We start from the raw sequence: 90,740 nt of genomic DNA on the forward strand, positions 1-90,740 counted from the left end.
CTTCCATGCCGTCGCAATCGGATGGACCCTCAGAAATGTGTGCATGCCCTAGTGCCTTCGCAGGGACGACATTACTGGCTCCCCTTGATCGCCCAGGACACGAGCACCGTCACCGAGAGCGTCTCCTCGCCTTGCGCCACCGGTGCGGCGGCGGCCATCGGGGCTGCCATCTTGCCGCGGAAGAGCGGCGTGGGTGCGCCTTCCTCGGTGATGCTGATGGGTTCTCCGAGCGTCACGCCGGCGGTCTTGGCGTAAATCTCGGCCTTGCGGCGGGCGTCCGCGACCGCCTTCTCGCGGGCCTCGTCGAGATATTTGGATGCCTGCGTCACGCTGAAGTGGATGCCGCCGATGTCATTGGCGCCGGCGGCGACCAGTACGTCGATCACGTTCGCAACTTTGGTCACGTCGCGGATCTTGACCGTAACGCGGTTGCTGGCCCGATAGCCGACGATGGGCGAGGGGCCGGCGCGATTTGGCGCAGATTGCGGCTGCAGCGACAGCCGCGAGGTCTGGTAGTCCTTCTCTTCGATGCCGGCGCCCTTCAGCGCCAGTAGCACCTTGCCCATCGCAGCGTTGTTGGCGTCCGACGCCTCGCGCGCGGTCTTGGCTTCCGACGTCACGCCGCCGTCGATCTGGGCCTGGTCGGGCGCCACCGATACGTTCGCCTCGCCGGTCACGGAGATCGCGGGCGGCGGCACCGTCTGCGCCAATGCCGGCGCGGCGAGCCACGTAGCGGCAACGACGGCAAGTGCAAGCGGGTGCTTCATCCCGATCACCTCAGCGGCACATAGACGTTGATCACCAGCTTGTCCTCCGCCGTCTTCAGGGGATCGGTGATGTATTCCTCGATGAAGGTGTCTTTGGCTTCCAGCTTCTTGTCGTCCAGGTGGTTGGTGATCGCCTCATAGGTGTTGTCCATGTTGTCATAGGAGCCGCGATGGACGAACTTCAGCGCCTTGCCCTCGGGCGACTTGCCCATGCTGATGTCCTTGGTCAGGTTCTTGACGTCCTGGTCGACCGGAATCTGTGCCAGATACGTAAAACCGGTATCGTCGGTCGAAGTGTAGACGATCATCGAATTGCCCGTGGCCTTGATGCCCTGCTTGTCGAGCAGCGCGGTCAGCGCCTTGAACGAATCGATCAGGGTGTCGAACGCCGCATCCCAGTTGGCGGTGCCCTTCATCACCAAGACTTTCTTGGGCTCCAGCATGAACTCCTCGCCGAAGGGGTCGGCGTTCTGGACGCTTGCGGGCGGCGGGGGCACGGGCGTCGGGGCTTTCTCCGCGGTCGGGACATCCGCCGGGGACTTGGTTTCTGCTGGCGGCGGGACCGGCACCGCCGATGGTGCCGGGCTGGGCGTCGCCGCCGGGCTAGTGGCCGGAGGGGCTGAGGGCGCCGGCGATTGCGCCAGTGCGGCCCCGCCAAGCGCAACCATGGCGAGCGCGGCGACGGCCGCACGGAAAGTGCTGATACGGTTCATTTCAGGTATTCTCCATCCACCCCCACCTGGCGGCGGCATGTCCGGGCCCGCGCCCGCCAGTATGGGCGCTATTCCTAACACGCAAGGGCCGTTTTCGTCCCATGACAGATGCGTCATAGGTCCTTGCACTGGTCAACGCGCCATCATTCGCCATATAAGGCAGGCATAAGTTGGGAAATTCCATGAGCGCGCTGGCCAACCACGCATTTGCCAAAATGAACGGCATCGGCAACGAAATCGTCGTGGTCGACCTGCGTGACTCCAACGCTGGTTCGAAAGCCGCCGTGACGCCGGAGGACGCCCGCGCCGTGGCCTCGCCCGCGGGCGTGCCCTATGACCAGTTGATGGTATTGCACCCGCCGCGGCTCGCGGGCACCGAGGCCTTCATCCGCATCTACAACAATGACGGCTCGGAAGCCGGCGCCTGCGGCAATGGCATGCGTTGCGTGGTGCGCCGCCTGTTCGAGAAGACCGGCCAAACCGCCGTGACGTTCGAGACCCGCGCCGGGCTGTTGAATTGCTGGCAGGGACCGGCGCCCGATCTCTACACCGTCGACATGGGGGCGCCGAAGTTCGGCTGGCAGGATATTCCGCTGGCCGAGGAATTTCGCGACACCCGCTACATCGAACTGCAGGTCGGGCCGATCGATGCGCCGGTGCTGCATTCGCCGTCGGTCGTCTCGATGGGCAATCCGCATGCGATCTTCTGGGTCGACGATGTGAATGCGCATGACCTTGAGCGCTTCGGGCCGCTATTGGAGAACCACCCGATCTTTCCGGAGCGCGCCAACATCACGCTCGCCCATATCGTCGATCGCGATCACATCACGATCCGCACCTGGGAGCGTGGCGTCGGCTTGACCAAGGCCTGCGGCTCGGCCGCCTGCGCGACCGCGGTCGCCGCCGCCCGGCTGAAGCGCGCCAATCGCTCGGTCGAGATCACGCTGCCCGGCGGCAAGCTTGCGATCGAATGGCGCGAGCGCGACGACCACGTGCTGATGACGGGGACGGCCGATTTCGAGTATGAAGGCCGCTTCGATCCCGCGCTGTTCGCCAACGTCGCCTGAGCGCCATGAGCGTCGACGTCCTCACGTTCGGCTGCCGCCTCAACGCCTTCGAATCCGAGGTGATCGCCCGCGAGGCGGAACGCGCCGGGCTTTCCGATACCGTCGTCATCAATAGCTGCGCGGTCACCAATGAGGCCGTGGCGCAGGCGCGGCAATCGATCCGCCGGCTGAAGCGCGAACGGCCGGATGTGCGCATCGTCGTCACCGGCTGCGCGGCGCAGACGCAAGCAGAAATGTTTGCCGAAATGGCCGAGGTCGATCGCGTCGTCGGCAATGACGACAAGATGCGGGGCGAAGCCTGGCGCGATGCGCGCGCGGCGTTCGACTTGGGCGTTGGCGTCGGGACAAGCGAAAAGATCGCGGTCGCCGACATCATGGCGGTCAAGGAGATGGCGCCGCATCTGCTTGACGGATTCAAGGCCGGCTTGCCGCGCGTGTTCGTGCAGGTGCAGAACGGTTGCGACCATCGCTGTACCTTCTGCATCATCCCCTACGGCCGCGGCAATTCGCGCTCAGTGCCGATGGGGGCGGTGGTGGATCAGGTGCAGGCGCTCGCCGAGCGCGGCCATGCCGAGATCGTGCTGACCGGTGTCGATCTGACGAGCTACGGCGCCGATCTGCCGGGGGCGCCGAAGCTCGGGCAACTGACAAAACAGATTTTGCGCCACGTGCCGGAGTTGAAGCGCCTGCGGATTTCGTCGATCGACTCCATCGAGGCCGACCGCGATCTGCTCGACGTCATTGCCGAGGATGAGCGGCTGATGCCGCATCTGCACCTGTCGCTGCAATCCGGCGATGATCTCATTTTGAAGCGGATGAAGCGGCGGCATTCGCGCCATGATGCGATCGAATTCTGCGCGCAGGTGCGGCGATTGCGCCAGGACATTACGCTCGGTGCCGATATCATCGCGGGCTTTCCGACCGAGACGGAAGAAATGTTCGCGCGCTCGCAGGACCTGGTGGAGGAGTGCGACCTCACCTTCCTGCACGTGTTTCCTTACTCCAAGCGCCCGGGTACGCCGGCCGCACGGATGCCGCAGGTGGCGGGTGAGGTGATCAAGGCGCGGGCGAAGCGGTTGCGCGCGGTGGGCGAGGCCGCATTGCAGCGGCGGCTGTCGGCAGAGGTCGGCGCGACGCGTCAGGTTCTGATCGAGAGCGACAAACAGGGTCGCACCGAGCATTTTCTGCCGGTGGCGATATCAGGCGAAAAGCCGGGTGCCGTGATGCCGCTCGTGATCAAGGGCCACGATGGTGCGCGGCTATCGGTGTGAGCCGCCAATTCTGCTGTCATCGCCCGGCTTGACCGGGCGTTCCATCATCCGCTTTCGCGGATGATGACAGCGGTAGTTGGGGCGCGTGGTCGGCTACGAACGACTACTCACCGTTCCACCCACACTTTCGCAACCGCTCGCGCATATGCTCCGGCGTCGGCGCTACCACGCGCACATGCTCCTTGTTCTTCGAAATCGGAACCACGATCTCGCGGGAATGCAGATGCAGGATCGGCTCGCCGAACCTTGGGCCGTTGCCGTAAATGTTGTCGCCGACAATCGGCCAGCCCATCGCTGAGGTGTGCACCCGCAATTGATGGGTGCGGCCAGTCACCGGTTCCAGCGCCAGCCAGGCGAGGCCGTCGCCGCGGCCGAGCACTTTCCAGGTGGTGATGGCTTTCTGGCCCTCCGGGTCCGGCTTCTGCCACCAGCCGCGCTCGGCATTCAGGCGTCCGAGCGGCATGTCGATGGTGCCTTCATCTTCGGCAGGTCCGCCTTCGACCACGGCCCAATAGGTCTTTTCGACCTTGCCGTGCTTGAACAAGAGGCCGAGCGAGGCGGTGGCCTTTCGGTGGCGCCCCAACACGAGACAGCCTGAGGTGTCCTTGTCGAGCCGGTGGGCCAGCACCGGCGGGCGCGGCAGGCCGAACCGCAAGGCGTCGAACGACGCCTCCAGATTGGCGCCGCCCTTGGGGCCGCGATGCACCGGCAGGCCGGCCGGCTTGTCGATGACCAGCATCAGCCCGTCGCGATGGAGCACGCGGGCCAGGATTTCGTCTGCCGTCAATCCCTGGACGTCAATTGATGCCCTGGGAACATCAAAAGATGTCCCGGGAACAGCAAAGGATTTGTTGTGACTTCCGCTCATGGCGCGAAACCGCTAACACGTCCCCGACATGAGCGATACCACTCCTGGAACCCCCAAACTGAGCTGGTGGCGGCGGCTTTCGAGCGGCCTGAAGCGGACGTCGAGTTCGCTCGGTACGGCCGTCGCCGACCTCGTCACCAAGCGCAAGCTCGACCGCGCCATGCTCGACGATATCGAGGATGTGCTGCTGCGCGCCGATCTCGGCACCGCGGTCGCGGTGCGGATCGCGGATGCGGTCGGCGCCGGCCGCTATGACAAGGCGATTTCCGCCGACGAAGTGAAGACGGTCGTCGCGACCGAGGTCGAGAAGGTGTTAGCGCCGGTGGCGAAGCCGCTGGAGATCGACACGGCGCAAAAGCCGTTTGTCATCCTCGTGGTCGGCGTCAACGGCTCCGGCAAGACCACGACCATCGGCAAGCTTGCCGCGAAACTGAGCGCCGAGGGACGCAAGGTGATGCTGGCGGCGGGCGATACGTTTCGTGCCGCCGCGATCGAACAGCTCAAGGTGTGGGGCGAGCGCACCAAATCGCCGGTCGTTGCCGGCGCGCAAGGTTCGGATTCGGCGAGCCTCGCCTTCAACGCGCTGAGCGCGGCGAAGGAACAAAAGCTCGATGTGCTGCTGGTTGATACGGCGGGACGGCTGCAGAACAAGGCCGAACTGATGAACGAACTGGAAAAGGTCGTTCGCGTCATCAAGAAGGTCGACGCGTCGGCGCCGCATGCGGTGCTGCTCGTGCTCGATGCGACGGTGGGACAAAATGCGCTGTCGCAGGTCGAAGCGTTTCATCGTACCGCTGGCGTCACCGGGCTTGTGATGACGAAGCTCGACGGCACTGCGCGCGGCGGCATTCTGGTGGCGCTGGCGGAGAAATTCAAATTGCCGGTGCATTTCATCGGCGTCGGCGAAGGCATCGACGATCTCGCGCCTTTCACCGCCCGCGACTTTGCGAACGCGATTGCAGGAATCGAGTAATGGACAAGAAAGTACCGCATCCGCTGTTCAAGCTTGCGACCGAACTCGGTCCCTTGCTCATCTTTTTCGTCGCCAATGCCAAGTCCAACCTGTTCGTCGCCACGGGCGTATTCATGGTGGCGGTGGTGGCTGCGATGGTCGCGTCTTACATGGTGACACGGCATGTGCCCATGATGGCGATCGTCACTGCGGTCGTCGTCGTCGTGTTCGGTGCGCTGACGCTGATCCTGCATGACGAGACCTTCATCAAGATGAAGCCGACGATCGTCTACACGCTGTTCGCCGCCATTCTCGGTGGCGGCTTGCTGTTCGGCCGCTCCTTCATCGCCATCATGTTCGATCAGATGTTCAATCTCACCCCGCACGGCTGGCGCATCCTGACCGCGCGCTGGGCGTTATGGTTCTTCGCGATGGCGGTGCTGAACGAGATCATCTGGCGCACGCAAAGCACCGACTTCTGGGTTACCTTCAAGGTCTTCGGCATGGTGCCGCTGACGATGCTGTTTGCCGTAACACAGATGCCGCTGATCAAGCGCTATCATCTGGAACCGGCTTCGCTGGAGGTCAGCGAGGCCGAGGCGGGTGACGTGAGCAAGGGATAATTGGGCCGCTTGTGCGGCTCTACTCCCTCGCCCCGCTCTTTGCGGGGAGAGGGTCGGGACGAGGGGCCTCTCGTCGTAAGCACCATCGGTTGTGGCGAGCGCCTTCTCGGCCCCTCACCCGAAATTCCCGCTTCGCGCGAATTTTAACCTCTCCCCGTAAAGAACGGGGAGAGGTTAAGCAAACGGCCTCAGCCCTTGTGCTTGGCGATGATCTTGTCCTTGATCTTGTCGTACGTCGCCTGCGGGACGATGCTCTTCTGCACCAGCTCGTCCTTGCCCTTGTACGGGCGGCCCTTGATGATCTTCTCCGAATAGGCCTTCCCGACGCCCGGCAGCGCATCGAGCTGTTCGGCGGTCGCGGAATTGATGTCCAGCAGCTCGGCCTTCGGCGCCGGCGCCATCTTCGACTCCGAGGCCTTTGGCGCGGGAGCCATCTTGCTGTCGGACTTGGCCGGAGGCTGCGCGGTTTGGGCCATCGACGGCGTTGCCGACATCATGCCGAGCGTGAGCGCGGTGGCGAGAAGAGAAGCGAGCGTGAGATGACGCATATGGGTGTCCCTCCCAAGGACGGTTCAGGTAACGCACCAAAGCTAGCTGTGAATTCATGGCGGCGCCATGGCCGCGAAATGAACGATAGATAAAAGCGGAAGAATATTTGGATTCAATTTTCGCAGCGTCATTCCGGAGCGATGCGCAGCATCGAATCCGGATTCTCGAGATTCCCCGATGCGCAATTGTGCATCTGAGGTCTGGTCCTTCGGACCATCCCGGAATGACTACTACGTCGTCACTTCAACGCCTTCTCGATTTCGACTTTCAGCACGCTATCGAGATTGGCCGGCGTCACCGGCCCGACCAGCTTGTAGCGGATGGTGCCGTCGCGGCCGACCACGAAGGTTTCGGGCACGCCATAAACGCCCCATTCGATCGAGCCGCGGCCGTTGCCGTCGACGCCGACGACGGTGAACGGATTGCCGTAGCGGCCGAGGAAGCGGCGGGCGTTATCGGGAGAATCCTTGTAGTTGATGCCGACGATCTGCAGCCGTGTGTCGCTGGCCAGCGCGGTCAACAGCGGCGCCTCATCGTGGCATGGCACGCACCAGGACGCCCAGACGTTGACGACGGAAACCTTGCCCTTGAACACGGCCGGGTCGAGGCCGGGCACGGGCGTCCCGTTATGGACGAGGCCCTCCAGCGCCGGCAGCGCGGTTTGCGGCGCCGGCCGGCCGATCAGGGCGGAAGGGATTTTTGAGGGATCACCGCCGTAAAGCCGCAACAGAAACAGTCCGGCGACCGCCAGAAAGCCGATCAGCGGCAGCACCACCAACCAGCGTCGGCTGTGCGGTCGATCCGATGTTGCGGGCGCGCTCATCAAATCTCCGTCGCCTGGCGGCCGGAGCGCCGGGTCACGCCAGAGGCCTCGAGTTCGCGCAGGCGCTCCTTCTGATGTCGATAGTCGAGCGCGATCCAGCCGATCAGGATCAGCACGGTCGCCGCGACCAGCGCGTAGGAGGTCACGATAAACGAGGCATAGGGTCCGAGCGAGGTCACGTCATGCCGCCTGCTGGCTGGCTTGCATCATCTGCAAGCTGCGCACGCGGCGGCGCAGGATCTCGTTGCGCATCGCCGCCAGGTGCAGCGTCATGAACAGCAGCGAGAAACCGACCGCCATCACGAGCAATGGAATCAGGAACGCCTTGTCGAGCGAAGGTCCGCCCATCCGCAGTACTGATGACGGTTGATGCAGCGTGTTCCACCAGTCGACCGAGAACTTGATGATCGGCAGGTTGATCGCGCCAACCAGCGTCAGCACGGCGGCGGCCCGTGCTGCCCGCGAAGGGTCCTCCACCGCACGCCATAGCGCCATCAGGCCGAGATACATCAGGAACAGGATTAGCACCGATGTGAGTCGCGCGTCCCATTCCCAATAGGTGCCCCACATCGGCCGCCCCCACAGTGAACCCGTGACCAGCGCCAGAAACGTGAACGCCGCTCCGATCGGCGCGGCGGCCTTGGCCGCGACATCGGCGAGCGGATGCCGCCATACCAGCGTGCCCAGCGCGGCAACGCTCATGACGCCCCAGACGAACATCGAAAGCCACGCGTTCGGCACGTGAATGAACATGATCTTCACGGTGGCGCCCTGCTGGTAATCGTCGGGGGCCATCACCGCCTGATAGCAACCGACCAGCAAAAGGATCGCGGTCGCGCCCGCAAGCCACGGCAGCGCGCGCGCCGTCAGCGCGAGAAATTTCGAGGGATTGGCGAGGTCGATCAGCGTCATGGCATCCTGATAGTCGTCAGCGGCGGAGCAGGCAATGCGGCATGGTTTGTTTCACATCCCCTCCGCCAGAGTTGATCGGCATATCAGTCCAGACCGTGCCGCAGGCTGGCCGCAGCGGCAAACGGTCCGACCACGAAACTAACCAGCGAGAGCGCGCAAAGGATCGAAAACGGAGTTCCAAACGATAGCGGGCCGGCAATGGCCGCCTGCGAGGCTGCAACGCCGAAGATCAGCACCGGGATCGATAGCGGAAGCACCAGCACCGCGAGCAGAAGGCCCCCGCGGTGCAATGTCACAGCGAGCGCCGCGCCGATCATGCCCGTGAACGTCAGCGCTGGCGTCCCCACCAGCAGGGTCAGCGCCACCGCCGAGGTCGCCGCGGCGTCGAGGTTGAGCAACAGCCCGAGCACGGGCGTCGCCGCGATCAGCGGCACGCCGGCTGCGAGCCAATGCGCCAGCGCTTTCGCGGCACATGCGAGTTCCAACGGTGTCCGCCCCATCACGATCAGGTCAAGCGAGCCGTCCTCATGATCGGCCGTGAACAGCCGATCGAGCGTGAGCAGGCTGGCCAACAGCGCGCCGAGCCAGAGTATGGCGGGGCCGAGCCGGGCCAACAGTGGTAGATCGGGCCCGATGGCAAACGGCATCAGCACTGTGACGGTGAGGAAGAACAGCACGCCGATCAGCGCCCCGCCGCCGACGCGGAGTGCGATTTTGATGTCCCGGCGAATCAGTGCGGCGAGGGGGGTCACTTCCCGCCCCCCATCCGCAGTTCGCTCGCTTCGATCCCGAGCGGTGTGTGGGTAGCCGCAACAATGATCCCGCCGCTGGCCAGATGCTCGCGCATCACGCCCACGAATAGTCCCTGTCCGGCGGTATCGAGCGCTGATGTCGGCTCGTCCAATAGCCAGACCGGCCGCCGTACCACCAGCAGCCGCGCGATCGACAGCCGGCGCCGCTGGCCGGCCGAGAGGAATGCCGCCGGCAGATAAGTGGCGTGGCCGAGCCCCACAGCGGTGAGGCACTCTTTGACGTCGCCGGTCGCCCCACCGAGAAAATCCCGCCAGAACGACAGGTTTTCCGCAACGCTCAGCGCAGGCTTCAATGCATCGCGGTGGCCCAGATAGTGGGATTGCTCCGGCAAGGTCAGCTCGGCCTCGCCACCTTCCAGGCCGATCGATCCGCCACCCGGCACCAGGAGACCCGCGATGAGGCGCAACAGCGAGGTCTTGCCCGAGCCGTTCGGGCCGACCACGGCCAGCACTTCGCCGGAAGCGGCCGCGAAATCGAGGCCCGAGAACACCTCTCGGCCGCCTCTGACACAACTGATTTGGCGCCCCGAGAGCCGCATTTTGCTTCGTCACAGCCCTCTGAAATTGATGGGTAGCGCGTCAGAATTTGTGGGTACCGCATTGCTGCAGCACGTTTGTCGCTGTGGCGGCGCTTCTAGAAAGATTCTATAAGCCCGGAACTTGATGCAGCACACAATCGGCGGCTGCAAGCCAAGAAGCCAGCCTTCCGCTGACGGTGTTAAAATACCCTTGCCGGGTATAACTAGAATTTGGGATTTCCTGACATGACCTCGCTCGACAGCTTCAAATGCCGCAAGACCCTCAAGGTCGGCAGCAAAACCTATGTTTATTACAGCCTGCCCGCCGCCGAGAAGAACGGTCTGAAGGGGATTTCCAAGCTGCCTTATTCGATGAAGGTGCTACTCGAAAATCTGCTGCGCAACGAGGACGACCGCACGGTCAAGAAGGCTGACATCGTCGCGGTTTCGAAATGGCTCCGGAAGCGCAAGCTCGAGCACGAGGTCGCGTTCCGCCCGGCGCGCGTGTTGATGCAGGATTTCACCGGCGTGCCGGCGGTGGTCGATCTCGCCGCGATGCGTAACGCGATGCAGGCGCTCGGCGGCGATGCCGAGAAGATCAACCCGCTGGTGCCGGTCGATCTCGTCATCGACCACTCCGTCATCGTCAACTTCTTCGGTGACAACAAGGCGTTCGGCAAGAACGTCGTCGAGGAATACAAGCAGAACCAGGAACGCTACGAATTCCTGAAATGGGGCCAGAAGGCGTTCTCGAATTTCTCCGTCGTGCCGCCCGGCACCGGCATCTGCCACCAGGTCAATCTCGAATATCTCGCGCAGACGGTGTGGACCAAGAAGGAGAAAATGACGGTCGGCAAAAAGACCGGCACCTTCGAGGTCGCCTACCCCGATTCGCTTGTTGGTACCGATTCACACACGACCATGGTCAACGGCCTTGCCGTGCTCGGCTGGGGCGTCGGCGGCATCGAGGCGGAAGCCTGCATGCTCGGCCAGCCGCTGTCGATGCTGCTGCCGGAAGTCGTCGGCTTCAAGCTGAAGGGCCAGCTCAAGGAAGGCGTCACCGCGACCGACCTCGTGCTGACGGTGACGCAGATGCTGCGCAAGCAGGGCGTGGTCGGCAAATTCGTCGAGTTCTTCGGCCCCGGCCTCGACTATCTCTCCGTGGCGGACAAGGCGACGATCGGCAATATGGCGCCGGAATACGGCGCCACCTGCGGCTTCTTCCCGGTCGATGCCGCGACCATCGATTATCTCAAGACCTCGGGCCGCAAGGCCGACCGCGTCGCGCTGGTGGCGGCCTACGCCAAGGCGCAGGGCCTGTTCCGCACAGCGAAATCCGCCGACCCGGTGTTCACGGAAACCCTGACGCTCGACCTCAAGGACGTCGTGCCGTCGATGGCGGGCCCGAAACGTCCCGAAGGCCGTGTTGCGCTGCCGGCGGTTTCCACTGGCTTCGCGACCGCGCTCACCAGCGAGTACAAGAAGCCCGACTCGGCTGCGAGCCGCTATCCGGTCGAGGGCCGGGATTTCGATCTCGGCCATGGCGACGTGGTGATCGCCGCGATCACTTCCTGCACCAACACCTCCAACCCGAGCGTGCTGATCGGCGCGGGCCTGCTGGCGCGCAATGCCGCCGCCAAGGGGCTGACGGCGAAGCCGTGGGTGAAGACCTCGCTCGCTCCGGGCAGCCAGGTGGTTGCGGAATATCTGGCCAATTCCGGCCTGCAGAAGGATCTCGACAAGGTCGGCTTCAACCTGGTCGGCTTCGGCTGCACCACCTGCATCGGCAATTCGGGACCGCTGCCGGAGGACATTTCGAAGTCGATCAACGACAACGGCATCGTTGCCGCGGCCGTGCTGTCCGGCAACCGCAATTTTGAGGGCCGCGTCAGCCCGGACGTGCAGGCAAACTATCTGGCGTCGCCGCCGCTGGTCGTCGCCTATGCGCTGGCGGGCACGGTGACCAAGGACCTTGCGGTCGAGCCGATCGGCACCGGCAAGGACGGCAAGCCGGTGTATCTGAAGGACATCTGGCCGACCACCAAGGAGATCAATGCTTTCATGAAGAAGTTCGTGACAGCCACGATCTTCAAGAAGCGCTACGCCGACGTGTTCAAGGGCGACACCAACTGGCGCAAGATCAAGACGGTCGAGAGCGAAACCTATCGCTGGAACATGAGCTCGACCTATGTGCAGAACCCGCCCTATTTCGAAGGCATGAAGAAGCAGCCCGATCCGATTTCGGACGTGGTCGACGCGCGGATCCTGGCGATGTTCGGCGACAAGATCACCACCGACCACATCTCGCCGGCCGGCTCGATCAAACTGACTTCGCCGGCTGGAAAATTCCTCAGCGAGCACCAGGTGCGCCCCGCCGACTTCAACCAGTACGGCACGCGGCGCGGCAATCACGAGATCATGATGCGCGGCACCTTCGCCAACATCCGCATCAAGAATTTCATGCTGAAGGGCGCTGACGGCAATATTCCGGAGGGCGGACTAACCAAGCACTGGCCCGACGGCGAGCAGATGTCGATCTACGACGCGGCGATGAAGTATCAGCAGGAAAGCGTGCCGCTGGTGGTGTTCGCGGGCGCCGAATACGGCAACGGCTCCTCGCGCGACTGGGCGGCGAAGGGCACCCGTCTGCTCGGCGTCCGCGCCGTGATCTGCCAGAGCTTCGAGCGCATCCATCGCTCCAACCTGGTCGGCATGGGCGTATTGCCGCTGACCTTCGAGGACGGCACGTCGTGGACATCGCTCGGCCTCAAGGGCGACGAGACGGTGACGATTCGCGGGCTCCAGGGTGATTTGAAGCCGCGCCAGACCCTGACGGCCGAGATCGTGTCCGGCGACGGTTCGCTGCAGCGCGTGCCGCTGCTCTGCCGCATCGATACCCTTGATGAGCTCGAGTACTACCGAAACGGCGGCATTCTGCATTACGTGCTGCGCAAACTCGCGGCTTGACGCGGATTTGTGATCGGTGCCTCACTTCGAAGTGAGTAGCGAGCAAGGAGAAGGCGGCCTATGACAGGGCCGCTTTCGTGCGTCTGGGGCACACCTTTGGGATATCAAATCATGCCCCGTACAAATACGGATGGAAAACGCTACGCCTGGTTCGCACGATGACAGCGATGATGGCCTACAACTGCATATCGCGATGGTCCGGCGCGCTCGGCGTCTGCGCGATCATCGCCATCATCCGCCCGGCTCATGCCGATCCGCGCACCGTGGTCGAATTGTTCACCTCGCAAGGCTGTTCGTCGTGCCCGCCGGCCGACCAGATCGTCGGCGAGCTCGCCAAGGATCCGTCCATCATCGCGCTGAGCATGCCGATCGACTACTGGGACTATCTTGGCTGGAAGGACACGCTGGCGGACTCGCGTTTCAGCGCGCGTCAGAAGGCCTATTCGCATGTGCGTGGCGATCGTAACCTCTACACGCCGCAGATGATCGTCAACGGCTCGGCGCAGGTGATCGGCAGCGATCGCGCCGCCATCGAAAGCGCCATCAAGAATACCAGCAAGACTGAAGGCGTGATGTCGGTGCCGGTTAAGATGACGTTGTCCGGCAAGCTGCTCAGTATCTCGGTAGAGGCGAGCAAGGTGCCGACGGCGGGCCGGGGCGAAGTCTGGATCTGCTCGGTCTCGAAGGCGGTGCCGATCTCGATCGGGCGCGGCGAGAATCGCGGCCAGCAACTCACCTACTACAACGTGGTACGCAACCTCGTGAAGGTCGGCGACTGGGACGGCGGTTCGGGAAGCTGGACCATTCCGCTTGAAAATATTTCACGCGACGGCGTGGACGCCGCGGTCGTCTACGTCCAGGACGGCAGTCGCGACAAGCCGGGCGCGATGCTCGGCGCCGCCATGACTGCGCTGCGCTAGTTGGCTCCGGGCTACGGGGCCTAGCTTTTCTCTGAATTAGCGTCGCACAATCGGCGAAGTCAGAGCCGCGCGTGACATCCGCGAGAACAGTCCCCCAAACGAAAAAGGACCAACTTTCGTTGGCCCAGTATCGGGATTAACTCCCTCCTGCGAACAGGCCCGATCCCGACGGCCCCGGGGGGCTGGGGGCTGAGGAATCCGGAACCGAAAGGACCGGGCCAACGCAGGATTTTCTTTTCGCAATCTAGCGGGGCGGACGGTTGGCGGAAGTAGGGCAGCAATAAGATTCCGCTAACGATCCCGTGAATCGATATTTCCAGCGATATCGAGCCATCCGCCGCAGTTTCCTTCGTATTTACACCCCCTTGCGGCGTCCTGCGGTTAGCGCGATCATGTAAATTGGATGACAGGAGGCGCTCCATGACCCTGATATCGGAGGACATCGATCCGAGCGATAGCCGCGCAGTGGCGCGCGTCGCCACTGCGAGCACGCCGCCGAATCGCATCACGTTCAATCGTCTCGAACTCAACCGTATCCTCAATCTGTATGGGCGCATGGTCGCCGACGGAGAGTGGCGCGACTATGCCATCGACTTTCTGAAAGACCGCGCGGTGTTCTCCGTATTCCGCCGCGCTTCCGAAGTTCCGATCTACCGCATCGAGAAAGATCCGCGGCTCGCGCGCAAGCAGGGCATGTACAGCGTGATCTCGGCGACCGGACTGATCCTGCGTCGCGGCCACGAGCTCGAACGCGTGCTGCTGGTAATCGACCGCAAGCTGGCGGTGGTGTAGGCGGGCCGCTGTAGGGTGGGCAAAGGCGCACTTGCGCCGTGCCCACCATCTCTCCCTGGACTGCTACCCTGCGAGCCGGGGCCCATTCTACTTTGCATGGGGTTGTTTTCGCGATTTTGAGTCTGGGCCCTGCCGGTGTACCGCGAAAGAGGCGCCACGCGTTATCCAGTCTACGAAGCGGGGACCGTCGTGCTGCCTTCGCCCAGCGCGCGCTGCATCATGACCGTGTCCAGCCAGCGGCCGAACTTGAGGCCGACGCTGGGATGCGTCCCGATCATCTGGAAGCCGCATTTGGTGTGAACGCCGATCGAGCCGGCATTGGCGGAGTCGCCGATGACCGCGATCATCTGCCGGTAGCCGCGCGCCTCGCATTCGGCGATCAGCCGCTGCATCAGTTGCAGGCCGATGCCGCGCCGGTGCGTGGCCGGCTTCAAATAGACCGAATTCTCCACCGTGAAGCGGTAGGCCGGCCGTGGCCGGTAGGGGCCGGCATAGGCGTATCCGATCACCTGGCCTTCGACGACGGCGACCAAATAGGGAAAGCCGCCATCCGACAGCGTCCTGAACCGCCGGGTCATTTCGGCGAGGTCGGGCGGGACGAGTTCGAACGTAGCGGTGCCGTAGCGCACAGCGTGCTCGTAGATCTCGGTGATGGCGGGGAGGTCGGCCTCGGTGGCAGGCCGGATTTCATGCGTGGACATGCCGGCAGGATATTTTTGCTGCGCGCAAAAGAAAAGCCCCGGCCGCAAGGCCGGGGCTTCAACTCATACCTGGTCGGTAGCGCTTATTCGCGCTGGCCGAGTAGCTGCAACAGCAGCGTGAACAGGTTGATGAAGTTCAGGTAGAGGGACAGCGCACCGGTAATCGCCGCTTTCTCAGCAATCTCGCCGCCCTCCGAGGCGTAGCCGTAGATGTACTCGTTCTTCAGCCGCTGGGTATCCCAGGCGGTGAGGCCCGCGAACACCAGCACGCCGACCACCGAGACGATGAACTGCAGCATCGAGCTTGCCAGGAACAGGTTGACCAGGCTCGCGATGATGACACCGATCAGGCCCATGAACAGGAACGACCCCATGCCGCTCATGTCACGCTTGGTGGTGTAGCCGTAGAGGCTCAGTGCGCCGAAGGTCGCCGCGGTGATGAAGAACACCCGGACGATCGAGGTGTGCGTATACACCAGGAAGATCGACGACAGCGAAATGCCCATCAGCGCCGAGAAGGCCCAGAACAGCAATTGTGCTGTCGCAGGCCGCAGCCGGTTGATGCCGAACGAGATCGCGAACACCATCGCCAGCGGCGCGAGGATGAACAGCCACTTCAGCGGGCTGACATACATCGCGTAGCCGAACTGCGTCAGGTAGGCGTTGCCGAATCTGGCAGCGGCCCCGGCCTGGTCGGTCGTCACCGCGGCCATGTAGACGCCGAGCGCCGCGAGGCCGGTGATCGCCAGGCCGATGCTCATGTAGTTGTAGATGCGCAGCATGTAGGCGCGCAGACCGGCATCGACGGCCGCGGCGTCAACGCGTCCGGCAGCCCGGCCGAAAGGAGATACGTAGTTACGGTCTAGGTCCGACATGGTCGAATTCCCGTTGGTTGCCCGGCGGAGCGCAAGGGGTTTGCGGCGCCGGTTGGATTTCTATCTCAGATGTCCCGATCTGCCGACGTTAATACTACGAATATTACGTCATCAACCCGGTCAACTGATCTTGGCTGGTATGTGGGAAACTAGCACATTCGATGCAAGCTTCCACGCGCGGCTGAATGTCGCTTCTCGCGGCGATTTCCGGGTAAAGGCAGTATTAACCCCGGCCTTTCGCCGCTACAAATTGTCACAAATTCCGTAACACGCTGGCCGGCTTTTGGTTCAGGGCCAACAACGTTCCGGCGAGCCCCAGCCCCACCGTGACGATCAGGGCGGCTGCGACCACCCCGGCCGCGCTGCCGGCCTGCCAGATGAAGCCGAGCGTCATCAGCCTGGTCACGATCAGCCACGCCGCGATCGAGCCCGCGATCACGCCGAATATGGCCGTCGCGAGGCCGATCATGAGGTACTCGAGCGCATAGGCCCCGAGCAGACGCACCCGGGTTGCGCCGAGCGTCTTCAGGATGACCGCATCATAGACCCGGTGGCGATGGCCGGCGGCGAGCGCGCCGCCGAGCACCAGGATCGCCGAGATCAGGGTCACCGCGCTGGCGCCGCGGATGGCGAGCACGAGGTTGGTGACGACGGTGCCGACGGTCTCGAGCGCTTCGCGGACCCGAACGCTGGTCACCATCGGAAAGGCGTCCGCCACCTGCTTGATGATTCGGGCGTCGCCTGCCGGGTCGGGGTGGACCTCGGATAGGGTCGCGACATGGCTGTGCGGCGCGCCCTTGAAGGCGTTGGGCGAGAACACCAGCACGAAATTGATGCCGAGCCCCTGCCAGTCGACGTTGCGCAGATTGCCGATTTTGGCCGGGATGTCGCGGCCGAGCACGTTGACGACGATCTCGTCGCCGATCTTGAGCTTCAGCCCGTCGGCGATCTTCTTCTCCAGCGAGACCAGCGGCGGCCCCTTATAGTCCGCGCTCCACCATTCGCCTTCGACCACCTTCGAGCCTTTTGGAACTTCGCTGGTATAGGTCAGGCCGCGGTCACTCTGCAGCACCCATTCGGTATCCTGCGAGGGCTTGAGTTCGTCCGCCTTGACGCCGCGGGCGGCAACGATGCGCCCGCGCAGCATGGGCACGTCGTCGACGGTGGATTGCGGCGCGATCTGCTTGAGGAAGGCGCCGAAGCGGTCGGCGTCGGCGGTCGGAATGTCGATGAAGTAGAACGAGGGCGCGCGCTCCGGCAGTGCGGCCAGGAACTGCCGGCGCAGATTGCCGTCGATCTGGGTGATGGTGACGAGGACCGCGAGCCCAAGCCCGAGCGACATCACAACCGACGGCGTCAGCGCCCCGGGCCGGTAGATATTGGCGATCGCCAGCCGCAGCATGGTGATGCTGGACCGCGGCAGGCGCCGCGCCAGCGCCATCAGGCCGGCGGCGACGCCGCGCAACAGCGCAAACACCGCAACCGAAGCAACGACGAACACGGCGGCGACCCGCTTGTCATAGGCCAGCCCGATCGCGACCGCGACCAGGAGCACGATCACCACGGCCATCAGCGCGAGATAGCTCCAGCGCGGGCGGTGCCATTCGCGGGCGACCTCTTCGCGGAACAATGCCGCGACCGGGACATCATGGACCCGGCCGAGCGGCCACAGCCCGAAAGCGAGCGCGGTGAGCAGGCCGTAGAGGAACGAAAGCGCCAGCTCGTCGGCGTGCAGGGCAGGGATCACCGGTAGCGGCAGCAGCTTGCCGAACAGGCCGACGATGACAAACGGCAAGGCCGCGCCGGCGGCAAGCCCGATCATCGAGCCGATCCCGGCGAGCACGATCACCTGCGTCAGGTAGATGGTGAAGACGTCGCGCCCGGTGGCGCCCAGCGCCTTGAACGAGGCGATGACGTCGCGGCGGCGATCGATATGGCTCTTGACGGCGTTGGCGACGCCGACGCCGCCGACCAGAAGGGCCGCGAGGCCAACCAGCGTCAGGAATTGCGTGAAGCGGTTGATGGTGCGTTCGAGCTGCGGCGAGGCATTGTCGCGGCTGCGGATCCACCAGCCGGCTTCCGGCAAGGCACTCCGGGCGCTGTTAACCAACTGGGCGGCGGCGCGTTCGTCGGCCGCATTGTCCGGCAATTTTACCCGGTACATCCAGCGCACCAGGCTGCCTGGCTGCAGCAATCCGCTGGCGCGCAGGCTCTGCTCGCTGACCAATACGCGTGGCCCCAGGCCGACATTGCCGGCGAGCTTGTCCGGCTCGGCGCCAACCACGCTGCGAATCTGGACCGTGGCATTGCCGATGCCGATGCGGTCGCCGAGCTTGAGATCGAGCCGCGCCAGCAGGGTGGAATCGACCGCAGCGCCGAACGCGCCGTCGCGTTCAGCGAGCAGATCCGACATCGGCATCTGGGGATCAAGCGTCAACTGTCCGAGCATCGGATAGTTGCCGTCGACCGCCTTGAGTTCGACCAGCGCCAGCTTGCCGTCGCTGGCGCGGGCCATCACCCGCAGCGCGGCCGCAACCGACACTTGGCCCCGCGCGCGCAGGAAGGCGAGTTCCTCCGGCTTGGCTTCGCGCTGGATCAGCGAGAATGCGACGTCGCCGCCGAGCAATGTGCGGCCCTCGCGGGTCAGACCCTCGCTCAGGCTTGCCGCCACCGAGCCGACGCCGGCGATTGCCATGACGCCGAGCGCGATGCAGGCGATGAAGACGTAAAAGCCACGCAGGCCGCCGCGCAATTCGCGAAGCGCGTAACGCAGCGCCAGCGAGGATGCGCGACTCTTGCAGACCGGCTCGGAAATCGCCGTCATGAGTGCCCGTCGATCCGGCCGGAGCGCAGACGCACCACCCGGTCGCAGCGCTGCGCCAGCGAGCTGTCGTGCGTCACCAGCACCAGCGTCATGCCGCGCTCGGCATGTTTGGTGAAGAGCATATCGACGATCTGCTTGCCGGTGGTTTCATCGAGATTGCCGGTCGGCTCGTCCGCGACCAGAATGGCGGGATCGGGTGCCAGGGCGCGAGCCAGCGCCACGCGCTGCTGTTCGCCACCGGACAATTGGGTCGGGTAATGATGCAGGCGCTCGCCGAGGCCGACCGACGCCAGTTCCTTCGCCGCGCGCTCCGCCGCGTCGGGACTACCGGCAAGCTCCAGCGGCACGGCCACGTTTTCCAGCGCCGTCATGGTCGGGATCAGGTGAAACGACTGGAACACGATGCCGACCTGGCGGCCGCGGAAGCGGGCGAGGGCGTCCTCGTCGAGGGCATTGAACGGCGTGCCGTTGACTACCACCTCTCCGCTGTCAGGACGTTCCAACCCCGCCATCACCATCAGCAAGGTCGATTTGCCCGAACCTGACGGCCCGATCAGGCCGATCGCCTCGCCGGATGCCACACGAAGGCTGATATCTTTCAGGATATGAACGCGGGCGGCGCCTGTGCCGAGCGAGAGGTTGACGTTGGAGATGGAAATGGTGTCCGGCCCGATGCCGGTCAGTGAAGAGGGTTCGATGAGACTGTCCATGGCTCGGTCATATGGCACTTCCACCGCTCGGGTCGAGGGCTTGAAACGGATGTTTGCGCACATACGCGTGTTGATTGTGGCTTTGATGACGGCCGGGCCGGTTTTGGCCCAGACTCAAGCTCCGGCCACTGCACCCGATAAAACTGCACCCGATAAACCGGTCAAAATGGTCGTCCTCGGTGATTCCTTGAGCGCTGGCCTTGGCCTATCTGCGCCGGCGGCGTTCCCCGCCCGCCTGCAAAAAGCGTTAAGCGAAAAGGGGATAAAGGTCGACATGATCAACGCCGGGGTATCCGGCGATACCACGTCCGGCGGTCGCGACCGGCTGGACTGGTCGGTCCCGGAGGGAACCGAGGCGGTGATTCTCGAGCTCGGCGCCAACGATGCGCTACGCGGGATCGACCCCGCCGTCACCCGCGCGGCGCTGAGCGATATCCTGACACGGCTGAAGGCGCGCAAGATCGCGGTTCTCTTGTGCGGGATGCTGGCGCCGCCCAATTACGGCAGCGAATATGCGGCGCGCTTCAACGCCATCTATCCGGAGCTGTCCAAATCGTTCGGCGTGCCGCTCTACCCATTTTTCCTGGAGGGGGTTGCCAGTGAAGCCAAGCTCAACCAGGCCGACGGAATTCATCCGACCGCCGAGGGTGTCGATATCATCGTGAAGAATATTCTGCCCATGGTGGAGGCATTTATCGGCACGATCTCCGGGCAGCGGAGTTGAAAAAGCAGCAACGAATGAGGTTACCCAAAGGTTTTCCCGTAGCATTGCGGAGTGCTCGCCCCTCGTGCTTCGCAGAGTCACATAAGTCGGATAGAAAATAACTATCGGTGATTCGTCACCGGGCGCTGTTACAGGACATGGGCCTTTTCAAGGTCATGCCCAAGCATCGGGAGTCATGCGATGCCGCGTTTGTTTGCTGGACTGGAAATTCCGGCCGAGATCGGCCAGAGCCTTTCCAATTTGCGTGGCGGCCTTCCCGGCGCACGCTGGATCGATCCCGAAAATTATCACGTCACCTTGCGCTTCATCGGCGATATCGACGGCATGTCGGCGAATGAAATCGCCTCGATGCTGTTTCGGGTCAACCGCAAGCCGTTCGAGGTCAAGGTGCAGGGCCTGCAGAGCTTTGGCGGCAAGAAACCGCGCGCCGTGGTCGCTTCCGTCGAGCCGAGCCGGCCGCTGATCGAGCTGCAGGCCGAACTCGAACGGCTGATGCAGCGGCTCGGGCTCGATCCCGAAGGGCGCAAATTCATTCCCCATGTGACGCTGGCGCGGCTGTATGACGCCTCGAGCCAGGACGTTGCCGATTATCTCTCGGTGCGCGGCTATTTCCCGAGCCGCACGTTCTGGGCTTCGCGCTTCGTGTTGTTCTCGTCCCGCGCGTCCACCGGCGGCGGGCCCTATGTGGTCGAGGATTCCTATGCGCTGAGCGCGTGAGGGCAGGCGGTCGCCGCATTCTCCTGCTGTCATCATCCGCGAAAGCGGATGATCCAGTATACCAGAGGCGCCCGATATAGATCCGAGAGGCCGCGGCATACTGGATCCCCCGCATGCGCGGGGGATGACGATCCGGGAATGGCTTCATCTGCATACCCCCAGCACCAATTCACGGCTTGCAATTTCCGTTCGCTTGAGGCCGAAAGGGGCCATGCTGTCGACTGACCCCACCTCGTTCCGCGCACACTATCAGGCTCTGGTTTCCTCCGGCGCGATCGAGGCCGATCCCGCGCAGGCGGAAGCTGCCGAGGCGTTTGCCGCGCTTGAAGAGCGGCTGTCGAGCTACAAGCCGGCGCGCAAGTTGAGCCTGCTCGGCCGATTGTTCGGCGACAAAAGCGAGCCGCCGCCGCGCGGGCTCTACATTCACGGCGAGGTCGGCCGCGGCAAGACCATGCTGATGGACCTGTTCTTTCAGCAGTGCCCGGTCCAGCGCAAGCGCCGCGCCCATTTCCACGAATTCATGGCCGAGGCGCATGAGAAGATCTACGCCTATCGCCAGAACATCGCGCGCGGCGAAATCGCAGATAGCGACGTGATCGAGCTGACGGCCAACGCGATCTTCGACGAGGCGTGGCTGCTGTGCTTCGACGAATTCCACGTCACCGACATCGCCGATGCCATGATCCTGGGCCGGCTTTTCTCAAAACTGTTCGAACTCGGCACCGTCGTGGTCGCGACTTCGAACGTCGCCCCCGAAGACCTCTACAAGGGTGGGCTCAACCGCGCGCTTTTCCTGCCGTTCATCTCGCAGATCGAAGACCGCATGGATGTGCTGCGGCTCGATGCCCGCACCGATTTCCGGCTGGAAAAACTGGCCGGCGTGAAGATGTGGCTGGTGCCGCCGGATGACGAAGCCGGCGCCGCGCTCGACCGCGCCTGGCGCAAGATGACCGGCAACGCGCCGTGCAAGCCGCGCGACATTGCGATCAAGGGCCGCGTTCTGCGGGTGCCCTGTTCGGCGCACGGCGTGGCGCGATTTTCCTTTGCCGATATCTGCGAAAGGCCGCTGGCCGCGTCGGACTATTTGCGGCTGGCGCACGACTATCACACCATCCTGATCGATCGCATTCCAGTGATGGATTACGCCGAGCGCAACGCCGCCAAGCGCTTTATCTCGCTGATCGACACGCTCTACGACAATGCCGTGAAGCTGATGGCCTCGGCCGAGGCCGATCCGGTGTCGCTGTATGTCGCTGCCGAGGGCGTTGAAGCCAACGAGTTCAAGCGGACCGCGTCGCGTCTGATCGAAATGAGCTCTGAGTCCTACCTGGCGCTGCCGCACGGACGGAAAGATTCCGCAGCCAGCGGCTCGAGCACCGGGTTGGTGGAGACTTGATCCGTCATTCCGGGGCGCGCGAAGCGCGAACTATGGGGCGCCCTTGCGCCCCTAAGAATCTCGAGCCACAACTTCTGGATTCCGCTGTCGCGCGCCCCGGAATGACAGTGCGCGTTGGCATACCTGACCGAATTCCAGGCGCGGCCTTAGAATCGGGCATGCCCCGGCTTGAACCGGCCATTCGAAAGGGATAACCAGCCATCCGACTGATTATCCACCCCTCACTCTTCGTCTCAGAAGGACAAATTTCCCATGGCGCGCGACAAGATTGCTTTGATTGGCTCCGGTCAGATCGGCGGAACGCTGGCTCACCTCGTCGGCCTGAAAGAGCTCGGCGACGTCGTGATGTTCGACATCGCCGAGGGCGTCCCGCAGGGCAAAGCGCTCGACATCGCGCAATCTTCTCCCGTCGACGGTTTCGACGCTCATCTCACTGGGGCCAATTCCTATGAGGCGCTCGATGGCGCCAAGGTCTGCATCGTCACCGCCGGTGTGCCGCGCAAGCCCGGCATGAGCCGCGACGATCTCTTGAGCATCAACCTCAAAGTCATGGAGCAGGTCGGCGCCGGTATTAAGAAGTATGCGCCCGATGCGTTCGTCATCTGCATCACCAACCCGCTGGATGCGATGGTGTGGGCGCTGCAGAAGGCTTCCGGTCTGCCGCACAAGAAAGTGGTTGGCATGGCTGGCGTGCTCGACTCCGCGCGGTTCCGCTATTTCCTGGCCGACGAATTTCACGTCTCGGTCGAGGACGTCACCGCTTTCGTGCTCGGCGGCCATGGCGACACCATGGTGCCGCTGACGCGCTACTCCACGGTCGCCGGCATTCCGCTGCCCGACCTCGTCAAGATGGGCTGGACCTCGCAGGCGCGCATCGACGAGATCGTCGACCGCACCCGCAACGGCGGCGCCGAGATCGTCAATCTCCTGAAGACCGGTTCGGCGTTCTACGCGCCGGCCGCTTCGGCGATCGCGATGGCCGAGAGCTATCTGAAGGACAAGAAGCGCGTGTTGCCTTGCGCCGCCTATCTCAATGGCGAGTACAGCGTAAAGGACATGTATGTCGGCGTTCCCGTCGTGATCGGCTCGAAGGGTGTCGAGCGCATCGTCGAGATCGAGCTGGCCGGCAAGGATCGTGAAGCCTTCGACAAGTCGGTCGGCGCGGTTCAGGGTCTGGTCGACGCCTGCAAGAAGATCGCGCCCGACCTGCTCGGTCGCTGACTTTACTCAGCTTTCGCCCCTTGCTGGGGCGAAAGCGGTTTCAGGGTTGCAGTTATCTTGGTATATGGTATGCCAACTGCCAATGCCGGTGAACTGTAGAACTCGCCGCTAAGGGTTTTGGGGAGCGTCCAAATGAATATCCACGAATACCAGGCCAAGGCTCTGCTGCATGAATTCGGCGTGCCGATTTCGCGTGGCGTGCCTGTCTTGAAGGCCTCGGATTCGGAGGCCGCCGCCAAACAGCTTCCCGGCCCGATCTGGGTGGTGAAGAGCCAGATCCATGCCGGCGGCCGCGGCAAGGGCAAATTCAAGGAAGCTTCCGCCGGCGACAAGGGCGGCGTCCGCATCGCGAAATCAGTCGCCGAGGTCAACGAATTCGCCAAGCAGATGCTGGGGGCGACGCTGGTCACGGTGCAGACCGGCCCGCAGGGCAAGCAGGTCAATCGCCTCTACATCGAGGAAGGCTCCGACATCGACAAGGAGTTCTATCTCTCAATCCTGGTCGATCGTGAAACTTCTGAAGTCGCGTTCGTGGTCTCGACCGAAGGCGGCGTCAACATCGAGGACGTCGCCCACAACACGCCTGAGAAAATCGTGACCTTCTCCGTCGATCCGGCAACCGGCATCATGGCTCATCACGGCCGCACGGTCGTGAAAGCCCTGAGGCTCACCGGCGATCTCGCCAAGCAGGCGGAGAAGCTGGTGACGCAGCTCTACACGGCCTTCGTTGCCAAGGACATGGCGATGCTGGAGATCAATCCGCTCGTCGTCACCAAGCAGGGCGAACTGCGCGTGCTCGATGCCAAGGTGTCGTTCGATGACAACGCGCTGTTCCGCCATCCCGAAGTGGCGGTGGCGTTGCGGGATTTGACCGAGGAAGATGCCAAGGAAGTCGAGGCGTCGAAGTACGATCTCAACTACGTCACGCTCGACGGCACCATCGGCTGCATGGTCAACGGCGCCGGCCTTGCGATGGCGACCATGGACATCATCAAGCTCTACGGCATGGAGCCCGCCAACTTCCTCGACGTCGGCGGCGGCGCCAGCAAGGAGAAGGTGGCGGCGGCGTTCAAGATCATCACTGCCGACCCGAACGTGAAGGGCATTTTGGTCAACATCTTCGGCGGCATCATGAAGTGCGACATCATCGCCGAAGGCGTGGTCGCCGCGGTGAAGGAAGTCGGCCTGAAAGTGCCGCTGGTGGTGCGGCTCGAAGGCACCAATGTCGACGCCGGCAAGCAGATTATCCGCGAATCCGGCCTCAACGTGGTACCGGCCGACAATCTCGACGATGCCGCACAGAAAATCGTGAAAGCCGTCAAGGGAGGCTAGCGATGGCTGACCGTCTCGCCGCTCCGACACCGCTGGAAGAACACCGCAGGCTCGCGGTTTTTGCGGGCGAGTGGGCGGGCGAGGAAATGGTCTATCCGTCGCGCTGGACCGCGGGCGGTCCGGCGACCTCGCATGTGGTCGCACGGATGGATCTCAACGGGTTCTACCTGATTCAGGATTCCCGTCAGATGCGCGACGGCAAGGAGACTTTCGCCACCCACGGCGTGTTCACCTATGACCGTGACGACCGGACCTACAAGTTATTCTGGCACGATTCGCTCGGCTACTATTCGCCGGCACCTGCCTCCGGCGCCTGGGTCGGCAACAAGCTGACCCTGGTGCGCGGCTCGTTGCGCGGCAATGCGCGCCACCTCTACGAAGTCGTCGACGACAACAACTACACCATGAAGATCCAGTTCTCGCCTGATGCCGAAGGATGGGCCGACGTGCTCACCGGCACGTACCGCCGCATTCATTAACCCCCTCGTTCACGGTCACCGAAGAAAGCGTTCGCAATCATGTCCGTTCTGATCGACAGCAACACCAAAGTCATCTGTCAGGGTTTCACTGGCAAGAACGGCACGTTCCATTCGGAAGCCGCGATCGCGTACGGCACCAAGATGGTCGGTGGCACCTCGCCGGGCAAAGGCGGCTCGACCCATCTCGGCTTGCCCGTCTTCGACACCGTTCGCGAGGCGCGCGAGAAGACCGGCGCTGACGCCAGCGTGATCTATGTCCCGCCGCCAGGTGCGGCAGACGCGATCTGCGAAGCGATCGATGCGGAGATTCCGCTGATCGTCTGCATCACCGAGGGCATTCCGGTGCTCGACATGGTGCGCGTGAAGCGTTCATTGTCGGGATCGAAATCGCGCCTGATCGGGCCGAACTGCCCGGGCGTGATGACGGCGGGCGAGTGCAAGATCGGCATCATGCCGGCCAATATCTTTAAGCCGGGCAGCGTCGGGATCGTTTCCCGTTCGGGCACGTTGACGTATGAGGCCGTGTTCCAGACCACCCAGGAGGGCCTCGGTCAGACCACGGCGGTCGGCATCGGCGGCGACCCGGTCAAGGGCACCGAATTCATCGACGTGCTGGAGATGTTCCTCAAGGACGAGAAGACCACCTCGATCATCATGATCGGTGAAATCGGCGGCTCGGCCGAGGAAGACGCCGCCCAGTTCATCAAGGATGAGGCCAAGCGCGGACGGAAAAAGCCGATGGTTGGCTTCATCGCTGGCGTCACCGCCCCTCCTGGCCGCCGTATGGGCCATGCCGGCGCGATCATTTCCGGCGGCAAGGGCGACGCCGGATCCAAGACCGCGGCCATGGAAGCGGCCGGAATTACGGTGTCTCCGTCACCGGCACGGCTCGGGCATACTCTTGCCGAAAAATTGAAATCTTAATTCAGTTCTTGGTCCTTTTAGGCGGGAATATCCGCCTTAAATAGGGTAAAGCTTCTTACCGAGCTGGTTCGGGCCGCCCGGACCGGCTAAAGCGCCGTTTTCCACGCGCAAAGCGGAACTCACCAGGACGCCATCATGTCTCGCCAGGACGCGAACGCAGCATTTGCCCTTTCCTCATTTTTGCAAGGCACCAACGCCACCTATATCGACGAGCTCTACGCCCGCTACGAGCAGGACCCCCGCTCGGTCGACAGCGACTGGCAGGAATTCTTCAAGAGCCTGAAAGACACCTCGGCCGATGTCCAGAAGAACGCCGAGGGCCCGTCCTGGGGCCGCGACAACTGGCCGATCACGCCGCAGGACGAACTGACCTCGGCGCTGGACGGCAACTGGGTCACCGTCGAAAAGGCCGTCGGCGCCAAGCTGGCCGCCAAGGCGCAGGCCAAGGGCGCCGAACTATCCCCTGCCGACGTCAACCAGGCGACGCGAGATTCGGTCCGCGCCCTGATGCTGATCCGCGCCTACCGCATGCGCGGTCATTTCCACGCCAAGCTGGATCCGCTCGGCATCGAAGCGCCGCGCGATCGCGAGGAGCTTGATCCACGCACCTACGGCTTCACCGAGGCCGATTTCGACCGCAAGATCTTCCTCGATCATGTGCTCGGCCTCGAATATGGCACGCTGCGCGAGATCGTCGCGATCTGCGAACGCACCTATTGCCAGACGCTCGGCGTCGAGTTCATGCACATCAGCAACGCGGCGCAGAAGGCCTGGATCCAGGAGCGCATCGAGGGGCCGGACAAGGAAATCAGTTTTACGCCGGAAGGACGCCGCGCCATCCTCAACAAGCTGATCGAAGCCGAAGGTTTCGAAAAATTCTGCGATCTCAAATTCACCGGCACCAAGCGTTTCGGTCTCGACGGCGCTGAATCGCTGATCCCGGCGCTCGAGCAGATCATCAAGCGCGGCGGCAATCTCGGCGTAAAGGAAATCGTGCTCGGCATGCCGCACCGCGGCCGCCTCAACGTGCTGACCCAGGTGATGGGCAAATCGCACCGCGCGCTGTTCCACGAATTCAAGGGCGGCTCCGCCAATCCCGAGGACGTCGAAGGCTCCGGCGACGTGAAGTACCATCTCGGCGCATCAAGCGACCGCGAGTTCGACGGCAACAAGATCCATCTGTCGCTGACCGCCAACCCGTCGCATCTGGAAATCGTCGATCCGGTCGTGCTCGGCAAGGTGCGCGCCAAGCAGGACCAGCACGGCGATCCGCCCGACATGCGCATCTCGGTGCTGCCCCTGCTGCTGCACGGCGACGCCGCGTTCGCCGGCCAGGGCGTGGTGGCGGAATGCTTCAGCCTCTCCGACCTGAAGGGCTACCGCACCGGCGGCTCGTTGCATTTCATCGTCAACAACCAGATCGGCTTCACCACCTATCCGCGCTATTCGCGCTCCTCGCCATATCCGTCCGACGTGGCGAAGATGATCGACGCGCCGATCTTCCACGTGAACGGCGACGATCCGGAAGCGGTGGTGTTCGCGGCGAAGGTCGCGATCGAGTTCCGGCAGAAATTCCACAAGCCGGTCGTGATCGACATGTTCTGCTATCGCAGGCACGGCCATAACGAGGGCGATGAGCCGGCGTTTACCCAGCCGGTGATGTACAAGCACATCGCCTCGCATCCGTCGACGCTCGAACTCTACGCCAAGCGCCTGGTCGCCGACGGCGTGCTGACCGAAGGCGAGGTCGGGAAGGCCAAGGCCGACTGGCGCGCGCGGCTCGATGCCGAGCTCGAGGCAGGCTCCGGCTACAAGCCCAACAAGGCCGACTGGCTCGACGGCAAGTGGGCCGGCTTCAAATCCGCCGACCAGGAAGAAGACGCCCGCCGCGGCGTCACCGGCGTCGATATCGGTATCCTCAAGGATATTGGCCGCAAGATCACCAAGGTGCCGGACGGTTTCCGGGTTCACCGCACGATCCAGCGTTTCCTGGAAAACCGCGCCAAGGCCATCGACAACGGTGTCGGAATCGACTGGGCGACCGGCGAAGCGCTGGCGTTCTGCACGCTGATGCAGGAAGGCCATCACGTCCGGCTTTCGGGACAGGACAGCGAGCGCGGCACGTTCTCGCAGCGCCATTCGGTGCTGATCGACCAGGAAGACGAGAGCCGCTACACGCCGTTCAACCACCTTGGCCACGATCAGGGCCACTACGAGGTCATCAACTCGCTGCTATCCGAAGAGGCGGTGCTCGGCTTCGAGTACGGTTATTCGCTGGCCGAGCCGAAGGCGCTGGCGATGTGGGAAGCCCAGTTCGGCGACTTCGCCAACGGTGCGCAGGTGCTGTTCGACCAGTTCATCTCTTCCGGCGAACGCAAATGGCTGCGCATGTCCGGTCTCGTCTGCCTGCTGCCACATGGCTATGAAGGGCAGGGACCGGAGCACTCCTCGGCGCGGCTCGAGCGTTTCCTGCAGATGTGCGCCGAAGACAACATGCAGGTGGTGTATCCGACCACGCCGGCGAATTACTTCCACGTGCTACGGCGCCAGTTACATCGCGAGATCCGCAAGCCCCTGATCGTGATGACGCCGAAGTCGCTGTTGCGCCACAAGCGCGCGGTCTCGCGGCTCGATGAGCTCGGCAAGGACACGACGTTCCACCGCATTCTGTACGATGACGCGCAGATGCTGCCCGACGAGAAGATCAAGCTGGCGCCGGACGACAAGATCCGCCGCGTCGTGCTGTGTTCGGGCAAGGTCTATTACGATCTCTACGAGGAGCGCGAGAAGCGCGGCATCGACGACATCTATCTCCTGCGCGTCGAGCAGCTCTATCCGGTGCCGCTGAAAGCGCTGGTGCACGAACTCGCACGCTTCAAGAATGCCGAAGTGGTGTGGTGCCAGGAAGAGCCGCGCAACATGGGCGCATGGCATTTCATCGAGCCCTATCTGGAATGGGTGCTGAACCAAATCCACGCGCCGAACCGGCGTCCGCGTTACGCCGGCCGTGCCGCCTCGGCGGCAACCGCCACCGGTTTGATGTCGAAGCATCTGGCGCAACTCAAGGCCATGCTGGATGAGGCGCTGAACTAGCAATTGCCCCAAGTCGTCATGCCCGGGCAAAGGCGCGCAGCGCCGTCTTCGCCCCAATGTCCCGGGCATCCACGTCTTGCTTTGTCAAAATTGTCTTAGGGCGTGGATGGCTGGGACGAGCTCGGCCATGACGCAAAGAGGAAAATACCATGACTGAAATTCGTGTTCCGACGCTCGGCGAGTCCGTGACGGAAGCCACCATCGGCCGCTGGTTCAAGAAGGCCGGCGATGCGGTGGCGGTGGATGAGCCGCTGGTCGAGCTCGAGACCGACAAGGTCACCATCGAAGTGCCGGCGCCATCCGCCGGCGTGCTCGGCGAGATCGCGGCCAAGGACGGCGAGACCGTCGCCGTCGGCGCGCTGCTCGGGCAGATCAATGAAGGCGCCGCCGGCGCCGCCAAGTCGGCCGCGGCCGCAACCGCCAAGGCCGCCGCTCCGGCTGCAGCGCCCGCCGCGGCACCTGCTGCGGCTCCGAAGGCTGCAGCAGCAGATGCGCCGCTGGCGCCGTCGGTTCGCAAACTTTCCGCCGAGAGCGGCATCGATGCGGCGACTGTGCCCGGCTCCGGCAAGGACGGCCGGGTTACCAAGGGCGACATGCTGGCCGCGATCGAGAAGGCGGCGTCGGCGCCGACCCCGGTCAATCAGCCGGCCGCTTCCGTGCAGGTCCGCGCGCCGTCGCCGGCCGATGATGCCGCGCGCGAAGAGCGCGTAAAGATGACGCGGCTGCGCCAGACCATCGCGCGGCGGCTCAAGGACGTGCAGAACACGGCCGCGATGCTCACGACCTTCAACGAGGTCGATATGAGCCACATCATGGCGATGCGCGCGCAGTACAAGGACGTGTTCGAGAAGAAGCATGGCAGCAAGCTCGGCTTCATGGGCTTCTTCACCAAGGCGGTGGTGCAGGCGCTGAAGGACATCCCAGCCGTCAATGCCGAGATCGACGGCACCGATTTGATCTACAAGAACTATTACCACATCGGCGTCGCCGTCGGCACCGACAAGGGTTTGGTCGTGCCTGTGGTGCGCGACTGCGACCACAGGTCGATCTCCGACATCGAAAAATCGATCGCCGATTTCGGCCGCCGCGCCCGCGACGGCCAGCTCAAGATCGACGAGATGCAGGGCGGCACCTTTACCATCACCAATGGCGGTATCTACGGCTCGCTGATGTCGACGCCGATCCTCAACGCCCCGCAGTCCGGCATCCTCGGCATGCACAAGATCCAGGAGCGGCCGATGGTGGTCGGTGGCAAGATCGAGGTCCGCCCGATGATGTATCTGGCGCTCTCCTATGATCACCGCGTGATCGACGGCAAGGAGGCGGTGACGTTCCTGGTGCGCGTCAAGGAGAGCCTGGAAGATCCCGCGCGGCTGGTGCTGGATCTCTGACACAACACGCTTGCCGGCGTCGGCACTCAAGCCTGCGCCGCAAGCCGTGGATCATGCACGTTGATTTGTGGGGCCTGATGTGACGGACAAGGTCGTTGTGATCACTGGCGGCAGCCGCGGCATCGGCCGTGCGGCCGCCATCGCCGCCGCCGCGCGCGGTTTTCGCGTCGTGGTCGGCTACGCCAGCAACAAGGCGGCGGCCGACGAAGTCGTCTCGCTGATCGAGCGCAAGAACGGCAAGGCGATCGCCGTGAAATGCGACGTCGGCAGCGAGGCGGACATTCTCGCGCTGTTCAAGGGATCAGACGAATTCGGAACGCTTGGCGCGCTCGTCAACAATGCCGGCATTGTCGGCCCGTCGATACGAGTCGAGGACATGCCGGCCGAACGCATCCAGCGCATGATGGCTGTCAACGTCACCGGCAGCATTTTATGCGCGCGCGAAGCCGTGAAGCGGATGTCGACCCGCAACGGCGGCGCGGGCGGCGTCATCGTCAATCTTTCCTCAGTCGCGGCGAAACTCGGGTCTCCCAATACGTATGTGGATTATGCGGCGTCCAAGGGCGCGGTTGATTCCTTCACCATCGGCCTTGGCTATGAGGTTGCCGGAGAGGGCATTCGGGTCGCGGCGATCCGGCCTGGACTGATCGATACGGATATTCATGCTTCCGGCGGCGAGCCCGATCGCGCGCATCGGCTCGCGCACATGGTGCCGATGAAGCGCGTCGGTACTGCGGAAGAAATCGCCAATGCCATCGTCTGGTTGATTTCGGACGAGGCTTCCTACGTCACCAGCGCCATCCTGGATGTATCGGGCGGCCGGTAATACCTGACATCTTATCTTAAGCTAACAGGACTTCATCATGGCTTCCTACGATCTCGTCGTCATCGGCACCGGTCCGGGCGGATATGTCTGCGCGGTGCGCGCGGCGCAACTCGGCATGAAGGTGGCCGTGGTCGAGAAAAACGCGACGCTGGGGGGCACCTGCCTCAATGTCGGCTGCATGCCGTCGAAGGCGCTGCTGCATGCCTCCGAAATGTTCGAGGAAGCCGGACATTCCTTTGCCAAGATGGGCGTCAGCATTTCCGCGCCAAAGCTCGATCTGCCGGCGATGATGAATTTCAAGCAACAGGGTATCGACGGCAACGTCAAGGGCGTCGAGTTCCTGATGAAGAAGAACAAGATCGACGTCCTCTACGGCGCCGGCAAGATCCTCGGCGCCGGCAAGGTCGAGGTCAACACTAACGGCAAGTCGCAGACGGTCGAGACCAAGAACATCGTCATCGCCACCGGCTCTGACATCGCGCGGCTGAAGGGCATCGAGATCGACGAGAAGCGCGTGGTGTCGTCAACCGGCGCGCTGTCGCTCGCGAAAGTGCCGGAGAAGCTTCTGATCATCGGCGCGGGCGTGATCGGGTTGGAGCTCGGTTCGGTCTGGAAACGGCTTGGCGCCGAGGTCATGGTCGTCGAATTCCTCGATCGCATTCTGCCCGGCATGGATGGGGAAGTCGCCAAGCAATTCCAGCGGATCCTCGAAAAGCAGGGCTTTGCATTCAAGCTCGGCGCCAAGGTGACGGCGGTCGACGCTTCCGGCAAGATGTTGAAGGCGACGGTGGAGCCGGCGGCGGGCGGCGCAGCGGAAACGATTGAGGCCGACGTGGTGCTGGTCTGCATCGGCCGCGTGCCCTACACCGAAGCGCTCGGCTGCAAGGAAGCCGGCATCGTACTCGACAACCGCGGCCGCGTGCAGATCGACGCGCATTTCGCTACCAGCCTGAAAGGCGTCTATGCGATCGGCGACGTCGTGGCGGGACCGATGCTCGCGCACAAGGCCGAGGATGAAGGCGTCGCCTGCGCCGAGATTATTGCAGGGCAGGCCGGCCACGTGAACTACGATGTTATCCCAAGCGTCGTGTATACCACGCCCGAAGTGTCGTCGGTCGGCAAGACCGAGGAAGAGCTGAAGCAGGCCGGCGTTGCCTACACCTCAGGCAAATTCCCGTTCACCGCCAACGGCCGCTCCAAGGTCAACCAGACCACTGACGGTTTTGTGAAGGTTCTCGCGGATGCGAAGACCGATCGCGTGCTCGGCGTGCACATTGTCGGCCGCGAGGCCGGCGAAATGATTCAGGAAGCCGCTGTTCTCATGGAGTTTGGCGGTTCTGCCGAGGATCTGGCGCGGACCTGTCACGCGCATCCGACCCGTTCGGAAGCGATCAAGGAAGCCGCGCTTGCGGTCGGCAAACGTGCCATCCATATGTGATCGGAACCCGGTACATGCCGAATTGAAGAAGCGGCTATCCAAAGATCCATGCTTTGAACAAAGAGATCGAGCGGAGCGACCAATCAAGGACCTCATTCCGCTTTAGAGATCACGATCGATGATGCGCCGCCTGTTACAGCCGTTTTGGGTCCTGCTTGCGGTCATCTTCCTGATCGAAGCTTGGCTGTGGGATCATCTCGAGCCGATCGTCGAGCGCATCGTTGCGCTGATTCCGCTTCGCGCCTTCAAGCGATGGCTGTCCGACCGGGTCGATGCGCTGTCGCCGGCGATGACACTGATCGTATTTGCCGTGCCGGTGATTCTGCTGTTTCCGCTCAAGCTGGTCGGGCTTTGGCTATTGGCGCACCAATACTGGTTCAGCGCGGCGGTTGTGATCGTATCAGGCAAATTGCTCGGCGTCGGCGTCACCGCGTTCATCTTCGACGTGACGCGGCCGAAGCTGCTGCAAATGGCGTGGTTCAAGAACATCTATGAGTTCATTGTGGCGATGCGCGCCAAGGCGGCCGAACTGGTCGATCCAATCAAGCAGCGCATCCGGGAAATTTTGCGTGGCGAGGGTGATAGCTGGTCATCGCGCATGCTGCGCACGATCGCGCGCTTCCGCAAGAGCGTGCACGAAGCGCGGTAAGGATTCTCGTTGTCATCGCCCGCGAAGGCGGGCGATCCAGTATTCCAGAGACGTTAGAGACTGAACCGGAAGCCGCGGCGTACTGGATGCCCCGCTTTCGCGGGGCATGACACCGGAAGCAATTCAACGAACCCCGACACTCAATGCAAATGCAAAAGATGCGGCGCGTAGAGGCCGAGCGCGGTGATGCCGATGCCGGCGATCGCCAATATGCCAGAGACCCAGGCCAGCACGATCATGCCGGTGATGATGGTGGCGGACGCCAGTACGATGCCGATCTGGAAGGCGGCTGAAGCGATTTCGTAGTGGTGATATTTTGCGGTCGCCTCGTCGCGCTCGTGCTCGGCGTGCTTGGCGCGTTTTGCCAACTCTTCCGAACCTTCGCCGGTCTCCGGCTCCGAGCGATAACGCTGCGCAGTCTTGTTCCAGTCGTCGATCTGCTTTTGCAGCGCCGCCTTTGCGCCATCGTCGCCGACGGTGCCGAGGCTGAGCCTGGCGTGTTCGGCGGTGGCCTGCACCACGGTGCGGCGGATGCTCTTGGCCTGGAAGAATGCCCAGAGATTTGAAGCCTCGACGTTCTTGCTGATGGCTTCGGTCTGTGCGCCCTTGCCGAGCGTTTCCGACAGCGCCAGAAACAGGGCGATCACCGCGATCAGCAGCGCGATCTTCTTGTTCGACCCCGAAGCGTGCTCGGCGTGCTCCGCATGCTCCATGCTTTCATGTGCGCCCATTTATTCTCCTCCTGTCGGTTGGCGCGCACGATTGCCGGAACCGCAACATGAGCGCAAGAGGCAAGCTAAGAGGCCATCGATGTGACGGGAGTATGTCGGCGCCGAGCGCTGAGATTCATCCGCGCGGATGCGCGGTGCGGTACACTTCCAAGAGCCGCTCGCTGTCGATCCCAGTGTAGATCTGCGTGGTCGAGAGCGAGGCGTGGCCGAGCAACTCCTGGATCGCACGCAGATCGCCGCCGCGGCTGAGCAGATGGGTTGCGAAGGAATGCCGCAGCGCGTGCGGCGTAGCGCTGTCGGGTAGCCCCAGCGCGCCGCGCAGCCGCTCCATGGTGAGCTGGATGATGCGTGGAGAAAGCGGCCCGCCGCGCGCGCCGACGAAGATCGGGCCGGCCGGCGGCAATGAATGCGGGCACATCGCAACGTAATCGGCGATCAGCGCCAGCACGTTTTGCAGCACCGGCACCATGCGGGTCTTGTTGCCCTTGCCGGTGACGATAATAACGTCGCCTTCGCCGGGTCTTGGCACGTCCTGCCGCTTCAGTCCCAGCGCTTCGGAGATGCGCAGGCCCGATCCATACAGCAGCGCCATCACCGCGGCGTCGCGCGCGAGAATCCAGGGATCACGTTCCTCGCCGGCGCGCTCGTCGGCATCGGCAAAGCGCTTGGCGGCGGCCATCTGGATCGGCTTCGGCAGGCTTTTTGCAATTTTCGGCGCGCGGATCGCGGACAGAGCTCCGACCTTGCCTTTGCCCTCCCGTTCGAGGTAGCGGCCGAACGAACGCAACCCCGCCAGCGCCCGCATCAGCGAGCGCCCGGCGATGTCGTCGGCACGGCGCATCGCCATGAAAGCCCTGACGTCGGTGGCTTCCAGCGCCGCAAATCGTTTCAGCGTGACCTTCTCACCCCAATGTTCGGCGAGGAAGGTGAGGCATTGGCGGAGGTCGCGGGCGTAGGCTTCGAGTGTCTTTGGCGACAGGCGCCGCTCGGCGCGCAGATGCGTCAGCCAGCGCGTCATCTCCCGCGCGAGACCGTCGTCGGCGCATTCGAGCTCGACCGCTTGCAGTGCCGGAACTTCCCTGGCCATCATCCTTGCCTTCGAAAGCTTGTCTTGAGAGCTTGTCTTGAGAACCTGCCTTGGAGCCGGTGATTCAGCGCATTATATCGCACCTCTTTCGTTTACCGTTCGCTAACCGGCCCGAGCGGCGCTAGCTTCGCTCCGGATACCTCAAGCCTGATTCCCCCTAATAATGGACCACGCCACCCGCCAAACCAGCTCATCGGCCTCGTCGACCCGCGTCGTCGACGTGCTGGTGCCGGTCGCGCTCAATCAGAATTATTCCTACCGCGTGCCACGCGGCATGGAGCTGAAGGCGGGCGACGTGGTCTGCGTGCCGCTCGGGCCGCGGGAGGTGGTGGCAGTGGTGTGGGCGGAGAACGCCAACCCCGATCCGCGTCTGCACAACCGCCTGAAGGACGTCGGCGAAAAGCTCGACGTGCCGCCGCTGAAGGAGGAGTTGCGCAGCCTGGTCGATTGGGTCGCCAATTACACGCTGTCCGCGCGCGGCATGGTGCTGCGCATGGCTTTGCGGATGGGCGAAAATCTCGGGTCCGAACGGATGCGCCTCGGCGTGCGGCTGGTAGGCCCGGCGCCGCAGCGCCTGACGCCGGCCCGGCGGCGGCTGATCGAGGTGCTGTCGGACGGTCTGCTGCACGGCAAGTCGGATGCGGCGCGGGAGGCGGGCGTCAGCTCAGGCGTGGTCGACGGCCTTGTCGATGAGGGAACCCTTGCCATCGAGGCGATGCCGCCGCCGCTGGCGCCGCCGGCGCCCGATCCGTCTTTTGCGCAGCCGGAATTTTCCCACCAGCAGCGCGCGGCGGTCGACATGATGCGCGCGCTTGCCGCCAACGGTACGTTTCACGTCGCGCTGCTCGACGGCGTCACCGGATCGGGCAAGACGGAAGTCTATTTCGAGGCGATTGCGGGAGTCGTCCGGCGCGGCAAGCAGACGCTGATCCTGATGCCTGAGATCGCGCTGACCGGGCAATTCCTCGACCGCTTCGCCCAGCGTTTCGGCGTGCGTCCACTGGAATGGCACTCTGAATTGACGCCGCGCACGCGGCAGCGCAATTGGGCCGCGATATCGACGGGTGAAGCGCCGGTCGTGGTCGGCGCGCGCTCGGCGCTGTTTCTGCCCTATGCGGACCTCGGTCTCATCATTGTCGATGAGGAGCACGACCAGGCCTACAAGCAGCACGACGGCGCGCATTACCATGCCCGCGACATGGCAGTCGTGCGCGCGCATATCGCCAAAATCCCGATCGTGCTGGCGTCCGCGACGCCGTCAGTCGAAACCGAAGTCAATGCACGCAAGGGGCGCTATCAGCGCGTCGCGCTGCCGTCCCGCTTCGGCGGCCAACACATGCCACATATCGAAGCCATCGATTTGCGACGCGCCCCGCCGCCGCGCGGCCGCTTTATCTCGCCGCCGCTCGCCGAGCAAATCCGGTTCGCGATCGAGAAACGCGAACAGGCGCTGTTGTTCTTGAACCGCCGCGGTTACGCGCCGCTGACGCTATGCCGCGCCTGCGGCCATCGCTTTGCCTGCACCATCTGCGACGCCTGGCTGGTGGACCATCGGTTTCGCCAGCGCCTGGTCTGCCACCATTGCGGCTTCTCGATGCCGCGCCCGAATATCTGCCCGCATTGCCAGGCCGAGGAATCGCTGGTCGCGGTCGGTCCGGGCGTGGAGCGGCTGCAGGAGGAGGCGGCTGCGCTGTTTCCGCAAGCGCGCACCATGGTGCTGTCGAGTGATCTGATTACCTCGATCGAGACCATGCGCAGCGAGCTGAACGAAATCGCGGAAGGCCGCGTCGACATCATCATCGGCACGCAACTGGTCGCGAAGGGCCATAATTTCCCGCGACTCAATCTGGTCGGCGTGGTCGACGCGGATCTGGGGCTGGGCAATGGTGATCCGCGCGCGGCCGAGCGCACGTTCCAACTGCTCAATCAGGTGATCGGGCGTGCCGGGCGCGATCAGGGCCGCGGCGTCGGGTACTTGCAGACCCATCAGCCCGAACATCCCGTGATGAAGGCCTTGGTCGCCAACGATCGTGAGGCGTTTTACGCCAGCGAAATCGACTCTCGCGAGCGCACCGGCTATCCGCCGTTCGGACGGCTCGCCGGCCTGATCATTTCCGCAGGCGACCGGCCGACCGCGGAAGGCTTTGCGCGCCGCCTTGCCGCTGTGGCGCCGATCGACGAGCGCATCCAGGTGCTGGGACCTGCCGAAGCGCCGCTTGCGGTGATCAAGGGCCGCTATCGGTTCCGGATCCTGGTGAAGTCGCTGCGCAATGTCGACATCTCGGAATATTTGCGCGAGTGGCTCGCCGGGGGCCCGAAGACCAAGGGCAATCTCAAACTCGAAGTCGACGTCGATCCGCAGAGCTTTTTGTAACGCCCTCCCCCTCCAGGGGAGGGTAAACAAAAAGGCCTGCCGTCATTTGCGACGGCAGGCCTTTGTTGCCGCGGAAAGTTCCGCAGGCGGTTACGCAACGCAACGCTTACGCGATCTGATGGACCGGAAAACGGCGCGCGACCGCGCGCCTTAGATGACCTCGGCGGTGACGTGGCCGACGCCGGCGCCGGTCAGGCCGATGGCCCGGGCAGCCCCCTTGGACAGGTCGAGCACGCGTCCCCTGATGAAGGGACCACGGTCGTTGATCGTGACGATTACGCTCTGGCCGCGATGGGTGACGCGGAGCTTGGTGCCGAACGGCAGCGAGCGGTGGGCCGCGGTCATGGCGTTCTGGTTGAAGCGCTGTCCAGAGGCGGTCTTGCTGCCGGATTCATTGCCGTAAAACGAGGCCTTTCCCGAGAAGCCGCGCCCGGTGCTCTGGGAGCCGATCGAGGCATTGGCGTTCAGCCAGTCGCCGCTAGCCGTTTTGGCCTTGCTGGCGTGATGGTGGTGATGGCGATGATGCCTGGATTTTGCAGAAGCTTCGGTGATGGCGCCACCGACCAGGAGAGTTGCGGCGATCAAGGCGAGCGCCGTGCGCGACCGGGTTAGAGTTCCCGGCACAACATTATTGGTATGCAACATTAAACTAGTCCCTCAGATAGTATTTGCCACATACGTGACAAATGGAACCCCCGTCCCAACTTCAGGAGGCCGTTTGATGAGGCAATGAGGCGTGAATTGGGCAGTAAATCGGGAATGTATCGCCTGGCATATCTTGTTACCGTCGAGCGATATTCCGTAATCTTGTACATTAATAGGTTTTTAACCAATTCAATACTTATTATTACTTAACAATACAGTCATCACAGATCACGTGAAGATTTGCGCAAGTAATGATCAAATGGAGGCGGGCCGCCCGATTCGTTCCGAACGCTATCGGTCATAGCGGCCATGCAAATACGGGTGGAACAAATCGGCTGGTCGGGGACCGCTCCAGAGCGCCTGCAACCGCCGGACTCAAAATTCCGGCGCGCCGATCCCATCAAGCGCATTCGACCGGGCCTGAAAATTGACGTGCGACAAGGCATCGTCCGCATGCGCCGTCATGTTGCACCTGCGCGATTGCTATGTTAGCAAAGCCGCGATTTTAACGATCTCGGTACCTCTCGTGCCGGTCGAAAATCGAAGTCCCGCTTGAATTCCAAGGGCTTGGATCGCTAGGCGCCGCTACCCGTGGCGACGGTTTTTCCCTTGCGAGTTTGACATCTGAAAAGAGCGTCTCTGTGGCTGCTGAAGATCCGTCCGTTTCGGGAGTGTCCGGCCGTTATGCTACGGCCTTGTTCGAGTTGGCGCGCGAGGAGAAATCCATCGACGCGGTAAGGGCCGATCTCGATAAATTCGAGGCCATGCTGAACGAAAGCGCCGATCTCAAGCGCCTCGTCCGCAGCCCGGTCTTCTCGGCAGATGCGCAGGCCAAGGCGCTCACTGCCCTGCTCGACAAGGCCGGAATTACCGGCACTTCCGCCAAATTCCTTAAAGTGTTGACTGCCAATCGCCGGCTGTTCGCCGTGGCCGATGTGATCCGCGCCTTTCGCGCGCTGGTGGCGAAGTTCAAGGGCGAGGCGACCGCTGACGTCACCGTCGCCGAACAGCTCAGTGACAAGAATCTCGACGCGCTGAAGACCGCACTGAAATCGGTGACGGGCAAGGACGTCGCGCTCAACGTGAAAGTCGATCCCTCCATCATTGGCGGCCTTGTGGTCAAGCTCGGCAGCCGCATGGTGGATAGCTCGCTTCGCACCAAACTCAATTCGATCAAGCACGCGATGAAAGAGGCAGGCTGATGGACATCCGCGCCGCGGAAATTTCCGCGATCCTCAAGGACCAGATCAAGAATTTCGGCCAGGAGGCTGAGGTTACCGAAGTCGGGCAGGTGCTGTCCGTCGGTGACGGTATCGCCCGCGTCTACGGTCTGGACAATGTCCAAGCCGGTGAAATGGTCGAATTCGAGAACGGCACCCGCGGCATGGCGCTGAACCTCGAAACCGACAACGTCGGTATCGTGATCTTCGGCGCCGACCGCGAGATCAAGGAAGGCCAGACCGTCAAGCGTACCCGCGCCATCGTCGATACGCCGGTCGGCAAGGGCCTGCTCGGCCGCGTCGTCGACGCGCTCGGCAATCCGATCGACGGCAAGGGCCCGATCCAGGCTACCGAACGCAAGCGCGTCGACGTCAAGGCGCCCGGCATCATTCCGCGCAAGTCGGTGAGCGAGCCGATGGCGACCGGCCTCAAGGCGATCGATGCGCTGATCCCGGTCGGCCGCGGCCAGCGCGAGCTGATCATCGGCGACCGTCAGACCGGCAAGACCGCAATCGCGCTCGACACCATCCTGAACCAGAAGCCGCTCAACGCGCAGCCGGACGAGAACATCAAGCTGTATTGCGTCTACGTCGCGATCGGCCAGAAGCGCTCGACCGTTGCCCAGTTCGTCAAGGTGCTGGAAGAGCAGGGCGCGCTGGAATATTCGATCGTCGTCGCCGCCACCGCGTCCGACCCGGCGCCGATGCAGTACATCGCGCCCTTCACCGGCTGCACGATGGGCGAGTACTTCCGCGACAACGGCATGCACGCGGTCATCATCTATGACGACTTGTCCAAGCAGGCCGTCGCCTACCGCCAGATGTCACTGCTGCTGCGCCGCCCGCCGGGCCGCGAAGCCTATCCGGGCGACGTGTTCTATCTGCACTCCCGTCTGCTCGAGCGCGCGGCGAAGCTCAACAAGGACCAGGGCTCCGGCTCGCTGACGGCGCTGCCGGTCATCGAAACCCAGGCCAACGACGTGTCGGCCTACATTCCGACCAACGTGATTTCGATTACCGACGGTCAGATCTTCCTGGAAACCGACCTGTTCTTCCAGGGCATCCGTCCCGCGGTGAACGTCGGTCTGTCGGTGTCGCGCGTGGGCTCCTCGGCACAGACCAAGGCGATGAAGAAGGTCGCCGGCAAGATCAAGGGTGAGCTGGCGCAGTACCGCGAGATGGCGGCCTTCGCGCAGTTCGGCTCCGATCTCGACGCTTCGACCCAGCGCCTGCTCAACCGCGGCTCGCGCCTGACTGAACTGCTGAAGCAGCCGCAGTTCTCGCCGCTGAAGATGGAAGAGCAGGTCTGCGTGATCTGGGCCGGCACCAACGGCTATCTCGACCCGCTTCCGCTCAACAAGGTGCGCGCCTTCGAGGACGGCCTGTTGTCGCTGCTGCGCGGCAAGAACGTCGAGATCCTCAACGGCATCCGTGACAGCCGGGATCTCTCTGACGATCTCGCCGGCAAGCTGAAGACCGTGGTCGAAGGTTACGCCAAGACGTTTTCTTGAGAATTTGCCGTTGCGGCCCGGCTGCTAGCCGGGCCCGACGAAAGAGTGGCTTGCGGTCGGATCCTCGAGGTCTGATCGCCGGGGTGAACTGAGAATGGCTTCACTTAAAGACATGCGGGTCCGCATCGCCTCGACCAAGGCGACGCAGAAGATCACCAAGGCGATGCAGATGGTCGCGGCGTCGAAGCTTCGGCGCGCGCAGAGCGCCGCCGAAGCGGCCCGGCCCTATGCCGAAAAGATGGATGCGGTGATTTCCAACATCGCCGCTGCTGCCGCCGGCTCGCCCGGCGCTCCGGCGCTGTTGGCCGGCACCGGCAGGGATCAGGTGCATCTGCTGCTCGTCTGCACCGGCGAACGCGGCCTGTGTGGTGCGTTCAATTCGGCGATCGTGCGTCTGGTCCGTGAGCGCGCGCTGTCGCTGATGGGCCAAGGCAAGGACGTCAAGATATTCTGCGTCGGTCGCAAGGGCTACGACCAGCTCCGCCGCACCTTCGATAAGCAGATCGTCGAGCACGTCGATCTGCGCGGAGTTCGCCAGCTCGGCTTCGTCAACGCCGAGGATATCGCCAAGAAGATCCTGGCGCGGTTCGAAGCCGGCGAGTTCGACGTCTGCACGCTGTTCTATTCGCGTTTCAAGTCCGTCATCGCGCAGATTCCGACCGCCCAGCAGGTCATTCCGTTGGTGGTCGAAGAGCGGGCCGCCAATGCCGGTCCGTCGACCGCTTACGAATATGAGCCGGAAGAAGACGAGATTCTAGCTCGGCTGCTGCCGCGCAATCTTGCGGTGCAGGTCTTCCGCGCGCTGCTGGAAAACAACGCCTCTTTCTACGGCGCGCAGATGAGCGCGATGGATAACGCCACCCGCAACGCCGGCGAAATGATCCGCAAGCAAACCCTGGTCTACAACCGAACCCGTCAAGCCCAGATCACCAAGGAGCTGATCGAGATCATCTCCGGCGCCGAGGCGGCGGTCTAGCGCACGAATCAACCGACGGTCGTTCAAGTACAGAATTTCGAAGGAGAGCAATTCATGGCCACAGCAGCTAACCAGATCGGTCGCGTCACCCAAGTCATGGGCGCCGTTGTCGACGTGCAGTTCGAAGGTCATCTGCCGGCCATTCTCAACTCGCTGGAGACTAAGAACGGCGGCAACCGCCTGGTGCTGGAAGTCGCGCAGCACCTTGGTGAGTCCACCGTGCGCACGATTGCGATGGACGCTACCGAAGGTCTGGTGCGCGGCCAGGAAGTGACCGACACCGGCGAGCCCATCGCAATTCCGGTCGGTGATGGCACACTCGGTCGCATCATGAACGTCATCGGTGAACCGATCGACGAAGCCGGTCCGATCAAGTTCGAAGGCAAGCGCGCCATCCACCAGGAAGCGCCGACCTACACTGACCAGTCCACCGAAGCCGAAATTCTTGTGACCGGTATCAAGGTCGTCGACCTGCTCGCGCCCTACGCCAAGGGCGGCAAGATCGGCCTGTTCGGCGGCGCCGGCGTCGGCAAGACCGTGCTGATTCAGGAATTGATCAACAACGTCGCCAAGGCGCATGGCGGTTACTCGGTGTTCGCCGGCGTCGGCGAGCGTACCCGCGAAGGCAACGACCTCTATCACGAGTTCATCGAGTCCAAGGTCAACGCCGATCCGCGCAACCCTGATCCGAGCGTGAAATCAAAATGCGCGCTGGTGTTCGGCCAGATGAACGAGCCGCCTGGCGCCCGCGCCCGCGTCGGCCTCACCGGTCTGACGGTCGCTGAGCACTTCCGCGACCAGGGCCAGGACGTGCTGTTCTTCGTCGACAACATCTTCCGCTTCACGCAGGCAGGCTCCGAAGTGTCGGCGCTGCTCGGCCGCATCCCCTCGGCGGTGGGCTATCAGCCGACGCTCGCCACCGACATGGGTGCGCTGCAGGAGCGCATCACGACCACGCACAAGGGGTCGATCACCTCGGTGCAGGCGATCTACGTGCCGGCCGACGACTTGACTGACCCGGCGCCCGCCACCTCGTTCGCCCATCTGGACGCGACCACGGTGCTGAGCCGCGCGATTTCGGAAAAAGGTATTTACCCGGCGGTGGACCCGCTCGACTCCACCTCGCGCATGCTCTCCCCGCTCGTCGTCGGAGAGGAGCACTATCAGACGGCACGCATGGTTCAGCAGGTGCTGCAGAAGTACAAGTCGCTGCAGGACATCATCGCCATTCTCGGCATGGACGAACTGTCGGAAGAGGACAAGATCGCGGTGGCCCGTGCCCGCAAGATCGAGCGCTTTCTGTCACAGCCGTTCCACGTCGCCGAAGTCTTCACCGGCTCGCCGGGTAAGTTCGTCGATCTCGCCGACACCATCAAGGGCTTCCGCGGTCTCTGCGAAGGCAAGTACGACCATCTGCCGGAAGCGGCGTTCTATATGGTCGGCACCATCGAGGAAGCCGTCGAGAAGGGCAAGAGGCTGGCTGCCGAGGCGGCCTAAGGAGCGATTGGCGAATAGGGAGTAGCGGAAGCGCTGCTCCCGTTCTTTCCAACTCGCTATTCGCTACTCGCTACTCGCAGGTTCTCCATGGCTACCTTTCATTTCGATCTCGTCTCGCCCGAAAAGCTCGCCTTCTCCGGTGAGGTCGATCAGGTTGACGTTCCCGGCGTGGAAGGCGATTTCGGCGTGCTGGCCGGCCACGCACCGGTCGTGGCGGCGATCCGCCCGGGTATCCTGACCGTCACGTCAGGCGACGCACATCAGAAGATCATCGTGCTCGGTGGGCTCGCCGAGATGTCGGAAAACGGACTGACCGTGCTGGCCGACGTCGCTACCTCGATGGCCGAGGTCGATCGCGCGCAGTTCGCCGAGACCATCGCCGAGATGGAAGCCAAGCTTGCCGAGAAGGAAGGCACCGAGCTCGATCACGCCATCGAGCGGCTGGATCACTTCAAGAGCATCCAGATCGAGCTCAACGCCACCGCTATGCACTAAGCCCCGGGGCACCGCTCCGGGGCGCAATGAAGGCCCTGTTTTTGCAGCGCTCGTCACCCAGTGACGGGCGCTGAGCTTTTGCAGCAGTATTTCTCTCGCAACACCGCCGCCGGGGCACGGCCGGAACCGCTCAGCTAGCGTCGCTGAACCGAGCCGTTGCTCTGGCTACTGCTTGCTTCGGTGGCCGGTCCCACAGCAACGGTAACAATCTGAGGCGCACCGGAACGCTCGACGGTCAATCGCACCTGTTCGCCTATTCGCGCGAGTCCGATCCGGTTTCTCAATTGCGCGGCTGAGTGAATGGGGCGATCGTCCGCCTTCAGCACGATGTCGCCTTTACGCAGGCCCGCCAATTCGGCCGGCGAGCCCGGGCTGACTTCGGCTATCCGCGCCCCCTCGCTGCGTCCGCCGTCCGTTGCGGGATTTAGTTCGCGCAAGGAGATGCCGATCCGGCCACGCTCGACGCGCCCGTTCTCGACAATCTGATCCATTACGCGCCGCGCCATATTGACGGGGATTGCAAAGCCGATGCCGACATTGCCGCCGGCCGGTGAAATGATCGCTGAATTGATGCCGACGAGCTCGCCCTTCAGGTTGACCAGCGCGCCACCCGAATTGCCCGGGTTGATCGCCGCATCCGTCTGGATGAAATCCTCATAGCCATGTTTGCCGAGTCCGGTCCGGCCGAGTGCACTGACGAGTCCGGAGGTCACGGTCTGGCCAAGGCCGAACGGGTTGCCGATCGCGAGCACGAAGTCGCCGACTTCGAGCGCGTCGCTGTCGCCGAACGCGATCGCCTTCAGCGCGGTCGGCGATTGAATCCGCAACACGGCAATGTCGGTGCCAGGGTCGCGCCCGACAACCTTGGCCGAGAACTGCCGGCCGTCCTTGGTCTTGATCTGAACGGTGGTGACTTGGTCGACAACATGATTGTTGGTCAGGACGTAGCCCTTCTGCGCGTCGACGATGACCCCGGAGCCGGTAGCGTTGATTTCCTTCTCAAGCTGTTTCGGGACGTCGAAGAATTCCCGGAACAGCGGATCGCGATAGAGCGGATTGTCCTGACGGATCTTGCCGTGGACAGCGATGTTGACCACAGCCGGGGTGACCTCGCGAACCAGCGGCGCCAGCGTCGGCACCGTGCCGCCGGTTCGCAAGTTCGGAATCTGTCCCGAGACCGGAGTTGCAATGGTCGCGGCGCCGACCAGGCCCGCCAGCACAATCGCGAAAAGTCGGTTCACGTGGGTTCTCGTCCGCGGATTAAGAAGGGTTCGGATCAGGAGCCGGCTTGCGGTGTCGCGCCATGCTGCAAGGCAAGCCATGGCGCCGCCCACAAGGCGGCTGCGTGGTTGACCCATGCAATGGCCAAAATGGTTGGTGTCAGCATGATGAAAGCCCCCGAATGGCGGTTTTCCAACGCGGCCGCCATCGCGTGCTGATTTCGGTACGCGGCCGAAGCTCTTCATCGCCGTCAAGCTGATGCAGAGCGGCGAGAATGTCGGCGAGACGGATGGTGTGATCCATGCCCGGAATCTCGCGCAGGTTCGGGCAGGATTCGACCGCGAACATGTCAGATGCCCATGATGACAAGATCACCCGCTTCTCGGCGTCGGAAAGCTGCTGGTCGTGCAATACTTCCTTTGGGGAGCCGTAATGTGCGGCGGGATGAAATAAGGCAAATTCAGTGGTGCTCAGATCGGCCTTGCTCATCGATAGAGTCTCCTTGCTCTCCTTTCGATCGAGATGTTGGTGGTGGTGGGCGACGGCGCACTGCGCCGCCGCCACTCTCGTCATTGGTTGACGATCGGGATGCGCTTGACGCCCGAACGAGCCTGTTCGGATTTCGGCAGCGTGATGGTCAAGACGCCGTCATGGAATTTGACCTCGGCCTTGTCTTCTACGACGCCGTCGAGCGGGATCTGCCGTTCGAACGCGCCATAATAGCGTTCGGTGAAGTATTTGCCGCCATTGTCGGTCCGCTCGGACTTCTTCTCGCCGCGCAGCGTCAGAACGCCATTGGCGATTTCGACCTGAACGTCTTTTTCCGTCAGTCCGGGCAACTCAGCCGAAACCTTCAGCTCCTTGTCGGTTTCGTTGAGCTCGATGCTTGGCCATCCGAAGCGACCTTCCATCAGCGGGGTGCCGAAACGGGCAGGCGTCCCGAAGCCGCGGAAAACGTCGTCGAACAGCCGATTCATCTCCCGGTGCAGGGTGAAGAAGGGATCGAAGCTGTCGCGCGTAGGCGCAAGCTCCTGGTTTCTCGACCAGGGAATCAAACTGCGAAAAGCCATAATGTCCTCCTTACAGAGATTGCTGATGTTGCTTGCATTGGCTTGCGCGCGGCCGGTTATCCGCGCACCAAGCCGGTATTGCCGAAGCGGCTTAAGCCGCCTTCTGCTCGATCTGGTGGGAAGCGCCGGCGTTGCCGATCGGGATGCGCCGCGGCTTCATCGCGTCAGGCACTTCGCGAACGAGATCGACGATCAAGAGACCATCCTTGAACGAGGCCTGCTTGACCTGCACATAGTCGGCGAGATTGAACACCCGCCGGAATGGCCGAGCCGCGATGCCGTGATAGAGGTATTCGCGTTGCTCGGCGTCGGGCTTCTTGCCCTCGATGATCAGCGTGTCGCGTTCTGCGGTTACGGTAATATCGTCCATGCCGAAACCGGCGACCGCGAGCGAAATCCGGTAGGCGTCTTCGCCGCAGCGTTCGACATTATAGGGCGGGTAATTGTCGTCGGCCGAATGCCGCAAGCTGCTGTCGAGCAGGTCGGCCAGATGATCGAAGCCGATCGTGGAACGCCACAGGGGCGAGAAGTCAAAGGTCGTCCTCATAACCAAGTCCTCCTAAGAGCAAGATGGATACGAAGGAGCGTCGGATACCGTCCGGCGCCCACTCAACTCGCCGGACCCAGGCTGGCATCCGGCACCGCTGTCCGCGGCAAAAATCGAATTAGAAATTGCTCGAAAAGTTTCAAGACGTCGGGAAAAATTTTGGGTCGCGCCGTCACGCCGGCGGTCGGACGCCTAGTCGGGCCTGAAGCCGCCCGATCCCGGTCCCGTCGATGCCGAACGCGCCGTTCGCACAACTGGGTGAGGCAGGTCGCGCGCAACCGTTTGCCCGATATCGCGGCCCGAGCGCAGGGCCGGCATTTCATTCGGCCTTTGGCCGATGGCGAGCAGCATGAACAAGGCTCGGTAGCCCTGATAGCGGGCAGCCGGCCGGCTGCGCTCTCGGCCGCTCATGATCGGCCTGCCGCTCTCGTCGGTTACCCGCCATTCCCAACTCCGGCGGCGCTTGGTAACGGTCACGTCCTTCATGTCAGACCAACATTGGGTCGCGCCGAATATTCCCGGCCCTGGTCGGGTTGCTCGACGAGCGGCGCGCCGCAACGGACATCTCAGGCCGCCGACGAGATCGGCGGCTCCGGTCTGTGAGAATGCTGTTCCGGGGCCTGGAAAGTGAGCGGAAATGTAGAGGCAGCGAGTCTTTCCAGAGCCGACTGTTCTTCGGAGAGCCGCTTTTCGATGTACTGTTGTTCAAGCTCTGTCAGCCTGGTTCTAAGAAGCCGGCGATAACGGTCGATATTGTTGCGATGCGTACGCAAACGGGCCAGTTTTTCGTCGATCATCTTCGTCATCCTTGACGGTCGCTCTATCGTTCCTCTGAGTGGGGTTACGGCGGAGAATCCGCTTTGTGCAAAAAAATATTCAGCGACAAACCACTGTCAAGCGCCTCGCCTCCACCATGTGGTTAGACGCAGTCTAGAGCCTTTCGGTTCGATTGAATCTAGCGGGCGAATTCCGCGAACTGCTGCACCACCATCCGGTACACGTCGCGCCGGAACGGCACCACGAGGTCCGCGACACGGTCGAGCCGTTCCCAGCGCCAGGAATCGAATTCGGCCGGCTGGCCGTTGCGCTGCGTCAGCGGGTCGATCTCGTCGTCGCGGCCGGTGAACCGCAATGCGAACCATTTCTGTCGCTGGCCGCGGAATTTCGCCAAGCGATGGTCGACCGGCCCATCATACGGCGGAAATTCGTAATTCATCCAATCGGGTCTCGCCGAGGTATTCGGCGCTGACCGCCCCGGTCTCTTCCCAGAGTTCGCGCATGACGGCATCGCGTGGGTTCTCGTCGGCGTCGATGCCGCCCTGCGGCATCTGCCATTCTAGACCCGGCAAGATGATTTCCGGCCCGTCATCACGGAAGCGGCGGCCGATCAGCACCTGACCCGAGGTGTTGAACAACGCGATCCCCACGTTGGGGCGATAGGGTTTGTCGGACATGTCCTGATAAGTGCCGGTTCGCGTCACATAGACGCGTCACAAAGAAAGTGGCTAACTGCCCGCTAGGCTGGCGAATTCCTTGACCACGCGCTCATAGACCGGCCGTTTGAACGGAACGATCAGGTTCGGCAGATTCTTCATCGGCTCCCAGCGCCAGCTAACGAATTCGGCCTTGTGGCCGCCGCCGGGGCTCGCGACGTTGATCTCGTTATCCTTGCCGGTGAAACGCACCGCGTACCATTTCTGCCGTTGCCCGCGATAGCGGCCCTTCCAGGCGCGGCCGGCCACCGTGCGTGGGATGTCGTAGATCAGCCAATCCGGGACTTCGCCAAGCTTCTCCACCGAGCGTACGCTGGTTTCCTCGTAAAGCTCGCGCTTGGCGGCCTCCCAAGTATCCTCGCCGGGATCTACCCCGCCCTGCGGCATCTGCCAGACGTGGGATTCGTCGACATGTTCAATGCCGCCAGCGCGCCGGCCAATGAAAACCAGCCCGGCTGCATTGATCAGCATCATGCCGACGCAGGTCCGGTAGGGCAGGTCCTCGTAGCGCGCCATTTCCGTCAGGACTCCTATAGCTGCAGCAAGTCACCCGCAAACCTGCCGGGGCGGCGCAATCCGAGGGAGCCCGGATTGCTGCCATCAGGTTGATCTCTAGCCCGATTTTGATTTCAGCATCGCCGTTGTCAATGGCACGAGCATGATGCCGCGGGCCTCAAGAGTCTTGATCCAGGCGGCAATCCGCTCGATCGAAACCGGTAGCGCCGAGGCGACGCCCACAGCCAGTCCGCGCTCCTTGGCGAGCGTTTCCAGCTTCACCAGAGTTCGGTCGATTTCGGCCGAGGTCGGCACGGCATCGATGGTGAAATCGGCCTTGGCGAAGGGCATCGATTGGGCTGCCGTCAGGGACGGCGCGGCGCTCCGCGGCGAGGAGCCGTCATCGAGATAGCCGAGGCCGCGCTTGGCTGCCTCCCGGATGATCGGCTGCATCACTGTGTCGGTGGCCGTGAAACGCGCCCCCATGAAATTGGCGATCCCGGCATAGCCCTGGAACCGGCTGAGGTGCCAGTACAGCCGGTCGATGTTCTGCTCTGACGTCAGCGTCGTGAGCAAGGTCTGCGGGCCGGGGTCGTTATCAGGATAATCGAACGGCTCCATTGGAACCTGCAGCAGGATCTCGTGGCGCTGCGCGCGGGCCCGTTCGGCCAACTTGGCGGGATCCGCCCCATAAGGCGTAAACGCCAGGGTCACGGCCGGCGGCAGTTTCATGATGGCATCGGTCGTCTTGGCAGCGCCGACGCCGAGGCCACCGATGACGATGGCGACCACCGGCATCTTCGCGGCCTTGGTGCGGTCGGCGTCGGCCGCGTAGACAGTGAAGGGTTTCAGACCGTCGGCAACCGCCGGGATCATGCCGTAGCGCGACTTTTCGAGGAGCCGCTGATCGATGCCGGCCATCGCGGTTGCCGGCGCGGGGTCCGAGCCGGACTTGTCGGCGGCATCGCTGCCGATCACGACGTCCTGGCGCTTGCCGCTGGAGCCATCGATGATGGTGACGGTCCTATTATCACCCTTATTGTCGCCGGCCGGGGCCTGCTGTAGCGGACTTTTTGCGGCCTGTTCGGCGTGGCCGGAAGCCACCGGCTGCTTGTCGTCTCCCGCAGGCCCGCGCAATGCGACGTGGGCGACGGGCTCGCCACCCAACGGATTGTCGGTAAACAGAGCGATGGTCAGGAAGGCGACCAGGAACAGGCCGAGCAGCATGGCCAGCGCCTGCACCGCGGTGAACGGCAGCCGAAACCGCCGCTTCTGGCGCTCCGTCTTCTGTCCAAGCGGCGTGCTCAGTTCGTCGGCCGTTTCCGTCATAGACCTCCCCGAATCAACCTCGCCGACGATACCACGAGGAGTCGGGTTCGAGCGCTCGGCCGCGCGCAAAAGCGCCTCGCCGGGCCAGCGGACGGGCCGGAACCGCAACAAAAAAAGGCGGCCCGGAGGCCGCCTTTTCTTCACGGAAATTTACGGGGCTATGATCAGTTCGCCGCCTTGGCTGGCTTGTCGACTGCCGCCTTGTCGCCGGGCGCCGGTGCGCTGCTTGCCGTCGACTTGATGCCGTGCAGCAGGTCGGCGGCGGTCTTCAGCGCCTTGTCGTCCTTGGCGTCCGGCGGCACGTAGGACTGCGAGCCGGTCTTCTCGTCGCCATCGGTCTTCAGATGGCCGCGTAGCGAGGCCTCGCCCTTGGTGTCGGTGCGCGCCTTCAATTCGTCCGGCACGTCCTGCAGCACCTCGATATCGGGCACGATGCCCTTGGCCTGGATCGACTTGCCCGACGGCGTGAAGTAGCGCGCGGTGGTGAGGCGCAGCGCGCCGTTGCCGCTGCCGAGCGGGATGATGGTCTGTACCGAGCCCTTGCCGAATGAGCGCGTGCCGACAAGCGTCGCGCGCTTGTGGTCCTGCAGCGCGCCGGCGACGATTTCGGAAGCCGAAGCCGAGCCGCCGTTGATCAGCACGATGATCGGCTTGCCCTTGGTGAGGTCGCCCGAATGGGCGGCGCGGCGCTGGGTCTCCTCGGCATTGCGGCCGCGAGTCGAGACGATCTCGCCGCGCTCGAGGAAGGTGTCGGAAACGGTGACCGCTTCTTCCAGCAAGCCGCCGGGATTATTTCTGAGGTCGATGATGTAGCCCTTCAGCTTGTCGCCGATCTGGTTCGAGAGGTTGCCGATCTCGCGCTTCAGGCCTTCAGTAGTCTGCTCGTTGAAGGTGGTGACGCGGATATAGGCGATGTCGTCCTGCTCGATGCGCGCGCGGACGGAGCGGACGCGGATGTTGTCGCGCACCAGCGTCACTTCGATCGGATTTTCCTGGCCCTTGCGGATGATCTTGAGACGGATCTTGGTATTGACCGGTCCGCGCATCTTCTCAACCGCCTGATTGAGGGTGAGACCCTGCACGGCTTCGTCGTCGAGATTGGTGATGATATCGTTGGCCATGATGCCGGCCTTCGACGCCGGCGTGTCGTCGATCGGCGAGACGACCTTGATCAGCCCGTCTTCCATCGTGACCTCGATGCCGAGCCCGCCGAACTCACCGCGGGTCTGTACCTGCATGTCACGGAAGCTCTTGGCGTCCATATAGCTGGAATGCGGATCGAGGCCGGTCAGCATTCCCGAGATCGCCGATTCGACCAGCTTGGAGTCGTCGGGCTTCTCGACATAGTCGCTACGCACGCGCTCGAACACGTCGCCGAACAGATTGAGCTGGCGGTAGGTGTCCGACGTCGCAGCACGCGCACTCGATCCCATCAGCACGGAACGAGGCTGCGTGACGAAGAGCGTCAAAGCCGCACCGGTGGCGGCGCTGAGAAGAATTACAGAAGTCTTGCGCATCATCCGCGAACCTTTTCGCCTTCACTTGCGGCCCACCATGGGCCTGAGTCGATTGGAGTGCCGTCCTTGCGGAACTCGACGTAGAGCACCGGCTGGCTCGCGGTCGTCGCGAGGATGGATGCGACTTGGGACGTTGTTCCCATGGTCGCGACCGGCTCTCCCGTAAGTACAAACTGGCCGATGTTTACCGAAATGCGCTCCATCCCGGCGATCAGGACATGATACCCGCCCCCGGCATTGAGGATCAAGAGTTGTCCGTAGCTGCGGAAGGGTCCGGCGTAAACAACCCAGCCGTCACACGGTGTTGTGACCTGAGCACCGGCGCGCGTCGCCAAAGAAATGCCTTTTTCCACGCCACCCGCGCCGTCGGAACCGCCAAAATTGCGAATCTTGCGCCCATTGACCGGAAAGGCGAATAGTCCCTTCGCAGAAGCGAATGCGATCGCCGGACTCAGCCGGGCGGGATCTTTCAATGCTCCCAGATTGGGCTTGCCGCCCGGGGCAGCCGGGGCGCCCTGCAGGCTGGCGGTCGCGGCCGCCTTGGCGGCGCTCTTCAGATCCTGTTCCATTTTCCCGATCAGACCCTGCAGGCTGTCGACCTGCCTGGACAGGCTGATGGCGCGTGCGCCTTCGGCCTCCATGTCCTTTTCGATCGCGCTCTGCTTGCGCTGCCGTTCTTCCACCAGCGCCGCCAGTCGGATGGAATCGTCCTTCAGCTTGTCGCGGTCCCGCGCAAGTATGTCGCGCTCGGTGGCGATGTTCTTGCGCAGGGTCACGAGCTCGCCGAGATCGGCGGCAAGCTTCTCCGCGCGGCCGCGCAGTTCGGGGACGACCGCGCCGAGCAGCATGGCTGTGCGCAGCGACTGCAGTGCGTCCTCAGGCCGGACCAGCAGCGCCGGCGGCGTGCGCCGGCCGGCGCGCTGCAAGGCCGCCAGCACCTCGATGATTTCAGCGCGGCGTGAATCGAGCGAGGCGCGGGCCTGCTGCTCGCGCGCGTCCAGCGGGCGCAGCCGCCCCTCGGTCTCGCCGATGCGAGTTTCGATGCTGCGCACCTGGGTAGCGATGTCGATCAGTTGCTGGTTGAGCTTGGAGCGGTCCTGCCCGATCGCGGCGATGTCGGCCTTTAGCTTCTGTTGCAGTTCGGCCGCCTTGCGTTGCTCCTCGCGCGCGGCTTCCAGTTCCTGCTCGCGCTGCTTGATGACATCGGGCGAAACGGCAGTTGCTTGCTGCGCGGTTGCGGCGGGTTGCGCCGCCGCCGGCAAAAGCGACGTCACCGCAAAGCTTGCGGACAGCAGGATCAGGGGAAGCGAGACGGCTGACATCAGCGGTGCCCCGCGATGGCCGGTGTCAGGGTATGAATGAATGTGCTGCGTTGAATGCATCCGGCCTATTCAGCGTTCTCTGTATTCACGTCACCGTGCCTTACGCGCGGTGGTAGGGGTGGCCGGCCAGAATGGTGGCGGCCCGATAAATCTGTTCAAGAAGCATGACGCGAACCATTTGATGCGGCCAGGTCGCCGAGCCGAACGCAATGCGTAATTTAGCCTTGCGCTGCAAATCGGGCGAAAGTCCGTCGGCGCCGCCGATGGCGAAAATTGTGTTGGCGATCCCTTCATCCCGCCAATTGCCGAGCTGCCGGGCGAAGGTCGCGCTATCGATGTTCTTGCCGTGCTCGTCCAGCGCCACCAGCATGGATTTCTCCGGTATCGCCGCCGAAATCGCGGCGGCCTCCTCCGATATCCGGGTCGCGGTGTCGCGTGCGCGGCTTTCGGGAATTTCATGGATCGAAAGCCCGCGAAAACCGAGCTTGCGGCCGATGTCCTCGAAGCGCTCGCGGTAGCGTTCGGCCAGCTCCTGCTCCGGGCCTTGCTTCAGCCGGCCTATTGAAACCACGACGAGGCGCATGAATGCTGTTTCTGGCGTGCACTTTCCGGCACGCGCGCTTTTCGCGCGCGCTGGCAAACTACATGCGCCTTAGCCGATTCGCATCGGCCGAGGTTTCAGATCGCTGCCGCCGCCGGGTTTTGCGTCCACAACCTTTCAAGATTGTAGAATTCGCGCACCTCGGGTCTGAACACGTGCACGACCACATCGCCGGAATCGATCAGCACCCAGTCGCAATTGGGCAAGCCCTCGACATGGATGTTCTTGATGCCGGTTTCCTTCAGAGCTTTCGTGACGTTTTCCGCGATCGCGCCGACATGCCGGTTGGCCCGGCCTGACGTGACGATCATGTAGTCGGAAAAGGCGGATTTGCCGCGAAGGTCGATGGTGATCGTTTCTTCCGCCTTCATATCGTCGAGGCGGGAGAGGATCATATTCAGCGTCTTGTCGGCGTCGGGTTGCGCCTTCAAGGCCGCAGCTTGTGTCGATGTTTTACCCGTGTTCTTGGCGGATTTGCCAGAAGTCTTGCTAGTTGGCTTGGGTAAAACAGACTTGGACTTGGACAATACAGATGTGGCCAGGGACCATTCCTTTCACTGTATCGCGAACGCCGAATCCCGACGTCCGCGGACCATATTAGGCATGTGGGGTTAATGGTTTCAATATTCCAGTGACCCCACCCGCCGGTTCAGACCTAACTGTCACTTCTTTTTTGCCTTCCAGCTCCCATCGGAGTTCCGCAGGCCCGTCGACGACAGGTTCAGTTTCATGCCTGTGAGGAAAATCCAGGCCGGCGCCTGCTGGTCGGCCAGCCGGGCCGCCTGATTCTCGGGCAACCTATACCGGGCCAGCGCCTGGGCAGATGGCGCGGCGAGCGCCCGGAAACTCTGCGGCGGACGATCGATGACGGCGAGCGGCACCTCGGCAGCGATGCGCCGCCAATCCTTCCAGCGATGGAACTGCGCGAGATTGTCGGCGCCCATGATCCAGACGAAGCGCACGCCGGAAACGCGGCGGCGCAAATGAATGATCGTGTCGACAGTGTACCTGGTGCCGATGACAGCTTCGAGACAACTGATATCGATGCGCGGATCGTCGGCGACGTCGCGCGCGGCGCGCGCCCGTTCGCCAAGGCCATGCAGCCGGCCGGTATCCTTGAGCGGATTGCCGGGTGTCAGCAGCCACCAAACGCGATCGAGCTTCAAGCGCTTCAGCGCAAACAGGCTGATGGCGCGATGCGCCGCGTGCGGCGGATTGAATGAGCCGCCGAGCAGGCCTATGCGCATGCCGTTGGTATGGAAGGGGATGGCTTGCGCGGCGGATTGCAATTGCATCAATCGGATCACCGCGTGCGCGGGGCTGTGTTCACGGCCGCGTCTGCCCGCTGCCGCGAACGCGGTATTTGAAGCTGGTCAGTTGCTCGGCTCCGACCGGCCCGCGGGCGTGGAATTTGCCGGTGGCAATCCCGATCTCCGCGCCGAAGCCGAACTCGCCGCCGTCGGCGAACTGTGTCGAAGCATTGTGCAGCACGATCGCCGAATCGACCTCCCTGAGGAATTTCTCGGCCGCATTGGCATCCTCGGCCACGATCGCATCGGTGTGGCGCGAGCCGTGATTCCGGATATGCGTGATTGCCCCGTCAACGCCGTCGACGACACGCGCGGCGATGATGGCATCGAGATACTCGGTATCCCAGTCATCGTCGGATGCCGGCTTCACCCGCGCGTCGACCTTCTGCACGGCGTCGTCGCCGCGGACCTCGCAGCCGGATTCGATCAGCATCTCGATCAGCGGCTTCAGATTGGCGGCGGCGCCCGCGCGATCGACCAGCAGCGTCTCGGCGGCGCCGCAGACGCCGGTCCGTCGCATCTTGGCGTTCAACACGATCGACTTGGCCATATCGAGATTGGCGGTACGGTCGACATAGACGTGGTTGACGCCTTCGAGATGCGCAAACACCGGCACGCGCGCTTCCGCTTCAACCCGCGCCACTAGGCTCTTGCCGCCGCGCGGCACGATGACGTCGATGCCGCCGTTCAGGCCTGACAGCATCAGCCCAACCGCCGCGCGATCGCGCGTCGGCACCAGCGTTATCGCGGCTTCCGGCAAGCCGGCTTCGCGCAGGCCCTGCACCAGGGCTTCGTGGATCGCCCGGCAGGAGCGGAAGCTGTCGGAGCCGCCGCGCAGGATCACCGCATTGCCGGACTTCAGGCACAGCACGCCGGCGTCGGCGGCAACATTGGGACGGCTCTCGAAGATCACGCCGATCACGCCGAGCGGCACGCGCACGCGCTCGATGGTCATGCCGTTTGGCCGCTGCCAGCTTTCGGTGACGGCGCCGACCGGATCGGGGATGCCGCGCACGGTTGCAACGCCATCGGACATCGCGTCGATGCGCGCCGGTGTCAGCGTCAGGCGGTCGATGAAGGCCGAGGTCGCGCCTGCGGCGCTGACTTCCGCGACGTCCTCGGCGTTGGCCGCGAGGATCTTTGCCGCATTGGCGCGGATCGCCCGCTCGATCGCCTGCAGCGCCCGGTCCTTCTGCTCCGGCGGCGCCAGCGCCAGCATCCGCGCGGCGTCGCGCGCATGGGAGGCGAGGTCGGTCATCAAAGCAGGCAGATCGGCGTTACCGTCGATAGCCTTGAGAGGGGCAGTCATCGGAGGTCCCAAGGTCAGAGTTAAGGCCATGGCCTAGCACGAAAATCCCGTTCTTGCGAGGTCCGGAACCGGCATGGCTGGCTGGCGGTACCGCTAAACGTGAGCTCGGCCAATGGCCTAGCTGCGTGCCTATTTGGCCGGAATGGCTCCGGCTGGCCCCACCACCAGATCATCGCGGTGGATCATCTCCGCGCGACCGCTGATGCCAAGGATGGCCATCACATCCGGTGAAGAACGGCCCTTGATCTTCTCCGCATCCTCGGCGTCGTAGGCGACCAGGCCGCGGCCGATCTCGTGGGTATCGGGGCCGCGCACTACCACCGCATCGCCGCGGGCGAACTGGCCGTCGATCCGGATTACGCCGGCCGGCAACAGGCTTTTTCCCGCGCGGAGCGCTGTGACCGCGCCGGCGTCGATGGTCAGCGTGCCCTTCGGCTCCAGCGAGCCCGCGATCCAGCGTTTGCGCGCGGTGATGGGATTGGCTGACGTCAGGAACCAGGTGCAGCGGCCGCCGTCTGATATTGCCTGCAACGGATGCTCGATCTTGCCCGAGGCGATCAGCATATGCGTACCTGATGTCGTCGCGATTTTCGCCGCCTCGATTTTGGTGAACATGCCGCCGCGCGACAGTTCGGATTCGGCGGCGCCCGCCATGCCCTCGATCTCCGAGGTGACGGACTCGACGATCGGAATCAGCTTTGCGTTGGGATTGGCGCCGGGCGGCGCGTCATAGAGCCCGTCGATATCGGACAATAGAATCAGCAGATCGGCGCTCGTCATGGTGGCAACGCGCGCGGCAAGACGATCATTGTCGCCGTAGCGGATCTCGTTGGTGGCGACCGTGTCGTTCTCGTTGATCACGGGTACTGCGCGCCACTCCAGGAGCTTGGCGATGGTCGAGCGTGCGTTCAGATAACGGCGGCGCTCCTCGGTGTCCTGCAGCGTTACCAGGATCTGCCCGGCGCCGATGCCATGAGCGCCGAGCACTTCCGACCATATCCGCGCCAGCGCGATCTGCCCGACGGCGGCGGCGCCCTGGCTTTCTTCCAGCTTCAGCGGGCCACGCGGCAGTTTCAACCGGCTGCGGCCGAGCGCGATCGAGCCTGACGAGACGACGAGAACATCGCGGCCCTCGCCATGCAGCTTAGCGATATCGGCGGCCAGCGCCGACAGCCATGCCGAACGGACTTCGCCAGCATTGGAGTCGATCAGCAGCGAGGAGCCGACCTTGACGACGATGCGGCGGAAGTTTTTGAGCGCGGGACGTTTCATGATGCGGTCGGATGATGCGGATGATCGGAAGCAATACGCGCCACCCCCCTGATTTGGAAGTGGCGCGGCCGCGGGAAGGCTAACTTTGTATCAGCCCTGCGGCGGCGGGACCGGCGCCCACGGGGCCTGACCGCCCTTGGCCTTGAGGGAAACCGGCGCCTCGCCGATGACTTCGACCAGCGCTTTGAGCGTTTCCGGCATGCCTTCCCCGGTGGCGGCGGAGAGCAACAGCGGCGTCTTCTTCGCCGCGCGTTTCAGCCGGTCTTTCTGCTTCTTCAATTCATCCGGCGCGACCGCATCGATCTTGTTGAGCGCGACGATCTCGACCTTCTCGGCGAGATGCCCCTCATAGGCTTCGAGCTCGGTGCGCACCGTCTTGTACGCCTTTCCGGCGTGTTCGCAGGTTGCATCGATCAAATGCAGCAGCACGCGGCAGCGCTCGACATGGCCCAAAAACCGATCGCCGAGGCCGGCGCCTTCATGCGCGCCTTCGATCAGGCCGGGAATGTCAGCGAGCACGAATTCGCGGCCCTGCGCGTTCACGACGCCGAGCTGCGGATGCAGCGTGGTGAAGGGATAGTCGGCGATCTTCGGCTTGGCCGCGCTGACGACGGAAAGGAAGGTCGACTTGCCGGCATTAGGCAGGCCGACGAGGCCGGCATCCGCGATCAGCTTCAGCCGCAGCCAGATCCAGCGCTCCTCGCCTTCCTGCCCGGGATTGGCATTGCGTGGCGCGCGGTTGGTGGAGGATTTGAAATGCGCGTTGCCAAAACCGCCATTGCCGCCCTCGGCAAGCACGAATTTTTCGCCGAGTTCGCTGAAGTCGTGGATCAGCGTCTCGCGGTCCTCGTCGAATATCTGCGTGCCGACGGGCACCTTGAGAACGATCGGTTTGCCGTTGGCGCCATGGCGGTCCTTGCCCATGCCATTGGTGCCTTTCTGCGCCTTGAAGTGCTGCTGGTAACGATAGTCGATCAGCGTATTGAGCCCATCGACGACCTCGACGATGACGTCGCCGCCGCGACCGCCATTGCCGCCGGAGGGCCCACCGAACTCGATGAACTTCTCGCGGCGGAACGCCACGCAGCCGTTGCCGCCGTCACCGGAGCGGATATAGACCTTTGCCTCGTCAAGGAATTTCATGATTTGTACTAGTTAGGGCAGGGGGGCCCGTGCGGCAACCCTCAAGGCCAGCGACATTGGCGAAAAGCCTTAATTTTCGGCCTTTTCGGGCTCAGGCCGGCCGCCGGCGAATCAAAAATTTTTGCGTTCCCTCCAGCACGAGCTCCTTGCGCTGGTTGAACACGGTCGAGCGCAGCGTCACGACGCCGGTGGTGCGGCCGGGCGTGAGCTCGGTCACTTCCAGCGCGGGATAGAGTGTGTCGCCGGCATAGACCGGTTTCAGGAACTTGCTCGATTGCTCGAGGAAGCCGACCAGCGATTCCTCCACGAGATAGGGAAACAGGCCTGCACCCGGCGCGGTGTGGACCAGGGTTTGGAAACCATGCGCGAGCAGGTCCGGCATGCCGCGGGCGCGGCAATATTCGACATCATAATGGATCGGATGGGTATCGCCGCTCGCGGTCTGGAACGCGGCGAACACCGCCGAGGTCTGGGTCCGGCTCGGAATGACGAAGCGTTCGCCGAGCACAAAATCCTCGAACCAGCGCTGTTCGCTCACCATGCGATGCTGGGCGGGGTCGAACGCGGTCATCTCGGTTTCCTGCCGTTTTTGGAGCGATACCGGTATCGCAGCGCTGTGGCTGCGGCAATCGATCCATCTCAATTGGTCATACCCGGGCAATAGCGCGAAGCGCATCTTCGCGCTAAATGTCCCCGGGCATCCGCGTCTCGACAACGTGGCTAGCACAAAAAAGTGGATGGCCGGACGCGCTGGCCATGACGAAGAGCAACAAGCAGGAAACGTCATGAGCCTGTTCGGCAAAATCTCGACCTATGACGAGCGCTCCGCACGCCTGGCCGGCATCGGATTGATGCTGCTGTCAATCTTCATGTTCTCGTTCGGCGATGCGCTTGGGAAATTCATGGTGGCGACCTATTCGGTGGGGCAGTTGCTGTGGCTGCGCGCCTGCGCGGCGCTGCTGGTGCTGTTGCCGGTGATCTGGAAGCAGCGCGCCGAGTTCTCGCGCCTCGAGCGGCCGTGGCTGCAGCTATTGCGCGTGACGCTCTCGACGCTCGAAGTCGCTGCGTTCTTTCTCGCCACCGTCTATCTGCCGCTCGCCGACGTCATCACCTATTATCTGGCCTCGCCGATTTTCGTCACCGCGCTTTCCGGCATCGTGCTCGGCGAGCGGGTCGGCTGGCGGCGCTGGACCGCGATCCTGGTCGGATTCTGCGGCGTCCTGATTGCGCTGCGCCCCTCCACGCAAACAGTAAGCTGGCCGGCGATGATCGCACTCGGCGGCAGCCTGTCGTTTGCGTTGCTGATGTTGATCACGCGGTCGCTGCGGGACACGCCGGATATCGTGCTGACGACCACGCAGTTCGGCGGCACATTTCTGCTCGGCGCGCTGATGTCGCCGATCGGCTGGGTGACGCCGAGCGCCGGCAGCCTCGGCCTGTTTGCCGCGGCCGGCGTGGTTTCCGTCGTTGCACTCTTGTGCATCAACCGGTCGCTGAAACTTGCGCCGGCCAGCGTCGTGGTGCCGTATCAATATTCGATGATCGTGTGGGCGGTAATCTTCGGCTTCGTCGTGTGGGGTGACGTGCCGTCGATGTCGACCATCATCGGTGCAGCCATCATCATCGGCGCGGGCATTTATATCTTCCTGCGAGAACAGAAGCTCGGGCGTGAAGAAGCGGTGGTCAATCCGCCGGCGTGAGCGATTCCGTCGTCCCGGGCAAGCGAAGCGCGACCCGGGACCCATAACCACCATTGTTAGTTGTTGAAGCAGCAGGAGCTACAGCTCGGTCCAACAACGTGGTCCTGTGGTTGTGGGTCCCTGCGTTCGCAGGGACGACATCGGATTGTGTGGAGGCGGCGAATTACCGCTCTCTTCTCGTCGAACTTCCCCAGTTCTTCAGCGATGCCCACACGCTGCGTGTCAGGCGGAAGCGGTCGACCGGGGTCGAGCATCCCAGCGCTTCGAAGCGGTGCAACTCGACGCCGCTCCACTGGAAGCCGCATTTCTCCAGGATATTTCGCGACGCCGGGTTGGCGACGCGGGCGCCCGAAATCAGGTGTTCGGCATCGAACTCCTCGAAGAAAAAATCGATCACGGCGCGTGCGGCTTCGGTGCCGAAACCCTGACCCCAATGCTCGACGCCGAGCCAGTAGCCGAGTTCCGGTGCATCCGGGCCAGTGCGGTCGATGCCGACCATGCCGATCGGCGAATAGTTGTGTTCGATGAGAAACACCGTCTCGTTGTTATCGGTGGCATTCGCCCGCACGAACTCGACCGCATGGTCCTGCAGGTAGGGATGCGGCAGGCGGCGGGTGTTTTCCGCAATGCGGCGATCATTGGCGAGATGCGCAATCGCTTTTACGTCCGCGAGCGTCGGCCGGCGCAGTGTCAGCCGTTCGGTCTCGAGGACGCAGCTACTCGTCTGACGCAGCGTCGGGGTCTGGATCGGGATGTCCTGCAACATGTCGGGCTCCTGATTGCGAATATGCGCAAATTAAAAAGGGGAGGCCGGTTTCCCGCCTCCCCTGGAGCCCATTTCGACTCCGCCGGTTCAACAGGATCCGGCAGACTCGAATTTTGTCCACCGTCTATTCGGCCGCCTCCGTCATCGGAACTACCGATACGAAGGTGCGGCCATTGGCTTTTGCACGGAATTCGACATGACCTTCGACTTTGGCAAAGAGAGTATGGTCGGTGCCCATGCCGACATTAAGGCCGGGATGCCAGGTGGTGCCGCGTTGACGCGCGATAATGTTGCCGGGAATCACGTGTTCGCCGCCATACGCCTTGATGCCAAGGCGCTTGCCCGCTGAATCGCGTCCGTTTCGCGATGAACCGCCTGCTTTTTTGTGAGCCATGGCCCGTCTCCGATCTCTCGAATATTTCTAGATCAATTCCTTGACGGAATCATTTCACTTTTTCTCACGCCTCAACTTTCGTCGAGGCGCATTACTTCCGGTCGCTCTAGCCGTTCGCGGCGGCCTTCTTGGCCGCTACTCCTTGACGGCCTTCGGCGCCTAGTCGTCCTTGGCAGCCGGTGCGGCGACCTTTTCCCTCTTCGGCCGCGGGCCGATCGAAGGTTTGGCGTTGTCGGTCAGGATCTCGGTGACGCGAAGCACCGTGATCTCGTCGCGATAGCCGCGCTTGCGGCGCGAATTCTTGCGGCGACGCTTCTTGAATGCGATCACCTTGGGGCCGCGCTTGTGGTCCAGCACTTCGGCCGCAACGGAAGCGCCTGCCACCGTCGGCGCGCCCAGCACCGGCGTGTCACCGCCGACCACCAGAACTTCACCAAGCTGCACGATCGTGCCGACTTCGCCGGCGATCTTGCCTATCTCGAGCACATCATCCGGAACGACGCGGTACTGCCGGCCGCCGGTTTTGATGACTGCGAACATCGTTTTTTTCCTTCGTGTTCGATCCCGGCCTCGGACGTATTCCCGAAAGGGCTGTCCGGGTCGGCTTTTTGGTCAGTCGTTATGGGTACAATTTTCGCGCGGCCGGGGAGCAACCCGGTAAGATTTCGCGCAAAAACAAGCGGCGCGAGAAATCCCGCGCCGGATGCGGGGACTTATAGCCGCAGAATGCCGTGAGTCAAGGCAAAAGGGTCCGAAAACCGGCCAAAAATGAGGGGTTTGGGCCTAAAAGCTCGAATCGCGAGTTGCGAATGGCGAGTAGGGAAGCATATTTATCGCGGTCCGTTCGCCCATTCGCCATTGGCTACTCGCCCTTCAATGAAACCAATGGGTTCCCCGCCCGTTGTCGCCAGCGTAGATCCGGCAGGGGCTCGGCACATGGCAGAAGACACCATAACGATCACGGGGATTGCCCGCCACGGGGCCACCCGCCTGCCGTCGGTCGAGGTCGACAGCTTCAACATTGAGTTGAAGGACGATGAGGGCTTTCTCGGCGACCGCGCCAGCAAGCGAGCCTTCCGCAAGATCCTGGACAGCTTGCGCAAGCCGCTCAGGAAGAACGGCGACGATCCCTTGGGCAAGAAGTCCGCCGGCGAGATTCCCAAGAACGATCTCGACGAGGCGCTGGTCGGCGCCGATGTCGGCGCCGCCGCGCTGGTGCATAGCGCGATTGAGGAATTCGCCCAGGAACTGGCCTATGTGACGCGGCGGTTCCTCAAGACCAAGGCGTGGGCTGATACCGAGCGCATCGTGGTGGGCGGGGGCTTCAGGCAGAGCCGGGTCGGCGAGCTCGCGATCGCCCGCACCGACATCATCCTCAAGGCGGAGGGGCTTGAGATCAATGTGGTGCCGATCCGCTTTCACCCCGACGATGCCGGCCTGATCGGCACGCTGCATCTGGCGCCATCATGGATCTTCGAGGGCCATGACAGCATTCTCGGCGTCGATATCGGCGGCACCAACATCCGCTGCGGTGTCGTGGAGAGCCGCTGGAAGAAGGCGCCCGATCTCTCCAAGGCGGAGGTGTGGATGTCTGAGGTGTGGCGCCACGCTGACGACGAGCCGACGCGCGAAGGCGCGGTGAAGCGGCTGGTCAAGATGCTGAAGGACCTGATCACGGCCGCGGAGGCCGACGGCCTCAAGCTTGCGCCCTTTATCGGGATCGCCTGTCCCGGCGTGATCGACGAGGATGGCTCAATCGAAAAGGGTGCGCAGAACCTGCCCGGCAATTGGGAAAGCAGCGCGTTCAACCTGCCGGCAAGCCTGGTGGAGGCGATCCCGCAGATCGGCGATCACGACACTGCGGTGGTGATGCACAATGACGGCGTGGTGCAGGGCCTTTCCGAGGTTCCCTTCATGCAGGACGTCGAGCACTGGGGCGTGTTGACCATCGGCACCGGGCTCGGCAATGCGCGCTTCACCAACCGGCGGAAGGACAACGGCAAGGACGAGAAGAAGGCGAAGAAGGGGCGAGATTGACGCATCCCGCGGGCGGTAAGGTTGACTGGTTAGGTTAAAACCGGGTTCACGTTGCCGTTTCCGCCGCGGTTGCTACCGTCATTTCGTCGCTCCGGCTGACCGGCGAAGCCGCACTTCCCGGCCAGGATTTCAAAGCAGCGGCACGGGACCGCCAGTTTTTTGTCGCGTCTGGCGGTCCCACCTCTTTTCCAACAGCCGCCGGGGCCGCTTTTGGCGAATTTCTCCGCCGCGCGCCTTGTCTGCCCCGGCTTCCTCGCCTAGAACACGGCCCGACCGCAGGGCCGATCCGGCCCGTCTTGGCGCCTGGAGAGGTGGCAGAGTGGTTGAATGCACCGCACTCGAAATGCGGCATAGGTGCAAGCCTATCGGGGGTTCGAATCCCTCCCTCTCCGCCATCGGCGAAGGTGTCCGGCCTGATCCCCCGCGGGGCATGCAGCAATCGCGCCGGCGGGTCAACAAGCCGCGACATCAAAGCAGTGAATCGCTGATCCCGATAAGTCCTTTGGAACATCCGCCGGTCTCGGTCCAAGGGCGGGATGAAGAGGACCTGTCTTGCCATCGATATAACGACAGTAAATACTCCAGGCAGGTCTGAAAGGGGGCTGCCGTGGAGACCAAGCGGCCCAATCCACCCAGTGAAGCTGCGCGTCGATGCGCCCATTGCGGTTTCGAGGTCCAGCCGGCTGCGCACTTTTGCGGCGGATGCGGGCGACCCCGAGCCCTGTCAACCCTATCCGATTACAGCGCCTTATCTTTCCTGCAATCAAAGGTGCCGGCCGGGCTGGTCGAACGGATATTGCGTTCGGGAAGCGCAATGCTGGGCGAGCGCAAGCAGGTCACCGTTCTGTTTGCAGACATTCGCGGTTCGACGGCCCTGATCGACAGACTCGATCCGGAGGAGGCGCTCGAGATCCTTGGCCCCGTGCTTCAGCTGCTGATGGACGCAATCCATCAGCACGATGGATTCGTAAATCAGGTTCGCGGTGATGGTGTCATGGCCCTCTTCGGGGCACCGATTGCAAGCGAGGATCATGCCGTTCAGGCGTGCCGCGCAGCCTTGGCGATGCAGGCCCGTATCGACCAACAAAATCGAAAAGGTGCCCATGACATCGCCCTTCGAGTCGGGATGAATTCCGGCGAGGTCGTCATTCACTCGATCGGCAACGATCTGGCAATGAACTACGACGCGGTGGGCAAGACCGTCCATCTGGCAGCCAGGATGGAAGAGCTTGCCACCCCGGGCACGATCCTGCTCACCGCCGCGACACACAGGCTCGCAAAGGGTTTCATATCGGCTGTTTCACGCGGGAGCGTTGCCGCCAAGGGCATCGCGGAGTTTGTCGAGACGTTCGAACTCAAGGCAATGCTCGCGACAACGCGCTGGCTGGCGCGGTCATCGCAAGGGCGGCAGAGCGTCTTGGTTGGTCGGCAAGCCGAGCTGCGCAGCCTCAGGAACACGCTGGAAAGTGTAGCAGACAGAAACGGTCAGGCGTTGACCGCGGTTGGCGCTGCCGGACTTGGAAAGTCGCGCCTGATCCACGATTTCATTAGAGATCTTCCTGATCGCTGGACGGTATTCGAGGCTGCTTGCGCGCCGCAGCGAACCAGGTCCAGCTACTACCCGATCAGCAATCTTATTCGAGCCGTGTTCGGCATCGCCCATGACGACGGTCCGGAGACAGCTGCCAGGCGAGTCGGAGAGGAGATCGGCCTGCTGGATCCGAACCTCTCGGCGTTTCTCCCCTGTTTTTTCGCATTACTCGACCTGAGTACCGACGATCAGGAGTGGAAGAATCTAGAGCCGTACGAGAAACGCCGGGAGACCATCGAGGCAGTCAAGGCTTTGATCCTCTCCCGAGAGCGACGCGCCCCGCTGGTTATTTTGATCGAAGACGTTCACTGGATGGATGCCGAGACAAAGCTCATCCTGCACAATCTCGTGAGCTCCCTCCGCGGTGCGCGGATCTTTCTGATCGTCACACAACGGCCGGAGGGCTGTTGGACGGATCGCGGCCTGATCCGACTCGATCTCTTGCCACTCGATGAAACGGCATCGGACGAGTTGCTCGATCGGCTCATGGGCGCCGACGTAACCCTCCTGTCGCTCAAAAAACGTATCCAAGCGCGGGCGCAGGGCAATCCCCTGTTCTTGGAGGAACTGGTTCAAGGTCTCGCAGAGACGGGGAACCTCGAGGGCCAACCCGGCAAGTATCGTCTCAGCAAACCCGCCGGACCAGTCGAGATTCCGCAGACGATTCACTCCGTGCTGGCGGCGCGCATTGATCTGCTGGATGCCTCACTGAAGACGCTCATCCAGACCTCCGCCGTCATAGGACCTGACATCTCCATCGCGCTGCTCTCTGGCATGCTCGGAGTTCCATCCACCGAGCTGGCTGACGATCTTCGAACGCTCGAGGCCGCGGATTTATTGCGCAAGGTCAGGGACGTCGCACCGGAATATTCCTTCAAGCACGATCTTACGCGCGAGGTCGCGTACGGCACGATGCTGCTCGGGCTCCGCCGATCGCTCCACGCCAAGGCGGTCGAAACGATCGAATCCCGCTTTGCGGACCGGATCGACGAACATATCGATCGGCTCGCCGAGCATGCGTTTTTGGCTGAACTCTGGGAGAAGGCCGTTCCCTACCAGCTGCGTAGCTGTCGGCGGGCGGTGCGGCGGGGCGCCAATCAGGACGCCATCGGAATTTTCCAGCGCGGCCTGGAGACGCTTTCGCATTGGCCCGCCTCGCCGGCCAAAACAAAAGCTGAGATCGATTTTCGACTCACCGTCGTGATTGCGCTCGAGCCGCTCGGTAAACACCGGCGCATTGCGGACGTGATGCGCGAAGCGCGCAGCCTTGCGGATGCTTCTAACGATCCGTTCCGGACCACTGCGGTAAACTGTCAGCTTGCCCTCGCGCTCTGGAGACTTGGCGATCACGGTGTCGCAATGACGGTTGCCGAAGAGGCGAGCGCCATCGCGCGCCAGATAGGCGATCCGGCGTTCATTTTTGCATCGCTCTTCATGGTCGGTATTGTCCATCACGAAACTGGTGCATTCGAGGAGTCGATCAAAATCCACGAAGGATGCTTTGCTTTCGAGTCCCCGGAGCTGGACAGCAAGCGTGCCGGCTGGGCCGCCTATCCGAGCGTGGTGCTGCGCACGTTTCTGACCGATTCGCTGATTGAGCTGGGCGAAATGGATCGCGCCGAAGCGATGGCGCAGCAGGCCATCAATCGCGCCCGGGAAGTCGATCACTTCTATTCTCTTGCCAATATCTCCCATGTTCTGGCGCGGTTGAGGACTGCACAAGGCCGACACTCGGAAGCGCTGTCGCTGTTGCAGGAATGCTGGCAGACGTGCCTCGACCTCGAAATCGTTCAGATGTATCCGATCTTCGCTGCCCGCATGGGCGAGGCATATCTGGCGGGCGGCGATGTCGACGCTGCCATCGAGATCCTTTCAGTGCCGGAACGGCTCGACGTCCCCTTGGCCGAGCATGCTTTCGGCTGGCGCTATCTCTTCGTCGCGCAAGGCAGGGCCTTTCTGGCGGCCGGCCGGCACGCCGAGGCCTACGCCGCCGCGAAACGGGCGCTGGCACTTGCGGAAGAGCGCGGAGAACCGCCGCAACAGGCTTATGCCTTAAAGCTTATGGGCGACATTGAGAGCTTGTCGGGCGGTCCCGATCGAAGCGAAGCAGAGCCGCACCTGCAGCGAGCGTTCGAACTTGCAGAGAAGTGCGGCATGCGGCCATTGGCAACGCTCTGCAGCGCCGCATTGTCAGGCCGCTACGTGCGATAAGCGGCTCGATGCTGTCAGAAGCGTTTCATCAGGCACCGACGCCGCCATGTCGCGTAGCGCTTGGATACCGGGCAGGAAGAAATAGGCGCCGCCGCGCACTTTGACGAATGGCGCCTTACGTCTGATATGCAGGTTCGTCGGCCGCCGCTGGATCGTGATCGGGCTCTCATCGTCGAAGTGGCTGATCGGGTCCGTTCCTGTATAGAGACCGCCAAAATGTGGATTGTTGATCCATGTGTGCTGGATCATCTCGAATTGCCCGGCGATGTCGGCATTGAGCGCAATGAACAGCATTCCCCTGCGGTCTTCTCCGTCCCCGGCACGGCCCGAAGGATCCCACCTCTTTCCATACGGTCGGCCGCGTCTGATGATGCGATGCATCTTTGAAAGACGTAGTGCTGTATCTGGATCCGATCCGAGAGAATCGCGCGGATTGGCGCGTCGCACATGCGCGCCAATCGGGCAAGCCAAGCCGGTCCGATCCTCATAGTGGTACAGAAAATCGTTTCGTACGCAGTCCTCTGGTGCATCGGTGCCGTCTTGGATTAAGGGCTTTCCGTCAGGTTCTCGGCCCATAAGGCGCGCCGCCACCCAATCCTTGGTCTTGCCCAGGTATGCGGCCAATCTCGACACAAAATCATCGAAGGCGGCAACATCCTGCTCCAGCTGGCGGAAAACGAGATAGGTGCCATTCAGCCGAATATCTCGTTTGGCGTGTGGGGCATTGCCGTTCATCGCTCCGCGATCACCGACGCGTTCATTGCGCTCATTCGGATAACCCAATACGAACTCGCCGGGCTTCACTTGAGATATCCGGGCCTGCTTCTCGTCGCGATGTCTGGGCCGCTTTCGTTGCGGAGCTCCCTCGATCAGAGGCTGCGAAATGCCGTCCTTGAAGCCGAAGTGCTCTTTGAAGTCGGGGTTGAAGTGCCCTTTGAGATCGAGCGGAATCCGTTGGGCGACACCCGCCATTTTTCGTGTCTCGGATTCGACCAGCTCCCGAAGCGAATCCTCGTCGGTGGCAAATAGCAACAGCAGGCCGTCTATCTCGCGCTGCTCGTGCCAACCTCCCCAGTCCCAGTATTGAGGCGAGCTTTCTCCGATATCTCCCAAGATACTTGAGCGCCTGGGAGCCCTTGTCTCATCACTTGGTAGCGGCGCCATGCCTTCGAGAAACTCGGGTGAGAAGCTGTTGAGAGTCGGTTCTCCTACGCCCAATTGCTGTAATCCCGTGGCCGTGAGCGCCAAGTTGATCGCCGAACGAGTGGTGCCCCGCCCTGCATGAGCTGCACCTGGCTCATCATCGCCGCCAGCACTCGCTCGCATCAGTCGTTCCGCCAAAGTCGCGAGCCACTGCCTCTTTGCGAGGCCGCTTTCAGTGTTGAAGCGCCACAACAGGTAAGCCGAATGGGGCAGGTCTCCGTATCCGCGCAGTACAATTGCCTGAACATCGTCCCATTGTACTTTTGCCATGGCGGGCTCACTCGTTCACAAGTTTTGGAAAACAGTGTCGATCTCTGGAGCGGTCGGTGATTTGCTCAAGGACCGTCTAAGCCGGCTATTGGCGTTGATGTTGACTACGCTCAACGCCAGGTATGCGCTGTACCACGCGATTGTCTCTATCTGGCTTTCGCGAACGTAAGCTTTGAACGGGCGTTCTGCCTGAGCGCCGCGCCAGAAGAGAAACCTGGTTTCGGGGAAACCATAGCTTCGCCCGTGCACCTTGACGAAAGTATTGGTCCAAATGGCGTTCAGACCTTTGACCGCCGTCATGTCGATAAATTCGTTCAGGTAACTTTCCCAGGCGCCGCCATAATTGTCCAAGAACAGCAGCCGTCGGCCGCGATCTATCAATACCCAACGGGCGGACAGGATGGTTGGAATGCCTCCGAGCTCGCCGCGGTTGTACCAGAAGCGGGACAGAAGACCAATGACGAAGAGCGCCCCTCGTAATAGGCAGATGCGGAACAGGCCAGGCTTGACACGAGTGACGCTTGCAAGGTGATTTTGGCGTGCGTTGTTGCCGCTTTCTTCTCTCGCATATTTCGCGGCGTTGACGCGAGCCCTCGCCATGAGCTCTGCGGGGTCGCCAAGTTTCCGTTTGTCTCGCCGCTCCCTCCTTCGTATCTCCAGAAAGAGGATGAAGCCGATCGCATATGCTGCCAGCGCTCCGATGACTCCGTAAGCGACAATCACCAGCGAGGCTTCAACCACAATCGTACAAAAATCGGCCAAATTGCCGTTAATTGTTAGAGGCAGGTAGCGTGCAATGACAAGGATGCCGAAGGCGACGGATATCGCGCGACCGAAGTTGACAAGGTCAAGCCGCAATCGCCGCTCCGCTTCTTGCCTGAGCGTCAGCTTCGTCAACCGGGCGGAAAGTTTCAGAGTGGTGGCGTAATGCTGCAGCACTAGCAACGCCAGCAAGACGACGCCCAGAAGGAACAGGCTCATAAGAAGGCTGCCGGATCCTGGCGACGTTTTCAAGGCCTCAAGAAAAGCCAGTGCGGTTGCTCCGGCAAGAAAGACCAACGTCCCGGATCTGAGAATGATTGCAATGTGCAGGAAAAAGCGCCGGGCAAAGGATTGATCGCGCGGGCGTTTGCTCGAGCCGCTGAGACGCAGCTCCCCAAAGCGAATAAGTATCCAGATGAAGCTCAGGCCCACTAAGGGGACCGCTGCCTGCAGCGCGACATCGAGCCAGGGGTTCTGAAGTACCGCAAGCTCAGCGGCTAGGATGGTGCCGAACTGGTTTGTCCATGCCAAGATAGCCAATATCGAACGGTTCATCGAGAATGGCCCCAGGCCGAACCGCGCGGCCAACGCCACACCGAAGCCACAGGCGGTTATCGCAACCAAAGCCAATGCCGCAGCGACGATCGCCCGGCGAAATCTCACTTCCCATGGCACCGGAGGCGGCTGTTCGGCCCAGCGATAATTCGTCTTGCTGCGTATGAAGCTGCGCACGTCTTCGAAAAGACCACTCAATCTCGGTGGGATCGTGCTCGTGACTGTTGAAAGATGTTCAACGATGGCTGTGCGAAGCCTGTGCTCGTCCTGGATCTGCACAGCCGAGCGACCGGGACTGCCGCAGAAGAACGTGTGGGCGCCCACATCATGGCGCAAGAGGAACTCTCTGGTGATGTGAGGGATGGCATGGCCCGAGACCGGATACCCGACACAATGGCTGTAAAGCTCGTGCATGCCATCGGGCGCGAGCCGCAGGAGATCAGAGAGAAAATCCTCCCTTGAGCCGTCAAATGTCGCTTCAAACACCAGATAGGCGTCAAATTCGTCTTCCTTGTCGAGAATACTGAAGCTGCAGAAGTGCAGTGTCGGGATCAGGTCGAACCTGAACTCGGGCGAGCATCGCGGACCGGACTTGGTGCAGGCCGGATCCACATGGTCACGAAGATATTCGCGGCAGCTATCGGCGCAGGAGTCCTTGATGGAGGTGATGATGGTGGTGTAGGCCGGCATTATTATTAACCCGCCGTAATAGTTATGAAATCGCGCGAACTTTCGAGAATGTCACAATCATTGATGATGCAGCAGGTCCTTCGTAAGCCAAGCGGCCACTCGCACCGGGCTTCCGGACCAAATCGGGAAGCAAGAGAAGTGCTCGGACAATTTCCATCAGTGCTGTCTCGGCAATATATCTGCCGAAACATTGTCGCGGCCCCTGTCCAAAGTGGAGATAGCTTTCCAGGGGACGCGAAGCCAAGAAATGCGATGGCTCGGGAAATACCTCCGGGTCAAACATCGCCGCCAGAGGCGGCGCTATCACGCGCGTACCGGCTGGTATCAGGCGAGCGCGCTTGGTGCCCGACGCAATAACCGTCTCGCGTGGGGTATCGCGGAGCAGAAGCGGAAGCATCGGCCGGAAGCGCAGCGCCTCATAGATGTAATGCCTTAGCGCGCACCGCGCTTGCTCTACACGGGCGTCCAGATTCTCGTCCAGATTATGCCGCTTCAAATCCTCCTGCCGCTCAAGCTCCCGCGCCGCCGCGCGTGCCTGGTTCAACGCGTCCGGGTGAGCCAGTAGCTGATCGACAGTATGGGCCGCGGCTCGCACGATTGTCGCCGCGCCGGTTGCAAGAAGTCCGGTCATGTAGCGACGAATCCAGTCTTCGTCGAACCATGCGTGCCTGGAGCCAGTTCGAAGCTGCCTCAACAGCCGGGTAAGAAGATCGTCCGGTAGCACCGCATCCGCAGTCTTGAGGGAAGCCGCCTTCCTTTCAAGTTCTGCCGACACATGACTGGTGATAACGGCGATGCTGTCCCGCGATTGAATCCAAGGCTTCGAGCCGACAGGAGGATTGACCATGATGATCCCGGCGAGATCGCGCATGATCTTTGCCATGCCGCGCTCGCGCCCGCCCGGCGGCGGAACGCCAAAATAATTCGAAGCAATACTGACTACGACAGGTTCGAAGAGATCGGCCACCACATCGATCTCGCCAGGTGCCGCATCGATTTGTTCCCGGCACCGCGCGGCGACTATTGCCCTTATCCTCTCGACGTCGGGCAGGGGGGCGACGACGCTCTGAAGTAGCTGCCTTTCGGCCGCGTGCTGGTCTGTCCAGTCGACCGTCATGAGAAATGCCCCCCAAGGCATCCCTGGTGCGATGGAATCGCCGAGGGTGAAATCCTCGAAGCGGTCGAGTACCTCCCGCACATCGCTGGCTTTGGTGACGAAGAGAGTCTTCTTGAATATCATCAGCGGTCGAACGCGCCGGAGGATTGCAAACGCGACCTTTAGAAACCAGAGGTGCGAAAGCGCACAGCAGAATATTCGGTAGCGGCGCAGGCGCAAAGCAAGAAGCGCGGATTGAACAAATCGCGCGGCCAATGATGCGCCCAAGGCAGGCCGATTCTGCGTGAAGCCCTGAGAGAGCGGCTTGGACACGTTTGAAATCATCGACACCCCTCAACTTTGCAGCAATTGCAGCTACGAATTAGGGCACCAAAGGCTAGACTATCATCCTCTCGATTTCTGTAGTGACCACATTCACGGGGCTACAAGCCTGGTCTCCCTGGGGCGCGCCGGGGCCGGCAGCAGATCTCAAGTACAATTTCTAGCGCAGTCCGTCAGCCCGCTGTTGTGAACTGGTTCACAGATAGGGAAGTATAATCGGTAGCCCCGATGGGCGATGATTTCGTCGAGCTTCTTGTCGTTTGCGGGGAGCAATCGCTCCTGCGCCGCCAGCTTCCGACTAACTCGCCATCTCGCACACCCGCCCGCCTTCACCCCGTCCGATGATCTCCGCGATCTTGCCGTCGACGATGTGGATGCGACGGTCGGCCCGGGCGGCGAGTGCTGGATCGTGGGTTACCACGATCACGGTCTGGCCCTGGTCGGCGATGTCGCGGAGGATCGAAAACACCTGTTCCGTCGATGCTGTGTCGAGGGCGCCTGTCGGCTCGTCGGCGACGATGATCTCGGGGCGGTTGGCAAGCGCGCGGGCGATCGCGACGCGCTGGCGCTGGCCGCCGGAGAGCTGGTTGGGACGCTTGTTGGCGTGCTCGCCAAGCCCAAGCGAACCGAGCAGCGCAAGGCCGCGCTCGCGCATCTCGCCTTCGGTCATCCTGCCGGCTGCGCGCATCGGCAGCAGCACATTGTCGAGCGAGGTGAACTCCGGCAGCAGGAAATGAAACTGGAACACAAAACCGCATTTGGTCAGGCGAACGTCGGCGCGCTCCGTCTCCGACAATTTCGAGGTCGGCTGGCCGCAGATCATAATCTCGCCTTCGCTGGGAGCATCGAGCAGGCCCAGGAGATAGAGTAGTGACGATTTGCCCGATCCCGAAGGCCCGGTAATGGCGACGAATTCGCCCCTGTTCACAGCAAGATCAATGCCGTTGACGAGGGTGTGCGAAACGACGCCTTCGATGCGGCGAACCAGCTCCACCGCTTGCAAAGCGACTTCGGTCATGATGCCCCCCGGATGATGTCGACTGGATGCACGCGCGTTGCCTTGCGTGCAGGGAAATAGGCCGCACCTGCGCAGCAGAGCAGCGAAATGCCGCCGGCGACCACATAGTGCATCGCAGAGTAATAGATCTGCAGCGGAACGGTCGTGCCGGTCAGCGGATTGAAGATCGTGATCTTCGACCAGCCGTAGCAGAGCAGGTAACCGAGGATCCACCCGAACAGGATGCCGACCACGCCGATAATGATGGATTCGATGATGAAAATCCGCCGCACCGCATACTCGCGCATGCCCAGCGATTTCATGATCGCGATGTCCTGACGCTTCTCGTGCGTGATCGTCGAGATGATGTTGTAGGTGGCAAAGGACGATGTCAGCAGCATCGCGCCCATCACGGTGAGCACGATGAAATCGCGCACGGTAAAGGTCGACAGCAGGTCGGCATTGGCTTCCTGCCAGGACACCGACCTGTAACCGGTCTGCGCTTCGACTTGCGCGGCAACCTTTTGCGCCGACATCGGATCGTTCAGCCGCAGCCGCAACTGGTTGACGACCCCGCTTTGCCCCATCATGAGCTGCGCCGTCCCGGCCAGCGAATAGATCTGGCTCTCATCGACGCGCTTCAAGCCGGAGCGAAACAGCCCGGCCACCGTCGAATTCAGTCGGGTGCCCTGGCCGCCGACCAGGAGGACGGTGTTGCCGGTTTTCACGCCGAGTTTTTCGGCGAGCGCCTCGCCGACGATGATGCCGTTCGGCGCGCGTGAAAGATCGTCGAGCTTTCCCTCGCGCATTTGCGAGCCGAGTTTCGAGACCTGCACCTCACGGCGAGGGTCGATGCCGGTCAAGGTGATTCCGATGCGGGCACCGCCATGATCGATGATCGCACTGGTCCCGACCGAGGGCGCCACGTCGCCGGGTATCCAGGAGCGCAGCGAGCTCATCACCGATTCCGGATATTTGATGCCGGGACGCTTGCCGACATTGGCGATGTCGGCCATTTGGACCGCCGCATATTCCTGCTCGGCGGGTTGCGTCGGCACGGAGCGCCGTTCATCATCGACCGTGATGTGCGGCATGGTGTCGACGAGCTGCCGCAGGAAATCGATCTGCGAGCCCTGCATCAGGCCGGCCATCATGATGGTGAAGCCGACGCCCATGGCGACGCCGGCCATACCCACCAGAGTCTGGCGTACCCGGGCGCTGACATGGGTCCATGCGATGTTGAACAGAAGTTTCACGGCGCTTACCGGCTGTTGCTGATGAGGTTGCGACGGGCGTCGTTGACGACGGAATCAATGTGGGCGGTCATGGCTGCCGAGATCACTGCATCATCAGGATCCGAAGGAGCCGTGGTGGCCGAAGCTACGGCGACAGATTCGGGTGTCCCGGCTGGCTGATCGGTCGGTTCACTCGTGGGCGCCGGCTCCACAGCTTTGGCCGAGTTGCTGTCGATACGAATCCTGGCGCCATCGGCGAGATCGTTGCGGGCGGGCGAAAGCACAGGCGTGCCCTTGGATATGTCGCCGAGGATCTCGACGTTGCGGTTGCCGCGGATGCCGACCGTCACCGGCACACGTTTGATCCGGCCGTCATCGACCATCTGAACCGAACCGGCCGCGACGGCCTCTGCCGGTACGACAATGGCCGCCTGCTTCTCGCGGAAGATGATATTGACCTCGGCCGACATGCCAATTCGCAGCGGCGTATCCTGTGGCAGCCGCAAATAGACGCGGAAGGTTTTGCGGGTCGGGTCGCCCTTCGGCGTGATCTGGGAGACCGTGGCGCGCAGGGCCCTTCCGGGGAAAGCCTCGCTTCGCAGAAAAGCCTTCTGGCCGGCCGCGATGCGGTTGATTTCCTCCTCATTGATTTCGGCTACGACCTGCATCGGCGCAGGCGGTCCAACCCAGAACAAGACGTCGGTGGGGCCGGCGATCTCGCCGACCTCGCCGTCGCGCCGCAGCACCATGCCGTCGAGCGGAGCTCTCAGCAGCAGCGAATCGAGACGTACCTTCTGCGCGGCGATCCGCGATTTTGTTTCCTCGAGCTTGGTCCAGCGCTGCTCGTATTCGGTGCGCGCGGCGTCGCTCTTGTCGCGATCCTTCTCGGCGCGCGCCAGATCGCGTTCGAGCTGGCCGCGATTGATCTCCATCTGATCCAGCGCGCTGCGCTCCTCGGCGTCGTCCTGGCGGCCGAGGACCTGACCGGCCTTCACCACCTGTCCCTCGCATCTGCAAAGCTCGACCAGCCGGCGGCGCTGCAACGGCACCACTTTGGCCCAGCGCTCGGGCTCGACGGTGCCGGTTCCGTAAACCGCTTCGGAAACCGGGGCGAGGCTCGCAATGCTGGTGGTCACCAACGGTGCACGAAGCAAGTGGGGATAGGCGTAATAGCCAGCCCCTGCCGTGGCGACGGCCAGAATTCCGGTTGCGATCAGATGCTGCAGTTTCATGGCGCGCGTCCCCTGACTTAGAAGCCAAACCGCTTGCGCAGGCCCGATGGAACCTGGTCGAGCAGATCACGAACATCTTCTTTCCTTGCATGCTTCATTGGAGCTGCCGATGAGGCCTTGGGAGATGTCGGCAATACCGTGATGTTGGACGGCGCCGGCTGCGAGACAGCAGGCGGCGGCGTGGCGGCGGGCGCTGACTGCACGACGGCGGGTGGAGGTGGAGGCGCGGCCGGCGCGGGTTGGTCCGAGTTGTCTAGCGCTCTTTCGATTTTCGAAGCCTTGTCAGAAGCCTTGACGGAGTCCCTGGGCGCGCCGGCAATCCGAACGGCGCGCCATTCTCTTGCGGCCACCACGGCACGGCCGATCTCGTCGCTCGTCATCTTCTTCATGAGAAGGGACATCAGTTGCCGCGCACCGTTGCGGTCCTCGTCGAGCTTGCTCGCGGAAGCGACGATGTGAGCCCAGGAATAGGCCTTCACATTATCCTTCGCTACGCCGCGCCCGCTCGCGTAGAGGCCGGCAACGATCAGCATGGCGTGCGCATGCCCCTGATCGGCCGCGCGCAAGGTCCAGCGAAATGCCTCCTGGTCGCTGCGCGGACGACCGACGCCTGACGAATAGAGCGCCCCGAGATAGAACTGGGCCTCATCATCGCCCGCTTGCGCTGCCTGCTCGTAGCGAGTGGCCATGTCCCGATCGGACGCGGCGTCGGCGAGAGCTGCGTGGGGGTCCGTCAGCACAGCGAGGCAGCAAGCCATAACGACGACGGCTCGCTTCATGGGCCTCGAAATCGCGTCACGAACGCCCGGCTGCCATGAGCGGATTGAGACTGGATCGATCGATGGGAAATTCAGAATGCGCCACATTGCGTACACGCCTTCAGCTTGTGTCTTTCGCCCCAGAAGCGTTCTAAGCCGCGCTTGGCCACAGCACCTCTCGCGAACAAAAGCCTAGCTCATTCGCGCGCTGACAAATGTGCGACCCATCACATATCCAGCTCGCCGTGGCTGGAACCTAAGGCGTGGCGCCTAACGTGAATGCGTTGGTGCAATTGCGACCAAGATGGTCGACTTCAGGACGCAGTATTGGCAGGATTGCTCCTGGAGCTGCCAGCATGTCTATCGGCGAACTCTTCATTCTCGGCTTCTTCGGCAAGATCGTTCCGGATTGGCTGAAGGAATTTGCGGCCCGCTACGGTCTCGGCGGGGTGATCCTGTTTGATTATTCCTGTCGGACGCGAGAATACGACAACAACATTGAATCGCCTGAACAGGTGCAACGCCTCTGCGCGGAGATATCAGCGCTGCCGTCGGGACCGATGGTGTTCATCGACCAGGAAGGTGGATTGGTGCGGCGGCTGAAGGAAAGCCGCGGGTTTGCGCCGCTTCCCAGCGCGAGGGAATTCAATCTCCTGGCACCGGATCAAAAGCACGCGATCCTCACCACGAGCTTTGCCGAGATGCGGCGGCTCGGCATCCACTATGATGTCGCGCCGGTCATCGATGTCGACTACAATCCCGACAACCCCAATATCGGTAGGATCAAGCGTTCCTATTCCGCCGACATCGCTGAGGTGGAAGCCAATGCGTTGCTGGCAAGCGAGGTGGCGCGGGCGCAGCGCATCGGCTTGTGCCTGAAGCATTTCCCTGGCATCGGCGGCGCGGTGGTGGATTCGCATCAGGAATTCATGGATATCTCCAAAACCCTTCGCGGTGAGCAGGAAGAGCTATTCTATTCGCTTGCGCCAACAATGTTCGGCGATGCGGTGCTGGTCAGCCACGCCATCGTCAGACAATGGGACGACCATTGCCCGATGACGCTGTCGGCGCTGGGGCTTGGCCGCTTGCGCAAGCGCCTTCCGGATACGCTCTTGATCACCGACGACATGCAGATGCAGGGATTGCAGAAGGCGTTAGGCACGCGGGAAGCCAGCCTGCAATCGCTCAAAGCCGGCATGGACATGCTCTGCATCGGCAACAATTTGTTCGATCAGGAACAGGAGATGGCCGGGATTGCCGAATACATCGCAGACAGCCTGCGCGAGGGAACCTTGTCCGGTTCGGCGATCGAGAGATCGATCGCGCGTGTCGGCAAGCGAAAGGCGCTCCTGACGGCCTGACGCATGCCCCCAAAATCCGAAGCATACCAGGCGGACAATGTGTTGCGTTGCCAGGCCGTTGAGACTACAAGCGCTTTTTCAGCGGAAAGACCGACGATGGCCCATAATTTCGCGATCAACGACGACGTCCATCACCAGCAGCAGGGGCCTCAGGGGCGCGCCGTGGCGAAGGAACGAAGCGTCTACACCATCGTTTCCTGCCTGCCGATCGAAGCCGACGGCCGCCCGCGCTATCGCATCAGGAGCAAATCCGAGAATGTCGAGCGCGTCGTGACCGAGGAGCAGATCTCCAGGCTCGGCTGACCTCAAGCCTACCGCGCCTTCTCGTGCGCTGCGGTGCCGATCGCCTTGTGATCGTAGGTCGGATAGAACCCGGTGCGTAGTCTTGGCCTCACTTTCCGGCCGAACGATCTCTCAGCCGAACGTATCCGTTAGTGCGATGCCGCGAGCATGCCGTCGCGCGGAATGGGCGTCGAGGCGGAGAGATGCCCGGGCGCCGACGGGAAACACATCGAGACGGTTGAGAGCTATTAACAAAGCAAATGCCGTCACCGTTAAAGTACGGGCTGGCGCGCTACGGGATTCATGCTCGGACCATGGGTTTCGGCCGAAATCATCTGATTTCGGATAGTTTCAGCCCGATTCAGTCCGGCGGCGAGACGCGCCGGCGGATTTCTCCGTATTCTTACCGGTTAAGAAATTAACCATGAAAGAGGGTGGGGTCGATAAATTAGTTATATGTCGGGACAAGATCATAGCGCCGCTGATTCGCACTTCACGAAGTGGATGGAAAACCTCACACCTCTCGAAGAGAATCCTGAGATCGTCCAGCTATCCGCCGCGCGCTCGCGTGCCGCGGAAGAGGCGGCAGCGGCGATCGCCCGGCAGTTGAACGGACCGCTGACGGCGCTGCTGCTCTACATGAATGAGATCAAGCAGCACAGCCACCAGCTTTCGCAAGGATCCGGCAACCGGCTCTACCTGCAGCAGGTGGTGGAGAACGCGCTTCAGCAAACCGAACGCGTCTGCGCGCTGGTGAAGCAGATGTCGGACAATCATCCGACGTCCGACGGCGTTCGCAAGCAGGCGGGCGAGGGCCAGGCCGGCCGCTCCGCGGATGGCGCCCGCAGGCCGGGCCTGATGTTGGCCCCGGGGTCAGGCCAGAAGCCTCTGACCAGGCGCGAGCGCGAGGTGCTGAGCCTGATCAGCGAAGGTTGCTCCAACAAGCAAGGCGCTTTGCGGATGAATATCAGCCCAAGGACATTCGAGAGCCATCGCGCCGAGGCCATGCGCAAGCTTGGCGCCCGCAACACCGCGGATCTGGTTCGCAAGGCGCTGCTGCAGCCCGCCTGATTCTTCCCGAGGCGATGCCTGCGATGCGCGGCTGATCGGCGCGGCTTTGCGCCGCCGGAATCGGGAGGCTTGCGCGCCCGGCTCAGACCCGTCGCCGCGTTCAGGCGGAAAGGAAAGGCTTGGATGCCCAGAAGGCCGAGCTTGCAGGTCGACGACCAGTGGCGCCTAGGTTGTGGCAGCGGGCTCAAGCTCAACATGGCCAAGCAGGCATGAGCGCAGCGTTTCGATCTCCGGACAATCCGCTGTGCCGAGCGGGCCGATCAGAAAGCCACTCTCTATAGGTTCGCACCTATAGCCAGGATACCGCCGCAGCCTTTCCGCGATCACCACATCGACCTTGCCCTCGAGCAGTTCGTCCAAGCCCGCCGGCTGGCTGAGGCGAATGGCTACCTGCGGCTCGGCCTGGCGGAACTGCGCCAGGCGCGTCCGCAATCCATCAAGGTCGAAACCCGCATGTACCCCGATATGCAGCAGACTTGTGACGCCCTCAGGCCTGAGTTCGGCAGTGGCGTCGGCGAGGCAACGAAACGCCTGACGTACCCGCGTCAGATAGGTTTCCCCGGCAGAAGTCAGGATCACCTGCCGCGTTCGCCGCTCGAATAGTTGCACACCTAACCGCTCCTCCAGCAGGCGGACCTGCTGGCTGACGGCACCGGCAGTGACGTGCAGCTCGTGGGCGGCCTGCTTGAAGCTGAGATGGCGGGCGGCGGCCTCAAAGGCGCGCAGGGCATTGAGTGGCGGCAGCAGATACGTCATGGCCGAGTCCGGTGCTATGCGACAGGGCCGCAGGGTGCATGAGTTTCGCTCGTTCTACAAAAGAGAAATCCTGCTTTGTCGCGGGTTAAGGCAGGCCGTACCTATGGCCGACTTAGACGCAAGCCTCGAGGAAGCCTGCCATCGTGCCGCCTGAACTGCCGTCGATCGAGACTTCATATTCCTGGACTCGCCTCGTTGTCTCCATCACCCTCAGCACACTTGGTTGCGTGGGCATGTGGTCTCTCGTGGTGGCGCTGCCGGCAGTGCAAGCCGATTTCAACGCGCCTCGCGCCGACGCGACGCTGCCCTATACACTCACTACCATCGGCTTCATGATCGGCGGCATCATTGTCGGCCGATTGGCAGATCGATTCGGCATCTTGCCGCCCCTCGCCGGGGGCACGATCCTGATGAGTCTCGGCTACGTCCTCACTGCGTCCGCTCCGAGCCTGCTCGTCTTCGCGGTTGTCTCCGGCGTCACGATCGGCCTCGGCGGCGCGGCGAGCTTCGCGCCCTTGGTGGCCGACGCCTCGCTTTGGTTCGATCGGCACCGCGGCCTTGCCATTTCCCTGGCTACCGTCGGCAGCTCCCTTGCCGGCGTGGTCTGGCCACCAATCATTCAACACTTCATCGCTGCGGTCGGCTGGCGGCAGACCCATATCGGCATCGGCCTATTCTGCCTGGCGACGATGCTGCCGCTCTCGCTGGTTCTGCTGCGGCGGCGGCCGGTATTCCACAAGGCTACGCCCGAAGCGGCGAGCACCGGCAGTACCCACCAAGCCATAGGCCTGGCTCCGAGCGTTACCCAAAGTTTGCTGGGCTTCGCCGGCCTGTGCTGCTGCGTCGCCATGTCGATGCCGCAGGTCCACTTGGTCGCCTACTGCGGCGATCTGGGATACGGCCCTGCGCGCGGCGCCGAGATGCTCGCGGTCATGCTCGGCTTTGGTGTGGCGAGCCGTCTGATCTTCGGCTGGGTGTTGAACTTCATCGGCGGGCTGCCGACCTTGCTGGTGGGCTCGGCGATGCAGGCCATCGCCCTCGCGCTTTATCTGCCGTTCAACGGGCTGGTCTCGCTCTACGTCGTTTCCGCCATTTTCGGCTTGGCGCAGGGTGGCATCGTTCCGAGTTATGCGGTGATCATTCGCGAGCTGTTCCCGGCGCAGGAGGCCGGTCTTCGCGTCAGCCTCGCCATCTCGGTCACTCTCGCCGGCATGGCGCTAGGCGGCTGGCTGGCCGGTGCGATCTACGACTGGACCGGCTCCTATGCAGCGGCGCTGGTCAATGGCATCGCCTGGAACATCATGAACATGGCGATCGCAGCCTGGCTGCTACACCGGCGCACGCTGCCGAGGCGATTGGCGGCAAGTCGACAACAGATATTGTCGGCTTGACGCGGAGCCTGCGCGTCAACCGGCGAGATCATGCAGCATCGATCGGGCTGCGGCTTCCAAAAAAGCGTTCCGCAATTCGCTAGCGTATGTCGTCACAGGCGGCATCTCCTTTTGCACGATTAGTAAGCCATACGGATAACTATTATTGACAGCCCTCGGGCGCGTAAATATAGTTAGCCGTATGGATAACTTATCATCGAGTCTTGACCTTGTGTTCGGCGCTCTTGCGGACCCAACCAGAAGAGCGCTCCTTGAGCGTCTGGGCGAGGGCGAGGCCTCGATCGGGGAACTCGCCCAACCATTCGACATGGCGCTGCCGAGCCTTATGAAGCACGTCCGGGTGCTTGAGGCCGTCGGTCTCGTGGAATCTCAGAAGAGTGGGCGCGTTCGCACCTGCCGGTTGAAGCCGGCCGCCATGACCGACGCTGAACGTTGGCTGGCTGAGCAGCGTGCGGTTTGGGAGGCGCGCCTGGATCGGCTCGAGGCTTATGTGAAGACAATTGAGAAGAAGCCCCGGAAGCGAAGGTCGAAACGATTGAGTTCCGCAAGCGGCGGGCGCCCCTCGCTGCGGCCACGATCTCCGGGAGTTCGAAAGCGTCATTGACACTCCTGTCACATGCCCATCCGAATCTAAAGGATTTGATCATGACCTCGTCCACCAACGCCGCGCTCTCGCAATGGGCGCTCGATCGCGAAATCGTTCTCTCGCGGGTAATAGATGCGCGGCGCGACGTTGTGTTTTCTGCCTGGACCGACCCGAAACATCTGCCGAACTGGTTCGGGCCAACCGGTTTTAAAATCGAGACCAAGGAGATCGACATATGCGTCGGCGGTCTGTGGCGCTTCGACATGATCGCACCTGATGGCCAGCGCTTCACCAACCGGATGATATTCCGTCGTATCGAACGACCGACTCTGATCGAGTTCGATCACGGAATGGACAGCGATGACGATCCGGGGCGGTTCCGGACAACCATCACTTTCGACGAACAGAGCGACAGCAAGACCGTGATTACGTTGCGTCAGTTGCATCAAACCAAGGCGCAGCGCGACGCGGGCATCGGCTTCGGTGCAGTCGAGTATGGTTACCAGACGCTCGAAAAGCTCGCGCGCCATGTCGATGCCCTGAAGGGCTGAAGCAGAGGAGACACGCAATGCGACGTTTGGTGGTTTGGAACGCGATGACGCTCGACGGCTATTTCGAGGGTAAAAGCCCGTGGGACCTCGGCTTCCTTGAGACGATCTGGGGAGACGAGTTGGAGGCGTTCTCGCTCGAGCAGGGCAGGGAGATCGGCACGCTGCTTTTCGGACGGCGGACCTATGAGGGCATGGCCAGCCACTGGGCCACAGCGACCGGGGCGGTGGCCGACATGATGAACTCGGTCGAAAAGGCGGTAGCGACCCGCACGCTCGACAAGGCGACATGGAACAACACGCGGCTCCTGAAGGGGGATGCGGTCGAGGCGGTCAGGGGTCTCAAGGCGGAGGACGGCAAGGACATCTACGTGTTCGGCAGCGCGGATCTGCTCGCCTCGCTCCTTTCCGCCGGACTCGTCGACGGATACCGCGTTTGCGTCGCCCCGGTGGTACTGGGCGGGGGCAATCCCCTCTTCAAGCCGCAGGACCAGCAGGTCAAGATGTGTCTCGAAAGCGCGCGCCCGCTCAAGATCGGTGGGGTGATCTTGACTTATGCAGTGGGCGGGTAGCGAACGGGCCGCGACAGGTCGGGCTCTCCGACGGACTTGAATCATCATCGCATCAGGGCGGAGAAGATCGCAGCAATGGCGGCATTCGGCGGAAATACCGCGCCACGGCCGATGAAGGTGGGCACTACTCGTTCGCCGTGGCGCTATGACCGAACCATGCGGATCTGCGATAGACCGCGATTGTGCTGCTCGGCGCGCTGACCTTCTTCGCCTGGCTGCAAAACCGCGCGATCCGTGCGCTTGCCTGGTGGAGCGGCGCCGTGCTCGACGTCACGCCGGCCAACCTTCTGATTCCGTCGCCCAAACAAGCACGGCGCGCAATGAAACGGGCGGCAGCCTGACATCAGCACGTAAATTGTCGGAACGTAGAGTAGCGGCATGGTCCCTGTCCGGTCGCAGGCGCCCCATACCAAATCCGTGCTTGCGATAGTTGGTAAACGTCGTCGTAACGGCCTCCGAATTCTTCGGATGCAAGAGCCGTGTCTGCACCCAACTTGGCCGTTGTTTGCTATGAGACGCCATATGCGTCGATCGACCGACGGTAATGCGCGCGAGTAGCAGGCGAAGTTCATCGCAATCATCGAGCGTCCCGCGGCCGGCCATGTGCGTTGGGAACTGCCACTTTCCATTTCCCCTGGCGACCGCGCGCGAGGCTGGCGCTGTCGATGCGGATGTGATCGCCCAGAAAGTCGATGAACGCGCGCACACGGGCAGGCAGAGGACCGCCCTGGCCTAGATAGACGGCATGAATATCTTCGCAGTCACCTGGATTGAAATCTTCCAGAACAGGCACGAGACGGCCCGCCTCGATATCGGGACCGATATGAAACAGGGCAAGGCGCGCAAGCCCCGCGCCGCCGAGAGCGAGAAGCCGCGCGGCCTCGCCATCGCTTGCCCGCGCAACAGGCGGAGGTGACAATGACTCAATGCCTTTGCCCTTACGAAACGGCCAGCCCTCGACGATGCGCGAGAAGGTCCAGCCGATGCCTTTATGGCGCGCAAGATCGCCTGGAGTGCGAGGAGCTGCGTGCCGCGCAAGATAGTCCGGCGATGCCACAACGGCCATTCGGCTCGTACCGAGCTTGCGCGTCACGAGGCTCGATTCCCGAAGCGGGCCCACACGTATGGCGATGTCGGCGCGCTCTTCCAACAGGTCGATGACCGTGTCCGAGAGCATGATGTCGAGGGTGACCTCTGGGTTCTGTGCAAGGAAGAGAGGCACTAGCGGCATCACGTGACGCATCCCGAACGGGACGTTGCTATTGACCCGGAGATGGCCGCGGGGACAGGCGCCGGCCGATGCCTCGCGCTCGGCCTCATCCATATCGGCTAGAATTCGCATGGCCCGGTCGTAGAAGGCTTGCCCCTCGGGCGTGAGCTGCAGCTTACGCGTTGAGCGGTTGATGAGGCGTGTGCTGAGCCGCGCTTCGAGCCGCGACACAAGCTTGCTGACGCCCGAAGGTGTCAGCTTGAAGTCGCGTGCCGCCGCAGTGAATCCGCTGAGGTCGACGACCCGCACGAACACTTCCATCTCGGCGGCACGGTTGGTTTCGAGGCGAGGCATGATGAATTCATCTCATAAATGAATGGAATTGTCGCCCTCTAGTTCCAGATGACGCAACGCACCATTATTGGCCGGTCACTGCTGGTCCGGGAGCCGAAACCATGCCTGTTGCCGTCCTCGCCCTTACCGCTGGCGCCTTCGGTATCGGCACGACCGAGTTCATCATTATGGGTCTGCTGCTACAGGTCGCGGCCGACATGCAGGTCTCCGTCTCGACCGCCGGCCTGTTGATTTCCGGCTACGCGCTCGGGGTTTTCGCCGGCGCACCGATCCTGACGCTCGCCACGCGCAGAATGCCGAGAAAAACGGTGCTGCTGGGGTTGATGGCAATCTTCACGCTCGGAAATGCCGCTTGCGCAGTCGCGCCCAGCTATGCCGCGCTGATGGCGGCGCGCGTTCTGACCTCGCTCGCGCACGGTACCTTCTTCGGCGTCGGGTCGGTTGTGGGGACAGGGCTTGTCGCAAAAGACAAGCGGGCCTCGGCGATCGCGATGATGTTTACGGGCCTGACGGCCGCCACGCTGCTTGGTGTGCCTTTCGGTGCCTGGTTCGGCCTGTTGTTCGGCTGGCGGTCTGCGTTCTGGGCCGTGGCGGCGATCGGCGTCGTCGCGTTCATCGTGCTTGCCCTGCTTGTGCCGAACCATGTGGGCCGCAACGACGAGAACACTTCGCTGCGCGAAGAGCTGACGGTGCTCGCCCGGCCACAGGTGCAGCTCGGGTTGGCGATGACCGTGCTTGGCTTCGCCGGTCTTTTCACCGTCTTCACCTATATTCAGCCGATCCTCACCAAGATCACCGGGTTTTCGGAAGCCGCTGTCTCGCCGATCCTCCTCGTATTCGGTGTCGGGCTGTCGGTCGGCAACATCGCTGGGGGGCGGCTTGCAGATCGTGGCTTGCCGCGTGCTCTGCTCGGAACCCTTGCCGGTCTCGTCGTCGTCCTCGTCGTGCTTGCGCTTGCGCTCTCCGCCAAGGCGCCGGCCGTGCTGCTGGTCGGCCTGCTCGGCGCGGCAGCTTTCGCTACCGTCGCGCCGCTCCAGATTCGCGTGATCGAGAAGGCAGGAGCGGCCGGGCAGAACCTTGCTTCCAGCCTGAACATCGCCGCCTTCAACCTTGGCAACGCGCTCGGCGCCTGGGTTGGCGGCGTGACCATCGATCGCGGTCTTGGCCTCGCCGCCTTGCCGGTGGTCGCAGCGGTTATCACGACCCTCGGTCTCGCGCTGGCATTCTGGAGCCTGCGGCTCGACCGGAGGTCCGCAACGCCGATCACGTGTCCCGCAGAATAGGAGTGTAGATCATGGAATATCGTAATCTCGGCGCCTCGGGTTTGAAGGTGCCGGTCCTGAGTTTCGGCGCAGGCACGTTCGGCGGCCAAGGCCCGCTCTTCTCTGCCTGGGGCCGCTCGAATGCCGAGGAAGCACGGCGGCTGATCGACATCTGTCTCGACCGCGGAGTTACGCTGTTCGACACTGCCGATGTCTATTCGAACGGCGCGTCCGAAGAGATACTGGGTGCAGCGATCAAAGGCCGCCGCGACAAACTATTGATCTCGACAAAGACAAGCTTGCCGATGGGTGATGGTCCGTTTGACGCCGGCTCATCTCGTCGCCGCCTGCTCGGCGCCATCGATGCGTCCCTGAGAAGGCTGGGCACGGACTACATCGACCTGCTGCAGCTCCACGCATTCGATGCGGGCACACCCATTGCAGAAGTGCTCTACACGCTCGATGTGTTGGTGCGTGCCGGCAAGGTGCGCTATGTCGGCGTCTCCAATTTCTCCGGCTGGCAGGTGATGAAATCACTCGACTTAGCCGGGCGTCACGGCTGGCCGCGCTATGTGGCGCATCAGGTCTACTATTCCCTCGTCGGACGCGACTACGAATGGGAGCTGATGCCGCTTGGGCTCGACCAGGGCGTTGGTGCTCTGGTGTGGAGCCCGCTCGGTTGGGGCCGGCTCACCGGCAAGCTCCGGCGTGGTCAGCCACTGCCGAAGGACAGTCGCCTTCACGAGACGGCGCAATGGGGCCCGCCGGTCGAGGACGAGCGGCTCTATCGCGTGATTGATGTCTTGGACGAAGTCGCGGACGAAACCGGGAAGAGTGTGCCGCAGATTGCGATCGCTTGGCTCCTGACTCGGCCGACCGTTTGCTCGGTGATCGTCGGCGCCCGTAACGAGGCACAGCTCCGCGACAATCTTGGTGCGGTTGGCTGGTCGCTGAGCGAGGAGCAGATACGGCGGCTGGACGCGGCCAGCGGCGTCATGCCGGCCTATCCCTATTATCCGTATCGGACTCAGGCTGGATTCGCCCGTCTCAATCCCAAGCCCGTATGATCCTGCGCGATCGGGCTGCCGTTCAGCAGAAGTCTTCCATCAAGGAGCGATTGCGCGCCGCGGGCCGCGACGAGCGCGTCGGCTTGGGCTCTTCCGGGATGATCGTGATGGTCCACGCCGCCGGAACGCTCGACTTGCTTTCCACGATCGATCGAACGTGGCCAGTGACCGCCGATCCGGCCGAGCGCACAATTGCAGTCCTGCCATTGAACTGGGCGATACGGAGACGCCGCACTTCTTTCTGATCGCTCGTTTCAAACGTGAACATGAGGGCACTCCCTTGGTCCACGCAACTATCCTCAGTCAACGTTATCCGGAGGTGAAAATCTCAAACCGTAGTAGTACGGCTAACTGCGCGTCTGCGGTGCGCAGCGCGCTTTCCGGGATGATGATATCAGCCGGCTGCGTCGGGAAACACCGCTTCCATCTTGGTCTTCAGCGTTGCGGCGTTGAACGGCTTGACGATGTAATTGTTGACGCCGGCCTTCTTCGCGGCGATCACGTTTTCGGTCTTGGATTCGGCGGTGATCATGATGAACGGCGTCTTGGAGAGTTCCGGGCTGGCGCGGACTTCCCTGAGCAGGTCGTAACCGGTCATCGGCTCCATGTTCCAGTCGGAGATCACGAGGCCGTATCGCTTGGTCTGCATCTTGGCGAGCGCAGCCGATCCATCGCTGGCCTCGTCGACATTCTCGAATCCGAGCTGCTTGAGAAGGTTGCGGATGATGCGGATCATGGTGCTGTAGTCATCGACCACCAGGATCGGCATCGACAGATCAAAAGCCATGGTCGTACTCCGCGCAAACAATATGCCGCCGAACCAAGGTGAATGCGCGTTGCACGCGAAAGAGTCTCGAACCCGCACCCGTCAGCACCGTGACAACTATCAGGGCTCGTTGAACAGCGCGTTAAGCGCCCGTGGGACTGAAACGTCGCAGAAGCCGCGATTGGCCGTAGTATTACGGTGAAGTAGAGGACCGCCGCAATCTTTGCGCGCAACGGCGATGCGATGCGTATCTCAGATCGGGCTGCCGCCGTGGTCGATGGCAGGAAGCGATTACGCAGCCTCGCTGTGGATGCGCGGATGCAGCAGCCTCGTGTACTGCGCCTTGACCGTCGCGTAGCATTCGCAGGACGTCTTGATCAGACCGTCCGCGTTGGTGATTTCGATATGCCCCCGGCTGTAGTGGATGAAGTCCGCCTGCTGCAGCGTATGGGCCACCAGCGAAACGCTGTTGCGCCGTGCGCCGATCATCTGGGCCATCGCTTCCTGGGTCAGGACCAGCTTGTCGCTGCCGGAGAGGTCGCGTGTATGCAACAGGCATCGCGCCAGCCGGGATTCCACCGTATGCGAGGCATTGCAGCCGGCGGTCTGCTGGATTTGCGCATAGACGGCGAGGCCATGCCGCGTCAGTGCGGTACGCAACGTCGCGCTCTGGTCGGCGGCAGCACGAAGCTGGTCGAGATCGATCGTCGAGGCCGCGCCCGGCACCAGCACCACGGCGGTATTCAACGCCACGGGGTCGCCGAGGGCAGCGAATGCACCGAAGATGCTGTCGCGGCCGATCATCGCGATCTGGACGTGCTCGCCGCGCGCGAGCTTCACGACCAGCGAGATGACGCCCTTGTGCGGAAGATACGCACGCTTGAGCGTTTCGTCGACTTCGACCAGCACCATTTCCTGGCTGAGATCGGTGGCGCGCAGATGCGGGCGGATCAATTCGAAATCGTCCGCGGTCAGCGAGGACAAAAATCCATTCGGAGAACGAGGGGCTGAATCCAAAGCAGTCTCCTGCCTTACGGCCAAGCCGGTCTCTGCCGTCTGCTGTCTACAGTCCGAACTGCAGGATGATCCTTGCACATTATATTAGCAAGAAAAACTGGCGAACGAGATTGATGGCGCCGGCGCATCGGCCCGGCCAGGTGGGCTTTGACCCGCTCCGACGCTTCGCGCTGCAAGCACAGCGATGCGAACTCACCGCCGGCAACCTTGCGAACATCTTCGAAGCAGCGGCCGCGGCGAGTTGCCGTGTGGCAGGCTGGCTACAAATTCCCAATCCGATCAGCCCAGGTTGTGGAACTGACCTTATACACTGTAGAGGGCAGACAGAGCGGCCGGTTTTCGACGGAGATGCGATAGTGCACTGGTTCGCAAGATTATTATCGCACGATCGGCCGGCGGGTTCCCCTTATGAAACCGCAGGACCGGTGGACGGAGCGCGTCCTACGCCGCGAGGAGATGGGTCATGCGTCGCATCTTGGTGGTCGATGACGATCCCATGGTCTGCACGGCCATCGAGGTCTATCTCGAACGTCACGGCTTTGAGGTGACGGTAGCCGATGGCGGCGAAGCCGGGCTCCGTGCGCTGGAAGACACCGGCTTCGACCTGATGCTCGTCGATATCTTCATGCCGCACATGCGCGGCTTCGAATCGATCAGGATTTTTCACGAGCGTGCGCCGGCGATCCCGCTCGTTGCAATGTCGGGATACGCCTTTGCCAATCTCGACTCGCCGGCGCCGGATTTCTTGCGCATGGCGCTTGAGCTCGGTGCCGCGCGCTGCCTGCGCAAGCCGTTCACGCCGGAGGCTCTGCTGGCGGTCGTTAACGAATGTCTCGCCGAAGCCCGGTCCCATTTCCTAGGTGTCGTTCAGTCGGACTAGCTGCCAGCCGGTCCAGCGTCATCGCGATGCGCGTTGGCAATCTCTTCGATGCGATCGAGTGTTCCATCGAACGTCGTGCAGTCATCAGTGCCTCTCGCGATTGATCGACGATGCCGTATCCGCAGTCGGAAGGCCTGCAATGAAACCGCGGCCTGCGTCGGTAAGATCTTGTTTACCATAAATGAAATTGGCTAAGGGTTTCTTGGTCTCGCATATTTGTACGGAGCGGCATGTCGATCATCGGTACCGGCAGCGCGCTCTCGTCGCTCGGACTCACCGGTAACCCCAGAGCCGGCACCAGCTTCACCGCCAACCGCACTGCGGCCCCCGGCCGCCTCTCCGGCAAAACCTTGACCTTGCGGCCTGACCGCTTCGATCTTCGCCGCGCGCTCTTCCATAAAACCGCCAGCCGGTGACGTCGCCCGTTTATCGTCGAGGCTCTCAGCTGTCGTTGCCGCGTCCCGGTCGGCGCCCCGAGCACGCCGGTGCGCCAGCTCGTAACGACATTATTCACCTTATCCGTATTAGCACGGACAGTGAAATTAACGTGGCTATGAAACCCGAAAGGTTATGCCTGAGAGGCGACCAGTTTCTGAATCTTTGGAAGGCGTGCTCATATGGATGACCTGTTGCGGGAGTTCCTGACGGAGACCAATGAGAGCCTGGATACGGTCGACAATCAGTTGGTGCGGTTCGAGCAGGACCCGAGCGACGCGAAGATCCTGGATAACATCTTCCGCCTGGTCCACACCATCAAGG

General features: G+C 62.6%; 90 protein-coding genes, 1 tRNA gene and 1 pseudogene. 42 read left to right on the top strand and 50 right to left on the bottom strand.

Going from position 1 to position 90,740, the window contains the following annotated elements:
- Positions 1-71: 71 nt before the first annotated feature.
- Positions 72-767, bottom strand: coding sequence for an SIMPL domain-containing protein (locus KJQ96_RS29470; protein WP_213289874.1), 696 nt, complete (start codon positions 765-767; stop codon positions 72-74).
- A gap of 5 nt (positions 768-772) precedes the next feature.
- Positions 773-1,480, bottom strand: coding sequence for a GyrI-like domain-containing protein (locus KJQ96_RS29475; RefSeq protein ID WP_213289875.1), 708 nt, complete (start codon positions 1,478-1,480; stop codon positions 773-775).
- 182 nt (positions 1,481-1,662) lie between these two features.
- Here KJQ96_RS29475 and dapF point away from each other — a divergent pair, with 182 nt between their 5' ends.
- Both dapF and mtaB read left to right on the top strand, forming a co-directional pair.
- Positions 1,663-2,547, top strand: a complete 885-nt coding sequence (gene dapF, locus KJQ96_RS29480; RefSeq protein ID WP_213289876.1) for a diaminopimelate epimerase — start codon at positions 1,663-1,665, stop codon at positions 2,545-2,547.
- 5 nt (positions 2,548-2,552) lie between these two features.
- Positions 2,553-3,818: a tRNA (N(6)-L-threonylcarbamoyladenosine(37)-C(2))-methylthiotransferase MtaB gene (mtaB, locus tag KJQ96_RS29485; RefSeq protein ID WP_213289877.1), complete on the top strand. Its 1,266-nt coding sequence runs from the start codon at positions 2,553-2,555 to the stop codon at positions 3,816-3,818.
- A 103-nt stretch (positions 3,819-3,921) separates the two neighbouring features.
- Here mtaB and KJQ96_RS29490 read toward each other — a convergent pair whose 3' ends face one another.
- Positions 3,922-4,605 carry an RluA family pseudouridine synthase gene (locus KJQ96_RS29490; RefSeq protein ID WP_213289878.1) on the bottom strand — a complete coding sequence of 228 codons (684 nt, stop codon included), beginning with the start codon at positions 4,603-4,605 and terminating at the stop codon, positions 3,922-3,924.
- Positions 4,606-4,714: 109 nt separating this feature from the next.
- Between KJQ96_RS29490 and ftsY the strand changes: the two genes are divergently transcribed.
- Together ftsY and KJQ96_RS29500 are read left to right on the top strand one after the other, a co-directional pair.
- Positions 4,715-5,659 carry a signal recognition particle-docking protein FtsY gene (gene ftsY / locus KJQ96_RS29495; protein ID WP_213250916.1) on the top strand — a complete coding sequence of 315 codons (945 nt, stop codon included), beginning with the start codon at positions 4,715-4,717 and terminating at the stop codon, positions 5,657-5,659.
- Entirely contained in the window at positions 5,659-6,261 is a 603-nt protein-coding gene (locus KJQ96_RS29500; protein ID WP_213289879.1) for a septation protein A, read from the top strand. The genes ftsY and KJQ96_RS29500 overlap by 1 nt, the downstream gene beginning before the upstream one ends.
- A gap of 188 nt (positions 6,262-6,449) precedes the next feature.
- On the opposite strand, the gene KJQ96_RS29505 is transcribed toward KJQ96_RS29500, so the two are convergent.
- From KJQ96_RS29505 to ccmA, 6 genes are all read right to left on the bottom strand, one after another.
- Positions 6,450-6,809 carry a helix-hairpin-helix domain-containing protein gene (locus tag KJQ96_RS29505; RefSeq protein ID WP_213289880.1) on the bottom strand — a complete coding sequence of 120 codons (360 nt, stop codon included), beginning with the start codon at positions 6,807-6,809 and terminating at the stop codon, positions 6,450-6,452.
- A gap of 239 nt (positions 6,810-7,048) precedes the next feature.
- Positions 7,049-7,633, bottom strand: coding sequence for a DsbE family thiol:disulfide interchange protein (locus KJQ96_RS29510; protein WP_213289881.1), 585 nt, complete (start codon positions 7,631-7,633; stop codon positions 7,049-7,051).
- Positions 7,633-7,812, bottom strand: coding sequence for a heme exporter protein CcmD (ccmD, locus tag KJQ96_RS29515; RefSeq protein WP_028348482.1), 180 nt, complete (start codon positions 7,810-7,812; stop codon positions 7,633-7,635). The genes KJQ96_RS29510 and ccmD overlap by 1 nt, the downstream gene beginning before the upstream one ends.
- 1 nt (position 7,813) lies before the next feature.
- On the bottom strand, positions 7,814-8,545 hold the full coding sequence (locus KJQ96_RS29520) for a heme ABC transporter permease (protein WP_213289882.1): 732 nt from the start codon (positions 8,543-8,545) through the stop codon (positions 7,814-7,816).
- An 83-nt stretch (positions 8,546-8,628) separates the two neighbouring features.
- Positions 8,629-9,297, bottom strand: a complete 669-nt coding sequence (ccmB, locus tag KJQ96_RS29525) for a heme exporter protein CcmB (protein ID WP_213289883.1) — start codon at positions 9,295-9,297, stop codon at positions 8,629-8,631.
- Positions 9,294-9,896 (bottom strand): heme ABC exporter ATP-binding protein CcmA, encoded by a 603-nt coding sequence (ccmA, locus tag KJQ96_RS29530; protein WP_213289884.1) that lies wholly within the window; start codon positions 9,894-9,896, stop codon positions 9,294-9,296. Before ccmA ends, ccmB begins: the two co-directional genes overlap by 4 nt.
- Before the next feature lie 225 nt (positions 9,897-10,121).
- Here ccmA and acnA point away from each other — a divergent pair, with 225 nt between their 5' ends.
- The 3 genes from acnA (at position 10,122) to KJQ96_RS29545 (ending at position 14,554) form a co-directional block, all read left to right on the top strand.
- Positions 10,122-12,842, top strand: coding sequence for an aconitate hydratase AcnA (gene acnA, locus KJQ96_RS29535; protein WP_213289885.1), 2,721 nt, complete (start codon positions 10,122-10,124; stop codon positions 12,840-12,842).
- 158 nt (positions 12,843-13,000) lie between these two features.
- Complete coding sequence (locus KJQ96_RS29540; protein ID WP_213289886.1) at positions 13,001-13,762, top strand: thioredoxin family protein; 762 nt, start codon at positions 13,001-13,003, stop codon at positions 13,760-13,762.
- A 420-nt stretch (positions 13,763-14,182) separates the two neighbouring features.
- Entirely contained in the window at positions 14,183-14,554 is a 372-nt protein-coding gene (locus KJQ96_RS29545; RefSeq protein ID WP_213289887.1) for a DUF2794 domain-containing protein, read from the top strand.
- 170 nt (positions 14,555-14,724) lie between these two features.
- Here the strand turns inward: KJQ96_RS29545 and KJQ96_RS29550 are convergent, their stop codons facing one another.
- The 4 genes from KJQ96_RS29550 to KJQ96_RS29565 all read right to left on the bottom strand — a co-directional run bounded on the left by KJQ96_RS29550 (position 14,725) and on the right by KJQ96_RS29565 (position 19,664).
- Complete coding sequence (locus tag KJQ96_RS29550; RefSeq protein ID WP_213289888.1) at positions 14,725-15,255, bottom strand: GNAT family N-acetyltransferase; 531 nt, start codon at positions 15,253-15,255, stop codon at positions 14,725-14,727.
- 83 nt (positions 15,256-15,338) lie between these two features.
- Positions 15,339-16,130: a Bax inhibitor-1/YccA family protein gene (locus tag KJQ96_RS29555; protein ID WP_213289889.1), complete on the bottom strand. Its 792-nt coding sequence runs from the start codon at positions 16,128-16,130 to the stop codon at positions 15,339-15,341.
- Positions 16,131-16,383: 253 nt separating this feature from the next.
- Positions 16,384-18,954 (bottom strand): ABC transporter permease, encoded by a 2,571-nt coding sequence (locus KJQ96_RS29560; RefSeq protein WP_213289890.1) that lies wholly within the window; start codon positions 18,952-18,954, stop codon positions 16,384-16,386.
- Positions 18,951-19,664, bottom strand: coding sequence for an ABC transporter ATP-binding protein (locus KJQ96_RS29565; RefSeq protein ID WP_213289891.1), 714 nt, complete (start codon positions 19,662-19,664; stop codon positions 18,951-18,953). The genes KJQ96_RS29560 and KJQ96_RS29565 overlap by 4 nt, the downstream gene beginning before the upstream one ends.
- Here KJQ96_RS29565 and KJQ96_RS29570 point away from each other — a divergent pair.
- From KJQ96_RS29570 to KJQ96_RS29625, 12 genes are all read left to right on the top strand, one after another.
- Complete coding sequence (locus KJQ96_RS29570) at positions 19,663-20,388, top strand: arylesterase (protein ID WP_213289949.1); 726 nt, start codon at positions 19,663-19,665, stop codon at positions 20,386-20,388. The genes KJQ96_RS29565 and KJQ96_RS29570 overlap by 2 nt on opposite strands.
- A gap of 180 nt (positions 20,389-20,568) precedes the next feature.
- Positions 20,569-21,105 (top strand): RNA 2',3'-cyclic phosphodiesterase, encoded by a 537-nt coding sequence (gene thpR / locus KJQ96_RS29575; RefSeq protein WP_213289892.1) that lies wholly within the window; start codon positions 20,569-20,571, stop codon positions 21,103-21,105.
- A 211-nt stretch (positions 21,106-21,316) separates the two neighbouring features.
- Positions 21,317-22,501, top strand: a complete 1,185-nt coding sequence (gene zapE / locus KJQ96_RS29580) for a cell division protein ZapE (RefSeq protein WP_213289893.1) — start codon at positions 21,317-21,319, stop codon at positions 22,499-22,501.
- Positions 22,502-22,753: 252 nt separating this feature from the next.
- Complete coding sequence (mdh, locus tag KJQ96_RS29585) at positions 22,754-23,722, top strand: malate dehydrogenase (RefSeq protein WP_028348496.1); 969 nt, start codon at positions 22,754-22,756, stop codon at positions 23,720-23,722.
- 132 nt (positions 23,723-23,854) lie between these two features.
- Positions 23,855-25,054 (top strand): ADP-forming succinate--CoA ligase subunit beta, encoded by a 1,200-nt coding sequence (gene sucC / locus KJQ96_RS29590; RefSeq protein ID WP_213289894.1) that lies wholly within the window; start codon positions 23,855-23,857, stop codon positions 25,052-25,054.
- A gap of 2 nt (positions 25,055-25,056) precedes the next feature.
- Entirely contained in the window at positions 25,057-25,533 is a 477-nt protein-coding gene (locus KJQ96_RS29595; protein WP_213289895.1) for a DUF1579 family protein, read from the top strand.
- A 39-nt stretch (positions 25,534-25,572) separates the two neighbouring features.
- On the top strand, positions 25,573-26,457 hold the full coding sequence (gene sucD, locus KJQ96_RS29600) for a succinate--CoA ligase subunit alpha (protein ID WP_057842589.1): 885 nt from the start codon (positions 25,573-25,575) through the stop codon (positions 26,455-26,457).
- 135 nt (positions 26,458-26,592) lie between these two features.
- On the top strand, positions 26,593-29,550 hold the full coding sequence (locus KJQ96_RS29605) for a 2-oxoglutarate dehydrogenase E1 component (protein ID WP_213289896.1): 2,958 nt from the start codon (positions 26,593-26,595) through the stop codon (positions 29,548-29,550).
- A 149-nt stretch (positions 29,551-29,699) separates the two neighbouring features.
- Positions 29,700-30,941, top strand: coding sequence for a 2-oxoglutarate dehydrogenase complex dihydrolipoyllysine-residue succinyltransferase (odhB, locus tag KJQ96_RS29610; protein ID WP_213289897.1), 1,242 nt, complete (start codon positions 29,700-29,702; stop codon positions 30,939-30,941).
- Between the two features lie 79 nt (positions 30,942-31,020).
- Complete coding sequence (locus KJQ96_RS29615) at positions 31,021-31,767, top strand: SDR family oxidoreductase (RefSeq protein WP_213289898.1); 747 nt, start codon at positions 31,021-31,023, stop codon at positions 31,765-31,767.
- Between the two features lie 37 nt (positions 31,768-31,804).
- Positions 31,805-33,205, top strand: coding sequence for a dihydrolipoyl dehydrogenase (lpdA, locus tag KJQ96_RS29620; RefSeq protein ID WP_213289899.1), 1,401 nt, complete (start codon positions 31,805-31,807; stop codon positions 33,203-33,205).
- A 118-nt stretch (positions 33,206-33,323) separates the two neighbouring features.
- Positions 33,324-33,854: a hypothetical protein gene (locus tag KJQ96_RS29625; protein WP_213289900.1), complete on the top strand. Its 531-nt coding sequence runs from the start codon at positions 33,324-33,326 to the stop codon at positions 33,852-33,854.
- Between the two features lie 140 nt (positions 33,855-33,994).
- Here the strand turns inward: KJQ96_RS29625 and KJQ96_RS29630 are convergent, their stop codons facing one another.
- Positions 33,995-34,585 (bottom strand): DUF4337 domain-containing protein, encoded by a 591-nt coding sequence (locus KJQ96_RS29630; RefSeq protein WP_213289901.1) that lies wholly within the window; start codon positions 34,583-34,585, stop codon positions 33,995-33,997.
- Between the two features lie 115 nt (positions 34,586-34,700).
- Positions 34,701-35,672 carry a tyrosine recombinase XerC gene (locus tag KJQ96_RS29635; RefSeq protein ID WP_213289950.1) on the bottom strand — a complete coding sequence of 324 codons (972 nt, stop codon included), beginning with the start codon at positions 35,670-35,672 and terminating at the stop codon, positions 34,701-34,703.
- 163 nt (positions 35,673-35,835) lie between these two features.
- Between KJQ96_RS29635 and KJQ96_RS29640 the strand changes: the two genes are divergently transcribed.
- Positions 35,836-38,046 (top strand): primosomal protein N', encoded by a 2,211-nt coding sequence (locus KJQ96_RS29640; protein ID WP_213289902.1) that lies wholly within the window; start codon positions 35,836-35,838, stop codon positions 38,044-38,046.
- A 150-nt stretch (positions 38,047-38,196) separates the two neighbouring features.
- Here the strand turns inward: KJQ96_RS29640 and KJQ96_RS29645 are convergent, their stop codons facing one another.
- A complete protein-coding gene (locus KJQ96_RS29645; protein ID WP_213289903.1) occupies positions 38,197-38,691 on the bottom strand; it encodes a septal ring lytic transglycosylase RlpA family protein in 495 nt (164 codons plus the stop codon).
- 641 nt (positions 38,692-39,332) lie between these two features.
- On the opposite strand from KJQ96_RS29645, the gene KJQ96_RS29650 reads away from it, so the two are divergent.
- The 5 genes from KJQ96_RS29650 to KJQ96_RS29670 all read left to right on the top strand — a co-directional run bounded on the left by KJQ96_RS29650 (position 39,333) and on the right by KJQ96_RS29670 (position 44,390).
- Positions 39,333-39,893: a F0F1 ATP synthase subunit delta gene (locus tag KJQ96_RS29650; RefSeq protein ID WP_213289904.1), complete on the top strand. Its 561-nt coding sequence runs from the start codon at positions 39,333-39,335 to the stop codon at positions 39,891-39,893.
- The gene (gene atpA / locus KJQ96_RS29655) at positions 39,893-41,422 is read left to right on the top strand and encodes a F0F1 ATP synthase subunit alpha (protein ID WP_213289905.1); all 1,530 of its coding nucleotides are present in this window, start codon (positions 39,893-39,895) and stop codon (positions 41,420-41,422) included. Before KJQ96_RS29650 ends, atpA begins: the two co-directional genes overlap by 1 nt.
- Positions 41,423-41,516: 94 nt before the next feature.
- On the top strand, positions 41,517-42,398 hold the full coding sequence (locus KJQ96_RS29660) for a F0F1 ATP synthase subunit gamma (protein WP_213289906.1): 882 nt from the start codon (positions 41,517-41,519) through the stop codon (positions 42,396-42,398).
- A 54-nt stretch (positions 42,399-42,452) separates the two neighbouring features.
- Positions 42,453-43,895, top strand: a complete 1,443-nt coding sequence (atpD, locus tag KJQ96_RS29665) for a F0F1 ATP synthase subunit beta (protein ID WP_213289907.1) — start codon at positions 42,453-42,455, stop codon at positions 43,893-43,895.
- Between the two features lie 87 nt (positions 43,896-43,982).
- The gene (locus KJQ96_RS29670; RefSeq protein WP_213289908.1) at positions 43,983-44,390 is read left to right on the top strand and encodes a F0F1 ATP synthase subunit epsilon; all 408 of its coding nucleotides are present in this window, start codon (positions 43,983-43,985) and stop codon (positions 44,388-44,390) included.
- 134 nt (positions 44,391-44,524) lie between these two features.
- Here KJQ96_RS29670 and KJQ96_RS29675 read toward each other — a convergent pair whose 3' ends face one another.
- From KJQ96_RS29675 to KJQ96_RS29760, 18 genes and pseudogenes are all read right to left on the bottom strand, one after another.
- Positions 44,525-45,607 (bottom strand): Do family serine endopeptidase, encoded by a 1,083-nt coding sequence (locus tag KJQ96_RS29675; protein WP_249734684.1) that lies wholly within the window; start codon positions 45,605-45,607, stop codon positions 44,525-44,527.
- Positions 45,608-45,770: 163 nt separating this feature from the next.
- Positions 45,771-46,100 carry a hypothetical protein gene (locus KJQ96_RS29680; protein ID WP_249734677.1) on the bottom strand — a complete coding sequence of 110 codons (330 nt, stop codon included), beginning with the start codon at positions 46,098-46,100 and terminating at the stop codon, positions 45,771-45,773.
- Positions 46,101-46,180: 80 nt separating this feature from the next.
- Positions 46,181-46,681: an Hsp20/alpha crystallin family protein gene (locus KJQ96_RS29685; RefSeq protein WP_213289910.1), complete on the bottom strand. Its 501-nt coding sequence runs from the start codon at positions 46,679-46,681 to the stop codon at positions 46,181-46,183.
- Positions 46,682-46,772: 91 nt separating this feature from the next.
- Positions 46,773-47,228 (bottom strand): Hsp20 family protein, encoded by a 456-nt coding sequence (locus tag KJQ96_RS29690; RefSeq protein WP_213289911.1) that lies wholly within the window; start codon positions 47,226-47,228, stop codon positions 46,773-46,775.
- 192 nt (positions 47,229-47,420) lie between these two features.
- A complete protein-coding gene (locus tag KJQ96_RS29695; RefSeq protein ID WP_213289912.1) occupies positions 47,421-47,714 on the bottom strand; it encodes a hypothetical protein in 294 nt (97 codons plus the stop codon).
- 80 nt (positions 47,715-47,794) lie between these two features.
- Positions 47,795-48,025 carry a hypothetical protein gene (locus tag KJQ96_RS29700; protein WP_213289913.1) on the bottom strand — a complete coding sequence of 77 codons (231 nt, stop codon included), beginning with the start codon at positions 48,023-48,025 and terminating at the stop codon, positions 47,795-47,797.
- A 158-nt stretch (positions 48,026-48,183) separates the two neighbouring features.
- A pseudogene (locus tag KJQ96_RS29705) lies at positions 48,184-48,682 on the bottom strand (RNA pyrophosphohydrolase).
- A gap of 51 nt (positions 48,683-48,733) precedes the next feature.
- Complete coding sequence (locus KJQ96_RS29710; protein WP_213289914.1) at positions 48,734-49,237, bottom strand: RNA pyrophosphohydrolase; 504 nt, start codon at positions 49,235-49,237, stop codon at positions 48,734-48,736.
- Between the two features lie 96 nt (positions 49,238-49,333).
- Positions 49,334-50,545: a divergent polysaccharide deacetylase family protein gene (locus KJQ96_RS29715; protein ID WP_213289915.1), complete on the bottom strand. Its 1,212-nt coding sequence runs from the start codon at positions 50,543-50,545 to the stop codon at positions 49,334-49,336.
- Between the two features lie 164 nt (positions 50,546-50,709).
- Positions 50,710-52,065: a S41 family peptidase gene (locus KJQ96_RS29720; protein ID WP_213289916.1), complete on the bottom strand. Its 1,356-nt coding sequence runs from the start codon at positions 52,063-52,065 to the stop codon at positions 50,710-50,712.
- Positions 52,062-53,384, bottom strand: coding sequence for a murein hydrolase activator EnvC (locus KJQ96_RS29725; RefSeq protein ID WP_249734679.1), 1,323 nt, complete (start codon positions 53,382-53,384; stop codon positions 52,062-52,064). Before KJQ96_RS29725 ends, KJQ96_RS29720 begins: the two co-directional genes overlap by 4 nt.
- A 100-nt stretch (positions 53,385-53,484) precedes the next feature.
- The gene (gene rlmH / locus KJQ96_RS29730) at positions 53,485-53,967 is read right to left on the bottom strand and encodes a 23S rRNA (pseudouridine(1915)-N(3))-methyltransferase RlmH (protein WP_213289918.1); all 483 of its coding nucleotides are present in this window, start codon (positions 53,965-53,967) and stop codon (positions 53,485-53,487) included.
- 95 nt (positions 53,968-54,062) lie between these two features.
- On the bottom strand, positions 54,063-54,416 hold the full coding sequence (gene rsfS / locus KJQ96_RS29735; protein WP_057842615.1) for a ribosome silencing factor: 354 nt from the start codon (positions 54,414-54,416) through the stop codon (positions 54,063-54,065).
- Between the two features lie 231 nt (positions 54,417-54,647).
- Positions 54,648-55,280 carry a nicotinate-nucleotide adenylyltransferase gene (locus tag KJQ96_RS29740; protein WP_213289919.1) on the bottom strand — a complete coding sequence of 211 codons (633 nt, stop codon included), beginning with the start codon at positions 55,278-55,280 and terminating at the stop codon, positions 54,648-54,650.
- A gap of 31 nt (positions 55,281-55,311) precedes the next feature.
- Positions 55,312-56,604: a glutamate-5-semialdehyde dehydrogenase gene (locus tag KJQ96_RS29745; RefSeq protein ID WP_213289920.1), complete on the bottom strand. Its 1,293-nt coding sequence runs from the start codon at positions 56,602-56,604 to the stop codon at positions 55,312-55,314.
- A 129-nt stretch (positions 56,605-56,733) separates the two neighbouring features.
- Positions 56,734-57,876: a glutamate 5-kinase gene (proB, locus tag KJQ96_RS29750; RefSeq protein ID WP_213289921.1), complete on the bottom strand. Its 1,143-nt coding sequence runs from the start codon at positions 57,874-57,876 to the stop codon at positions 56,734-56,736.
- 90 nt (positions 57,877-57,966) lie between these two features.
- On the bottom strand, positions 57,967-59,019 hold the full coding sequence (gene obgE, locus KJQ96_RS29755) for a GTPase ObgE (RefSeq protein ID WP_213289922.1): 1,053 nt from the start codon (positions 59,017-59,019) through the stop codon (positions 57,967-57,969).
- 91 nt (positions 59,020-59,110) lie between these two features.
- Positions 59,111-59,590: a MaoC family dehydratase gene (locus KJQ96_RS29760; RefSeq protein ID WP_213289923.1), complete on the bottom strand. Its 480-nt coding sequence runs from the start codon at positions 59,588-59,590 to the stop codon at positions 59,111-59,113.
- Positions 59,591-59,804: 214 nt separating this feature from the next.
- Here KJQ96_RS29760 and KJQ96_RS29765 point away from each other — a divergent pair, with 214 nt between their 5' ends.
- Positions 59,805-60,719, top strand: coding sequence for a DMT family transporter (locus KJQ96_RS29765; RefSeq protein ID WP_213289924.1), 915 nt, complete (start codon positions 59,805-59,807; stop codon positions 60,717-60,719).
- Between the two features lie 163 nt (positions 60,720-60,882).
- Here the strand turns inward: KJQ96_RS29765 and KJQ96_RS29770 are convergent, their stop codons facing one another.
- The 3 genes from KJQ96_RS29770 to rplU all read right to left on the bottom strand — a co-directional run bounded on the left by KJQ96_RS29770 (position 60,883) and on the right by rplU (position 62,419).
- Positions 60,883-61,485 (bottom strand): GNAT family N-acetyltransferase, encoded by a 603-nt coding sequence (locus KJQ96_RS29770; RefSeq protein WP_213289925.1) that lies wholly within the window; start codon positions 61,483-61,485, stop codon positions 60,883-60,885.
- A gap of 124 nt (positions 61,486-61,609) precedes the next feature.
- Positions 61,610-61,879, bottom strand: coding sequence for a 50S ribosomal protein L27 (gene rpmA, locus KJQ96_RS29775; RefSeq protein ID WP_028348532.1), 270 nt, complete (start codon positions 61,877-61,879; stop codon positions 61,610-61,612).
- 159 nt (positions 61,880-62,038) lie between these two features.
- The gene (rplU, locus tag KJQ96_RS29780; protein WP_028348533.1) at positions 62,039-62,419 is read right to left on the bottom strand and encodes a 50S ribosomal protein L21; all 381 of its coding nucleotides are present in this window, start codon (positions 62,417-62,419) and stop codon (positions 62,039-62,041) included.
- A gap of 396 nt (positions 62,420-62,815) precedes the next feature.
- Here rplU and KJQ96_RS29785 point away from each other — a divergent pair, with 396 nt between their 5' ends.
- The 3 genes from KJQ96_RS29785 to KJQ96_RS29795 all read left to right on the top strand — a co-directional run bounded on the left by KJQ96_RS29785 (position 62,816) and on the right by KJQ96_RS29795 (position 67,718).
- Complete coding sequence (locus KJQ96_RS29785; RefSeq protein WP_213289926.1) at positions 62,816-63,916, top strand: ROK family protein; 1,101 nt, start codon at positions 62,816-62,818, stop codon at positions 63,914-63,916.
- A 305-nt stretch (positions 63,917-64,221) separates the two neighbouring features.
- Positions 64,222-64,311, top strand: a tRNA-Ser gene (locus KJQ96_RS29790).
- Between the two features lie 419 nt (positions 64,312-64,730).
- Positions 64,731-67,718, top strand: a complete 2,988-nt coding sequence (locus tag KJQ96_RS29795; protein ID WP_213289927.1) for an adenylate/guanylate cyclase domain-containing protein — start codon at positions 64,731-64,733, stop codon at positions 67,716-67,718.
- On the opposite strand, the gene KJQ96_RS29800 is transcribed toward KJQ96_RS29795, so the two are convergent.
- The 7 genes from KJQ96_RS29800 to KJQ96_RS29830 all read right to left on the bottom strand — a co-directional run bounded on the left by KJQ96_RS29800 (position 67,698) and on the right by KJQ96_RS29830 (position 76,789).
- Complete coding sequence (locus KJQ96_RS29800) at positions 67,698-69,191, bottom strand: peroxidase (protein ID WP_213289928.1); 1,494 nt, start codon at positions 69,189-69,191, stop codon at positions 67,698-67,700. The two genes, KJQ96_RS29795 and KJQ96_RS29800, sit on opposite strands and share 21 nt — an antisense overlap.
- Before the next feature lie 15 nt (positions 69,192-69,206).
- Entirely contained in the window at positions 69,207-71,198 is a 1,992-nt protein-coding gene (locus KJQ96_RS29805; RefSeq protein ID WP_213289929.1) for a hypothetical protein, read from the bottom strand.
- A 22-nt stretch (positions 71,199-71,220) separates the two neighbouring features.
- Positions 71,221-72,639 (bottom strand): cytochrome P450, encoded by a 1,419-nt coding sequence (locus KJQ96_RS29810; protein WP_213289930.1) that lies wholly within the window; start codon positions 72,637-72,639, stop codon positions 71,221-71,223.
- A 295-nt stretch (positions 72,640-72,934) separates the two neighbouring features.
- Positions 72,935-73,654 carry an ABC transporter ATP-binding protein gene (locus tag KJQ96_RS29815; protein WP_213289931.1) on the bottom strand — a complete coding sequence of 240 codons (720 nt, stop codon included), beginning with the start codon at positions 73,652-73,654 and terminating at the stop codon, positions 72,935-72,937.
- Positions 73,651-74,889 carry an ABC transporter permease gene (locus KJQ96_RS29820; protein WP_213289932.1) on the bottom strand — a complete coding sequence of 413 codons (1,239 nt, stop codon included), beginning with the start codon at positions 74,887-74,889 and terminating at the stop codon, positions 73,651-73,653. Before KJQ96_RS29820 ends, KJQ96_RS29815 begins: the two co-directional genes overlap by 4 nt.
- Before the next feature lie 5 nt (positions 74,890-74,894).
- Positions 74,895-76,100, bottom strand: a complete 1,206-nt coding sequence (locus tag KJQ96_RS29825) for an efflux RND transporter periplasmic adaptor subunit (protein WP_213289933.1) — start codon at positions 76,098-76,100, stop codon at positions 74,895-74,897.
- Positions 76,101-76,117: 17 nt separating this feature from the next.
- A complete protein-coding gene (locus KJQ96_RS29830; RefSeq protein ID WP_213289934.1) occupies positions 76,118-76,789 on the bottom strand; it encodes a tetratricopeptide repeat protein in 672 nt (223 codons plus the stop codon).
- A gap of 425 nt (positions 76,790-77,214) precedes the next feature.
- Between KJQ96_RS29830 and KJQ96_RS29835 the strand changes: the two genes are divergently transcribed.
- From KJQ96_RS29835 to KJQ96_RS29845, 3 genes are all read left to right on the top strand, one after another.
- Positions 77,215-78,219 (top strand): glycoside hydrolase family 3 N-terminal domain-containing protein, encoded by a 1,005-nt coding sequence (locus KJQ96_RS29835; protein ID WP_213289935.1) that lies wholly within the window; start codon positions 77,215-77,217, stop codon positions 78,217-78,219.
- Positions 78,220-78,315: 96 nt separating this feature from the next.
- On the top strand, positions 78,316-78,522 hold the full coding sequence (locus KJQ96_RS29840) for a hypothetical protein (RefSeq protein ID WP_028348539.1): 207 nt from the start codon (positions 78,316-78,318) through the stop codon (positions 78,520-78,522).
- 483 nt (positions 78,523-79,005) lie between these two features.
- On the top strand, positions 79,006-79,572 hold the full coding sequence (locus KJQ96_RS29845; RefSeq protein ID WP_375293217.1) for a response regulator transcription factor: 567 nt from the start codon (positions 79,006-79,008) through the stop codon (positions 79,570-79,572).
- Positions 79,573-79,737: 165 nt separating this feature from the next.
- Here KJQ96_RS29845 and KJQ96_RS41675 read toward each other — a convergent pair whose 3' ends face one another.
- Positions 79,738-80,328 (bottom strand): LysR family transcriptional regulator, encoded by a 591-nt coding sequence (locus tag KJQ96_RS41675; RefSeq protein WP_213289937.1) that lies wholly within the window; start codon positions 80,326-80,328, stop codon positions 79,738-79,740.
- A 112-nt stretch (positions 80,329-80,440) separates the two neighbouring features.
- A complete protein-coding gene (locus tag KJQ96_RS41815) occupies positions 80,441-80,563 on the bottom strand; it encodes a hypothetical protein (RefSeq protein ID WP_309142484.1) in 123 nt (40 codons plus the stop codon).
- Here KJQ96_RS41815 and KJQ96_RS29855 point away from each other — a divergent pair.
- From KJQ96_RS29855 to KJQ96_RS29875, 5 genes are all read left to right on the top strand, one after another.
- On the top strand, positions 80,532-81,719 hold the full coding sequence (locus KJQ96_RS29855; RefSeq protein WP_309142483.1) for an MFS transporter: 1,188 nt from the start codon (positions 80,532-80,534) through the stop codon (positions 81,717-81,719). The two genes, KJQ96_RS41815 and KJQ96_RS29855, sit on opposite strands and share 32 nt — an antisense overlap.
- A gap of 181 nt (positions 81,720-81,900) precedes the next feature.
- The gene (locus tag KJQ96_RS29860; protein ID WP_213289952.1) at positions 81,901-82,323 is read left to right on the top strand and encodes a helix-turn-helix transcriptional regulator; all 423 of its coding nucleotides are present in this window, start codon (positions 81,901-81,903) and stop codon (positions 82,321-82,323) included.
- A 41-nt stretch (positions 82,324-82,364) separates the two neighbouring features.
- Positions 82,365-82,856, top strand: a complete 492-nt coding sequence (locus tag KJQ96_RS29865; RefSeq protein WP_213289938.1) for an SRPBCC family protein — start codon at positions 82,365-82,367, stop codon at positions 82,854-82,856.
- A 17-nt stretch (positions 82,857-82,873) separates the two neighbouring features.
- The gene (locus KJQ96_RS29870; RefSeq protein ID WP_213289939.1) at positions 82,874-83,425 is read left to right on the top strand and encodes a dihydrofolate reductase family protein; all 552 of its coding nucleotides are present in this window, start codon (positions 82,874-82,876) and stop codon (positions 83,423-83,425) included.
- 182 nt (positions 83,426-83,607) lie between these two features.
- Positions 83,608-83,766: a hypothetical protein gene (locus tag KJQ96_RS29875; RefSeq protein ID WP_213289940.1), complete on the top strand. Its 159-nt coding sequence runs from the start codon at positions 83,608-83,610 to the stop codon at positions 83,764-83,766.
- 236 nt (positions 83,767-84,002) lie between these two features.
- On the opposite strand, the gene KJQ96_RS29880 is transcribed toward KJQ96_RS29875, so the two are convergent.
- Complete coding sequence (locus KJQ96_RS29880) at positions 84,003-84,989, bottom strand: LysR family transcriptional regulator (RefSeq protein ID WP_213289941.1); 987 nt, start codon at positions 84,987-84,989, stop codon at positions 84,003-84,005.
- 101 nt (positions 84,990-85,090) lie between these two features.
- On the opposite strand from KJQ96_RS29880, the gene KJQ96_RS29885 reads away from it, so the two are divergent.
- Positions 85,091-86,272, top strand: a complete 1,182-nt coding sequence (locus tag KJQ96_RS29885) for an MFS transporter (RefSeq protein ID WP_213289942.1) — start codon at positions 85,091-85,093, stop codon at positions 86,270-86,272.
- A gap of 11 nt (positions 86,273-86,283) precedes the next feature.
- Positions 86,284-87,318 carry an aldo/keto reductase gene (locus KJQ96_RS29890; RefSeq protein ID WP_213289943.1) on the top strand — a complete coding sequence of 345 codons (1,035 nt, stop codon included), beginning with the start codon at positions 86,284-86,286 and terminating at the stop codon, positions 87,316-87,318.
- A 22-nt stretch (positions 87,319-87,340) separates the two neighbouring features.
- Here KJQ96_RS29890 and KJQ96_RS29895 read toward each other — a convergent pair whose 3' ends face one another.
- From KJQ96_RS29895 to KJQ96_RS29905, 3 genes are all read right to left on the bottom strand, one after another.
- Positions 87,341-87,586, bottom strand: coding sequence for a hypothetical protein (locus KJQ96_RS29895; protein WP_213289944.1), 246 nt, complete (start codon positions 87,584-87,586; stop codon positions 87,341-87,343).
- A gap of 126 nt (positions 87,587-87,712) precedes the next feature.
- Positions 87,713-88,105: a response regulator gene (locus tag KJQ96_RS29900; protein WP_213289945.1), complete on the bottom strand. Its 393-nt coding sequence runs from the start codon at positions 88,103-88,105 to the stop codon at positions 87,713-87,715.
- 270 nt (positions 88,106-88,375) lie between these two features.
- On the bottom strand, positions 88,376-89,101 hold the full coding sequence (locus tag KJQ96_RS29905) for a Crp/Fnr family transcriptional regulator (RefSeq protein WP_213289946.1): 726 nt from the start codon (positions 89,099-89,101) through the stop codon (positions 88,376-88,378).
- Between the two features lie 463 nt (positions 89,102-89,564).
- Here KJQ96_RS29905 and KJQ96_RS29910 point away from each other — a divergent pair, with 463 nt between their 5' ends.
- The 3 genes from KJQ96_RS29910 to KJQ96_RS29920 all read left to right on the top strand — a co-directional run.
- The gene (locus KJQ96_RS29910; RefSeq protein WP_213289947.1) at positions 89,565-89,981 is read left to right on the top strand and encodes a response regulator; all 417 of its coding nucleotides are present in this window, start codon (positions 89,565-89,567) and stop codon (positions 89,979-89,981) included.
- Between the two features lie 230 nt (positions 89,982-90,211).
- Complete coding sequence (locus KJQ96_RS29915; protein WP_213289948.1) at positions 90,212-90,397, top strand: hypothetical protein; 186 nt, start codon at positions 90,212-90,214, stop codon at positions 90,395-90,397.
- 201 nt (positions 90,398-90,598) lie between these two features.
- Positions 90,599-90,740: Hpt domain-containing protein (locus KJQ96_RS29920; protein WP_213289953.1), on the top strand; the 142-nt coding region annotated here is incomplete at its 3' end.

The sequence above is a fragment of the Bradyrhizobium sp. sGM-13 genome, assembly GCF_018398875.1.
GTDB lineage: Bacteria > Pseudomonadota > Alphaproteobacteria > Rhizobiales > Xanthobacteraceae > Bradyrhizobium.

Coding starts and splice junctions, on each gene's coding strand:
- atpD (WP_213289907.1), top strand. CDS start 42,453: ATGGCCACAGCAGCTAACCAGATCGGTCGCGTCACCCAAGTCATGGGC.
- KJQ96_RS29910 (WP_213289947.1), top strand. CDS start 89,565: ATGCGTCGCATCTTGGTGGTCGATGACGATCCCATGGTCTGCACGGCC.
- KJQ96_RS29860 (WP_213289952.1), top strand. CDS start 81,901: ATGGATAACTTATCATCGAGTCTTGACCTTGTGTTCGGCGCTCTTGCG.
- KJQ96_RS41675 (WP_213289937.1), bottom strand. CDS start 80,328: ATGACGTATCTGCTGCCGCCACTCAATGCCCTGCGCGCCTTTGAGGCC.
- KJQ96_RS29660 (WP_213289906.1), top strand. CDS start 41,517: ATGGCTTCACTTAAAGACATGCGGGTCCGCATCGCCTCGACCAAGGCG.
- sucD (WP_057842589.1), top strand. CDS start 25,573: ATGTCCGTTCTGATCGACAGCAACACCAAAGTCATCTGTCAGGGTTTC.
- KJQ96_RS29685 (WP_213289910.1), bottom strand. CDS start 46,681: ATGGCTTTTCGCAGTTTGATTCCCTGGTCGAGAAACCAGGAGCTTGCG.
- KJQ96_RS29865 (WP_213289938.1), top strand. CDS start 82,365: ATGACCTCGTCCACCAACGCCGCGCTCTCGCAATGGGCGCTCGATCGC.
- KJQ96_RS29595 (WP_213289895.1), top strand. CDS start 25,057: ATGGCTGACCGTCTCGCCGCTCCGACACCGCTGGAAGAACACCGCAGG.
- KJQ96_RS29795 (WP_213289927.1), top strand. CDS start 64,731: ATGCTGGGCGAGCGCAAGCAGGTCACCGTTCTGTTTGCAGACATTCGC.
- atpA (WP_213289905.1), top strand. CDS start 39,893: ATGGACATCCGCGCCGCGGAAATTTCCGCGATCCTCAAGGACCAGATC.
- KJQ96_RS29630 (WP_213289901.1), bottom strand. CDS start 34,585: ATGGGCGCACATGAAAGCATGGAGCATGCGGAGCACGCCGAGCACGCT.
- KJQ96_RS29890 (WP_213289943.1), top strand. CDS start 86,284: ATGGAATATCGTAATCTCGGCGCCTCGGGTTTGAAGGTGCCGGTCCTG.
- KJQ96_RS29825 (WP_213289933.1), bottom strand. CDS start 76,100: ATGAAACTGCAGCATCTGATCGCAACCGGAATTCTGGCCGTCGCCACG.
- KJQ96_RS29625 (WP_213289900.1), top strand. CDS start 33,324: ATGATGCGCCGCCTGTTACAGCCGTTTTGGGTCCTGCTTGCGGTCATC.
- rlmH (WP_213289918.1), bottom strand. CDS start 53,967: ATGCGCCTCGTCGTGGTTTCAATAGGCCGGCTGAAGCAAGGCCCGGAG.
- KJQ96_RS29815 (WP_213289931.1), bottom strand. CDS start 73,654: ATGACCGAAGTCGCTTTGCAAGCGGTGGAGCTGGTTCGCCGCATCGAA.
- KJQ96_RS29760 (WP_213289923.1), bottom strand. CDS start 59,590: ATGACCGCGTTCGACCCCGCCCAGCATCGCATGGTGAGCGAACAGCGC.
- KJQ96_RS29900 (WP_213289945.1), bottom strand. CDS start 88,105: ATGGCTTTTGATCTGTCGATGCCGATCCTGGTGGTCGATGACTACAGC.
- acnA (WP_213289885.1), top strand. CDS start 10,122: ATGACCTCGCTCGACAGCTTCAAATGCCGCAAGACCCTCAAGGTCGGC.
- KJQ96_RS29645 (WP_213289903.1), bottom strand. CDS start 38,691: ATGTTGCATACCAATAATGTTGTGCCGGGAACTCTAACCCGGTCGCGC.
- ftsY (WP_213250916.1), top strand. CDS start 4,715: ATGAGCGATACCACTCCTGGAACCCCCAAACTGAGCTGGTGGCGGCGG.
- KJQ96_RS29785 (WP_213289926.1), top strand. CDS start 62,816: ATGGCAGAAGACACCATAACGATCACGGGGATTGCCCGCCACGGGGCC.
- KJQ96_RS29475 (WP_213289875.1), bottom strand. CDS start 1,480: ATGAACCGTATCAGCACTTTCCGTGCGGCCGTCGCCGCGCTCGCCATG.
- mtaB (WP_213289877.1), top strand. CDS start 2,553: ATGAGCGTCGACGTCCTCACGTTCGGCTGCCGCCTCAACGCCTTCGAA.
- sucC (WP_213289894.1), top strand. CDS start 23,855: ATGAATATCCACGAATACCAGGCCAAGGCTCTGCTGCATGAATTCGGC.
- KJQ96_RS29725 (WP_249734679.1), bottom strand. CDS start 53,384: ATGTCAGCCGTCTCGCTTCCCCTGATCCTGCTGTCCGCAAGCTTTGCG.
- KJQ96_RS29810 (WP_213289930.1), bottom strand. CDS start 72,639: ATGATTTCAAACGTGTCCAAGCCGCTCTCTCAGGGCTTCACGCAGAAT.
- rplU (WP_028348533.1), bottom strand. CDS start 62,419: ATGTTCGCAGTCATCAAAACCGGCGGCCGGCAGTACCGCGTCGTTCCG.
- KJQ96_RS29765 (WP_213289924.1), top strand. CDS start 59,805: ATGAGCCTGTTCGGCAAAATCTCGACCTATGACGAGCGCTCCGCACGC.
- KJQ96_RS29690 (WP_213289911.1), bottom strand. CDS start 47,228: ATGAGGACGACCTTTGACTTCTCGCCCCTGTGGCGTTCCACGATCGGC.
- KJQ96_RS29720 (WP_213289916.1), bottom strand. CDS start 52,065: ATGATGCGCAAGACTTCTGTAATTCTTCTCAGCGCCGCCACCGGTGCG.
- thpR (WP_213289892.1), top strand. CDS start 20,569: ATGCCGCGTTTGTTTGCTGGACTGGAAATTCCGGCCGAGATCGGCCAG.
- zapE (WP_213289893.1), top strand. CDS start 21,317: ATGCTGTCGACTGACCCCACCTCGTTCCGCGCACACTATCAGGCTCTG.
- KJQ96_RS29840 (WP_028348539.1), top strand. CDS start 78,316: ATGGCCCATAATTTCGCGATCAACGACGACGTCCATCACCAGCAGCAG.
- KJQ96_RS29520 (WP_213289882.1), bottom strand. CDS start 8,545: ATGACGCTGATCGACCTCGCCAATCCCTCGAAATTTCTCGCGCTGACG.
- KJQ96_RS29845 (WP_375293217.1), top strand. CDS start 79,006: ATGGAAAACCTCACACCTCTCGAAGAGAATCCTGAGATCGTCCAGCTA.
- KJQ96_RS29770 (WP_213289925.1), bottom strand. CDS start 61,485: ATGTTGCAGGACATCCCGATCCAGACCCCGACGCTGCGTCAGACGAGT.
- odhB (WP_213289897.1), top strand. CDS start 29,700: ATGACTGAAATTCGTGTTCCGACGCTCGGCGAGTCCGTGACGGAAGCC.
- KJQ96_RS29805 (WP_213289929.1), bottom strand. CDS start 71,198: ATGCCGGCCTACACCACCATCATCACCTCCATCAAGGACTCCTGCGCC.
- lpdA (WP_213289899.1), top strand. CDS start 31,805: ATGGCTTCCTACGATCTCGTCGTCATCGGCACCGGTCCGGGCGGATAT.
- obgE (WP_213289922.1), bottom strand. CDS start 59,019: ATGAAATTCCTTGACGAGGCAAAGGTCTATATCCGCTCCGGTGACGGC.
- KJQ96_RS29635 (WP_213289950.1), bottom strand. CDS start 35,672: ATGGCCAGGGAAGTTCCGGCACTGCAAGCGGTCGAGCTCGAATGCGCC.
- proB (WP_213289921.1), bottom strand. CDS start 57,876: ATGAAACGTCCCGCGCTCAAAAACTTCCGCCGCATCGTCGTCAAGGTC.
- KJQ96_RS41815 (WP_309142484.1), bottom strand. CDS start 80,563: ATGCCCACGCAACCAAGTGTGCTGAGGGTGATGGAGACAACGAGGCGA.
- KJQ96_RS29835 (WP_213289935.1), top strand. CDS start 77,215: ATGTCTATCGGCGAACTCTTCATTCTCGGCTTCTTCGGCAAGATCGTT.
- KJQ96_RS29470 (WP_213289874.1), bottom strand. CDS start 767: ATGAAGCACCCGCTTGCACTTGCCGTCGTTGCCGCTACGTGGCTCGCC.
- KJQ96_RS29500 (WP_213289879.1), top strand. CDS start 5,659: ATGGACAAGAAAGTACCGCATCCGCTGTTCAAGCTTGCGACCGAACTC.
- KJQ96_RS29605 (WP_213289896.1), top strand. CDS start 26,593: ATGTCTCGCCAGGACGCGAACGCAGCATTTGCCCTTTCCTCATTTTTG.
- KJQ96_RS29505 (WP_213289880.1), bottom strand. CDS start 6,809: ATGCGTCATCTCACGCTCGCTTCTCTTCTCGCCACCGCGCTCACGCTC.
- ccmA (WP_213289884.1), bottom strand. CDS start 9,896: ATGCGGCTCTCGGGGCGCCAAATCAGTTGTGTCAGAGGCGGCCGAGAG.
- KJQ96_RS29640 (WP_213289902.1), top strand. CDS start 35,836: ATGGACCACGCCACCCGCCAAACCAGCTCATCGGCCTCGTCGACCCGC.
- KJQ96_RS29885 (WP_213289942.1), top strand. CDS start 85,091: ATGCCTGTTGCCGTCCTCGCCCTTACCGCTGGCGCCTTCGGTATCGGC.
- KJQ96_RS29570 (WP_213289949.1), top strand. CDS start 19,663: ATGGCTCGGTCATATGGCACTTCCACCGCTCGGGTCGAGGGCTTGAAA.
- KJQ96_RS29740 (WP_213289919.1), bottom strand. CDS start 55,280: ATGCAATTGCAATCCGCCGCGCAAGCCATCCCCTTCCATACCAACGGC.
- KJQ96_RS29895 (WP_213289944.1), bottom strand. CDS start 87,586: ATGTTCACGTTTGAAACGAGCGATCAGAAAGAAGTGCGGCGTCTCCGT.
- KJQ96_RS29745 (WP_213289920.1), bottom strand. CDS start 56,604: ATGACTGCCCCTCTCAAGGCTATCGACGGTAACGCCGATCTGCCTGCT.
- KJQ96_RS29540 (WP_213289886.1), top strand. CDS start 13,001: ATGACAGCGATGATGGCCTACAACTGCATATCGCGATGGTCCGGCGCG.
- KJQ96_RS29555 (WP_213289889.1), bottom strand. CDS start 16,130: ATGTCGGACCTAGACCGTAACTACGTATCTCCTTTCGGCCGGGCTGCC.
- KJQ96_RS29880 (WP_213289941.1), bottom strand. CDS start 84,989: ATGCCTCGCCTCGAAACCAACCGTGCCGCCGAGATGGAAGTGTTCGTG.
- KJQ96_RS29870 (WP_213289939.1), top strand. CDS start 82,874: ATGCGACGTTTGGTGGTTTGGAACGCGATGACGCTCGACGGCTATTTC.
- KJQ96_RS29670 (WP_213289908.1), top strand. CDS start 43,983: ATGGCTACCTTTCATTTCGATCTCGTCTCGCCCGAAAAGCTCGCCTTC.
- KJQ96_RS29700 (WP_213289913.1), bottom strand. CDS start 48,025: ATGATCGACGAAAAACTGGCCCGTTTGCGTACGCATCGCAACAATATC.
- rpmA (WP_028348532.1), bottom strand. CDS start 61,879: ATGGCTCACAAAAAAGCAGGCGGTTCATCGCGAAACGGACGCGATTCA.
- KJQ96_RS29715 (WP_213289915.1), bottom strand. CDS start 50,545: ATGACGGAAACGGCCGACGAACTGAGCACGCCGCTTGGACAGAAGACG.
- KJQ96_RS29565 (WP_213289891.1), bottom strand. CDS start 19,664: ATGGACAGTCTCATCGAACCCTCTTCACTGACCGGCATCGGGCCGGAC.
- mdh (WP_028348496.1), top strand. CDS start 22,754: ATGGCGCGCGACAAGATTGCTTTGATTGGCTCCGGTCAGATCGGCGGA.
- KJQ96_RS29830 (WP_213289934.1), bottom strand. CDS start 76,789: ATGGCCACTCGCTACGAGCAGGCAGCGCAAGCGGGCGATGATGAGGCC.
- dapF (WP_213289876.1), top strand. CDS start 1,663: ATGAGCGCGCTGGCCAACCACGCATTTGCCAAAATGAACGGCATCGGC.
- KJQ96_RS29695 (WP_213289912.1), bottom strand. CDS start 47,714: ATGAAGGACGTGACCGTTACCAAGCGCCGCCGGAGTTGGGAATGGCGG.
- KJQ96_RS29545 (WP_213289887.1), top strand. CDS start 14,183: ATGACCCTGATATCGGAGGACATCGATCCGAGCGATAGCCGCGCAGTG.
- KJQ96_RS29560 (WP_213289890.1), bottom strand. CDS start 18,954: ATGACGGCGATTTCCGAGCCGGTCTGCAAGAGTCGCGCATCCTCGCTG.
- KJQ96_RS29800 (WP_213289928.1), bottom strand. CDS start 69,191: ATGGCAAAAGTACAATGGGACGATGTTCAGGCAATTGTACTGCGCGGA.
- KJQ96_RS29550 (WP_213289888.1), bottom strand. CDS start 15,255: ATGTCCACGCATGAAATCCGGCCTGCCACCGAGGCCGACCTCCCCGCC.
- KJQ96_RS29915 (WP_213289948.1), top strand. CDS start 90,212: ATGTCGATCATCGGTACCGGCAGCGCGCTCTCGTCGCTCGGACTCACC.
- KJQ96_RS29510 (WP_213289881.1), bottom strand. CDS start 7,633: ATGAGCGCGCCCGCAACATCGGATCGACCGCACAGCCGACGCTGGTTG.
- KJQ96_RS29680 (WP_249734677.1), bottom strand. CDS start 46,100: ATGAGCAAGGCCGATCTGAGCACCACTGAATTTGCCTTATTTCATCCC.
- KJQ96_RS29710 (WP_213289914.1), bottom strand. CDS start 49,237: ATGGCGCGCTACGAGGACCTGCCCTACCGGACCTGCGTCGGCATGATG.